General features: G+C 70.6%; 101 protein-coding genes, 1 tRNA gene and 2 pseudogenes. 57 read left to right on the forward strand and 47 right to left on the reverse strand.

Translation table 11 applies throughout. The features are described from left to right. Positions 1–211 precede the first annotated feature (211 nt). Together MYF83_RS22140 and MYF83_RS22145 are read left to right on the forward strand one after the other, a co-directional pair. A complete protein-coding gene (locus MYF83_RS22140; RefSeq protein WP_248962495.1) occupies positions 212–829 on the forward strand; it encodes a DUF47 domain-containing protein in 618 nt (205 codons plus the stop codon). After that, positions 830–1,828, forward strand: a complete 999-nt coding sequence (locus MYF83_RS22145; RefSeq protein ID WP_248962496.1) for an inorganic phosphate transporter — start codon at positions 830–832, stop codon at positions 1,826–1,828. 77 nt (positions 1,829–1,905) lie between these two features. Here the strand turns inward: MYF83_RS22145 and MYF83_RS22150 are convergent, their stop codons facing one another. Together MYF83_RS22150 and mshD are read right to left on the reverse strand one after the other, a co-directional pair. Further along, positions 1,906–5,670: a tetratricopeptide repeat protein gene (locus MYF83_RS22150; RefSeq protein WP_248962497.1), complete on the reverse strand. Its 3,765-nt coding sequence runs from the start codon at positions 5,668–5,670 to the stop codon at positions 1,906–1,908. A 168-nt stretch (positions 5,671–5,838) separates the two neighbouring features. Beyond that, positions 5,839–6,828, reverse strand: a complete 990-nt coding sequence (mshD, locus tag MYF83_RS22155; protein WP_248962498.1) for a mycothiol synthase — start codon at positions 6,826–6,828, stop codon at positions 5,839–5,841. A gap of 100 nt (positions 6,829–6,928) precedes the next feature. Here mshD and MYF83_RS22160 point away from each other — a divergent pair, with 100 nt between their 5' ends. Further along, on the forward strand, positions 6,929–8,632 hold the full coding sequence (locus MYF83_RS22160) for a bifunctional metallophosphatase/5'-nucleotidase (protein ID WP_248962499.1): 1,704 nt from the start codon (positions 6,929–6,931) through the stop codon (positions 8,630–8,632). Positions 8,633–8,716: 84 nt separating this feature from the next. Here the strand turns inward: MYF83_RS22160 and MYF83_RS22165 are convergent, their stop codons facing one another. Then, positions 8,717–9,436, reverse strand: a complete 720-nt coding sequence (locus tag MYF83_RS22165) for a response regulator transcription factor (RefSeq protein ID WP_248962500.1) — start codon at positions 9,434–9,436, stop codon at positions 8,717–8,719. 293 nt (positions 9,437–9,729) lie between these two features. Between MYF83_RS22165 and MYF83_RS22170 the strand changes: the two genes are divergently transcribed. The 10 genes from MYF83_RS22170 to MYF83_RS22210 all read left to right on the forward strand — a co-directional run bounded on the left by MYF83_RS22170 (position 9,730) and on the right by MYF83_RS22210 (position 16,130). Then, positions 9,730–9,987 carry a MoaD/ThiS family protein gene (locus MYF83_RS22170; protein ID WP_248962501.1) on the forward strand — a complete coding sequence of 86 codons (258 nt, stop codon included), beginning with the start codon at positions 9,730–9,732 and terminating at the stop codon, positions 9,985–9,987. 56 nt (positions 9,988–10,043) lie between these two features. After that, complete coding sequence (locus tag MYF83_RS22175) at positions 10,044–10,721, forward strand: LmeA family phospholipid-binding protein (RefSeq protein ID WP_248962502.1); 678 nt, start codon at positions 10,044–10,046, stop codon at positions 10,719–10,721. Then, the gene (locus MYF83_RS22180; RefSeq protein WP_248962503.1) at positions 10,714–11,265 is read left to right on the forward strand and encodes a sigma-70 family RNA polymerase sigma factor; all 552 of its coding nucleotides are present in this window, start codon (positions 10,714–10,716) and stop codon (positions 11,263–11,265) included. Before MYF83_RS22175 ends, MYF83_RS22180 begins: the two co-directional genes overlap by 8 nt. Continuing rightward, positions 11,262–12,104: an anti-sigma factor gene (locus tag MYF83_RS22185; RefSeq protein ID WP_248962504.1), complete on the forward strand. Its 843-nt coding sequence runs from the start codon at positions 11,262–11,264 to the stop codon at positions 12,102–12,104. Before MYF83_RS22180 ends, MYF83_RS22185 begins: the two co-directional genes overlap by 4 nt. A 389-nt stretch (positions 12,105–12,493) precedes the next feature. Next, positions 12,494–12,823, forward strand: a complete 330-nt coding sequence (locus MYF83_RS22190) for a TlpA family protein disulfide reductase (protein ID WP_248962621.1) — start codon at positions 12,494–12,496, stop codon at positions 12,821–12,823. Positions 12,824–12,855: 32 nt separating this feature from the next. Then, entirely contained in the window at positions 12,856–12,939 is an 84-nt protein-coding gene (locus tag MYF83_RS44385; RefSeq protein ID WP_358546035.1) for a putative leader peptide, read from the forward strand. Between the two features lie 86 nt (positions 12,940–13,025). Next, positions 13,026–13,436 carry a DUF4395 domain-containing protein gene (locus tag MYF83_RS22195; RefSeq protein WP_248962505.1) on the forward strand — a complete coding sequence of 137 codons (411 nt, stop codon included), beginning with the start codon at positions 13,026–13,028 and terminating at the stop codon, positions 13,434–13,436. A 14-nt stretch (positions 13,437–13,450) separates the two neighbouring features. Beyond that, on the forward strand, positions 13,451–14,290 hold the full coding sequence (locus MYF83_RS22200; RefSeq protein ID WP_248962506.1) for a sulfurtransferase: 840 nt from the start codon (positions 13,451–13,453) through the stop codon (positions 14,288–14,290). After that, complete coding sequence (locus MYF83_RS22205; RefSeq protein ID WP_248962507.1) at positions 14,287–14,589, forward strand: DUF1416 domain-containing protein; 303 nt, start codon at positions 14,287–14,289, stop codon at positions 14,587–14,589. The genes MYF83_RS22200 and MYF83_RS22205 overlap by 4 nt, the downstream gene beginning before the upstream one ends. Before the next feature lie 158 nt (positions 14,590–14,747). Continuing rightward, complete coding sequence (locus MYF83_RS22210) at positions 14,748–16,130, forward strand: hypothetical protein (RefSeq protein WP_248962508.1); 1,383 nt, start codon at positions 14,748–14,750, stop codon at positions 16,128–16,130. Here the strand turns inward: MYF83_RS22210 and MYF83_RS22215 are convergent. Genes MYF83_RS22215 through MYF83_RS22225 form a run of 3 tightly spaced genes read right to left on the reverse strand, consistent with a single transcriptional unit; the run spans position 16,015 to position 18,238 of the window. After that, on the reverse strand, positions 16,015–16,899 hold the full coding sequence (locus tag MYF83_RS22215) for a hypothetical protein (protein ID WP_248962509.1): 885 nt from the start codon (positions 16,897–16,899) through the stop codon (positions 16,015–16,017). The genes MYF83_RS22210 and MYF83_RS22215 overlap by 116 nt on opposite strands. Next, on the reverse strand, positions 16,899–17,558 hold the full coding sequence (locus tag MYF83_RS22220) for a hypothetical protein (protein ID WP_248962510.1): 660 nt from the start codon (positions 17,556–17,558) through the stop codon (positions 16,899–16,901). The genes MYF83_RS22215 and MYF83_RS22220 overlap by 1 nt, the downstream gene beginning before the upstream one ends. Beyond that, entirely contained in the window at positions 17,558–18,238 is a 681-nt protein-coding gene (locus MYF83_RS22225; RefSeq protein WP_248962511.1) for a hypothetical protein, read from the reverse strand. Before MYF83_RS22225 ends, MYF83_RS22220 begins: the two co-directional genes overlap by 1 nt. Positions 18,239–18,493: 255 nt before the next feature. On the opposite strand from MYF83_RS22225, the gene MYF83_RS22230 reads away from it, so the two are divergent. Then, positions 18,494–19,810: a hypothetical protein gene (locus MYF83_RS22230; protein ID WP_248962512.1), complete on the forward strand. Its 1,317-nt coding sequence runs from the start codon at positions 18,494–18,496 to the stop codon at positions 19,808–19,810. On the opposite strand, the gene MYF83_RS22235 is transcribed toward MYF83_RS22230, so the two are convergent. From MYF83_RS22235 to MYF83_RS22245, 3 genes are read right to left on the reverse strand one after another with little or no spacing between them, the layout of a single operon-like run. Continuing rightward, the gene (locus MYF83_RS22235) at positions 19,774–20,601 is read right to left on the reverse strand and encodes a hypothetical protein (protein WP_248962513.1); all 828 of its coding nucleotides are present in this window, start codon (positions 20,599–20,601) and stop codon (positions 19,774–19,776) included. The two genes, MYF83_RS22230 and MYF83_RS22235, sit on opposite strands and share 37 nt — an antisense overlap. Then, entirely contained in the window at positions 20,598–21,338 is a 741-nt protein-coding gene (locus MYF83_RS22240) for a hypothetical protein (protein WP_248962514.1), read from the reverse strand. Before MYF83_RS22240 ends, MYF83_RS22235 begins: the two co-directional genes overlap by 4 nt. Beyond that, the gene (locus MYF83_RS22245) at positions 21,338–22,006 is read right to left on the reverse strand and encodes a hypothetical protein (protein WP_248962515.1); all 669 of its coding nucleotides are present in this window, start codon (positions 22,004–22,006) and stop codon (positions 21,338–21,340) included. The genes MYF83_RS22240 and MYF83_RS22245 overlap by 1 nt, the downstream gene beginning before the upstream one ends. A gap of 205 nt (positions 22,007–22,211) precedes the next feature. Between MYF83_RS22245 and MYF83_RS22250 the strand changes: the two genes are divergently transcribed. The 4 genes from MYF83_RS22250 to MYF83_RS22265 all read left to right on the forward strand — a co-directional run bounded on the left by MYF83_RS22250 (position 22,212) and on the right by MYF83_RS22265 (position 29,322). Then, complete coding sequence (locus MYF83_RS22250; protein ID WP_248962516.1) at positions 22,212–24,155, forward strand: hypothetical protein; 1,944 nt, start codon at positions 22,212–22,214, stop codon at positions 24,153–24,155. A 62-nt stretch (positions 24,156–24,217) separates the two neighbouring features. Next, a complete protein-coding gene (locus MYF83_RS22255) occupies positions 24,218–27,301 on the forward strand; it encodes an ATP-binding protein (RefSeq protein ID WP_248962517.1) in 3,084 nt (1,027 codons plus the stop codon). Between the two features lie 85 nt (positions 27,302–27,386). Next, positions 27,387–28,616, forward strand: coding sequence for a MurT ligase domain-containing protein (locus tag MYF83_RS22260; protein WP_248962518.1), 1,230 nt, complete (start codon positions 27,387–27,389; stop codon positions 28,614–28,616). Beyond that, on the forward strand, positions 28,606–29,322 hold the full coding sequence (locus MYF83_RS22265) for a type 1 glutamine amidotransferase (protein WP_248962519.1): 717 nt from the start codon (positions 28,606–28,608) through the stop codon (positions 29,320–29,322). Before MYF83_RS22260 ends, MYF83_RS22265 begins: the two co-directional genes overlap by 11 nt. A gap of 66 nt (positions 29,323–29,388) precedes the next feature. On the opposite strand, the gene MYF83_RS22270 is transcribed toward MYF83_RS22265, so the two are convergent. Further along, positions 29,389–29,751, reverse strand: a complete 363-nt coding sequence (locus tag MYF83_RS22270) for a DsrE family protein (protein WP_248962520.1) — start codon at positions 29,749–29,751, stop codon at positions 29,389–29,391. Between the two features lie 98 nt (positions 29,752–29,849). On the opposite strand from MYF83_RS22270, the gene MYF83_RS22275 reads away from it, so the two are divergent. The 3 genes from MYF83_RS22275 to ygfZ all read left to right on the forward strand — a co-directional run bounded on the left by MYF83_RS22275 (position 29,850) and on the right by ygfZ (position 32,481). Beyond that, positions 29,850–30,338, forward strand: a complete 489-nt coding sequence (locus MYF83_RS22275) for a heme-binding beta-barrel domain-containing protein (RefSeq protein ID WP_248962521.1) — start codon at positions 29,850–29,852, stop codon at positions 30,336–30,338. A gap of 459 nt (positions 30,339–30,797) precedes the next feature. Beyond that, positions 30,798–31,211, forward strand: a complete 414-nt coding sequence (locus tag MYF83_RS22280) for a Fur family transcriptional regulator (RefSeq protein WP_248962522.1) — start codon at positions 30,798–30,800, stop codon at positions 31,209–31,211. 154 nt (positions 31,212–31,365) lie between these two features. Next, the gene (ygfZ, locus tag MYF83_RS22285) at positions 31,366–32,481 is read left to right on the forward strand and encodes a CAF17-like 4Fe-4S cluster assembly/insertion protein YgfZ (RefSeq protein ID WP_248962523.1); all 1,116 of its coding nucleotides are present in this window, start codon (positions 31,366–31,368) and stop codon (positions 32,479–32,481) included. Positions 32,482–32,523: 42 nt separating this feature from the next. On the opposite strand, the gene dtd is transcribed toward ygfZ, so the two are convergent. The 3 genes from dtd to MYF83_RS22300 form a co-directional block, all read right to left on the reverse strand. Then, complete coding sequence (gene dtd / locus MYF83_RS22290; RefSeq protein WP_248962524.1) at positions 32,524–32,949, reverse strand: D-aminoacyl-tRNA deacylase; 426 nt, start codon at positions 32,947–32,949, stop codon at positions 32,524–32,526. A 19-nt stretch (positions 32,950–32,968) separates the two neighbouring features. Next, positions 32,969–33,472: a cupin domain-containing protein gene (locus MYF83_RS22295; protein WP_248962525.1), complete on the reverse strand. Its 504-nt coding sequence runs from the start codon at positions 33,470–33,472 to the stop codon at positions 32,969–32,971. 214 nt (positions 33,473–33,686) lie between these two features. Continuing rightward, positions 33,687–34,166 (reverse strand): RrF2 family transcriptional regulator, encoded by a 480-nt coding sequence (locus tag MYF83_RS22300; RefSeq protein ID WP_248962526.1) that lies wholly within the window; start codon positions 34,164–34,166, stop codon positions 33,687–33,689. Between the two features lie 126 nt (positions 34,167–34,292). On the opposite strand from MYF83_RS22300, the gene MYF83_RS22305 reads away from it, so the two are divergent. Beyond that, complete coding sequence (locus tag MYF83_RS22305; RefSeq protein WP_248962527.1) at positions 34,293–35,249, forward strand: asparaginase; 957 nt, start codon at positions 34,293–34,295, stop codon at positions 35,247–35,249. Positions 35,250–35,330: 81 nt separating this feature from the next. Here MYF83_RS22305 and MYF83_RS22310 read toward each other — a convergent pair whose 3' ends face one another. Further along, entirely contained in the window at positions 35,331–36,953 is a 1,623-nt protein-coding gene (locus tag MYF83_RS22310) for a DUF2207 domain-containing protein (protein WP_248962528.1), read from the reverse strand. Positions 36,954–37,005: 52 nt separating this feature from the next. After that, positions 37,006–37,452 (reverse strand): hypothetical protein, encoded by a 447-nt coding sequence (locus tag MYF83_RS22315; protein ID WP_248962529.1) that lies wholly within the window; start codon positions 37,450–37,452, stop codon positions 37,006–37,008. A gap of 238 nt (positions 37,453–37,690) precedes the next feature. Here MYF83_RS22315 and MYF83_RS22320 point away from each other — a divergent pair, with 238 nt between their 5' ends. Further along, positions 37,691–38,929 carry an alpha/beta hydrolase family protein gene (locus MYF83_RS22320; RefSeq protein WP_248962530.1) on the forward strand — a complete coding sequence of 413 codons (1,239 nt, stop codon included), beginning with the start codon at positions 37,691–37,693 and terminating at the stop codon, positions 38,927–38,929. A 7-nt stretch (positions 38,930–38,936) separates the two neighbouring features. On the opposite strand, the gene MYF83_RS22325 is transcribed toward MYF83_RS22320, so the two are convergent. From MYF83_RS22325 to MYF83_RS22355, 7 genes are all read right to left on the reverse strand, one after another. Continuing rightward, entirely contained in the window at positions 38,937–39,266 is a 330-nt protein-coding gene (locus MYF83_RS22325) for a DUF2516 family protein (protein WP_248962531.1), read from the reverse strand. 310 nt (positions 39,267–39,576) lie between these two features. Further along, on the reverse strand, positions 39,577–40,023 hold the full coding sequence (locus MYF83_RS22330) for a hypothetical protein (protein ID WP_248962532.1): 447 nt from the start codon (positions 40,021–40,023) through the stop codon (positions 39,577–39,579). 3 nt (positions 40,024–40,026) lie between these two features. Next, positions 40,027–40,509, reverse strand: a complete 483-nt coding sequence (locus MYF83_RS22335; protein ID WP_248962533.1) for a helix-turn-helix domain-containing protein — start codon at positions 40,507–40,509, stop codon at positions 40,027–40,029. 69 nt (positions 40,510–40,578) lie between these two features. Next, positions 40,579–41,505, reverse strand: coding sequence for a M56 family metallopeptidase (locus tag MYF83_RS22340; protein WP_248962534.1), 927 nt, complete (start codon positions 41,503–41,505; stop codon positions 40,579–40,581). Next, positions 41,502–41,858, reverse strand: a complete 357-nt coding sequence (locus MYF83_RS22345) for a BlaI/MecI/CopY family transcriptional regulator (protein WP_308201487.1) — start codon at positions 41,856–41,858, stop codon at positions 41,502–41,504. Before MYF83_RS22345 ends, MYF83_RS22340 begins: the two co-directional genes overlap by 4 nt. A gap of 74 nt (positions 41,859–41,932) precedes the next feature. Beyond that, positions 41,933–42,781: a class I SAM-dependent methyltransferase gene (locus MYF83_RS22350; protein ID WP_248962535.1), complete on the reverse strand. Its 849-nt coding sequence runs from the start codon at positions 42,779–42,781 to the stop codon at positions 41,933–41,935. Between the two features lie 109 nt (positions 42,782–42,890). Further along, positions 42,891–43,631 (reverse strand): SDR family NAD(P)-dependent oxidoreductase, encoded by a 741-nt coding sequence (locus MYF83_RS22355; protein WP_248962536.1) that lies wholly within the window; start codon positions 43,629–43,631, stop codon positions 42,891–42,893. A gap of 143 nt (positions 43,632–43,774) precedes the next feature. On the opposite strand from MYF83_RS22355, the gene mshA reads away from it, so the two are divergent. The 3 genes from mshA to MYF83_RS22370 all read left to right on the forward strand — a co-directional run bounded on the left by mshA (position 43,775) and on the right by MYF83_RS22370 (position 46,589). Beyond that, positions 43,775–45,106: a D-inositol-3-phosphate glycosyltransferase gene (gene mshA / locus MYF83_RS22360; RefSeq protein WP_248962537.1), complete on the forward strand. Its 1,332-nt coding sequence runs from the start codon at positions 43,775–43,777 to the stop codon at positions 45,104–45,106. A gap of 123 nt (positions 45,107–45,229) precedes the next feature. Continuing rightward, positions 45,230–45,742, forward strand: coding sequence for a type III secretion system chaperone family protein (locus MYF83_RS22365; protein ID WP_248962539.1), 513 nt, complete (start codon positions 45,230–45,232; stop codon positions 45,740–45,742). 97 nt (positions 45,743–45,839) lie between these two features. Continuing rightward, on the forward strand, positions 45,840–46,589 hold the full coding sequence (locus tag MYF83_RS22370; RefSeq protein WP_248962541.1) for a phosphoglyceromutase: 750 nt from the start codon (positions 45,840–45,842) through the stop codon (positions 46,587–46,589). 110 nt (positions 46,590–46,699) lie between these two features. Here the strand turns inward: MYF83_RS22370 and phoU are convergent, their stop codons facing one another. Further along, the gene (phoU, locus tag MYF83_RS22375; RefSeq protein ID WP_248962543.1) at positions 46,700–47,359 is read right to left on the reverse strand and encodes a phosphate signaling complex protein PhoU; all 660 of its coding nucleotides are present in this window, start codon (positions 47,357–47,359) and stop codon (positions 46,700–46,702) included. A 175-nt stretch (positions 47,360–47,534) separates the two neighbouring features. Here phoU and MYF83_RS22380 point away from each other — a divergent pair, with 175 nt between their 5' ends. Both MYF83_RS22380 and MYF83_RS22385 read left to right on the forward strand, forming a co-directional pair. Further along, entirely contained in the window at positions 47,535–48,647 is a 1,113-nt protein-coding gene (locus MYF83_RS22380) for a sensor histidine kinase (RefSeq protein WP_248962623.1), read from the forward strand. Then, complete coding sequence (locus tag MYF83_RS22385) at positions 48,644–49,333, forward strand: response regulator (protein ID WP_248962544.1); 690 nt, start codon at positions 48,644–48,646, stop codon at positions 49,331–49,333. The genes MYF83_RS22380 and MYF83_RS22385 overlap by 4 nt, the downstream gene beginning before the upstream one ends. Before the next feature lie 209 nt (positions 49,334–49,542). Here the strand turns inward: MYF83_RS22385 and MYF83_RS22390 are convergent, their stop codons facing one another. Continuing rightward, on the reverse strand, positions 49,543–50,172 hold the full coding sequence (locus tag MYF83_RS22390; RefSeq protein WP_248962546.1) for a copper chaperone PCu(A)C domain-containing protein: 630 nt from the start codon (positions 50,170–50,172) through the stop codon (positions 49,543–49,545). Positions 50,173–50,457: 285 nt separating this feature from the next. On the opposite strand from MYF83_RS22390, the gene MYF83_RS22395 reads away from it, so the two are divergent. The 3 genes from MYF83_RS22395 to MYF83_RS22405 all read left to right on the forward strand — a co-directional run bounded on the left by MYF83_RS22395 (position 50,458) and on the right by MYF83_RS22405 (position 51,830). Beyond that, positions 50,458–50,940 carry a CarD family transcriptional regulator gene (locus MYF83_RS22395; RefSeq protein WP_184978896.1) on the forward strand — a complete coding sequence of 161 codons (483 nt, stop codon included), beginning with the start codon at positions 50,458–50,460 and terminating at the stop codon, positions 50,938–50,940. A gap of 2 nt (positions 50,941–50,942) precedes the next feature. Further along, complete coding sequence (gene ispF, locus MYF83_RS22400; protein ID WP_248962551.1) at positions 50,943–51,416, forward strand: 2-C-methyl-D-erythritol 2,4-cyclodiphosphate synthase; 474 nt, start codon at positions 50,943–50,945, stop codon at positions 51,414–51,416. Between the two features lie 144 nt (positions 51,417–51,560). After that, positions 51,561–51,830 (forward strand): GlsB/YeaQ/YmgE family stress response membrane protein, encoded by a 270-nt coding sequence (locus tag MYF83_RS22405; RefSeq protein WP_248962552.1) that lies wholly within the window; start codon positions 51,561–51,563, stop codon positions 51,828–51,830. Positions 51,831–52,342: 512 nt separating this feature from the next. Here MYF83_RS22405 and MYF83_RS22410 read toward each other — a convergent pair. Continuing rightward, positions 52,343–53,878 carry a DUF2637 domain-containing protein gene (locus tag MYF83_RS22410; RefSeq protein WP_248962553.1) on the reverse strand — a complete coding sequence of 512 codons (1,536 nt, stop codon included), beginning with the start codon at positions 53,876–53,878 and terminating at the stop codon, positions 52,343–52,345. Positions 53,879–54,186: 308 nt separating this feature from the next. Here MYF83_RS22410 and cysS point away from each other — a divergent pair, with 308 nt between their 5' ends. The 3 genes from cysS (at position 54,187) to MYF83_RS22425 (ending at position 56,925) form a co-directional block, all read left to right on the forward strand. Continuing rightward, positions 54,187–55,584, forward strand: coding sequence for a cysteine--tRNA ligase (gene cysS, locus MYF83_RS22415; RefSeq protein ID WP_248962554.1), 1,398 nt, complete (start codon positions 54,187–54,189; stop codon positions 55,582–55,584). Positions 55,585–55,605: 21 nt separating this feature from the next. Beyond that, the gene (gene rlmB / locus MYF83_RS22420; protein WP_248962555.1) at positions 55,606–56,571 is read left to right on the forward strand and encodes a 23S rRNA (guanosine(2251)-2'-O)-methyltransferase RlmB; all 966 of its coding nucleotides are present in this window, start codon (positions 55,606–55,608) and stop codon (positions 56,569–56,571) included. A 281-nt stretch (positions 56,572–56,852) separates the two neighbouring features. Further along, a tRNA-Thr gene (locus MYF83_RS22425) sits at positions 56,853–56,925 on the forward strand. A gap of 65 nt (positions 56,926–56,990) precedes the next feature. On the opposite strand, the gene MYF83_RS22430 is transcribed toward MYF83_RS22425, so the two are convergent. Beyond that, positions 56,991–57,674: a tyrosine-type recombinase/integrase gene (locus MYF83_RS22430; protein WP_248962556.1), complete on the reverse strand. Its 684-nt coding sequence runs from the start codon at positions 57,672–57,674 to the stop codon at positions 56,991–56,993. 68 nt (positions 57,675–57,742) lie between these two features. Between MYF83_RS22430 and MYF83_RS22435 the strand changes: the two are divergent. Next, positions 57,743–58,282, forward strand: a pseudogene (locus tag MYF83_RS22435) (IS5 family transposase); the annotation flags it as partial. 19 nt (positions 58,283–58,301) lie between these two features. On the opposite strand, the gene MYF83_RS22440 reads toward MYF83_RS22435, so the two are convergent. The 3 genes from MYF83_RS22440 to MYF83_RS22450 all read right to left on the reverse strand — a co-directional run bounded on the left by MYF83_RS22440 (position 58,302) and on the right by MYF83_RS22450 (position 60,752). Beyond that, on the reverse strand, positions 58,302–58,508 hold the full coding sequence (locus MYF83_RS22440) for a hypothetical protein (RefSeq protein ID WP_248962558.1): 207 nt from the start codon (positions 58,506–58,508) through the stop codon (positions 58,302–58,304). A gap of 56 nt (positions 58,509–58,564) precedes the next feature. Then, positions 58,565–59,035, reverse strand: coding sequence for an Rv1352/Rv1906c domain-containing protein (locus tag MYF83_RS22445; protein WP_248962559.1), 471 nt, complete (start codon positions 59,033–59,035; stop codon positions 58,565–58,567). A gap of 484 nt (positions 59,036–59,519) precedes the next feature. Beyond that, the gene (locus tag MYF83_RS22450) at positions 59,520–60,752 is read right to left on the reverse strand and encodes a PAS domain-containing sensor histidine kinase (protein ID WP_248962561.1); all 1,233 of its coding nucleotides are present in this window, start codon (positions 60,750–60,752) and stop codon (positions 59,520–59,522) included. Between the two features lie 155 nt (positions 60,753–60,907). Between MYF83_RS22450 and MYF83_RS22455 the strand changes: the two genes are divergently transcribed. The 4 genes from MYF83_RS22455 (at position 60,908) to MYF83_RS22470 (ending at position 64,825) form a co-directional block, all read left to right on the forward strand. Then, positions 60,908–61,204 carry a cellulose binding domain-containing protein gene (locus MYF83_RS22455; protein ID WP_248962563.1) on the forward strand — a complete coding sequence of 99 codons (297 nt, stop codon included), beginning with the start codon at positions 60,908–60,910 and terminating at the stop codon, positions 61,202–61,204. Positions 61,205–61,801: 597 nt separating this feature from the next. Beyond that, the gene (locus MYF83_RS22460; protein ID WP_248962565.1) at positions 61,802–63,181 is read left to right on the forward strand and encodes an FAD-binding oxidoreductase; all 1,380 of its coding nucleotides are present in this window, start codon (positions 61,802–61,804) and stop codon (positions 63,179–63,181) included. A gap of 124 nt (positions 63,182–63,305) precedes the next feature. Next, positions 63,306–63,644: a TetR/AcrR family transcriptional regulator C-terminal ligand-binding domain-containing protein gene (locus MYF83_RS22465; RefSeq protein ID WP_279339917.1), complete on the forward strand. Its 339-nt coding sequence runs from the start codon at positions 63,306–63,308 to the stop codon at positions 63,642–63,644. A gap of 134 nt (positions 63,645–63,778) precedes the next feature. Next, positions 63,779–64,825, forward strand: a complete 1,047-nt coding sequence (locus tag MYF83_RS22470; protein WP_248962566.1) for a metallophosphoesterase family protein — start codon at positions 63,779–63,781, stop codon at positions 64,823–64,825. An 82-nt stretch (positions 64,826–64,907) separates the two neighbouring features. Here MYF83_RS22470 and MYF83_RS22475 read toward each other — a convergent pair. The 7 genes and pseudogenes from MYF83_RS22475 to MYF83_RS22505 all read right to left on the reverse strand — a co-directional run. Further along, positions 64,908–65,297, reverse strand: a pseudogene (locus tag MYF83_RS22475) (Dyp-type peroxidase); the annotation flags it as partial. Positions 65,298–65,317: 20 nt separating this feature from the next. Further along, positions 65,318–65,878 (reverse strand): GNAT family N-acetyltransferase, encoded by a 561-nt coding sequence (locus MYF83_RS22480; protein ID WP_279339888.1) that lies wholly within the window; start codon positions 65,876–65,878, stop codon positions 65,318–65,320. A gap of 96 nt (positions 65,879–65,974) precedes the next feature. Continuing rightward, positions 65,975–67,192 (reverse strand): RNA polymerase sigma factor, encoded by a 1,218-nt coding sequence (locus tag MYF83_RS22485; RefSeq protein ID WP_308201489.1) that lies wholly within the window; start codon positions 67,190–67,192, stop codon positions 65,975–65,977. Between the two features lie 42 nt (positions 67,193–67,234). Then, positions 67,235–67,588: a YciI family protein gene (locus MYF83_RS22490; RefSeq protein WP_248962569.1), complete on the reverse strand. Its 354-nt coding sequence runs from the start codon at positions 67,586–67,588 to the stop codon at positions 67,235–67,237. 207 nt (positions 67,589–67,795) lie between these two features. Next, positions 67,796–69,004, reverse strand: a complete 1,209-nt coding sequence (locus MYF83_RS22495; protein ID WP_248962573.1) for a monooxygenase — start codon at positions 69,002–69,004, stop codon at positions 67,796–67,798. Positions 69,005–69,215: 211 nt separating this feature from the next. Continuing rightward, a complete protein-coding gene (locus tag MYF83_RS22500; protein WP_248962574.1) occupies positions 69,216–71,546 on the reverse strand; it encodes a HelD family protein in 2,331 nt (776 codons plus the stop codon). A 166-nt stretch (positions 71,547–71,712) separates the two neighbouring features. Next, positions 71,713–72,084, reverse strand: coding sequence for an STAS domain-containing protein (locus tag MYF83_RS22505; protein WP_248962577.1), 372 nt, complete (start codon positions 72,082–72,084; stop codon positions 71,713–71,715). Between the two features lie 139 nt (positions 72,085–72,223). On the opposite strand from MYF83_RS22505, the gene MYF83_RS22510 reads away from it, so the two are divergent. The 9 genes from MYF83_RS22510 to MYF83_RS22550 all read left to right on the forward strand — a co-directional run bounded on the left by MYF83_RS22510 (position 72,224) and on the right by MYF83_RS22550 (position 80,288). Continuing rightward, on the forward strand, positions 72,224–74,035 hold the full coding sequence (locus tag MYF83_RS22510; protein WP_248962581.1) for a glycosyltransferase family 2 protein: 1,812 nt from the start codon (positions 72,224–72,226) through the stop codon (positions 74,033–74,035). Between the two features lie 272 nt (positions 74,036–74,307). Continuing rightward, on the forward strand, positions 74,308–75,342 hold the full coding sequence (locus tag MYF83_RS22515) for an energy-coupling factor ABC transporter permease (protein WP_248962582.1): 1,035 nt from the start codon (positions 74,308–74,310) through the stop codon (positions 75,340–75,342). Further along, positions 75,342–76,106 carry a cobalt ECF transporter T component CbiQ gene (gene cbiQ / locus MYF83_RS22520; protein ID WP_248962593.1) on the forward strand — a complete coding sequence of 255 codons (765 nt, stop codon included), beginning with the start codon at positions 75,342–75,344 and terminating at the stop codon, positions 76,104–76,106. The genes MYF83_RS22515 and cbiQ overlap by 1 nt, the downstream gene beginning before the upstream one ends. Before the next feature lie 2 nt (positions 76,107–76,108). Further along, positions 76,109–76,855 carry an energy-coupling factor ABC transporter ATP-binding protein gene (locus MYF83_RS22525; protein ID WP_248962625.1) on the forward strand — a complete coding sequence of 249 codons (747 nt, stop codon included), beginning with the start codon at positions 76,109–76,111 and terminating at the stop codon, positions 76,853–76,855. Positions 76,856–76,984: 129 nt separating this feature from the next. Beyond that, positions 76,985–77,326, forward strand: coding sequence for an STAS domain-containing protein (locus tag MYF83_RS22530; RefSeq protein ID WP_248962594.1), 342 nt, complete (start codon positions 76,985–76,987; stop codon positions 77,324–77,326). A 48-nt stretch (positions 77,327–77,374) separates the two neighbouring features. Beyond that, positions 77,375–78,148 (forward strand): SDR family NAD(P)-dependent oxidoreductase, encoded by a 774-nt coding sequence (locus MYF83_RS22535; RefSeq protein ID WP_248962595.1) that lies wholly within the window; start codon positions 77,375–77,377, stop codon positions 78,146–78,148. Positions 78,149–78,169: 21 nt separating this feature from the next. Continuing rightward, entirely contained in the window at positions 78,170–78,934 is a 765-nt protein-coding gene (locus tag MYF83_RS22540) for a crotonase/enoyl-CoA hydratase family protein (RefSeq protein WP_248962596.1), read from the forward strand. A 191-nt stretch (positions 78,935–79,125) separates the two neighbouring features. Then, positions 79,126–79,764 (forward strand): rhomboid family intramembrane serine protease, encoded by a 639-nt coding sequence (locus MYF83_RS22545; RefSeq protein WP_248962597.1) that lies wholly within the window; start codon positions 79,126–79,128, stop codon positions 79,762–79,764. A gap of 113 nt (positions 79,765–79,877) precedes the next feature. Further along, on the forward strand, positions 79,878–80,288 hold the full coding sequence (locus MYF83_RS22550; protein WP_248962598.1) for a BlaI/MecI/CopY family transcriptional regulator: 411 nt from the start codon (positions 79,878–79,880) through the stop codon (positions 80,286–80,288). Between the two features lie 55 nt (positions 80,289–80,343). On the opposite strand, the gene serC is transcribed toward MYF83_RS22550, so the two are convergent. Continuing rightward, positions 80,344–81,456: a phosphoserine transaminase gene (gene serC, locus MYF83_RS22555; RefSeq protein ID WP_248962599.1), complete on the reverse strand. Its 1,113-nt coding sequence runs from the start codon at positions 81,454–81,456 to the stop codon at positions 80,344–80,346. A gap of 169 nt (positions 81,457–81,625) precedes the next feature. Continuing rightward, positions 81,626–82,732, reverse strand: coding sequence for a citrate synthase 2 (locus MYF83_RS22560; RefSeq protein WP_248962600.1), 1,107 nt, complete (start codon positions 82,730–82,732; stop codon positions 81,626–81,628). Positions 82,733–82,902: 170 nt separating this feature from the next. On the opposite strand from MYF83_RS22560, the gene pdxH reads away from it, so the two are divergent. The 6 genes from pdxH to MYF83_RS22590 all read left to right on the forward strand — a co-directional run bounded on the left by pdxH (position 82,903) and on the right by MYF83_RS22590 (position 89,434). Continuing rightward, the gene (gene pdxH, locus MYF83_RS22565) at positions 82,903–83,556 is read left to right on the forward strand and encodes a pyridoxamine 5'-phosphate oxidase (protein ID WP_248962601.1); all 654 of its coding nucleotides are present in this window, start codon (positions 82,903–82,905) and stop codon (positions 83,554–83,556) included. 112 nt (positions 83,557–83,668) lie between these two features. Continuing rightward, a complete protein-coding gene (locus MYF83_RS22570; RefSeq protein ID WP_248962602.1) occupies positions 83,669–84,931 on the forward strand; it encodes an MFS transporter in 1,263 nt (420 codons plus the stop codon). A 351-nt stretch (positions 84,932–85,282) separates the two neighbouring features. Beyond that, complete coding sequence (locus MYF83_RS22575; RefSeq protein ID WP_279339891.1) at positions 85,283–85,987, forward strand: iron-dependent transcriptional repressor DtxR; 705 nt, start codon at positions 85,283–85,285, stop codon at positions 85,985–85,987. Positions 85,988–86,155: 168 nt separating this feature from the next. Continuing rightward, positions 86,156–88,384, forward strand: a complete 2,229-nt coding sequence (locus MYF83_RS22580; RefSeq protein ID WP_248962603.1) for an ATP-binding SpoIIE family protein phosphatase — start codon at positions 86,156–86,158, stop codon at positions 88,382–88,384. 44 nt (positions 88,385–88,428) lie between these two features. Further along, positions 88,429–88,572, forward strand: coding sequence for a GyrI-like domain-containing protein (locus MYF83_RS22585; RefSeq protein ID WP_248962604.1), 144 nt, complete (start codon positions 88,429–88,431; stop codon positions 88,570–88,572). Between the two features lie 85 nt (positions 88,573–88,657). Beyond that, positions 88,658–89,434: an alpha/beta fold hydrolase gene (locus MYF83_RS22590; RefSeq protein WP_248962605.1), complete on the forward strand. Its 777-nt coding sequence runs from the start codon at positions 88,658–88,660 to the stop codon at positions 89,432–89,434. 24 nt (positions 89,435–89,458) lie between these two features. Here the strand turns inward: MYF83_RS22590 and MYF83_RS22595 are convergent, their stop codons facing one another. The 8 genes from MYF83_RS22595 to MYF83_RS22630 all read right to left on the reverse strand — a co-directional run bounded on the left by MYF83_RS22595 (position 89,459) and on the right by MYF83_RS22630 (position 99,130). Beyond that, positions 89,459–89,629, reverse strand: coding sequence for a hypothetical protein (locus MYF83_RS22595; RefSeq protein WP_248962606.1), 171 nt, complete (start codon positions 89,627–89,629; stop codon positions 89,459–89,461). Between the two features lie 136 nt (positions 89,630–89,765). After that, positions 89,766–90,434, reverse strand: a complete 669-nt coding sequence (locus MYF83_RS22600; RefSeq protein WP_248962607.1) for a response regulator — start codon at positions 90,432–90,434, stop codon at positions 89,766–89,768. A gap of 58 nt (positions 90,435–90,492) precedes the next feature. After that, positions 90,493–93,057: a DUF4118 domain-containing protein gene (locus MYF83_RS22605; protein ID WP_248962608.1), complete on the reverse strand. Its 2,565-nt coding sequence runs from the start codon at positions 93,055–93,057 to the stop codon at positions 90,493–90,495. A 53-nt stretch (positions 93,058–93,110) separates the two neighbouring features. Further along, complete coding sequence (locus MYF83_RS22610) at positions 93,111–93,962, reverse strand: potassium-transporting ATPase subunit C (protein ID WP_248962609.1); 852 nt, start codon at positions 93,960–93,962, stop codon at positions 93,111–93,113. Continuing rightward, positions 93,963–96,104, reverse strand: coding sequence for a potassium-transporting ATPase subunit KdpB (gene kdpB, locus MYF83_RS22615; protein WP_248962610.1), 2,142 nt, complete (start codon positions 96,102–96,104; stop codon positions 93,963–93,965). A 1-nt stretch (position 96,105) separates the two neighbouring features. Further along, entirely contained in the window at positions 96,106–97,767 is a 1,662-nt protein-coding gene (gene kdpA, locus MYF83_RS22620) for a potassium-transporting ATPase subunit KdpA (protein WP_248962611.1), read from the reverse strand. Continuing rightward, entirely contained in the window at positions 97,767–97,856 is a 90-nt protein-coding gene (locus MYF83_RS22625) for a potassium-transporting ATPase subunit F (RefSeq protein ID WP_248962612.1), read from the reverse strand. Before MYF83_RS22625 ends, kdpA begins: the two co-directional genes overlap by 1 nt. A gap of 128 nt (positions 97,857–97,984) precedes the next feature. Beyond that, positions 97,985–99,130 carry an acyl-CoA dehydrogenase family protein gene (locus MYF83_RS22630; RefSeq protein WP_248962613.1) on the reverse strand — a complete coding sequence of 382 codons (1,146 nt, stop codon included), beginning with the start codon at positions 99,128–99,130 and terminating at the stop codon, positions 97,985–97,987. 410 nt (positions 99,131–99,540) lie between these two features. Between MYF83_RS22630 and MYF83_RS22635 the strand changes: the two genes are divergently transcribed. Beyond that, positions 99,541–100,722, forward strand: coding sequence for a hypothetical protein (locus tag MYF83_RS22635; RefSeq protein WP_248962614.1), 1,182 nt, complete (start codon positions 99,541–99,543; stop codon positions 100,720–100,722). Continuing rightward, the gene (locus tag MYF83_RS22640; RefSeq protein WP_248962615.1) at positions 100,719–101,582 is read left to right on the forward strand and encodes a class F sortase; all 864 of its coding nucleotides are present in this window, start codon (positions 100,719–100,721) and stop codon (positions 101,580–101,582) included. Before MYF83_RS22635 ends, MYF83_RS22640 begins: the two co-directional genes overlap by 4 nt. A gap of 131 nt (positions 101,583–101,713) precedes the next feature. Here the strand turns inward: MYF83_RS22640 and MYF83_RS22645 are convergent, their stop codons facing one another. Continuing rightward, the gene (locus tag MYF83_RS22645) at positions 101,714–102,136 is read right to left on the reverse strand and encodes a RidA family protein (protein WP_248962616.1); all 423 of its coding nucleotides are present in this window, start codon (positions 102,134–102,136) and stop codon (positions 101,714–101,716) included. Positions 102,137–102,271: 135 nt separating this feature from the next. Here MYF83_RS22645 and MYF83_RS22650 point away from each other — a divergent pair, with 135 nt between their 5' ends. Then, positions 102,272–103,174, forward strand: a complete 903-nt coding sequence (locus tag MYF83_RS22650; protein ID WP_248962617.1) for a LysR family transcriptional regulator — start codon at positions 102,272–102,274, stop codon at positions 103,172–103,174. The last annotated feature ends 330 nt before the right edge of the window (positions 103,175–103,504 follow it).

The following is a 103,504-nucleotide window of genomic DNA, read 5'->3' on the forward strand; positions in this document are numbered from 1 at the left end:
CGGGCCGGGGGTGTCCGGCTTGGGACATACCTCGCCCGGCCCGGGAACATAGAGGGGGGAAGTTGCGATCCCTCGGTGTGAATGGAAGAACGGAGGGCAACGCCAGGGAGAAGAGAGGGTTACAACAGGGAGTGCAGGTCACGAACTTCGCATTTCAGCCGGTACCCCTTACTCTTCTCTGCGGACCGTCCCCGCACATCTGGAGAACGACGTGCGCCTGCGTCTCACGCCTCGTGAGGACAGCTACTACGACTTGTTCGCCGACTCGGCGAACAACCTCGTCACCGCCTCCCGGCTACTGGTGGAGATCATCAGTGACGGTTCGGACAGGGAAGCCCTGGCCGAGAAGATGCGTGCCTGCGAGCACGCGGGCGACGAGCGTACTCACGCGATCATGAACCGCCTCAACGAGAGCTTCATCACGCCGTTCGACCGGGAGGACATCTATCGCCTCGCGTCGAATCTCGACGATGTGATGGATTACATGGAGGCCGCCGCCGATCTCATCGGCCTCTACCAGATCGACCACCTGCCCAAGGAGGTCGTACACCAGGTGGAGGTGCTGGAACGGGCCGCGGAGCTGACCGCCGAGGCCATGCCGCGCCTGCGCTCGATGAACAACCTCAACGAGTACTGGATCGAGATCAATCGCCTGGAGAACCAGGCGGACCAGGTCTATCGACGCCTGCTCGCCAAGCTTTTCGGCGGTGAGTACGACGCGCTCACCGTCATGAAGATGAAGGAGGTCATCGATCAGCTCGAGATGGCCGCCGACGCCTTCGAACACGTGGCGAACACGATCGAGTCGATCGCGGTCAAGGAAAGCTAAGTGGAGCTAGCACTTGTCATCGGTGTCATCGTCATCGCACTGGTGTTCGACTACACCAACGGTTTCCACGACGCCGCCAACGCGATCGCGACCTCGGTCTCGACCCGCGCTCTGACCCCCCGCGCCGCTCTTTTCATGGCCGCGGCCATGAACTTCGTCGGCGCGCACATCAGCACCGAGGTGGCCAGGACGGTCGGTACGGGGATCATCGAACCCCCGACCGGTACGCACGGCCTGGTCATCGTGGGCGCCGGTCTGATCGGCGCGATCACGTGGAACCTCATCACCTGGTACTTCGGCCTGCCCTCCTCGAGCAGCCATGGGCTGATCGGCGGGTTGGTGGGGTCCGCTCTGGCGGCCTCCAGCTCCATCCACTGGAGTGGCGTGGTGCAGAAGGTCGTCATCCCGATGGTCCTGTCGCCGATCGTCGGCTTCCTGCTCGGCGCCATCATCATGATCGCCATCCTGTGGATCTTCCGCCGGGCCAACCCCCACCGGGCGGGCAAGGGCTTCCGATACGCCCAGACCGTCTCGGCCGCCGCCATGGCGCTCGGCCACGGCCTGCAGGACGCCCAGAAGACGATGGGCGTCATCTTCCTGGCGCTCTACACCGGCGGTTTCCTGGCGATGGACGACCCGATCCCGCAGTGGGTCATCCTCGCCGCCGCCGCCGCGATTTCGCTCGGCACCTACTCCGGTGGCTGGCGCATCATGCGCACGCTCGGGCGCCGGATCATCCACCTGACCCCTCCGCAGGGTTTCGCGGCGGAGACGGCGGCCTCCGTCGTGCTCTACACGATGGCCATCGCGGCCAAGGCGCCGATCTCCACCACCCACACGATCACCAGCGCCATCATGGGCGTCGGCGCCACCAAGCGTCTGTCGGCCGTCCGGTGGGGCGTCGCGGGAAACATCATCACGGCCTGGGTCCTGACGATCCCCGCGGCGGGGCTCGTGGCCGCTCTGTCCTACTACGCCATCCACTGGATCGTGGAGTAGCAGCGCCGGCAAGGAGCCGGCGCCCGCCGTTGAGTAAGGCCTCAGGAGTCTCACCAGGCTCAGGAGTCTTAGGAGGCTCAGGAGCCGCCGAGCCAGCGCTGGATGTTCTGGATCCGCTGCTCGCAGTCCTGCACCTCCCGCACGTTGCCGATGGCCTGGTGCGAAAGGCACAGGGCGCGCAACGCCTCGACCTGGCCTGAGTGGTTGCCGGTCTCGCGGTGGAGCCGCAGGTTCTCCTCCAGATCGCGAAGCGCCTCCGCGTGGTCGCCCCGGTGCTGGGCGATCAAGCCGAGCGTGTGCCGGCACGCCGCCTGTTCCCGCAGGTCACCGGCTATCTTGACCATGTCGAGCGCCTGCCTTGCGTACTTCTCGGCCTGGTCGGCGCAGCCGAGGGCGAGGAAGATCCGGGACAGGTTGTTCACGGCGGCCCCCTCGTACTGGCGGTCGCCGGTCTCCCGGATCGCCCTGATCGCCTGCACGGCCTTGTCCAGCGCCTGTTCGGGCTGGCCTATGCGAAGCAGGACGCGGGCCATGGTGTCCAGTCCGAGCCCTATGCCGTGCCCGTGCCGCTGGCGGATGGACAGTGACGCCTCGGCGGCGCGCAGGGCGTCCTGCGGGCGGCCGAGCCGTACGTAGGTGCGGGCGAGGCCGCCGAGGGTGCGCGCCTCGCCGGTCCGGACGTCCAGCTCGCGCCAGAGCCGGAGCGCGTGCATCCCGTGCTGGAGCGCGTCCTCGTACCGGGCGAGGCGCCGCATGGTCCGGTTGAGGTTCTCCAGGTCCTGCGCCTCGCCGGCGCGGTCGGCGATCTCCCTGCGGATCTCCAGGGCGAGGTTGAGGTGCTCGCGCGACTCGGCGTACCGGCCGAGCTTGTAGTACACGAGCCCGATGGCGGCGCGCGCCTCGGCCTCGCCTCGCCGGTGGCCGATCTCCTGCGCGAGCCGTACGGCGTACCAGAGGCGGGAGAGCGCCTCGGCGTGGGCGCCCTCGTCGCGCAGGAGCTTGCCGAGGACGATCAGGGTCTCGCCCTCGCCGTGCCGGTCGCCGCTCACCCGGGCGATGCGCAGCGCCTGTTCGGCGTCGAGGCGGGCGAGGCCGGGCAGGCCGAGCTGGCGGTGGATCCGGGCCAGCTCGCGGTAGGCGTCGGCGGACTGCGGCTCGTCGCCGAGGTCGAGGCGCAGGGCCAGGGCCTCCAGCCCGTGGATGGCGGCCTTCTGCGGCGCGCCCCAGAAGTAGTACAGGCGGGCCAGGTTGAGCAGTGACTCGGCCTCACCGGCCCGGTCGTCGATGGTCCTCCTGATGGTGAGGGCCCGCAGCGCGTGGTCCTCGGCGCTCGCGTACTCGCCGAGCCGGCGCAGGTTCTGCGAGATCGTGTCCAGCGCCTCGGCTTCGCCCGCCCTGTTGTCGGCCAGGCGGTGCAGGCGCAGCGCCTCCTCGGAATGCTCGATGGCGAGGCGGTAGCGGCCGAGGACGCCGCGCACGTCGGCCAGGTTGTCCAGGGCGCCGGCCTCGCCGAGGCTGTCGCCGAGCCGCCTGAAGCCCCACCGGGCGTCCTCGCCGTAGCTGAGCGCCTTGACGTTCTGGCCGGTGGTGCGGTGGGCGATGGCGAGGTGGTGCAGCATCTGGGCGGTCGCGGGCCACTCGTCCATGGCCTGCGCGGAGGCCAGCCCGGCCTTGTGCACGTCTATCACGTCCCTGACGTAGCCGCGCGAGGTCATGAAGTCGAACACCGCGTCGGCGAGGTTGAACGCGTAGGAGTGCAGGCCGTGCCTGACCGCCTGGTGGACGGCGGCGACGAGGTTGGAGCGCTCGTTTTCGAACCAGCGGAGGTGCTGGTCGCGCTCGGTGCCCGACGTGGTGGGCGGTGCGACGGCACGGTCGTGGAGCACGCGCCTCGGCCGGCCGAGTGCGTCTCCGGCACGCATGGCGGTGGCGAGATAGTGGGTGAGCAGGCGCCGGAGGGCTCCGGTGCGTTCCGCCTCGCTGTCCTCCAGCAGGACGCGTTCCTTGGCGAAGACGCGCAGCAGGTCGTGCACCATGAACCGGTCGCTCCCCGCGGTACCCCGGTCGCCGGCCGCCGTGTCGGATTTTCCGGCGACGAGGTTCAGGCGGTTGAGGGCTCTGAGGCGGCGGAGGGTGTCGGGCACCGCCTCGTCGAGCAGGGCGGCGCAGGCCTCGACGCCGACGTCCGGGCCGGTCATGAGCCCGAGGTAGCGGAAGGTTCGTCGTAGTTCCGGGCGGACCGCCCGGTAGGACACCTCGAAGGCCGGTCGTACGGCGGCGCGCGGCTCGTCGTCCTGCGCCAGCTTCGACAGCCGGTCCTGGCCGTCCAGGTCGCGGACGGTGTCGGCGATCTGCTCGGCCGGGTTCTCCACCAGCTTGGCCGCGGTGATCCGCAGGGCGAGGGGCAGCATGGCGCACTGCCGCACGAGCCGGGTGGCGTCGGAGGGGTTCTCGCGCACCCGGGAGTCCCCCGGGCCGAGGACGGCGGCCACGAGCCGGATCGCCTCGTCCTCCGGCATGACGTCCAGTGCCAGCTGCTCGACCCCGTCGGCGGGGGTGAGCCCGGACCGGCCGGCCAGCTTGGCCTGGGTGGTGACGAGCATGAGGCACCGGTTGGACGGCGGCACGAGCGACCGGACCATCTCCGGGTCCTCGCCCACGTTCTCGACGATGATCAGTAGCCGCCGGTCGGCCAGGCGCCGGTGGTAGGCGGCCACGAGTTCGGTCTCGTCGAGGGGCATCTGGTGGCCGCCGACGCCGAGACCGCGCAGCAGCTGGCCGATGGCCTCGGCGGCGGTGAGCGGGCGGTTGGCGGTGCCGTGCAGGTCCAGGTAGAGCTGCCCGCCGCTGAAGTGCTCGTCCTTCACGGCGTGGCCCCAGTACGTGGCGAGGGCGGACTTGCCGACGCCGGCCATCCCTTCCACGATGACCGCCCGCGGCCGGTCCGCCTTGGTGACCAGGGCGTCAAGGGTGTCCAGTTCGGCGTCCCTGCCGGTGAAGCAGGGCACGACCGGGGGGAGCTGCGCCGGGCCGGTGCCGGTCGCGGGGATCCTGATCGCGGGGAGCCGCCGTTCGGCCGCCGTCCTGCCGGGGGGAGTTACGGCGGGCGCGGAGTCCCATTCGGCCGCCCACGGGCCGGCCACGGTGCGCAGGGCGTCCATGTCCTTCACCGTGATCGTGGAGCCGTGCTGTTCGATGATGTCGGCGTGCGGGTGGGCGCAGGTGGCGCGGGCGGCCTTGGGACGCCATACGTGGAAGGCGCGGGCGACGGCGATGCGGTCGACTCCGGCGAAGCTCGCGAGGTCGGTCTGGGTGAGCGGCGGGCCGATGACCACGCCGGATCCGGCGGGCCGTCCGAAGCGCAGGGCGAGTTCGATGAGGTGCAGGGCGATCCTGGCGGGCGCGCGTACGCCCGCGCCGGGGGCGCGCCGCCGGGCGGCGAGGACGCGGCGGTGGCCGAGGCTCTTCATGAGGGCGGCGCCGGCGGACAGCTCTTCGGCGAGGAAGCTGACGAACCTGTCCTTGGGCACGTGCAGCGCCCGCACGCTGGTCAGGGTCTCGATGCGGCCGCGGTGGGGCCAGTCCCACAGGGCCAGCTCGCCCTCCAGGTGCCCGGGGCCGAAGATCTCAATGAGGGACTCGTCGCCTTCGGCGGAGCCGTACACCTCCTTGGCGTAACCGTCGAGCAGGACGGTGACGCTGTCTGGCAGGGCGTCGCGGTCGGCGAGCGTCTCGCGGGGGGTCAGGTGCCGGACCCAGCCGATGGCGTGCAGGGACTCGCGCTCGACGCGGCCGAGGAGGGACCAGAACGTGCCGGGGCCTGCTGAATTGAAGCTGTCCACGTTGTGCCTCGCTGTGCTTGTCGGCGGCGGGGCGGGCACGCGCGGGGGTGTGCGCGCGATTACAGGGTGACTGTCGCTTCAGCGGCGAGGTGTGTCAATTGAAATAGTAAATGGCGATTTATCGGCCGACCGGATGGCTCGGGCGCCCCGGACACCTCACCTGGCGCCTCACACGTGGCGGTACATCACGTCGACGTCCCAGCGGGTGAAGCCCAGGGACTCGTAGAGGCGGATGGCCGAGGCGTTGTCCTCGTCGACGTACAGCATGACCTGGGGCAGGCCACGGGACCGCAGGTGGGTGAGACCGGCCATGGTCAGCGTCCGGCCGAGGCCGCCGCCCTGCTCGGAGGGGTCGACGCCGACGACGTACACCTCTCCGATCGCGTTGTGCCCGTGCGGCTCGTCGTGGTCGTCGTCGCCGTGCACCTTGGTCCAGTGGAAACCGACGAGCCGGCCGCCCGCGCCCGCCGGGGAGTCGCCGGGGACGGTCGTCGCGGAGCCGTCGCGGCCGGTGCCCGCCGGGGCGTCGTCGCGTACGGCGAGGAAGAAGCCGGCCGGGTCGAACCAGGGCTCCTGCTCACGGCGCCGGAGGTCGTCCATGGTCCACGACCCCTGCTCGGGGTGGTGGGCGAACGCGCGGGCGTTCACAGTGAGCCAGGCCTGCTCGTCGCGACCGGGCTCGAACGTGCGCAGTCGCACTCCCGCGGGCAGCTCCGCGCTGGGCAGCGGAGCGTACAGGGAGCGGCGCATCTGCCACAGGGAACGCACCCGGGTGAACCCCAGCGAGGTGGCCAGCCGCTCGGCTTCGGGATGGTCGCCGTGCGCCCACAGCCGCAGTTTGCCGCCGCTCTCGCCGAGGGCGGCCTCGGCCAGGCGCCGCCCGAGGCCGCGCCGCCGGTGGGCGGGATGCACGACCAGCTCCCCGCTCGGCCCCTCGACCGGGTCGGTCGGGTCGATGTGGGCGAAACCCGCGAGCGCGTCGCCGTCGTACAGGAGCACGGCACGGGCTCCCGGATCACCGCCGTAGCGCAGGTGGAGCATCACATGTTCGTTGAGGGGCCGGACGGAGTCGGACTCGGTGGCGGCGTCGACCAGAGCGACGACGGCGGCCACCTCCTGGTCGCTGAGCCGCTCCCGGATGTCCACGCGCGCGTTCATGCTCAGACTCTAATCTGGCATAAGTCGCCATCTACTGGTGGGGTGAATCGTTACCTCTGAGTCGTTTTATGCTGAGGTTCCGTCTCTACTCTCGTGGGTTATGACCCCACGATCGTTCAAGCGGATCGCGGTCGCCGGCATCGTCGCGGCGACCGGTCTCGCAATCGCCGCAGGCCCCGCCTCGGCGAACCCCAAGCCCTCCGTCACGGTCCCCGTGCGCCTCATCTCGATCAACGACTTCCACGGCAACCTGGAGCCGCCCACCGGCTCGGGTGGCGCGATCGTCAACGAGAGCGGGGTCTCGGTCCCGGCGGGCGGCGCCGCCTACATGGCGACCCACCTCAAGTCGCTGGTCAACCAGAACTCCGCCGTCGTGGCCGCCGGCGACCTGATCGGCGCCTCGCCGCTGATCTCCGCCGCCTACCACGACGAGCCGACCGTCGAACTCTTGAGCAAGCTGGGCCTTTCGGTCTCCTCCGTCGGCAACCACGAGTTCGACGAGGGGCTCACCGAGCTCAAGCGCATCCAGAACGGCGGATGCCACCCCACTGACGGCTGTTCCCCGGCCGGCGAGTGGCAGGGCGCCGGGTACCAGTACCTCGGCGCGAACGTCCTGCAGGAGAGCAACGACCGGTACGCGCTGCCGCCGATCGCCATCAAGAAGATCAACGGTGTCAACGTCGGCTTCATCGGCCTGGTGACCCAGACCACGCCGACGATCGTGACCGCCTCGGGCATCGCGGGCCTGAAGTTCTCCGAGGAGGTCGAGTCGGGCAACCGCGCGGCCGCGCTCCTCAGGCGCGCGGGCGTGAAGGCCATCGTGGCCCTCGTCCACGAGGGCGACCAGATCACCCCGAACCAGAGCCCGGACGCCTGCCCGGTCACCCCGGGCGCGGGCACCCGGATCGCCCAGGGCCTCAGCGCGGACGTCGACCTGGTCATCATGGGCCACTCGCACCAGGCCTACATCTGCAAGACGACGGACCCGGCCGGAAACGACCGCTTCTACACGCAGGGCTCCTCGTTCGGCCGCGTGCTGACGACGATCGACTTCAAGGTGGACAAGAAGACCGGTGAGGTCGTCCGGTCCTCGGTGGTCGCCGACAACCACGTCGTCACCCGCGACGTCACCGCCGACCCCGTCATCTCGCAGTTCGTGCAGACCTGGAAGGACCGGGTGTCGACGGTCGCGAACAAGGCGATCGGCAACATCACGGCCGACCTCACGCGCGCGGCGGGGCCGTCCGGCGAGACGGCGCTCGGCGACGTGATCGCCGACGCCCAGCTTGAGGCCACCAAGACCGGTGGGAACGCCGAGATCGCGCTGATGAACCCGGGCGGCGTCCGCGCCGACCTGACCTACGCGCCGAGTGGGTCCGAGGGCGCCGGCGTGGTGACCTACGGCGAGGCCTTCACCGTGCAGCCGTTCAACAACCTCATGCAGGTCGTGACGCTGACCGGGGCCAAGCTGGACGCGCTCCTCGAGCAGCAGTGGCAGAACGGCGGCGCGACCACGCGCATCCTGCAGCCGTCCGCGTCCCTGACCTACACGATGAGCCTCTCGCAGCCGATCGGGTCGCGGATCTCGGACATCAAGATCAATGGTGTGCCGGTCACGGACACTCAGTCGATCAGGGTGGCGGCGAACAACTTCCTGGTCGGCGGCGGTGACGGCTTCAGCGTCTTCAAGGACGGCACCGACCTGTGGAGCGGGCCGCTGGACATCGACGCGTTCGTGGCCTACCTGGGCGCGCACTCGCCGATCGCGCCGCCGGCCGTCAACCGGATCACGGTCGCCGGCTAGGCGAACCGTCGTCGAACACCGCTATCGTCGAAGTGGGCCCGGCGCCGTTGCCGGCCCGCTTCGGCTGGTGGGAAGCCGTTCCGGCTAGTGGCGGGCGGGCGCCGGCTCGCGGTCTTCGGCCTGCTCGCCACCCCGGTCGGGCACGAAGCGGTACCCCACGTTGCGGACGGTGCCGATCAGGGACTCGTATTCGGCGCCCAGCTTGGCGCGCAGGCGCCGCACGTGGACGTCGACCGTGCGGGTGCCCCCGAAGTAGTCGTACCCCCAGACCTCCTGCAGCAGCTGGGCGCGGGTGAAGACCCGGCCCGGGTGCTGCGCGAGGTACTTGAGCAGCTCGAACTCCTTGAACGTCAGGTCAAGGGCGCGGGTGCGCAGCCGGGCGGTGTAGGTGGCCTCGTCGATGGACAGGTCGCCGCTGCGGATCTCGTCGGGCACCTCGTCGGTGGCGGCGATCGAGAGCCTGCCGACGGCGAGCCTGAGACGGGCCTCGACCTCCGCGGGGCCCGCGGTGTCCAGCAGGACGTCGTCGGCCCCCCATTCGGCGGTCATCGCGGCGAGCCCGCCCTCGGTGACGATCACCATGAGCGGGCAGTCGATGCCCGTCGTACGCAGGAGGCGGCAGAGGCTCTTGGCGTGCACGAGCTCCCTTCGCGCGTCGACGAGCACGGCGTCGGCGGGAGGGGCGTCGATCAGCGCCGACGCCTCCGCGGGAGCGACCCGCACCGAGTGGAGCAGCAGCCCTAGTGCTGGCAGTACCTCAGCTGAGGGCTCCAGGGCATTGGTGAGCAGGAGCAGATTACTCACAGCACCTCCTAATCCAGAGGCTGACCGGGGGCGAGTCGATACGGCGTTGTTCACTCACCGCATCGGCCTCCTCCCCGCGTTGTGACGGCGCCAGCCGTACAAACACGTAAAGGACCCGGGGGCTACGTCGCCCAGGTCCCGTCAGTACGTGAGGATAGCCCACTAGATAGGCGAGTCCATAGGGCGTCCATCCGGTGAACGGTCCATCACGCGGGAAACAACCGTAACCATTCCCTCGCGGTGCGTGATTGACGCCTGTGCGGTGTGCGTCGCCGTGAAGGAAGAGGTGGCTGATGGCAAGGGGTACGGTACGTTTCTGGGCGGCGGCGAAGGAGGCCGCCGGGGTGGCCGAGGAGCCGTTCGAGGCGCTCACGCTTGGCGACCTGGTGGCACAAATCACACTAAAGTATGAGAAATCAGACCTGCCGCGGGTGGTGGCCCGCTCGTCGTTCCTGGTGAACGGCGATCCCGCCGGCACTCGCGACCTCCGGACGATCACGCTCCCGGAGGGCGCGACGGTGGAGATCCTGCCGCCCTTCGCCGGAGGCTGACCCCGAGGGTTGCGCACGGATACTCTGATCGGCATGCGGACCCCCAAAGGAGTCGGATGCGCAAATTGATCGTGTTCCTCATCCTGCTCGGTGTCCTGCTGGCCGTGCTCGACCGCGTCGCCGTCGCCGGGGTGCAAAGCGAGGTGGCCCGTCAGGTCGCGGCGAAGTACGACCTCGACACGCCGCCCACCGTCACGGTGCACGGCATCCCGTTCCTCACCCAGGCCGTCGCCGGACGGTACGAAGAGGTCGGCGTCGCCATCGGGAAGATGACGACCCCCGACGGCGCGAAGATCGTGCGGATCGACGCCGTCCTGCGGGGCGTGCACGCCCCGCTCATGGACCTGATCCAGAACTCCGCCACGGCGAGCGTGACCGCCGATAAGGTCACCGGCACCGTGGTGGTCTCGAAGGAGACCCTGAACGCCCGGGCGCCGCGCGGGCTCCGCGTCGAGGGCAACGGCGACGACAGCCTCCAGGTCACCGGCAAGGTCACCGTGGCCGGCATCGCGATCCCGGTCACGGCGAAGATGAAGATCGAGGTGGTCGCGGGCGGCGTGCGGCTGACGCCCGAGAACGTCAACGGCATCCAGGTGCCGAACGCCAGCCGGCTGCTCAGCTTCAACGTGCCCATCAAGGACCTGCCGCTCAATCTGAAGATCGACCGCGTGCGCTCCACGAGCGAGGGGCTGGCCGTCGAGGCCACGGCGACGGACGTGCCGCTGCGTGGCTGAACCAGAGCCGGTCGCCGTACGTCCTGAGGATGTGAGCCCCGCCGGAACCGCCGACGAGCAGCTGATACGCACTCTCTTCGATGAGCACGCGGGGTCACTCTACGGTTACGTGTTGCGGCTGACGGGCGATCCGGGCAAGGCGGAGGACGTGGTACAGGAGACGCTGTTGCGGGCGTGGAAGCACCCCGATGTGCTGGCGGACCGGCCGGTACGGGCGTGGTTGTTCACGGTCGCCCGCAACCTGGTCGTCGACCAGCATCGCGCCCGCAGGTCGAGGCCGCCGGAGACCGGCGACGAGGCCCTCGCGGTCCTGCCCGCCGACGACGAGCTGGAGCGGGCGGTCGAGTCGTGGGGGGTCGCCGACGCCATCGCGACCCTGCGGCCGGAGCATCGCGAGGTGCTGCTGGAGACCTACTACCGGGGCCGGTCGGTGAGAGAGGCCGCCGAGGCGCTGGGCATCCCGCCCGGCACGGTGAAGTCGCGCACGTACTACGCGTTGCGCGCGCTGAAGCTCGCACTCGAGGAGCGGGGGCTCGCGCCATGAGCGCCTGTGAGGACGTACGGATGTCGCTCGGCGTGCACATGCTCGGCGCGCTCGACCCGGAAGAGGCAGTCCTGGTCGAGGCCCATCTCGCGACATGTCCGGAATGTCGTGCCGAGTTCGACGAGCTGAGCGGGCTCACCGCCCTGCTCGGCCGCGTCTCGGAGGAGGACATCGAGCAGGCGGCCAAGCCACCGCAGGCCGTGCTCGACCGCCTGGTCGCCGCGTCCGCCAAGCGGCACCGGGCGACGAGGATCATGCTCGGCCTGGCGGCGTCCCTCGTCGCGGTCGCCCTGGGCGGCACGGCATGGCTCGCCGTGGGGCGGTCCCAGAACGCCACCACGTCCGCCGCGGCCCCCGCGGCGAGCAGCGACGGGCCCATGGACGCCGCCGGGCGCGGGGTGCTGGACTCCCAGCAGAGCGAGGCCCTCGCCGCCACCCCCGCCCAGTCGTCCCTGGCCAAGGACGTCCCGCAGGCGGCTCCTTCGGCGAGCGCCCTCCGGTCTCCGGCCGCCACGGGCTCGCCGGCCCCCATCCCGCTGACGGGTCGCTCCGGCCAGGTGCGCGCGGAGCTGGTGATGATCCCGGGCGGAGAGGGCACGACCGTCGAGATCTCGCTCACCGGCGTGCCCGACGGCACCTCCTGCCGGCTCAGCGCCATCGGGACCGACGGCACGGTGTCGCCCGCCGGGAGCTGGACGGTCGGCCGGGGGCAGTACCACGGCGGGCCGGCCAGGTTCCTGGGGCATACGGAGCTCGCGATGGACCGCATCCGTGCCTTCGAGGTCCGCACCGCCGCCGGCAAGCGCCTGCTCTCCATCGACTACGTCCACGGCGGGTAACACCCGCCGTCCCTTACGTCCGGGTTTGTGCGACTCGCGCCCTCTCCCACAGCCGGGCTGGAACGACTCATGCCGGCCCCTACGCCCGGAGCGGGGTGAGTCGTGCCGTCCCCCTATGCCCGGACCGGGCGACTCGTGGCCGGGCGGCCCGGGCCCCTACGCCGACCCGTGGCGCCACCCCTGAACGCGGGCCTCCCGCCGCGGGTGCGCGCGCCGGGCCCGTTCCAGGAAGAGCGGATCCTCCGGTGCGGGGAATGAGGGCCAGGGGGCAGGTGTTGTCGCAGGCGATGACAGGCCTGCTGGTGCTCTGCGCGACGCTCGCCGCCGGTCTCATCGTCGGGTTGACGATGCGGCGGCGCGGCGGTGCCGTGCGCGCCGTGAGGAGTGACATGGACGTGGTGGCGGCCGGTGACCTCGGCGCCGAGCTGGGCGAACGGGCCACGCTCGTGCAGTTCTCCACCGCCTTCTGCCAGCCCTGCCGGGCGACCAGGCGCGTGCTTTCCGAGGTCTCCGGCATGGTGCCCGGCGTGCGGCACGTGGAGATCGACGCCGAGTCCCGGCTCGACCTCGTCCGGCGTTTCGACGTCATGCGCACGCCGACCGTCCTGGTGCTCGACCACCAGGGCAGGGTGGTCAAGAGAGCGTCCGGCCAGCCGCGAAGGGCGGACGTCATCGCGGCCCTCGGTCTGGCAGCGTCTCAGGAACCGGACGCGACGTGACAGATGGCAAGACGGCGGGTACTGTCGTGCACATGACACCCTCGACAGAGCTGCTGACGAAGCGGCGCGCGGTTGATTTCTGCCGCGTCGCCACCGCGCTCTGTCGTATGGCCTGAGGGCGATCTCGCGGCCTTTCGCCGCATCGATCTGAAAGTGCCCGATCTCCGCGTTTCCGGCACGATCCCTTCAGGAGCCACCCGCCATGCAGGTCGATCCCAGAAGCACGCGTTTTTCCGCGGTCATCACAACGGTCGTTCTCGCGCTGGTCCTGCTCACGGGCAACGCCTGGCTTCTTCTCGCCCAGGGTGTGGTCTTCGCCCTGGGGGTCGCCGGTGCCTCGCCATACGGGCTGATCTTCAGACGGTTGGTGCGGCCGAGGCTCGGTCCGCCGGCAGAGCTGGAGGATTCGACCCCGCCCCGCTTCGCGCAGGGTGTCGGTCTGGTCTTCGCGCTCGCCGGGCTGATCGGATTCGCCGCGCAGATCACGGTGCTCGCGCTCGTCGCGACCGCCGCGGCCCTGCTCGCCGCCTTTCTCAACGCCGCCTTCGGCTTCTGCCTGGGCTGCGAAATGTACTTGATCATCCGCCGTCTAATGCCCGCCGCAACCCGATAACGGGAGGTTCCCCAATGAGCCGCTCCGCCGTACTGGTGGACGCCGACTGGGTCGAGGCCAACCTCGACACCTCTGGCGTCGTCCTCGTCGAAGTCGACGAGGACGCCAGCGCCTACGACAAGGGCCACATCCGTGGCGCCGTGAAGATCGACTGGAAGCAGGATCTGCAGGACCCGGTCCGCCGCGACTTCGTGGACCGTGAGGGCTTCCAGGCCCTGCTGTCGGCTCGGGGCATCGACAACGACGACACCGTGGTCCTCTACGGAGGCAACAACAACTGGTTCGCCGCCTACGCCTACTGGTACTTCAAGCTCTACGGCCACGAGAAGGTCCGCCTCCTCGACGGCGGCCGCAAGAAGTGGGAGCTCGACTCCCGCGAGCTGGTCAAGGACGTGCCCGCGCGTCCCGCGACGCAGTACGTCGCCAAGGACCAGGACCTCTCTCTGCGCGCCTTCCGTGACGACGTCGTCGCCGCGATCGGCAAGCTCAACCTCGTGGACGTCCGCTCGCCCGACGAGTTCACCGGCAAGCTCCTCGCCCCGGCCCACCTGCCGCAGGAGGCCGCGCAGCGTGGCGGGCACATCCCGACCGCGCGCAACATCCCGTGGTCCAAGGCGGCCAACGACGATGGCACCTTCCGCTCCGACGACGAGCTGCGCACGCTCTACGCCGACGCGGGCGTCGACTTCGACAAGGACACCATCGCCTACTGCCGCATCGGCGAGCGTTCCGCCCACTCCTGGTTCGTGCTGCACGAGATCCTCGGCCAGGCGAACGTGAAGAACTACGACGGTTCGTGGACCGAGTACGGCTCGCTCGTGGGCGTGCCGATCGAGCTGGGAGAGGCCCGATGACGACCATCCAGGGGTGCGCCGCACCCGAGCAGACCGTCGCGCTTCCCGCCGGCATCGACCTGTCGACGCAGGCCGTGATCCAGGGTGTGGTGACCGGCGCGGGCACCGCGTACGCCCGCCTCCTGGACCACTCCGGCGAGTTCACCGGCGAGGTCGTCGTGTCCGACGAGGGCATCTTCCGCTTCTTCGCCGCGCCCGGCTCCTGGACCGTCCGCATCATCGCGGGCGGCGGCGTCAGCAAGGACATCGCGGTGGAGGCCCGCCTCGGCGAGGTCTCCCAGCTCCAGGTCACCGTCTGACGGTCACCGACCGTCTCCCGGCTCGGTGACCGGAGCGGGTCGTTCACCCGCTCCGATGACAGTGCCGCCCGGCAGAGGCCGGCGTTCCCGCGAGGGAACGCCGGCCTCTCGCGTGATGCGGCTGCGACGGCTGGGGCTGCGTCGATAGGATGCACCAGATGTCCGAATCCATCCGCACCCCGTCGGTCTGGTCACTGCCCTGGCACACCCTGCGCCTGGCCGGACGATGCCTGCTGCCGCTGGTCATGTGGTACTCCGCCGGACAGCTCGTCCGCTTCGGGTTGATGGTCGGCGGCACGGAGCTGTCACACGGTTCCATGCGGGACCTGCGGCTCGCGCTGACCATGCTCGTCTTCATCATCATGGTGATGGCCTCCCTGATCGTCACCGTCGGCATGTTCCACTCCGTGCGCGGAGCGCTGTGGGAGATGCGGGCGCGGCGGGCCGACGGCGAGGAGGACGAAGGCTTCGTCGGCGCCATCAGCCGGGTCATCCTCCCCTTCGCCGTGCTCTACCTGAGCTGGGGCTGGCACGTCGACGACGTGCGCGAGTTCCTCAACACCGACATCAAGCGGCAGAGCGGCGAGCAGGGCTACCTGGGGGCGTGGGGCGGTCTCGACGGGAGTTCTGGGGCGGGCACGGCCGAGGGGCTGACCTCGCTCAACTTCAACCTCACGCTGGCCATCATGATCGCGGCGTTCGTGGGGCGCTATATCTTCACCGTCTGGTACGAGCGCAGGGGAGCCCGCCAGGCGGCCTTCGCCGTGGCCTTCTGCGAGCTCTCCTTCTTCTACTACGGCGCTCAGGTGATCGTCTCCCGGGGCAGCTGGGTGAGCAGCCGGGAGGCTTACACCTGGTGGGACACCCTGGTCGAGGGCCTGCGGTCGAGCATCCCCGGCTGGGACGCGTTCTGGGGGCTCGTCGGCGCGATCAAGCCGTACGCCGCGGACGCGTTGCTGCTGCCCGCCATCTGGCTGACCGTCGCGATCCTCGTGTACGGCGCGTACGCCGAGGACACCACCACCGTGATCAAGGGCACGCGGCTGGAGACGACGGCCGCGCAGGCGGGGCAGGCGTTGAACGAGCGGACCCACTCGCTCACCCGGCAGACGCTGACGCGGTTCTTCGGCCGGTGGGGGCACTGGGTGCCGCTGGTCCACACGGTGCGCCTGACCGTCAGAGCCGGAGCGCCGCTGTTCGGGCTGTTCGTGCTCTGCTTCGCCGCCATCCAGGTCGGAGAGGGCTACGCGCGCCGGGGCCTTGAGTACCTGGCCGGCACCGATCACCCCATCTTGTACTGGGACGTGATCTTCGTGCCTATCAACTTCGTGGTCGACTTCGGACTGACGGTGCTGACGACGTGTCTCCTCGCGGCGACGTTCGACGTCGCGGCGGGCGCCGAGCGCAGGCGGCGCGCGCAGGCGGTCAGCGATCGAACCGAAGTGACGGCCCGGATTGGTTCTTTCCCTGGTAGTCACCCGGCCACAGCACCAGCTCGACCTGGTCTGCCAGTCCCTTCGGGACCGCGCTCAGCAGGGTGAAGCGGGCGGGCACCCCCGGCTTGAGGTCCTGCGGGCTCTCCGACACCAGCGCCAGCCAGGTGCGCCCGCTCTTGTCGGCCAGGTAGGCCCCGGGAGGGCTGAAGGCGTAGTTCTTGGCCTTGTCGTTGAGCGCGGTGGCCTCCAGGTCGATCTGCAGCATCACCCGGTCGGGGGTGTCGGGAGACTGCTGCGTCGCGAGGGCGATGCCTTCCAGGCGCCATTTGGCGTCGCCGAGGGGCGCCTGCCGGCCCTTCGCGACCTGCCGCACCTGCGCGGGCGGGGAGTCGGCCTCGAACCGGTGGATCGCGTCGTATCCGCGGACGCCGAGAAACGCGGCGGCGAGCGCTACCGCCCCGAAGAACTGCAGCCCGATCTTCGCCGCCTTCGGCATCGCACGCCGGCGTCGCCGCGCGGGCTGCGCCGCGCCGGCGTGTTCGGCCTCGAAGCCCGCCGGGACGCCGAACGGCGCGCCGCCGAACGGCGCGCCGCCGAACGGCGCGCCGCCGGCCGGCGGGGCGGGGGCGGGGGCCGCGTACGGCGGCCCGTCATAGGGCGCTCCCGGGGGCGGAGTGGGCCATGCCTGGCGGCGGGGGAGCGGCCGGTCCGCGATGACGGGGATGGGCACGGTGGAGGTGGCCCGGGGCTCGGCCTCCGCGGGAGGCCAGACCCGGGCGTCGGGGCGGGGCGGGCGCTTGGACGGGGTGAACCAGGAGGGTTCGGCGGCGGGGGGCGGGAAGACGCCGGTCTCGTCGGGGTTCTGGTCGCTCATCAGCCGCTCACCTCGTAGACGTCCTTCGCGGCGTCGATCATCTGCCGGGCCTTCGCCTCGTCCAGGCCGAGGTCGGAGGAGGTCTCGGGGATGAAGGCGTCACCGAACAGCGTCTTGGGCTCCGACAGCACCACGCGCGATCCGGCGGCCTTGTCCGGGGGGATCTCGAAGAAGTACAGGCCCGACCGCCACCATCCGGGCTGTACCCACTTGTCGGCCATGGTCGCGCGGGCGTCCACCCGATCGGTCGGGTCGAAGCTCAGCCCGCCGGCGGTGATCAGGTGCGCGGTGAGCTGGACGGGCTTGCGACGCGAGGTGGCGCCCATCTTGACGATCAGGAACACGTGCTCGGTCGTCGCCTCGTCGGTGCTGAACTGCTTCTTCACCCGGACCGACCGCGCGAACTCGACGCGTTCCAGGCGGGCGGAGAACAGGTCGGTCTCCAGCTCGTCGTGCATGCCGCCGGACACGGTGAGCGGATCGTCGAGCTGGTCGGCGGTCAGCACGCGGGTCTGGACGTAGACCGCGCCGGCGGCGAGGACGAGCCCGAGGAGCGCGCCCGCGGCCCTGCGCCAGGCGGGAACGTGGCGGCGCGGCGCTTCTGGAGGCCCGGGCGGCAGCGGCGGCGCGTCGGGGACCAGGCCCGGTGGGGTGGCCATCACTGCGCCTCCTCCCGCACGGGCAGGCTCACCTGCGTGTCGATCACGGGTTCGTACCTCACCGTGCGGCCTTTCTTGCGGTCCTCGGCGGTCAGCGGCGCCTCTTCGGTGACCGGAACCCAGTAGTGCGTCTCGCTGAAGAAGCTCTCGTACCACTCGTAGGTGGCCGCGCCGATCACCACGCGTTCGGGGGCGGGCTGGCCGGAGGCCAGCTCGAAGGCCATCACGACGGTGGCGGTCATCCCGGGGTGGAGCTGGTCGTAGGCGTGGCCGCCTGAGACGACGACGACGCGCGGGCCGAGGGTGACGTCGGGGTCGGCCGCGGGTTTGAGCGTCTTGCCGTCGGCGCGCACGGTGGGAAGGGCGTCGTCCATGATCTGGGCGAGCATGGTGGCGTCCGACTGGTTGGTGACCTTCATGATGATCTGCAGGTAGCGCTTGTCGGAGGTGCCGATGCCGTCCTTGCCCCCAGGGCGGACGACGGCGTCCTCGAACTTCGTGCGCATCCGGACCTGGTCGACCTCCGCGCCCTTGCCGAGCTGCTCGAGCTGCTTCGCGGGGGCGTCCTTCAGCCCGCCGAAGGCGGCGGTCACGCCCACGGTCGCGGCCGCCAGAACGGCCAGAGCCGGTATGAGGACCGGTCGCCGGCGCCGGCCGGCGCGAGGAGGGGTGGACGTCATGCCACAGGATGGTAGTCGCTGCTCCTTCCCCCTCCGTCTCGTTCACCCCATAGATACACACCAGACACCTGCAGATGCCCGTAAAGGCGGCAAATCGCAAGAGCTTGGGCGCCTGGATCCGCGGAAGGCAGGTCTACCGGGTGCGTCACGGCATTCTGACGGCTCATTGTCGAGATGCCCTGCGGGGGCGGTGATGCCGTGGATAGCATGCCCAGGATGTCCGATTCGTTGACCTTGGGGGCTGGGTCGCGGCCCGTGTCCGATACCGCACGCTGGTGGAGGCGCTCGCCGTACGGGCTCCCGCTGCACGCGCTCGCGCTCTGGAGCCGCTGCCTGGTGCCGCTCGTGCTGTGGTTCAGCGCCGGCGAGCTCGGGCGGTTCGGGCTCCTGGTGGCCGGATCGGAGTTCTCGCACGGCTCCTTCCGCGAGTGGCGGCTGGCCGGCGTGATGCTGATCTTCATCGTCATGGTCATGCTCGGCATGGTCGTCACGGTCGGCATGCTGCACTCGGTACGCGGGGCCCTGACCGAGACCGGCGCCAGGCGAGCCGAGGGCCGCGACCCCGAGCCGCTGCTCTCCGGGCTCGGCCGCGCCATCATCGCCTTCGTCGCCATCTATCTCGCCTGGGGCTGGCAGGTCACCGACTGGCGCCGGTTCGCCAACGCCGACATGGAGCGCTACGCCGTCCAGTACGACCGCTACTTCGGTGCCCTCCTGGAGGGCGCCCTGGCCTCGGACGCCACAAAGGCCCCCAAACCGGTCCCGCCCGACGCGGGGACCAACCTCGTCCTCGACGTGAAGGTCGCCCTCGTCTTCACCGCTGTGGCCCTGGCGCTGCGCTTCGTCCTGTCGGCGATCCACGAACGCAGGGGCGGCACGCGGCTCGCCTTCGGCGTCGCCTTCTGCGAGCTCGCCTACACCTTCTACGGCCTCGCCCTCGTGGTGACCTTCGTCGACCAGCGGTCGGCGTGGCTGGGGCAGCGGGCGGTCGTCACCTGGTGGAACGACCGCTGGGCCGCGCTGGAACAGGCGGTGCCGGGCTGGCAGGCCGCGATGGACCGGCTCGCGGAGGTGCGCCCGCACATCACCGGCGCCGTGCTGGAGCCGCTCACCTGGCTCACGCTCGCCGTCCTCGTGTACGGGGCGTACTCGGAGAGCGGGCGGGCGCTGATCAAGGGCACCGCCCTGGAGGAGGCCGCGACGAGGGTCGAGCGGCGGACCCACCGGCTCACCCGCCGGGGAGCCGGCCTGTTCGCCGTACGGACCGGCCTGGACAGATGGCCGCCCGTGCTCCACGCGCTGCGCCTCACACTCCGGGGCGGCGCTCCGCTGTTCACCGTGATGTGCCTGTGCTACATGCTGCTCAGCGTGGGCATGGACTACGCGGAGCGCGGCGTGTACTACCTGATCGGGACGGCGCACCGCCAGCTCGAATGGGAGCTGTACCAGATCCCCGTCCACTTCGGCCGCGATCTGCTCTTCACGACGCTGGCGCTGTGCCTGTTCGCCGCGACCTTCGACATCGCGGCCACGCGTCAGCGGGCGAAGCGCAGCATCTCGCGCTCGGAGTAGCTCAGCACGAACTCCGCCGTGTCGCGCAGCCGATCCGGCACGATCGCGACCACCTTCATCCGCACCGGCTGCCCGACCTTGAGATCTGAACGGATCGGCGTCTCCTCGGCATTGGCCAGCCACACGTGCCCGGCCCGGTCGCGCATGGTGAACCGGGGCGGGAAGGACCTCTCGATCTCCGCGGTGGAGGTCGGCGTCACCTGCACGTCCGCGACCAGGGACGCGGTGCCGGGGTCCTGCCCGGGCGAGTGCGGGCCGGCGGTCACGCCGACCTTCCAGTTCACACCGTGCAGGATGGCCTCCTGGTCATGTCCGACGTCCTTGATCCCCTGGGGTGGGTACCGCTCGGCCACCCATGCCGACCTGTCCCACCACTGCACGCTCACCGTGGCCGCGACCAGCCCGGCCGCCGCGACGACCAGGCCGGCGGCGCGCAGTGCCCGGACGAGCCTGCCCCGCTCGCGTGGGCCCGGGGATGTCCGCCGTGGACCCTTGGGCGTGCCGGGTTCCGGCGGGCCGGAGGCCGCCGGCACGAAGCCGGGTACGGAGGCCGGTACGGCTCCTGGCGAGCCCAATGGCGCAAACGCCGGCCCCGGTTCGAGCGCCGTGGGCGGCGGGCCGCCTTGGGAGATCGCGGGGAACGGGAAGGTCGTCGGGAACGCCTCCCACGACCCCGTCGACGTGACCGATTCTCCACCCGAGGGCGGGCTGTTGCGCGGATTCGGGGCGAAGGCGTCGAAGGCCTCCTCCTCCGGATCGGGCGCCGCGTCGTTTCCGCGTGTCCTGCTCACAGCCGCACCACCAAACGCACGGAGTCCGGCATGTCGTCCAGCAGGCGCCGAGCGGACGCGTCATCGGCGGTGAGGGACAGTGAGGCCTCCGGAAGGAGCTGGTCGTACCGGCCGGGATAGATCTCGTCGTAGATGCCGTTGGTCGAGGGAGCGGAGATCACGACGGAGGCCCCTGGGAGCGCCTGCGGCGGTACCTCGAAGACGTAGTCCGCCTCCGACCACCAGCCGTGCTGGATGGGATGGTCCGCCCGCGTGTAGATGCCGTAGACGCGGTCGGTGTTGGTGTACTCGAGACCGTCGCGGGTGCGCAGCGAGGCCCTCTTCAGCCAGAGGGGCTCACCGGCGGAGGTGGCGCGGACGGTGGCGACCACGAAGATGTCCGGGGTGCCCACGTGCCCGGTCTCCTTGATCGTCTCGCCTCCGGTGACCGGGTCGTTCGACGGGGTCGCCAGCCGGATCGTCCTGGTGGCCACGACACGTTCGAGCCGGATGCCGAACCGCCCGGTCTCGGCCACCGCCCCGGCCGTCGCGCGGGTGGTCAGCGGGGCGTCGAGCACGTCCTGGTCCATGACGAACGTGTGCGCGTACACGGCGGTGGCGGCGATGACGAGCGCGATCGTCCCGTTGCCCAGCCGCCGCGCCACTCGGCGGGCGCGCCCGGCCTGCCGGGTCTCCTCGCCCCGTCCCTCGCCTTCCGCCCTGTCGTCCGGTGGTGGAGCCGTGAGCCGCTGGACCATCACACCGCCTTCCGCACCGGGACGGTCACGTGCGCGACGACCTCCGGCATGCCGTCGTCGCCGTTCACCAACTGGGTCCAGTGGCGTCCGGTCAGGGCGTCCTCGTGGTTCTCGTAGTGGCCGAGGTCGATGTCGAGGACGTCAGGGAAGGGCGGCGGCTGCGCGCCGGGTCCGGCGTTGCCGCGGAACCTGAGCAGCACCGTGGAGGTGCGCCTGGGCGGCAGCAGCCTGCCAGGTACGCCCTCCCCCGGAATCGAGCCGCCGTGCCGCCACTTCGCCGCTCCCTGGCCGGCGGGCGGGTCCGTCAGCGGCTCCCCCTGCGGCGGGGCGACCCGCAGGAGGGCATCCTCGAGAGTCTGGAGCGGCACGCTGTTCATCGCCTCGTTGTAGACCTTCAGGCTCAACTCCAGGACGGACTCCTTCGGTGAGTCGGGATCGTCGGGGTCGGTCGGCATGGACCGCACGACCGCGCCCTCGACCTTGGTGCGGAAAAGGTCCTGATCGACCTCCTCGCCCGCTCGGCGCTGCGGAGGTCCCTCCGGAGGCGCCTGCCGGAGGCCGCCGAGGGCGGCGGTGGCCCCGACGCCCGCGAGGGCGAGCAGGAGCACGGCCGGGACAAGGACCGGGCGCCGACGACGGCTGCCGCGACGAACGGTGGACGACGTCATGTCACACGATCGTAATCGCTGGCTCTTTCCCGTCTGCCTCGTTCGTCCCAATGGAGGGGGTCTGACGCCAGAATCTGGTCCGAATGGCGAGAACCCTGCCCGAATACGAGGCCTACCTCATACGCTGTCACAGGCGGAGAGCGGACCACGCGAACAAGCCGGCAAGCTCCCCAGCAAGCGCGACCATTGATCAGGTGGAGGTCCGGTGGCGGACGTGCACCCAGAGCATGCGCAGCTGCAGGCTGACCGGATCTACCTGGGCTGGCAGTACGCGATGCTGTTCCCGGACCCCGGCCCGCCGCCCAAGCGTCCCTCGCCGGCGGAGATCCCCGAAGATCCCATCGTGGTCGACCCGGCCTGGGTGCGCCGGGAGCGTCTCCAGGAGGACCTGCTCAACCGTCCCGTGAAGATCGTCGGGATCTTCATGGCCATCCTCGCCATGCTCATTCTCGCCCTCGGCGTCACCGAGATGATGGGCTGGCCGTTCGTCGTCATCGGGCTGGTCGCCACCGGAGGCATCGCCGCCATCTGCGGGTACGCCGTCCACCAGGGCGAGCGCGCGCTGCGTTCGCGCATCCGCGAGCAGGAGTCGCGGGCCGACAAGCGGCGCGCGCTGCGCGAGCGCGAGCTGTTCGACGCCCAGGAAGAGCACGCCGCCCGCTACCGCGAGTGGGCCGCGAAGAAGGAGCAGCACGACAAGCAGCTCACCTGGTACGCCGTGGCCGTGCCCGACGAGATCGACCGCATCGACGTGGCCGGTGGCACGCTCCCGGGCTGGTCCGCGCTGATCACGCTGCTCGGCGCCACTCGGCTCTACAGCGGCGGCCACCTCACCGTCCTCGACCTGTCCGAGGGCGCCATCGCCAGGGACCTGATCGAGCTGGCCAGGCGCGGCGGCGACGACCCCCTGGTGTGGGTGCTGCCGGTCGATCTGCCGCGGCTCGACCTCGGCGCGACGCTGCCGCCGGAGGCGTTCGCCGACGTCCTGGCGCACGTGGTGAGCGTCAGCGAGGAGCACCGCACGACCCGCGACCTCAGCTTCGACAACGCGATCCTCGAACGGGTGCTTGAGGTGCTCGGCGAGAACGCCACGATCAACCAGGTCACCGCCGCGCTGCGCGCGCTCGCTCAGGTCGGCGACCCCCGCGACGACCTGCGGTTCGGCCTGCTCACCGCCACCCAGCTCGAACGCATCGGCACCCTGTTCGGCCGGGGCGTGACCGACCGCGTGGTCATCGAGCGGGCCTGGGCCCTTGAGTCCCAGCTCCGCAAGCTGGAGACCCTCGGCTCCGAGGCGGTACGGCTGCCGCCGGCGCGGCTGCGCGTGGTCTCCATGGACCGCCAGGCGGGGGTGTTCGGCAACCGCGTGCTCGGCACCTACGTCGCGACCGCGCTCACGCACATCCTGCGGCAGTCGCCGGCCTCCGAGCGGCCCTGGTACCACACGATCATCGTCGCGGGCGCGGACAAGCTGCGCGGCGACGTGCTCGACCGGCTGATGGACGCCTGCGAGACCTCCCAGACCGGCCTCGTGCTGACCTACCGCTCCCTCACGCCCACGGTCAGGGAGCGTCTCGGCAGGGGGCACGCCGCCGTCGCGTTCATGCGGCTCGGCAACGCCGAGGACGCCCGGGTGGCCAGCGAGCACATGGGCACCGAGCACCGCCTGGAGCTGGCGCAGCTCACCGAGACCATCGGCCCCACCGTGGACGGCCTCAACGGCTCCTACACCTCCACCGTCGGCGACGGGGCCGGCCGCGCGGGCCAGGCGGAAGAGGAGAAGGGCGAGGGGGGCCTCAGGGAGGGCATCACCGAGTCGACCGAGTGGGGACGCAGGGCCAGCAAGGCGATGGGGGAGGAGCGCGTGCTCCACCGCAGTCGGGAGTTCCTGGTCGAGCCGCACCAGCTCCAGCAGCTCCCGACGACCTCGGTGATCGTGACGCATGCGACCGCCGAGGGACGGCAGGTCAGGCTCGCCGACGCCAACCCGGCGATCCTCACCTTCCCCAAGACCACCCTGGGGGAGTTCGAGGAGGTACGCCGGGTCATGCTCACCCCGCCCGAGCCCGAGCAGGAGCTGGAAACCGACCCATTCCCGCCCAATCTCGGCCCCCCGCCGGAGCGGCTGGACTGGAGAAGAACGCATTGAACAGGTAATCCCCTGGCAAACGTCAGTGGCATAAGGGATGCGAGCTTGATATGCAGGCAAGCGTGTCCTCCGCAGCGCCTAGCGCGCCGTTCCCGCTGAGTGGTCCTTGGTACCGCATCCAGGCGATCACGGCCCCCTCGCGTAGCTCGTCGGCCGAGTGGGATTTCGTCACCGTCCTGCCCGCCGTGCTCTCCGCCGCCCAGCGCAACCGGCCGTTCGTCATCGGCTGGCTGTCCCGGGGGTCGGGCGCGCCGCTCGAACTCATCACCAACGCCGGTCCGCTCACCCCGCCGCGCCCGCCGCGCCGCGCTTCCAGCGCCACCGTCGAGGAGCCGCCGCAGGGCCCGCAGCCGCTGCTGTTCCCCGGTGGCGCGCGGGGCATCGAGATCGGGGACGACTGGCTCGCCGACCTCGCCGACCTGGCCTGGACGCCCTGCCCCGGCCGGCAGGCGCCGCCGCTGAACGGCCGCAGGGAGCCGGGTCCGGACGACCTGCTGCGCCCGACGCTGTTCGAGTCCACGCTGGTCACGCTGATGTCGCGCCCGTTCGCCTGGCTGGTGGTGGCCGAGCCCACCGACCTGCTGGACGCCGAGGTCGCCCACCTGCGCACCCAGCTCAACGTGCTGCGGCAGTACGGCGACGCCTCCGAGCGCAGCCGGTTCGACGCCGAACGGGCCGAGCGGCGCATGCAGGAGCTCGACGCCTTCCGCGAGGCCGGGCTGTGGAACGTTCGAGTGCTGGCCGGCGCGGCGGGCCCCGACGAGCTGCGCCAGATCGCGCCGGTGCTCGTCGGATCCGTCGAGATGAGCCACCACCCCTACCGGCTGCGCAGCGCGCTGTCGCTGCCCATCCTGGCCGGGTTCGGCCGGTCCGGCGCCGTCGAGCCCCTGTACGGCTTCGCCGAGGCGCTCGGTGTCACCCTGCAGGACCCGGCGGACGGCGCGGCGGCGCCGTTCGCGGCCACCGCGGGCGCCCTGGCCGCCCTGGCGGGGCTGCCGCGCCGGGAGGTGCCGGGTGTGCGGGTGCTGGACGCCGGGTTCTTCGACGTCACCAGCGAGGCCGACGTGCGCAACACCGGAGAGCCGGTGCTCGACCTGGGCGCGATCATCGACGGGCAGGACCGCGCCGTCGGATCGTTCCGGGTGCCGCTGGCGACGCTCAACCGGCACGCGTTCGTCACCGGCGCCACCGGGTCCGGCAAGTCGCAGACCGTCCGCCACCTGCTGGAACAGCTCACCGAGGCGGGAATCCCTTGGCTCGCGATCGAGCCTGCCAAGTCCGAGTACGCCGCGATGGCCGGGCGCGTCGAGCACCTTTCGCCGCTCACGGTGATCAACCCGTCCGCGCCCGACAACGTGCCGTTCAGCGTCAACCCCCTGGCCCCCGAGCCGGGCTACCCGGTCCAGGCGCACATCGACATGGTGCGGGCGCTGTTCATGGCCGCCTTCGACGCCGAGGAGCCGTTCCCGCAGATCATGTCGCTGGCGTTGCAGCGCGTCTACGAGGCCAACGGCTGGGACGTCGTCACCGGCGGCGGAATCCCGGGGGCGGCGGTGCAGCCCGCCGTGCCGACGCTCGAGCAGTTACAGACGCACGCCCTGGAGGTCATCCAGGAGATCGGGTACGGCAACGAGGTCCAGGCCGACGTCGAGGGCTTCATCAGCCTCCGGCTGCGCAGCCTGCGCGTCGGCTCGGCCGGCCGGTTCTTCGAGGGCGGCCACCCCGCCGACATCGGCGGGCTCCTGCAGCGCAACGTCGTGTTCGCGATCGAGGACGTCGCCAACGACGAGGACAAGGCGTTCCTGATGGGCACGCTGATCATCCGCATCGTCGAGCACCTGCGGATGCGCGCCCGCCAGGAGAAGGCCAAGGGGCTCCAGCACGTCATCGTCATCGAGGAGGCCCACCGGCTGCTGCGCGACCGGGGCTCCCAGCGGGCGAGCACGCACGCCGTCGAGCTGCTCGCGGGGATGCTCGCCGAGATCCGCGCGTACGGCGAGGGCATCGTCGTGGCCGAGCAGATCCCGACCAAGCTCATCGCCGACGTCGTCAAGAACACCGCGCTGAAGGTCGTGCACCGGCTGCCCGCCGAGGACGACCGCAGGCTCGTCGGCGCCGCCATGAACCTCAGCGAGGAGCAGTCCCGCCAGGTCGTCTCCCTCCAGCCGGGCATCGCCGCCGTCTTCGCCGACGGCATGGACCGCCCGCTGCGCATCCAGGTGCCTCTCGGCGAGGAGCGCGAGCACACCCTGCTCGGCCCGATCCCGCCGATCCGCGGCCGCAGGTCGGCCGCCTGCGGGCACGAGTGCATCACGGGGAAGGCCTGCACGCTGTTCGAGCTGCGCGAGGCCGACCTGCTCGCCGACGCACCCGAGTGGGCGTGGCTGCGCATCTGGACCGACACCGTGGTGCTCGCCTTCTGCGCCAACCGGTCCCTGCCGGGCGTGCCGCGCGTCCTCGCCGACATCTGGGCCGAGCTTCCGCCGAGGCGCCGCGAGTGCCTGCTGGCGACGCTCGTGGAGCGTTCGGTCGCCCGGCGGGCATGGTCGCTGCGCACGTTCTACGACCCGGCGCTGCTCACCGTGAAGGCCGCCGAGGTGGCGGCGGGCCTGCTCGACCCGGGCGAGGACGCCAAGCCCCCGGCCGGGGAGCGCCCGGGCGCCGCGTGGGTGATCCCGCAGGTCCGCTGGGTCCACGAGGTCGACCGGCTCTTCCCCTACGGCCATCCGGCGCCGAACCTGCGCAGTCCCGCGCCCGCGATGGAGTACGCCCTGTTCGGCACCGACCCCTCCGGCCGGCCGTACCCGCACCTCGGCGTCAACGGGTCGGGGGCCGTGGACGCCATGGCCCGCACCGAGCTGCTCGGGCACCGGGCGAAGGCGCTGCGCCATCACCCGCTGTCCATGGAGATGGACCGCAACCGCGCCCTGGCGTGGCGGGTGCTGCTCGGCGACGACGAGCACGAGGGCATCGAGCGGGACTTCGCGACCGTCGCCATCGGCGTCGAGCCGCGTGACCGGGTGCGGCACATCGCCCAGACGATGGGCGCGGCCTGGCTGGAGACCGTCCTGTCGTGGCCCCGCCGCTTCGTCCTGCCTTTCGAGGGCGGCGCCGAGAACCAGGCCGAGCTGTCCTTCCTCGACTGATGATCGAGGTGACGGCGTGGGCGCGAAGGACGGCTTTGGGCGCTCATGAGGGACTCTTCGCGCGGGCCCCACTAGGATCTCGGGCATGACCCAGCTACCGCTGCGGGCTCAGCTCGCGAGTGCACTCGGGCGTACGGCTGCCACCCTTTCCCGGGTCACCGGGCGCGGCGACGGATCGGTGATCGGGGGGCGCGTCGGGCTGATCCTGGAACCGGACCTGCTGCGCAAGCTGGCCGCCGACCGCAAACTCGTGCTGGTCAGCGCCACGAACGGCAAGACCACCACGACCCGTCTGATCACCTCCGAGCTGCAGGAGCTCGGCGAGGTCGCCACCAACGCGTTCGGCGCGAACATGCCGGCCGGGCACGTGTCGGCGCTGTCCCAGGCCAAGCAGGCGCCGTTCGCGGTGCTGGAGGTCGACGAGAAGTACCTCCCCGAAGTGCTCGACACGACCGGCGCGAGCGTCATCTGCCTGATGAACCTCAGCCGCGACCAGATGGACCGCGCGGCCGAGATCTGGCTGCTGGCCCAGAAGTGGCGGCGCGCCCTCGCGGGCAAGGACGTCCATGTGATCGCCAACTGCGACGATCCGCTGGTGACCTGGGGGGCGTCGACCGCGAGCCAGGTGACCTGGGTGTCGTGCGGGCAGCCGTGGAAGGAGGACTCCTGGTGCTGCCCCGAGTGCGGCGGGCCGCTCGACCGCAAGGGCGACGACTGGGCGTGCCGCGAGTGCACGTTCCGCCGCCCCGAGCCGACGTGGGTGCTCGACGATGACGCGGTGATCGACCCGCGCGGGCAGCGCTGGGTGCTCGACCTGCGGCTTCCCGGCCGGGCGAACCGCGCCAACGCCGCCATCGCCCTGGCGACCGCCGAGCTGTTCGGGCTGCCCGCCGAGCGCGCCCTGCCGAGGCTCCGGGAGGTCACCTCGGTCGCCGGCCGGTACACCATGGTCGAGCGTGACGGGCGGGCGCTGCGGCTCCTCCTCGCCAAGAACCCCGCCGGCTGGCTGGAGGCCTTCGAGGTGTCCGACCCCGGCCTGCCGATCATCCTGTCGGTGAACGCCCAGGGGCCCGACGGCCGCGACACCTCGTGGCTGTGGGACGTGGACTTCCGCATCCTCAACGGCCGGCCGGTCTACGTGACCGGTGAGCGGCGGCTCGACCTGGCGCTGCGCCTGGACGTCGCGGGGGTGCCCTTCCAGCTCTGCGAGTCCTTCGACGAGGCCGTCGCCGCGCAGGCGCCCGGCCGGGTCGACGTGATCGCCAACTACACAGCCTTCCAGCAGATTCGAGCGGAGTTCGGCCGTGCCGTCTGACAGCGCCCTGCGCATCGTGTGGATCTACCCGGACCTGCTGAGCACGTACGGCGACCAGGGCAACGCCCTGATCCTGGAGCAGCGGGCCCGCAAGCGGGGCATCCCCGTCGAGACCGTCTACGTCCGCTCGGCCGACCTGGTGCCCGACTCGGGCGACATCTACCTGATCGGCGGGGGGGAGGACCGGCCGCAGATCCTGGCGGCCGAGCGGCTGCGCCGCGACGGCGGCCTCGAGCGGGCGATCGACCGCGGGGCGTCGCTCCTCGCGGTCTGCGCGGGCTACCAGATCATGGGGTCGGTGTTCGGCGGCGAGGAGGGCCAGCCGGTGGCGGGTCTCGGGCTGCTGGACATCGAGAGCTCGCGCGGGCCGGCCCGTGCGGTCGGCGAGCTGGCGGCCGAGGTGGACACCGGGCTCGGCGGTCACATGCTGACCGGCTTCGAGAACCACATGGGCGTCACGCGGCTGGGTCGCGGCGTGCGGCCGCTGTCGCGCACGGTCGTCGGCACGGGCAACGGCGACGGCACCGAGGGGTGCCACGCGGGCAAGATCGTCGGCACGTACCTTCACGGCCCGGCGCTGGCACGCAACCCCTGGCTCGCCGACGTGTTCCTCAGCTGGGCGGCCGGTTATCCCTTGGCGCCCATCGACGACACCTGGTACGACCGCCTGCGGGACGAGCGCCTCAAAGCCGTCCTGCCGCGCTAGCGGGCCGCCGTTCGCCGGGCGGCCGCTCGTTCCCGTCAGGAGTGGTGCTCGTATGCCGTGGGCGGGTCAGTAGACCAGGGCCTGTACGCCCTCGCCGAGGGCCTCCTCCACGAAGGTCGGCGCGCCCGCGATCCGGACACCGCCGATCAGGTCGCCCGGGCCGATGTTCCGGCGTGCCGCGCACTGCGTGCACACGGTGACCGTGCCGCCGGAGAGCACGATGTCGAGCAGGTCCTGCAGGGGAGTCGCCTCGGGCAGGCTGAACTCCTTGGCCCGGCCGGGCACGCCGAACCAGGCGGACTCCCCGGTCAGCCACAGGGAGACGGGCACGCCGCTCGCCACGGCCGCGGCCGCGACGGTGAACGCCTGATTGCAGCGCTCTGGGGCATCCGAACCTGCTGTCACCTTTATCACCATTGATCGTGCCATGGCTTGAGCCTATGCGTGGACGGCGGCGCTCCACCAGGCGATTCCCCCCTTGATGCCGCCGTGCGCGACCACCAGGCGGGCATTTAGGCTCATGTCTCATGGACTCTCAGTCAATTCATCCTGACCTCGAGCCGATCGCCTTCCTGCTGGGCAGGTGGGAGGGGGCCGGAGTGGGCGGCTACCCGACGATCGAGAGCTTCCGGTACGGCCAGGAGATCGTCTTCGAGCACAACGGCAAGCCGTTCCTGAGCTACCAGAGCAAGACCTGGCTGCTGGACGACGAGGGGAACATGGTCAAGCCTCTCGCCACCGAGTCGGGGTACTGGCGGGCGCTTCCGGAGCGGCAGCTGGAGATCCTGCTCGCCCACCCCACCGGCATCGCCGAGATCTACCTCGGCGAGGTGGCGTTCCACAAGATCGAGATGCGGACCGACGTCGTGGCGCGCACGGCCACAGCCAAGGAGTACACGGCGGGCCACCGGCTCTACGGCCTGGTCAACGGGAACCTGATGTACGCCTACGACATGGCGGCCGAAGGGCAGCCGCTGACGTCCCACCTGTCGGCGGAGCTGAAGAAGGTCGGCTGAGCGGCCGCCACCCGCGGGCGGTGCCGTCACGCCGGGTGGTGGGGGAAAAGAAAAGAACCCCGGGCGTACTCCGTCTCATCGGGAGACGGGCCGACTGGACCATGGGGGGAGGGAACTCCCCCCGTCGGCTGCCCGGGGTTCCGGTGTCTGTCTTGGATTCGCCGGACGCCGCCGATGCCCCGAGAGGCACGACGCCTGGACGAGAGGTCCTGACTGGCGATGTCCTAGCGGACAGCCACCTCGCTAGCCCAATAATGATTAACCATTGTTTGGACCACCTCCCTTCTGCGTGCTTCGTAAGCTATGCGAGGTCCTCCGGCGGAGGCAAGCGAATATTTACGGCGGGCCGCAACGAGCCGCACGGCGCTCCGCAGGCAGGGGAGGGGCAGTCCCTGGGTCCCGCGTCCATGGCTCGCACGCCGACCTCTCCTCCCCCGCGCTGCTCGTAGACTCAGGTGCATGACCGGGACATGGCACGAGGAGCTGCGTGCGCGCGGTTACCGGGTGACTCCGCAACGACAGTTGGTGCTGGAGGCGGTGACCCGGCTCGGCCATGCCACGCCTGAGGACATCTGCGGCCAGGTGCAGGAGACGGCGAGGGGGGTCAACATCTCCACCGTGTACCGCACGCTCGAGCTTCTCGAAGAGCTCGGCATGGTGACCCACACCCATCTCGGGCACGGCGCCCCCACCTACCACCTGGCGAGCAAGGCCGACCACGTCCATCTGGTCTGCCGGGGCTGCGGCGAGATCACCGAGGTCCGGCCCGAGCTGGTCGGAGGGCTGGTCACCACGCTGGACGACCAGCTCGGCTTCGAGACCGACGTCCATCACCTGACGGTGTTCGGCCGGTGCCGCGACTGCCGGCCCTGAAGGGTCACGACGCGCTCGCAGACGGGCCTGATCGGGACGGATCTGCGGGCCGTCCTGGAGTTGGGATCGGACACCTGACGCTGTTCCCGGGCTGTCAATGGCACGCCCTGCACCCTCGGGGATGGGAACGCCCGGGGCGCAATAACCTTGGGGCATGCGAAGCCCTCTGCTGGACACGCCAGGAGCAGTAGCCGCCGAGTCCCCCGACGACGCCGTCGCCGCCCACTACGGCGAGCCGTACGCCGAGCAACGGGCGCTGGCGAGCGGGCTGGCCCTGGTCGACCGGAGCAACCGCGAGGTCGTCCGCATCTCCGGGCCCGACCGGCTCGACTGGCTCAACAACCTCAGCTCGCAGAAGCTCGACACGCTGGCGCCCGGCACGCCGTCGCAGACGCTGCTCCTCGACGCGCAGGGCAGGCTGGAGCACCACCTCACCCTCGTGGACGACGGCGAGTCCGTCTGGGCCCACGTCGAGCCCGGCACGTCGGGCGCGCTGATCGCGTTCCTTTCGAAGATGCGGTTCATGCTCCGCGTCGAGGTCGCCGACCTGACCTCCGACTACGCCGTGGTGACCGTCCTGCCCCCGGGCGCGGACGCCGCCGAGGGGCCTGGCACGGACGGTCCCGCGGCCTCCCAGCCCGCCCCGGGTGCGGGCGTCACCTCCCTCGCGCCGGAGGGGGCCATCGCGCTCGGCGGCGACCTGCTCGTACCGCGCGACCGGCTCGCCGGGCTCCCGCTGGAGCTCGGGCTGCGCCTCGCGGGCCTTTGGGCGTACGAGGCGCTGCGCATCGAGGCGCACCTTCCCCGGGCGGGGTTCGAGACCGACCACAAGACGATCCCGCACGAGGTCGGCTGGATCGGCGCGGCCGTCCACCTGTCCAAGGGCTGCTACCGGGGCCAGGAGACCGTCGCCCGGGTGCACAACCTCGGCCACCCGCCGCGGCGCCTGGTCTTCCTGCACCTCGACGGCAGCGCCGACAGGCTCCCGCCGCACGGGGCGCCGGTGACGCTGGGCGTCGGCTCTCCCAGCGAGGCCGACCCGGAGGCCGCGGCCGAGGGAAGCGCGGTGCCGGGCCAGATCGGGTTCGTCGGCTCCGCCGCCCGCCACTACGAGCTCGGCCCGATCGCGCTGGCCGTGGTGAAGCGCACGGTCCCGGTCGACATCACGCTGCTGGCCGGCGGCGTCGCGGCGACCCAGGAGGTCATCGTGCCGCCCGACGCCGGGCGCAACGTGTCGATCGACCCCGCCCTCCGCCGCCGCATCCGCTGACGAGCCGCCTCGCCCGTCGTCCGGGCGAGGCGGGGGAGACGGTCAGATCTCGATGATGAGCGTGATGGGGCCGTCGTTGACGAGCTCGACCTTCATGTCGGCCCCGAACACGCCGGTCTCGACGCGGGCGCCCAGGGACCGCAGCTCGGCCACCACGGCGTCCACGAGCGGCTCGGCCACCGGGCCGGGCGCCGCCGCCTGCCAGGTCGGGCGGCGGCCCTTCCTGGCGTCGCCGTAGAGGGTGAACTGGCTGACCACCAGCAGGGGCGCGCCGATGTCGGAGCAGGACTTCTCGCCGGACAGGATGCGCAGGCCCCAAAGCTTGGCGGCGAGCCGCGCGGCCTCCGCGGGCCCGTCGCCGTGGGTCACGCCGACCAGCACGAGCAGGCCCGGCTCGTCGATGGCCCCCACGGTGTGCCCGTCGACGACCACCGACGCGGAGCTCACCCGCTGAACAACGGCACGCATGGTCCCTGATTCTCCCAGATCAGCCGGCGGCCCTGGCCTGTCGCCAAGCCTCGCTGTCGACGTAGTGGTTGTCGAACCGCTCGGAGGTGGCGCGGATCTCCCGGGGGTCAGCCTCCCCCTTGTACACGCGTTCCAGCAGCCGGTAGTAGTCGAAACGCTCGATGCCGGGCGTGAAGGCGACCAGGATCTCGGCCGAGCTTCCCGGCGCGGGGGCGAAGGCGTGCGGCAGGTACGGGGGGACCACGAGGAAGTCGCCCTTGCCCAGCGTGTGGACCAGCTCGCCCGCGAGCAGCCGCAGCGAGCCGTCCAGGACGAAGAAGATCTCGGTGGCGCGCGTGTGGAAGTGCGGCGGCGCGCCGGGGGAGCCCTCGCGGAGCGTGGCGCCGTTGGCGGTCAGCGCGCCGCCCGTCGCGCTCGCGTCGGCCAGCAGCGTGATGAGGCTGGTGGGGCCGTCGTCGATGGTCTCGGCGTCCGCCGCGCGCACCAGGACGGGGTTGTGGTCGGTCCGGCCGGTCGATGACATGGTCACTCCTGTGGGGTCGAAGGTGAAGAGGGTTGATCGGGTTCGTTGGCCCGCCGCCGGGTCAGGCGGCGCGCTGCCAGGTGCCCATGTAGAGGAAGGTGACGACGACCCCGGTGCCGAGGTCGCTGCGGCGGTGCCGCGACGTTGTATCTTGGATACTGAACATCCAGAATTACCTCCGTGAAAAGCCCCTCCGGGGAGGGGCGGTCTTCGATCAGGGACGTAGGTTGGCGAACCGGTCGCGCGTGCTCGAGGGGGTGTGGGGATACGCGCGCTCGACGGCGGCCTTGAGGTCGGCGATGGTCTGAGCGGCGATTTCGCGCCGCCAGGCCAGGTCGCCTTTGCGCATGGCCTGGGAGATCAGGCAGGTCGTGCGGTAGTCGACGTCCGCCGAGCCGTTCGGCCCCTCCTTGAGGATGCCTTCGCAGCGGAACGCCTCCTCGGCCCCCTCGATCGCGGTCACCACGTCGAGGAGGGTGATGTCCTCCGGCCTGCGCGCCAGCCTGAAGCCGCCACGGGGGCCGGAGATGGACGAGAGGATCCCCGCGCGGGTCAGGGCCTGCAGCTGCTTGTTCATGTAGGCCGTCGGCAGGCCGTAGAAGGCCGCCAGCCTGGCCGCCGTCACCGCCTCGCCGGGTTCGGCCCAGGTCAGGTTAAGGCAGCTGTGCAGGGCCCATTCCACGCCCTCGTTCATCCGCATATTCTGGACATTACATGTCCAAGATTATCGGCGCAAGCCCGGCCCCCGACCTGACACGGCGGGCCCGTTGTGAACGTGCGTGATCCGCCGTCCGTAAACTCAGGTACGAAGGGAGCTCATGTGTCCGTCGCGCCGTTGATCGTGGAAGTCGTCCGTTCCGGGTTCGTGGAGTCGGTCCATCGCGCCTGGGTGTTCGCCATGGACGCCCAAGGCAGCCCTGCGGTCGTGCACGGTGACGTCGCCGCGGCCGCCTCCCCCCGCTCGTCGATGAAGCCCATCCAGGCGCTCGGCATGCTGCGCGCCGGCCTCGAACTGGAAGGCGAGCTGCTCGCCCTCGCCTGCGGCAGCCACGCCGGGGAGGACTTCCACGTCGGCGGGGTCGCCAAGATCCTCGCGGGCGCCGGGCTGGACGAGAAGGCGCTGCAGTGCCCCGAGGATCTCCCCGGAGACCTCGCGACGGCGCACCGGGTGCTGCGCGCCGGCGGCGGGCCCGCCCGCATCACCATGAACTGCTCCGGCAAGCACGCCGCGATGCTGGCCACCTGCGTGGCCAACGGCTGGCCGACCGGCGACTACCTCCACCCGGCCCACCCGCTGCAACGATCCATCCGCGCCACGGCCGAGGAGCTGACCGGCGAGCGCGTCGCGGCCACCGGCGTGGACGGCTGCGGCGCCCCCCTGTTCTTCTCCTCCATGGCCGGGGTCGCGCGGGCGTTCCGCACGTTCATGCTGGCCGAGCCCGGCAGCCACGAGCGGCGCATCGCGGACGCGATGCGCGCCCACCCGGAGTGGACCTCCGGGACCTCCCGGCCCGAGGTCACGCTGATGCGGGCCGTTCCCGGGCTCATGGTCAAGGCGGGCGCCGAGGCGTTCGACGCCTTCGCCTTCGAGGACGGCCACGCGGGCACCATCAAGATCGAGGACGGGGGCGCGCGGGCACGGGTGCCGGTGACGATCGCGACCCTGCGCGCGCTCGGGCTCGGCCTGGACGCCGCCGAGCTCGACGCGCTCGCCAACCCGCCGCAGTTCGGTGGCGGCCGTCCCGTTGGCGAGGTACGCGTACGCGGCCCGGTCTGACCGCCCGGCCCGCTTCGACCCGCCCGAGCCGGTGCGACCGCCCGAGCCGGTGCGACCGCTCAGGCCGGGCCGGCGGAGGGTTCAGATCGACCGGCGGAACTGCCGGGAGGCCGAGATCGCGCCCGAGGTGGTCAGCGTGAAGGTGCGCATCGAGTCGGCGAACTTCGACAGATCCCACTCGGCGGGGCCGTGGTACCAGTAGAGGTGGTCAGCCTGCCGGCCGTCGCCGTTGAGCGAGGCCACCACCCGCGCCCAGCGGTCGACGTTGTCGAACACCACGGCATAGGGCAGGTAGCGGGAGAACAGCTCGATGCGCTGGGACGCGGGCACCTCGCCGACCTCGCCTGAGGCGAGATAGTCGCGGAAGCCCAGCGTGTGCGCGAGGGCGGAGGCGCCGCGCGCGGTCTTGGCCGGCATGTACTGCCCGCCCACGGCCAGCGCGGCCCCCGCGATGATCAGCGCCAGCCCGAGCAGGCCGTACGTCGTGAACCAGGCCAGCAGCACGGTGGCGAGCACGCCGAGCCCCGTGACGATCACACCGATGGTGGTCCAGCGCGTGCGGACCGAGTCCGGACGCCGGGCGAACCACCCCTGGCCGACGACGTCGCGGTACAGCGCGTCACGCACCTTGCCGAGGCCGGTCGCGAACGAGCCGTGGAGCTCCGACAGCAGCACCGAGTCGCGCCCGTCGAAGATCGCCATGTGCAGCGCGCGCTCGTAGTCGAGCAGGTCGCCCATGGGCGCGTCCGGCACCCGCACCAGCCGCCAGTCGGGGGCGTCGTAGACGCCGCGCGGCTGCTCCTCGATGTGCACGTAGCCGCGCACGGCGAGGTCCACGATGGTGGCCGTCACGTCGATCACGTCGGCCTGCTCGTCGATCAGCGTGCCGATCTGGCCGGGACGCACCCCGTCCGGCGGCGAGAAGTGCCCGTCGCGCAGCGTGGTGACCGGGCTGCCGGCCTCGTGGTCGATGATCCGCTCGTCCCGGCCGCGGGTCCAGTACAGCAGCGCGACGCCGCCGAGGAGCAGCACCAGCAGCGCGGCGAGCGCGCCGCCGGTGACCGGGCTGAGGGTGAAGGCGTTGGAGAGCTCGAACCGCCGCTCGAGGATCGGCTTGCCGCCGCTCGCCCCGGCGGGGAAGCCCGCGACGATGGTCAGCGCCTGGGAGGGGCCGAGACCCTGCTGCTCGAACTCCGCCCGCGTGCCGCTCTCGTCCATCGAGGCCGCGGTGCAGCCGGTGGCCGCGGTCAGGTCGCCGGCGAAGCACGACAGGTTCTGCAGGGGGGCGGGACCGGTCAGCGTCACCACGGCGTTCTCCACCGGGGCCGACCAGCCGTTGACGGCGTACCAGCGCAGCTCCTCGCCGCCGCCGACCGGTGTGACGGCGCCGGTCACGTCGTACTCGATGGTCGCGGTGCCCTTGCCGCCGAGCGTGATGACGTCATCGGCCAGCGTGCCGTCGCCCTTGAAGCCCGAGACGCGGTAGACGCGGTCGTTCGCGTCGTCGTACCTGGTGCGGGTGAGCAGCGTGCGCGTGACCTGGCCGCTGTAGGAGATCTGCTCCTTGACGTGCAGGACGCCACCGGGGCGCAGCTCCACGGTGACGTCCGTCTTCTTGACGCCGTCCGCCGCGGCCTGGGCCGGGGTGGCGACGAGGACGGTCAGCACGATCGCGAGCGCGCAGCGACGAACGAGATCCACCATGGGGCGTCAGCCTAGCGGGCGGCGCGAGACGGCGTAGCGAGACGCCCATGCCTTAACAACGGCCAACAAAAAGGACGACCTGTGCGCCACCGGCGACCGGCGCCACTGGCAGCGCCGTCAGCACCACCAGGAGCAGCGGCGGCTCGTAGATCTGCGGGCCGGCGCGCCGGGACAGGGAGGGCACCGGCCGTGGGGAGGACGCCGGGGGTGGGGAGGGCGCCGGGGGTGGGGAGGACAAGATCTCAAGGGGCGGCGGCACGTCGATGCTGGGAGTCGCGGGGGGCTGGAGCCGCAGAGGCTCGATCAGGCGCGGCCGGACTTCCAGGATATGGCCGCTGCCTGGGAACTTCGCCGCCGCCACCAGCGCGATGACGGTCAGGACGATCGCGAGCGCCGCGTCGGCGACGAGCGCTCTGCGCGACGGCCCGGTGGGGCGCTTCTCCGGGCGCACCACATCCAGCACGTACTGCCGCCAGAGCCGTCGTTCATCTGTCTCCACCGGCACATTGTCACGTCTGACTGCTTATGTCGGCATCTGCCGTAATGACCACTACGGGATCCTTGAGGAGTACATCGCGGGGATGACGTCGCGGCCGGGTCCTCCGCGCGCGGTATCCGATGTCGGTATGACGGCCGACGCGCGTGCGCACCGGCCGCGCCTAGCTTCGTCCTGCCATCAGGCCGTCCACGGATCTTCCCGTCGAGGCGGCCGTCCCGACCGGAAGGACGAACATTCCATGGGTCATGTGATCGAGCCGATCCTCCGTCGCGGCCTGGCCGCGGTTCTCGCCCTCGTGGCCTCGGCCTCCTGCGCGTCCGCGCCTGCGTCGGCGTCCGCCGAGCCCGGCCCCTCCCGGCATCCGTCCGCCGAGCCCGCCTCCGCCGGTTCTACGGCCGCGCCGAGCAGCACGCCGTATCTGCCCAAGCCGACCGGTTCACACCCGGTCGGCACCACGTCCCTGTACCTGAAGGACGTCTCCCGCCCGGACCCGTGGGTCCCTGAGGCGAAGGCGCGGGAGCTCATGGTCTCCCTGTGGTATCCGGCGAAGTCACCGGGCCATCGGCGGGCGCAGTACATGACGCCCAAGGAGTCCGAGCTCCTTCTGGGAGAGGGGGGAATACCCGGCCTGCGGTTGGACGTGCTGAGCGAGACGCGGACCAACGCCTTCACCGACGTGAAACCGGCAGGGCACAAGCGCGGCCTGCCCTTGGTGGTGCTCTCGCCCGGCTTCACCAAGCCCCGCGGCACGCTGACCGCCCTCGCCGAGGATCTGGCGAGCAGGGGCTATGTAGTGGCCGCAATCGATCACACCTACGAGAACGTCGCCACGACGTTCCCCGACGGCCGGGTCACCACGTGCGTCGCGTGCGACAACGACAGCAAGGGCCCGGAGTTCTGGGACAAGCTGGCTGGCGGCCGGGCGGCCGACGTCTCCTTCGTCCTCGACGAACTGACCGGGTCACACCCGAAATGGAAGGGCGCTTCCCTGATCGACCCGTCGCGGATCGCGATGGCGGGCCACTCCGCGGGTGGCGCGAGCGCTCTGGCGGCCATGGCGAAGGACGACCGGTTGCGCGCCGGGATCAACATGGACGGCACCACGTACGGCTCGATCCCGGGGAGCGGGCTGTCGCGGCCGTTCCTGTTCCTGGGAACGCAGGCAAAGCACAGCCCCGGAGGCAGGGACGCGTCGTGGGAGGACGACTGGAAGCTCCTGACCGGGTGGAAGCGCTGGCTGGTGGTGGCGGGCACGGAGCACGCGTCCTTCACCGACGTCGGGCTGCTGGCCGATCAGCTCGGCATCGACTACGGCGCCGACCTGCCCGGGGTCCGTGCCCTGGAGATCACCCGCGGGTACGTCGGAGCCTTCTTCGACCTGCACCTGCGCAAGAAGCCGCAGCCCCTGCTGGAAACCCCCTCGGCGCGCTACTCCGAGGTCAAGTTCTGCGCGCCGGACACGAAGACCTGCGAGTAGGAGCCGCCTACCAGGGTCCGTACGGGCCGCTGTTGCCGCCGCCCTTGCCGATCTCGCCGACAGCCGGCTTGACATCGGCCAGGTACACGCCCGAGCCGATGACCGAGGCGATGGTGAAGATGCTCAGCACCGACAGGTACTGCACGGCGGCGGCGAAGGCGAACAGGGTGGCCAGGCCGAGGATCAGCAGCCACATCTTCTTGCTCAGCTTGCCGGCGACGGCGAAGGCGCGGGCCGGGGTCCTGATCGCGTGGACGAGGGCCCATGCGCACATGCCGAAGGCCGCTACGGCGAGCACCCAGAAAATGAGATCCAGAAAAGTGTGAATCCCGAACATCGCGCCTCTCCCAGGGTCATGTGAACGGCCGGGCTCAGCCTAGCCCGGTCGGGGGACCTTCCGGGCGCCCGTGACGAGCGTCGCGGACCGGTCCGAACGTGCCGGCCGCCGGGGGTCTGCGGCCGGGGTAAGGCCGGGACGGTCGGTCGGGCGGTCGCGCGAGACGGCCGCCCTACACCCATAACGCGCGCGGCCCGTCCCAGGTTCCCGGGACGGGCCGCGCGATCGGTGCGTAAGGCGATCAAGGTGCGAGGGACCGCGGGCGGCGGCCCCCCGCTCCGTGCCCGGACGAGCCGGGCGGGAGCGGAGCTCAGGCCTTGGTGCCGGCGCCGGTGGTGCGGGTGCTCTTGCGGGGCGTGGCCGGTCGGGCGGCGATCGCCGGCTCGGCGCTCGCGGAGACGTCCTCCAGCTCCAGCGCGGCCTCGCCGGTCACCCTGCTGACGACCTTGCGGCCCCGGTTGGCGAACTCGTCGTAGAGCAGCGTCGCCTTGGCCGTGATGGTGTCGGCGTATCCCTTGGCCTTCTCCGGGAGGTCCTTGGCGACGGCCTCGGCCTTGGTCTGGACGGTCGTGGCGTACTTCCTGGCCATGGTGGGCAGGTCGCGCGCGACGGCGCCGGCCTCGGTCCGGCGGGACTGCAGGCGGTGGAACTGCTCGGGGAGCTCGCGGAGCTTCTCGACCGCGTAGTCGCCGACGCCGGCGACGGCATAGAACGGCTTGGACTCGGCGATCTTCTTGACCTCGTCGTTGAGAGGCATGGGTTAACCTTTCTTGGGTTCCGGTTGAATGCGGCCGTTCGGCGAGGAGGTCTCTGTCTCCTCCACGGGAACCGCGTCGACCCCCTGGGGCGCCGGCTCGGTACGGGCGTTCTCGGCAGTCCGCTCCGTGCCGGCCTGCGCCTCGGCTCGGTTCTCCTTGCGAAACGACTCGTAGATATCGATCAGCACCTGGCGTTGCCGCTCGGTGAGAGTGCGGTCGGCCACGATCGCGGCCAGCACATCGCTGTCGGGCTCGCGGTCCTCGATGAGGCCCGCCTGCACGTAGAGCGCCTGGCTGGAGATCCGCAATCCCTTGGCGATCTGGTTCAGGATCTCCGCGCTCGGCTTGCGCAGCCCGCGCTCGATCTGGCTCAGGTAGGGGTTGGAGACCCCCGCCTGCGTGGCGAGCTGGCGCAGGGAGATCTTCGCCTGCTTCCGCTGATCGCGGATGTACTCGCCGATCGAGCCGACCTTCGGTAGTTCCATGCCTCTAGTATGCGTCCCTGTGCTTGCAAATGCAAACACACTGGCAAACAGTAGCAAGCACCTGGCGGGTCAGCCGGGATAGATCCACAGGAGAGGCGCGGAGGCGGACAGCAGGACCGAGAAGGTGACCAGGCCGTACCGGAACCGCCGCGGAAGCGTGGCTCCGGGCTTGACCAGCCGGTTGACCCGGGCCATGACATGCTCGCTCGTGGCTCCGAGCGCTCCGTTCGGCACCGCCCCCGCCCCCGCCGTGCCGAAGCGCAGCAGCGCGGTCGCCAGGCGTCGCGGCGAGCAGTAGCGGCGGGCATGGTCGTCCGCGGCCATCTCGACCAGCAGGGCGACCGAGGAATGGGCGTCGCGCACCACGCTCAGCCAGGGCATCGCCCAGTTCAGCGCGGTGAACGGCAGCAGGACCAGGTCGTGCCGCTCGCGGACGTGGGCGGCCTCGTGGGCCAGGACGGCGGCGAGCTCGTCCCTGCTGAGCAGCGACAGCGTGCCCGCGCTGACCACGACCTCCGACCGCAGGCCGGGCAGGCAGTACGCGGCGGCGCCCGGGTGGTCGAGGATGCGCACGCCTGGCACGCCGGGGTCGTCGTGGGCGATGAGGGACAACAGCGCGCGGTGGCGCCGCCGGGCGCGCAGGGTCTGGAACCCGGCCGCGAGCAGCACCACGATGAGCACCGCGAGGAGCGACAGGCCCGCTACCAGCGCGGTGACGCGGGGCAGGTCGTACGGCTGGAGCAGGCCGTGACCCATGCCGAAGGAGACCGCCGACTGCGCGAAGGCGTGCAGCCCGTACAGCACGCCCCTGCGGTAGGGCTCCAGCGCGTAGGCGAGCAGCGCCCCGACGCTGGCCAGACCCCAGGTGACGCCGAGCGACTGCCACAGCAGGATGGCCGCCCGTGGGGTCCGCCATGGCCATCGTGCGAACGTGAGCCGCCATGCGCCCAGCGCGCACGCCATGGCGAGCGCGGTCAGGACGGCGGCAGCGATCACTCTTCTTCCAGCTCCGTGAGTGCTTTGCGCAGGATGTCGGCCTCGGAGCCGGAGACCGTCTGGGCGAAGCGCGTGAGCGCCGCCGAACGGTCACCGGTCATGTCGAGGGCTTCCAGCATAAGCTCAGCGACGTATGCGTCGCGGCTCGCTCCCGGTTCGTACCGCCAGGCGCGGCCGTCGCGGGTGCGCGTGAGGAAGCCTTTGCGGGTCAGCCGGTCGAGAACCGTCATGACCGTCGTGGGGGCGAGATCGCGGTCGGCGATCAGACGGCCGACCTCCCTTGCGGTCAAGGGGGCGTCCTGGGCCCACAGGATGTCCATGATGCTGCGTTCAAGCTCGCCGAGACCCTTCACGCCGGTAAGCCTACCTCGGGTAGTACTACGTCGTGTAGAGGCCCATCCGCCGGGCCGCCCGAGTGAAGCGAGGCTCAGGCGAGAGGACGCGAGTCCGGGGCCAGGGCCGACCACGGGAGGGTGAGCTCGCCGAGCCGCCAGCGGCGCCTGCCACCGAGCGGGGGAGTGGTCGCGACCGGCCAGGTGGCGGCCAGCCGCTCCACCGCCGCGATCCACCGCGGGCGCACCCCGTAGGCCCCGTACGGCGCGGAAAGCGCCCAGGCGTGGTCGAAGTCGCGCAGGAAGCCGTGGACCCGCTCACCCGGAACGTTGCGGTGGATCAACGTCTTCGGCAGCCGCTCGGCCAGGTCCGAGGGGCGCTCGAAGCCGGCGAGGCGGGCCGAGAACGTCACCGTGCGCGGCCCGCGGGCGTCCAGCGCCACCCAGGCCGCCCGGTGGCCCACCTCCGAACAGGTGCCCTCGACGATCACGCCGTCGCCGGCCAGGCGTGACCGCAGCAGGTCCCACGCCTCCCACGCCTGCGCCTCGCCGTACTGCCTGAGCACGTTGAACGCCCGGATGATGAGCGGCCGCCCGCCCACCGGCAGCTCGAACCCGCCGCGCACGAAGCTCAGCCCCGGCCTCTCGTACGGCTTGGCCGCGGCGACGCGCACCGGATCGATCTCGACCCCCACCACCTCCACGTCGGGACGTACGCGGCGCAGCCGCAGGAAGAGCTCCGAGGTGGTGACGTGCGTCGCCCCGTACCCGAGGTCGACCACGAGCGGCCGGTCCGCCGAGACCAGCAGCGGGCCGTACACCGCGGCCGTCCACCGGTCCGACCGGCGCAGGCGGTTGTGTCCCGTCGTCCCCCGGGTGATCTCGCCGACCGGCCTGCCCGCGGCCGGCGGCCGGCCGCCCCGCGCCCGCCCGCCGTTCACCACGCGCCCGCCCCCTACCGGCCGGGTCGGCGGCGAGAAGCCGGCCGATACCGAGGCGATGGGCGGACCAGGGACGATGGACGACGTGGCGGAGATGGGGATGTCCTCACCCTCAGGAGACCCGGTGGACCTTGTGCTGCGCGGCCTGCGCGCGCGGGCGGATGACGAGCCGGTCGATGTTGACGTGCGCGGGCCGGGTGACGCACCAGGCGATCGCGTCGGCCACGTCGTCGGCCGTCAGGGGGTTCGGCACCCCCTGGTACACCTTCTCGGCGCGCTCGGCGTCGCCGCGGAAGCGGGTCAGCGAGAACTCCTCGGTCTGCACCATGCCGGGGGCCACCTCGATGATGCGCACCGGCTCCCCGCACAGCTCCAGGCGGAGCGTCTCGGTCATGGAGGTCTGGGCGTGCTTGGCCGCGCAGTAGCCGCCACCGCCCTCGTAGGAGACCAGCCCCGCCACCGACGTCAGCATCAGCAGGACGCCGTCACCGGACTCGATCAGCTTCGGCAGCAGCGCCCGGGTCATTCTCAGCGACCCCAGCACGTTGACCTCGTACATCTGCCGCCAGTCGTCGACCAGCCCGTCGGCCACCGGCTCAAGGCCGACGGCCCCGCCCGCGTTGTTGATCAGCACGTCACACCGGTCGAGCGAGCCGGCCAGCGCGGCCACGGACTCGTCGGAGGTCACGTCGAGCGTGGCGGGCCGGATGGCCGGAACCTCGGCCGCCAGCTTGTCCAGCCGGTCGCGGCGCCGGGCGGCGGCCACGACCTCGTAGCCCTCCGCGGCCAGCCGGCGCGCCGTGGCCTCCCCGATGCCGCTGCTCGCCCCCGTCACCACAGCTGTCCTGGTCATGTCGTGTCCTGTCCTCAAGGTCGGATCGGGAACCTCGGCGTCCGGCGCCCCCGGCGGTGCTCGTGCGCCGCCCGTCGGTCATCTTGCCAGCGCGCCGGGAGAGGGGTGCGCGCGGGACCACGCGATTCCCTTCTGGGAATCTCATGAAGTTTCCGACAGTTATAACCCTTCTGGAGGTGGTGTCGGTGCCGCGAGTGCCGGTCGCACGCCGGGTCAACCGGGTCGCGACGATCAGCATGCACACGTCCCCGCTCGACCAGCCGGGCACCGGTGACGCCGGGGGCATGAACGTCTACATCGTCGAGGTGGCCAAGCGCCTCGCCGACCTGGGGGTCGAGGTCGAGATCTTCACGCGGCAGACCGCCCGCGACCTGCCTCCCGCTGTCGAGCTGGTGCCGGGCGTGATCGTCCGCCACGTCACCGCCGGGCCGTACGAGGAGCTCGACAAGGGCGACCTGCCGGGCCAGCTCTGCGGGTTCCTGTCCGGCGTGCTGCGCACCGAGGCGATGTTCGACCCCGGGCACTACGACGTCATCCACTCGCACTACTGGCTGTCCGGCCAGGTCGGCTGGCTCGCCAAGGAGCGCTGGGGCGTGCCCCTGGTGCACACCATGCACACCATGGCCAAGGTCAAGAACCTTCTGCTCGCCGACGGTGACAAGCCCGAGCCCGTCGCTCGCGTGCTCGGCGAGGAGCAGGTCGTCGAGATCGCCGACCGCCTGGTCGCCAACACCGCCGCCGAGGCGCGCGAGCTGATCGATCTCTACGGCGCCCCCAGCGAGCGTGTGGCCGTGGTGAACCCCGGCGTCAACCTCCAGGTGTTCCAGCCCGCCTCCAAAGGCGCCGCCCGGCACCGGCTGCACCTGCCGCAGGACGCCCACGTCCTGCTCTTCGTCGGCCGCATCCAGCCGCTCAAGGCCCCCGACGTCCTGCTCAGAGCCGCCGCGCGGATGCTCGCGGACGACCCTTCGCTACGGTCGCGCCTGATCGTGGCCTGCGTCGGCGGCCCGAGCGGCAACGGGCTCGCCCGGCCCTCCTACCTCACCGACCTGGCCGCCGAGCTCGGCATCTCCGACGTCGTACGGCTCGCGCCGCCCGCTCCGCAGAGCGAGCTCGCCGACTGGTACCGCGCCGCCGACGTCACCGTCGTCCCGTCCTACAACGAGTCGTTCGGCCTTGTCGCACTGGAGTCCCAGGCCTGCGGCACCCCCGTCGCGGCCGCCGCCGTGGGCGGGCTCCGCACGGCCGTGCGGGACGGCGTGTCCGGCCTGCTCGTCGACGGGCACGAGCCCAACGCGTGGGCCAGGACATTACGCGCGTTCGTCGACCGCCCGCTCTGGCGCGACACGCTCGCCACCGGGGCCAGGGACCACGCGGCGGCCTTCGGCTGGTCGGCCACCGCCTCGCGCCTCGTCGAGGTGTACGCCGGCGCCATGGCCCGGCTGCGCCGCACGCCGGTGGCCGTGAACCTCTGACGCTTAGACGGTCCGGCACGGGGAATCCTGGACCTCCGTCCGGTGGGGCGGAGGCAGTACTGTCGTCGCCGACCGTACGGACCGGCGCGGGCCGCCACGAGGAACGTGGGAGTGTGCACTGTTATGGATCACGAGGCGGCCGTCGAGTCCGCGCTGAAGGCGGCGGAGATCTCCTACGAGCGCCCGCGCCCGGGCGCCTTCCTGGTGAGACTTCCAGGGCAGCACAAGCTGGCGACCATGACCTGGCTCAGCATCTCCGGCCAGGCGCTGCACGTCGAGGCGTTCTTCTGCCGGCAGCCCGACGAGAACCACCTGGAGTTCTACCGCTGGCTGCTGACCAAGAACGGCTCCATGTACGGCGTGCACTTCGCCCTCGACGCGGTCGGGGACGTCCACCTCGTCGGGCACCTGCCGCTCGCGTCGGTGTCCCAGGAGGAGATCGACCGGCTGCTCGGCTGCGTGCTGACCTACGCCGACGACTGGTTCGACCGCGCCCTGGAGCTGGGATTCGCCTCCTCCATCCGCCGCGAGTGGGACTGGCGGGTCAAGCGCGGAGAGTCCCTTGCCAACCTGCGGGCCTTCGAAGGCATCGTCGAGCGCGGCAGACGGGAAGAGAACCCCGGAACGGCCGTCTGACCGGCTCACGGCTCGAAGTACCAGAGGCGGCGCGGGCCGGCCAGGGCCCCGGGCCGTCGCTACCCGCGTAAAGCGGGCACGCCCTAAGCTTGGGCGCATGGCTACTTTGGTGCTATTGCGGCATGGCGAGAGTGAGTGGAACGCGAAAGGCCTGTTCACCGGATGGGTCGACGTCAATCTCTCGGCCACGGGTGAGGAAGAGGCGCGTCGCGGCGGCAGGCTGCTCCTCGACGCGGACGTGCGCCCCGACGTGGTGCACACCTCGGTCCTGACCCGCGCCATCCAGACCGCCAACCTCGCCCTTGGCGCGGCGGACCTGCTGTGGCTGCCGGTCGCGCGCTCCTGGAGGCTCAACGAGCGCCACTACGGCGCGCTCCAGGGCAAGGACAAGGCGCAGACCCGCGACGAGTTCGGTGACGAGCAGTTCATGCTCTGGCGTCGCTCGTACGACGTCCCGCCGCCGCCGCTGGCCGACGACGACGAGTTCTCCCAGGCCGGCGACGCGCGGTACGCCACGCTGCCGCCGGAGCTGCTGCCGAGGACCGAGTGCCTCAAGGACGTCGTCCAGCGCATGCTGCCCTACTGGTACGACCGCATCGTGCCCGACCTGGCGGACGGACGCACCACCCTGGTCGTGGCCCACGGCAACTCGCTGCGCGCCCTGGTCAAGCACCTCGACGGCATCGGCGACGACGAGATCGCCGGGCTCAACATCCCGACCGGCATCCCGCTCCGCTACGAGCTGGACGCCGACTTCCGGCCGCTCAAGCCCGGCGGCGAGTACCTCGACCCGGAGGCCGCCAAGGCCGCCATCGAGGCCGTCGCCAACCAGGGCAAGGCCAAGTAGCCCTCGACCGTCACAAGAAAGCCCCGGACCGCGAAGGTCCGGGGCTTTCTCGCGCGCCGGGGCGCCTGGTCCCCCGTGGAACGGTGCGACGCGGGCGGGTGGCGCCGTTGTCAGGAGGCGGAGCTGCCGTCGTGCCGGCTGCCGGTCACGAGGTACACCACGTCACGGGCGACCCGCACGGCGTGGTCGGCGTACCGCTCGTAGTAGCGGCCGGTGAGGGTGATGTCGATCGCCGGCTCGATGCCGTGCGCCCAGTCCTTGGACAGCAGCACGCGGAACAGCCTGCGGTGCAGCCGGTCCATCGCGTCATCGTCGTCGTCGAGCTGCTTGGCGAGCTCGACGTCGTGGGTGGCGATGCAGCTCCCGGTCTTGGTGATCAGGCGCTCGGCGATCTGCCCCATCTCCAGGATGGTGTCGCGCACCTCCGGCGGGATCGCCGAGTCGGGGTGACGCATCCGCGCGATCTTCGCCACGTGCTCGGCCAGGTCGCCCATGCGCTCCAGGTCCCCGCCCATCCGCAGCGCGGTGATCGCGATGCGCAGGTCCACGGCCACGGGCTGCTGGGTGGCCATCAGCTCGAAGATGGAGGTCTCGATCTCCTGGAAGAGCCGGTTGACCTCGGCGTCCTGGGAGATCACACTCTCCGCGAGCTGGAGGTCGGCGTCCAGCAAGGCGGTGGTGGCCCTCGATATCGCCGAGCGGACCAGGCTGGTCATCTCCACTAGGCGGTCGTTGAGAGCGTTGAGTTCTTCGTGGAAGGCGTCGCGCATGCGACTTACGCTACGCGCGCGTTCGTGAACGAACTTCGTCCAGAAGATGAACTCTGCAGGAAAGGGGCGTCGAGGAGGTCCTGGCCAGCGAATAAGGCCGCCTACCATCGAAAGCGTGAGTGAGATCGTGACAAGCCTGGCCGCCCTGGCGGGTTTTGTCGTCGGGGCGATCGCGATGGTGGCGGTGCGTCCTCGGGACAAACGCCACCCCGAGCCCGTTGAGAACTCCGACCTCGTCCTGCCTCAGGGGGTGGCGTCGGTGCTGGCCGTGCTGCCCTCCTCCGCCGTCGTGCTGGACCGTGACGACCGGGTGCTGCGTGCCAGCTCCGCCGCGCGGGCCTTCGGCCTGGTCAAGGGGGATCACCTCATGGCCGCCGAGCTGCTCGCCCTCGCCCGGCAGGTGCGCAGGGACGGCGAGATCCGCGAGAGCGAGTTCGAGGTCGCCGGCCACAAGTTCGGCATGGAGGTCACCACCTTCGCCGTGCGGGTCGCCCCCCTGGGCACTCACGGCCAGGTGCTGGTGCTCGCGGAGGACCAGACCGAGCACCGCCGCGTCGAGGCCGTGCGCCGCGACTTCGTCGCCAACGTCAGCCACGAGCTGAAGACCCCCGTGGGCGCGCTGAGCCTGCTGGCCGAGACGATCCAGGACGCCGCGGACGACCCCGTGGCGGTCAACCGCTTCGCCGGGCGCATGCAGCACGAGGCGGCCCGGCTCACCTACCTCGTCCAGGACCTGATCACCCTTTCCCGCATCCAGGGCGGCGAGCCGATCCCCACGCCCGGCTGCGTGCCGGTCGACGAGGTGCTCAACGAGGCCATCGACCGGTGCAACACCAAGGCCGCGGCCAAGGACATCGCGCTGGTCGCCGGCGGCACGGAGGGCCTTCGCGTGTGGGGCGACGACGAGCTGCTGGTCACCGCCCTGCGCAACCTGATCGACAACGCGGTCGCCTACAGTCCCGAGAGCACCCGCGTCGTCGTGAGCGCCCGCCCCGCCGGCGAGTCCGTCGAGGTGAGCGTCAGCGACCAGGGCATCGGCATCCCCGAGAGCTCGCAGGAGCGCATCTTCGAGAGGTTCTTCCGCGTCGACCCCGCCCGATCCCGGGCCACCGGCGGCACGGGGCTCGGCCTCGCCATCGTCAAGCACGTCGCCGTGGCCCACGGCGGTGAGGTGACGGTCTGGAGCAAGGAAGGCTCCGGCTCCACCTTCACGCTTCGTCTGCCGGCCTTCGGCGGCACGGCGATAGCCGTACCAAGCACATCAATCCCTCTGGAGGCCGCGAAGTGACCCGCGTGCTCGTCGTCGAGGACGAGGAGTCGTTCTCCGACGCCCTGTCCTACATGCTGCGCAAGGAGGGGTTCGAAGTCGCGGTGGCGGCCACCGGCCCCGAGGCGCTGGACACCTTCGACCGCAACGGCGCCGATCTGGTGCTGCTCGATCTGATGCTTCCCGGCCTGCCCGGTACGGAGGTGTGCCGCTCGCTGCGGCAGCGTTCCAAGGTCCCGGTGATCATGCTGACCGCCAAGGACAGCGAGATCGACAAGGTGGTCGGCCTGGAGCTCGGTGCCGACGACTACGTCACCAAGCCGTTCTCCTCCCGCGAGCTGGTGGCGCGCATCCGCGCGGTGCTGCGCAGGCAGGGCGACGCCGAGGAGGTCGAGCAGGCCGTCCTCGCCGCCGGTCCGGTCCGCATGGACGTCGACCGCCACATCGTCGCGGTCCGCGGCAAGCAGGTGCAGCTCCCGCTGAAGGAGTTCGAGCTGCTGGAGGTGCTGCTGCGCAACGCGGGCCGGGTGCTGACCCGTGGCCAGCTGATCGACCGCGTGTGGGGCGCCGACTACGTCGGCGACACCAAGACCCTCGACGTGCACGTCAAGCGCCTGAGGGCCAAGGTCGAGGCCGACCCCTCCGACCCGCGGTGCATCCTCACCGTCCGCGGCCTGGGGTACAAGTTCGACCCCGCGGAGGCCTGAGCCTCTGCCTGAACGTCGAAGGCCCGGTGGTGGGGGGGGGGGGGGGGGCCCCCCCCCGCCCCTGCCCAGGCCCCCCCCGGCGCCGGCCCGCCGCCCGCCCCGGGCAGGCAGGGCCCGCTCCCTGACCGGCGCCGGCCGGGTGGTGCGGCTCGAGCGAGCCGCACCACCGGGCCTTTCGCCTGCCCGCCACGGGCTCGGCGCGTCAGCCGTCAGCTGTTGGCGGTCGGGTCCGCCGAGGGAGTGGTGCTGGGGGACGTCGTGGGCGCCGGGGTGGCCGAGGCCGACGGGGCGGCGCTCGGCGCGGCCGGGAGGCCGGCGAACTCGCGGCTGCGCGTGACCACAGGGACGGCCATCTGGATGTCACCGGCGGTGGCGAAGCGGAGGGTCAGGGTGAGGCTCTCACCGCCGTACAGCGGCTTCTGGGTGCCTTCCAGGATGACCTGGGACGCCGGCCTGCCGGTGTTGACGAGCTGGCCGGGGGGCAGGCTGATAACGCCCGGCGCCTTGACCGACGCCGCGGCCTGGCCGGCCACGGAGACGCCTTCGAGCCGGTCGGCGGCGGTGCCGTAGTTCACCATCGACAGGTAGAGCGGGACCGAGCCGCCCGCCGCGATCTGGGCACCCGACTCAGGGCCGAGGAGGAACGCCTGGGCGATCTTGATGCCGTTCCTGCCGTAGGCCTTGCTGGAGCCGTTGCTGTCAATGAGCACGTTGGCCTCGGTCGGTGCGTACGCATTGTTGGTGTTCGCGTCGGTGCCCGCGCCACACGCGGCCAGCGCAGGGGCGGCTGCGAGCAGAGCGGTGACGATGATCACCCTGCGACGGCTGGTGCTGGTCACAGTTCGAGGTCTCCTTGATACACATGGGTATGGCCAATGGCAACCTTATCCGTGCTCTCGGCCCCTTTCTCAGGCGGGCCGGGGACGGCGTACGGACGGCGCACAAGGGGCGCGAGGGCGGCCAGCATCGCAGGTCACCGGGCATGTCAGGAGCGCGGATTCACAGGGTCGACCGGTTGTCAAGTCCTAAATCGAGGCTTTGACCTGCAGTTATGTTGATTTCACTGTTCCGGGAGGGGACTGGCGCGTGGTATCCTGGAGTACAGCGGAAGGGGTACTTGTCACATGACTTTCCAGGTCGGCGACACTGTCGTCTACCCCCACCACGGGGCTGCTCGGATCGAAGCCATCACGACCCGCACGATAAAGGGCGAGGACAGAACCTATCTGGTGCTGAAGGTCGACAAGGGCGACCTTACCGTTCAGGTGCCGGCGGACAACGCCGAGCTCGTCGGTGTGCGTGATGTTGTGGGCCAGGAAGGCCTGGAGCGCGTCTTCGACGTTCTGCGCATGCCGCACACAGAAGAGCCCACCAACTGGTCGCGTCGTTACAAGGCCAACCTTGAGAAGCTGGCGTCCGGTGACGTCAACAAGGTTGCCGAAGTGGTGCGTGACCTTTGGCGGCGAGACAAGGAGCGTGGTCTGTCCGCAGGCGAAAAGCGCATGCTCGCGAAGGCCAGGCAGATACTGGTCAGTGAGCTGGCGCTCGCGGAGAAGACCAACGAGGACAAGGCCGAGGCGCTTCTCGACGAGGTTCTCAACTCCTGAACATGACACGGCCAAGGGTGGGCGTCGGAGTCGACGTCCACCCTTTCGCATCCGGCCGCGAGCTCAATCTGGCCGGCCTCCACTGGCCGGGTGAGACCGGGCTCGCGGGCCATTCCGACGGCGACGCCGCCGCGCACGCCTGCTGTGACGCGCTGCTGTCCGCCGCCGGTCTCGGCGATCTCGGAGGGCTTTTCGGCACCTCCGACCCACGCTGGGCGGGCGCGTCCGGCGTCACCCTGCTCGAGGAGGCCGCACGTCACGTGCGCGCGGCCGGGTTCGAGATCGGCAACATCGCCGTGCAGATCATCGGCAACCGCCCCAAGCTCGCGCCGCGACGCGCCGAGGCCGAGAAGGTCCTGAGCGAGGTGGTGTCGGCCCCGGTCAGCGTCAGCGCCACCACGACCGACGGGCTCGGTCTCACCGGGCGAGGAGAGGGCATCGCCGCCATCGCCACCGCCCTCGTTTTCGGCCGCTGATCCTCTCTGAAAGCATGCCTGCGGAGCCTCATGACCCTCATATGGCGCTCTGATCAGGCTTTTCTTACTTTCTAGGATTAGTACCCCATATGAGGGTAGCCACCTTGTCAGCGTGAAGGTGCGACCCTCAAGGGGAGGCTCAATATGTCCATTCAAACCATCCTCGGCGCGATTGTCATCGGTGCCATCATCGGAGCTCTCGGACGGCTCGTACTTCCCGGCCGGCAGCCCATCGGGTGGATCCTCACGATCGTCGTCGGCATCGTCGCCGCTCTGATCGGTACTGCCCTCGCCCAGGTGCTCAACGTCGCGACGACCGACGGCATCGACTGGATCGAACTGGTCCTCCAGGTCGTCCTCGCCGTGGTCGGCGTCGGCCTCGTCGCCGCCATCCGCGGCCGAGAAAGGGTCTGACCCAAGGCGGAGTGCGCCGCACCGGTGACCTTCGCCAACGCTCGAACGCAGGGCGGTCACCCACCCGGTGCCGCGACTCCGCCGGCACCTTCAAGATCCGCCTGGTCCCCCAGACCAGGCGGATCTTCGTCATCCCCACCCCGCCGCCCGTCCACCCCTTCCTCCTGATGCGGTACCCACCCGCCTTCACCGGGCGGCAGCGTTCTCCTGCTCGGTGGATTTCGTTCAGTGGGCACCGCGGCGGCAAGGGCGGGATACGGCGATGCCGGCGCCCTCGTACGGCGAGTGGCGCGGCGGACGTTCGTAGGCCCGCGGGCCGGGTGTACCGGACCGGCCGGGCAGGCGGGCGGCGGTCAGGTGCGGCGGGCGGCGGTCAGGTACGGCGGCGCCTACTCCTCGGGCAGCAGCGTTCTTCTGCTCGGTGGGTTTCGTTCAGTGGGCGCCGCGCGGCGAGGGGGGATACGGCGATGCCGGCGCCCTTTTACGGCGAGTGACGGGTCAGGTGCCGGCGTCTACTCCTCGGGCGGTAGGGGAGTGCTGCGCATCCGGCCGGACGGCGGTGCCGTCGTCTCGGTGATGTACGGCTGCCGCCGGGCATGAGGCGCCTCATGCTCCTCGGCGTTGCCGGCGTCATGCGCGGGGTCGGGCGCCTCGTCGTGGATCTCCTCCGCCGAATCGGAGGGCAGCGGGGCGGCCTCCCCACGCAGGTGCGGGTAAGGCTGGGTGTCCGCGGCCCCCGTCTCCGGAGAGGCGTCGGCGGAGGGCTGCTCGGCCACAGGGTCGGTGATCTGCGGGTACGGCTGGGTATCGCCGGGCTCGCGGTCGCGGGTGGGCTTGGGCAGCGGATGGACCAGCACGTCGCCGCTGGCGGGACGGACGAGGTCTCCCCAGCGAAGCGGCCGATCGGGATCACGCTCACGCTCGGCTCGTGGGCCCGGCGTCATCTGGCCTCGCGGCTGGGGCACCAGCCGCTGCTCAGGCTCGGGCGCGGGCACGTTGTGCTCCGGCTCGGGGAGGGCATGCTCGGGCTCCGACAGAACATGGCGCGGCTCAGGGAGGGCATGCTCCGGCTCGGGGAAGGCATGCTCCGGCTCGGGAACAGCGTGCTCCTGCTCAGATGCGGCGTACTCCGGCACGGAATGCTCGGTGGGAAGGGGCGCGGCCTGCTCCTCGGCGAGATGAGGCCGGGGCGCCTCGTCACTGCGCAGCGGCGGCAGTTCGTCCACCGAAGGGGTCTCCGGAGCGGGGGTCGGTGGCACGACCGGCGTGATCTCGGGCTCCGGCTCGTGCGGGGCGTCCAGGTGGGCGACGAGATCCCGTTCATGAGCGAATACGTGGGCGGCCGTCTCGAGTGGCGGAGCGAGTTCGGGATCGCGTTCCTCGTGCCCGAACGGCACGATGTCGTGGCCCCTGCCCGAGGCACGTTCGAAATGGTCCGCATGCGAGCCCCGTTCGGAGGACCCCGTGCCGGAGGCACGTCGGGCGAAGTCCGTGCCCGCATCGCGTTCAGGGAAGTCCACACTCGCCGCGGGCTCGGAGACGTCCGACCGCGAGGGACGGCGGGACTGGGGGCGCCTGGACGGGAGCAGGAACAGCCACAGCCCGATGACGAGCATCACCCAGGGGGCCACCGCGACACCCACCGCCGCCTGCCGCGCGTCGACGGTGAAGTTCGTAGCGGTCGCGACGTTGGTGGCACCGGCGGCCAGGATCAGCACGGCCAGGACCGTCCACGCCTGCAGCCGTACCAGCAGACGGGCGGGCCGCAGCAGCAGCACGCTGATCAAGGCGATGACCAGCAGCGTGTCGAAGCCCGCGGGGTAGAGGAAGGCGAGGTCGCCCCGTGCTCCTCCGGTGACGGCGAGGGCGCGGATCGCGTCGAACGACAGCACGCAGGCCGCTCCGGTGAGCACTGCCACCGCCAGGCCCGCGACGGCGATACCCAGGCGGCGCAGGAACAGCGCCGCTCCGGTCGGATGGGCGGGAGCGGGCGGCGGCTCGGGCCGGCGGGAGGACTGACCTGCCGCCAAAGGGGGAGTGACGTCCATGGCGCTTTGAGCCTACAGAATCGGCGATGCCGTGACGGGGAGGGAGCCCGACGCCACGCGGGTCCACCGGTACCGAAACGCGAGTCCTCGTGTACCGAGACGCGGGGCGCCGGCGAAGCGGGATGGGACGTTCGTAACGCGACAGTTGGCATCGGGGGTAATCATCAAGGACAACAAGTCGTATAAGTGAGAAGCCGGTCAGTAGTGTGACTGTTGGGGAAAGGCCGTCGGATTCACATTCGATTTGCGGGCGTGTGAGGTCGGGCAACCCGTCCTGTCACGGCGTGCGAGGCATTAGCCTTGCGTTCGTGAGTCTGCGCCTATACGACACCAGCACCCGTGCGGTCCGCGACTTCGTCCCCATCCAGCCGGGCCGGGTCTCGATTTACCTCTGCGGGGCCACTGTGCAGGCTCCGCCGCATATCGGTCACATCCGGTCCGGCGTCAACTTCGACGTCATGCGCCGATGGCTGACGCGGTCGGGGTACGAGGTGTCGTTCTGCCGCAACGTCACCGACCTCGACGACAAGATCATCCGCGTCGCCGCCGAAGAAGGCGTGCCGTGGTTCGTGATCGCCGAGCGCAACCAGCGCGCGTTCACCTGGGCCTACGACACCCTCGGCTGCCTGCCGCCCACGGTCGAGCCGAGGGCGATGGGCCACATCCCCGAGATGATCGAGCTGATCCAGCGGCTGATCGACAAGGGCCACGCCTACGCCGCGGGCGGCGACGTCTACTTCGACGTCATGTCCTATGCCGAGCGCTACGGCAGGCTGTCCAACCAGCGCCCCGAGAACATGCGGGCGGCCGGTGACACCGACACCGACTCCGCCAAGCACGATGGCCGGGACTTCGCCCTGTGGAAGGGCGCCAAGCCCGGCGAGCCGACCTGGTCGACCCCGTGGGGTCCGGGCCGGCCCGGCTGGCACCTCGAGTGCTCCGCCATGGCAACCAAGTACCTCGGAGAGACGTTCGACATCCACGGCGGCGGCGTCGACCTGATCTTCCCGCACCACGAGAACGAGGTCGCCCAGTCCCAGGCGGCGGGCGACGGCTTCGCCCGCTACTGGCTGCACAACGGCATGCTCAAGATCGGCGCCGAGAAGATGAGCAAGTCGCTCGGCAACTCCCTGCTGGTCCCGGCCATGCTCAACAAGGTGCGCGCGGTGGAGCTGCGCTACTACCTGGTCGCGGCGCACTACCGCTCCGCCATCGACTACTCCGACGAGGCGCTGGCCGAGGCCGCCGCCGGCTACCAGCGCATCGAGGGCTTCGTCACCCGCGCGGCCGAGGTCATCCACGACGTCGACGCGGCGGCCCCGCTGCCGCAGGCCTTCGTCGACGCGATGGACGACGACCTCGGCGTGCCGCAGGCGCTCGCGGTGGTCCACGAGGTCGTCCGCGAGGGCAACGTCGCCCTGGCCCACGGCAACAAGGAACAGGTGGCCCGCCTTCTCGCCGAGACGCAGAACATGCTCGACGTCCTCGGCCTGGACCCCCGCTCCCCGCAGTGGCGGCGATCCGGCGCGGACACCGAGCTGCGCGAGACGGTTGATGCCCTGGTCAGAGTGGCTCTGGAGCAGCGTCAGGCCGCCCGGGCCCGCAAGGACTACGCCGCCGCCGACGCCATCCGCGACCAGCTGGCCGCCGCGGGCGTGATGGTCGAGGACACCCCTCAGGGTGCCCGATGGGAACTGGCCCGCTGATCGCGCCGGTAGGCTGGCACCATGGCAGGTGCGGGTAAGGGGTCAGGTAGACCCGCGAAGAAGAAGGGCCCCACACGGGGCACCGGTGGGCAGGGCCGGCGAGCCCTCCAGGGCAGGGGAGCGACTCCGCCTGCCCACGAGAGGCATTGGTTCAAGGACAAGCAGCGTCCCACGGGCGCGCCCGGCGCGGAGCCTAGATCCGCCGAGCAGCCGGCGCGGAAGCCCCGCGGCGGCAAGCGCGACGAGGCTCCCGAGGTCATCGGCGGGCGAAACCCCGTCGTCGAGGTGCTTCGTGCCGAGGTGCCCGCCAACGTGCTCTACGTGGCGCAGCGGGTCGAGAGCGATGACCGCATCCGCGAGGCGATCAAGATGGCCGCGAACCGCGGCATCGCCCTGCTGGAAGTCAGCCGCGACAAGCTCGACAGGCTGACCGAAGGCGCCGTCCACCAGGGCCTGGCGCTTCAGCTCCCGCCCTACGAGTACGCCCATCCCGAGGATCTCGTCGAGCGGGCCAAGGACGCCGCCGAGGTCCCGCTGATCATCGCGCTCGACAGCGTCACCGATCCGCGCAACCTCGGAGCCATCGCCCGCTCCGCCACGGCCTTCGGCGCCCACGGCATCCTCGTGCCCTCGCGTCGCTCCGCGGGCGTCACCGCCGGAGCCTGGAAGACCTCCGCGGGTACGCTCGCCCACCTGCCCGTGGCCCGGGCGGCCAACCTGACGAGCACCCTGCGCGAATACCGCGAGCAGGGCCTGTTCGTGGTCGGTCTGGACGGCGGAGCCTCGGCTGACATCGGCGATGTCGAGCTGGTCACCGAGCCGCTGGTCGTCGTGGTCGGCTCCGAAGGCAAGGGCCTGTCCCGGCTGGTCCGCGAGTCGTGCGACGTGGTGGCGCGCATTCCCATGAACGCCGCCGCCGAGTCCCTCAACGCCGGCGTGGCAGCGGCCATCGCCCTCTACGAGATAGCCCGCCACCGCCGCCGCTAACCTCCCACCCGCGGCCCCTCCATCCCTCCAGCCTCCGGCTGCCCCCGCCGCCCTGTCCAACCCGTCCCCGGCCTCCGGCCGACCCGCCGCGCCGACACCCTCCAACTCCTCGTCGCCCTCTCCGGCGGCCCAGCTCTCCGGCTCTCCCGGCCGTCCCGCACCCCAGGCTCCAGCGGTGTCACCTCAGCACCCTGCGAAGACTGGCGGTTCCTCGGCCCAGACGATCAATGATCGGTGACGGTGCCCGCGCCATACGACTAAACTCGTAGGGCACCGCACCCGCCGACGTAGCTCAATCGGCAGAGCAACGGTCTTGTAAACCGTAGGTCAGGGGTTCGATTCCCCTCGTCGGCTCCCAGCTCAAAGGCCCCTTGCGATCATCGCAGGGGGCCTTTTGCTAACACGTTTGCTAACACGAGCTACGCGGGGGCATCCTCGATCGCTGTCGCGAAGATGTCAGCCGCCATCGCCATCTGCTCGTTGATCACGTGCGCGTACACCCGAAGCGTGATCGCCGGGTCAGCGTGGCCCAGCCGGGCCGCCACCACGTGCACCGGCACGCCGGCCAGCAGGAGCGTAGTCGCGTGGATGTGCCGGAAGTCGTGCAGACGAGCGTGCGGCAACGGGTTCTCAGGCTTGGGGCCGCTCTTCGGAGCGTTGTAAGCCTGGATGAGCTTGCTCACCAACGATGTGACGGTGTCCGGATAGATCGGCTCACCCCATCCCGTGGTGAACACGTAGTCATCGGCGCCCTTCCATTCCTCGCCGGCCGTCGATCTCTCGATGGCTTGACGCGCCTGATGCTCGCGGAGTACTGCCGCAGATGCCTTATCCAGGCTGACGACGCGGGATCGACCGCTCTTGGTCGTACCCTCTACCCGCTTCCCGTCCACTACGGCCGAGCTTCCCTTGATCCGGATCTCTGGTGTGTCGAGGTCGACGTCAGCCCACCGGAGGTTGAGCGCGGTGATGCCGTCCATCCGGAGGGTGACGCGCTGCCCGGCCAGGGTGGTGCCGATGCACAGGGCATGGTTGGCCAGGCTGACCGTGCCGGTCGTACTGACCAGGCGGTCGATCTCGACAGCCGGATAACCCTCGTCCAATGCCGGAATGGGAGCGGGACGAGCCGGTCGGGCGAGACGCCGGAGAGGACCCGGAGCGGGAAGAATGGCGACGCGTCCGTCGCCGCCGCAAGCTCCGACTGAAAGCCGCTCTGCTCGGACGCTCGAGAGGCGGGCAGATCAGCAAGGTTCACTTCGCCGCCGACCGGAAGTGCCGCCCGCTGGCGTTCGTCCTGACTGCGGGACAGGCTGCCGACAGCCCGCAGTTCATCCCCGTGCTCGAGAAAGTACGGGTCCGCGGGCCGGTCGGCCCTTCCCGCACCCGACCCGAAGCGGTCGCCGGGGACAAGGCCTACTCGTCCCGCGGCAACCGCACCTACCTACGGAAATGCCACATCAAGGCAGTCATCCCGGAGAAGAGGGACCAGGCTGCCAACGGGAAGAACAAGGGCAGCAAGGGAGGTCGGCCCGTCAGCCACGACGCCGACCTCTACAAGGAACGGAACACCGTCGAGCGCCTGATCAACAAGCTCAAGGCCTGGCGAGGCATCGCCACCCGCTACGACAAGACCCCCGCGAGCTACCTCGCCGGCCTCCACCTTCGCACCGCGATGATCTGGATCAAAGACCTCACCCGGACCACCCCTTGATCACAACCCGATACGCGCCCTAGTGCGTGGGTTGCGCGGCTGGGCTGAAGACCTTCTCCAGGAAGCTCTCGCGTGTCTCGTCGTCAAGTTTGCCGTCCAGCGCCAGGGCGGTCGCGATCGAGTCCTGGCTGACCGCGCGGGGCGCCATCAGGCGGTGCTCGGCTCCGCCGACGATCTCACCGATCGTGTGCATGGCGGTGTGGGGGCGGATCAGCCAGTCGAGCATGCGCTGCTGCCTCCCTCCAGTGTTTCAGCACCCGCGCGGAGCGCCTTTGGAGTCGCCTACTTCTTCCTACTCCACTCGCAGCCCCCGGAGAATGTCATGAACTTGATCGGAGACTTCACAACTACCGTGGTCGGCCCCTTGGTGATGTCCACGTAGATGAGCCCGTCATCGTCGAGGGTTTTGAGGTGCTTGCGGTAGCAGCCCGAACTCCCCTCGGGTGGACCCCCGGTCGTATAAGTACCGGGTTTGACGTCGACGCCTACCTCATAGGTGCCATCCGTGATCACTTCATCGGAGTGCAGTTTCTGTATTGGAGTGGGGGCGGACTCGGGCTGGGTCGGCTCCGAACCCGCCGTCTCGGTGACAGTGACGGTCGGCACAGGTAGGGATGCCAGACGACCGTCAACATCACGTGCGAGGTTCAGGGTCGAGCAGCCATAGAGCGCTAGCGCGAGCCCTGCAACCCCAACTCCGAGCGACAGCTTGGAGTGCTTGACCTTGGGTTGCGGGCCCACCGGTTGAGTCATGTCGCCTTGATCCCACCAAACGGTTAGCTAAGGAACTTTACCGGCGATACAGTACATCAGCGCACATGTGTCCTTTTCTTCGCCGTCCAGGAGCGGCGGGTGGGCTTCCCCCCGTCACGTGGAGATATCGCCTTAAGGAGGACGGCGACGACGGAGCCGAGGAACTGGCCGCCCTCTTAGTGACCGATGGTGCCGGTGTGGTAATCGGATTCATGCTCAACGGGATGATCTCGGGGACGCCATGCGCGGGAGAGTAGCCGCAGGGTATGACAACGCTCCCTGCGATGCGCGTGATCTTGCTAATGGAAGTGCTAACACCGTCCCTGGACGCGGGTGGACATCCGTGGAAGGCGATTTGCTGACACGAGCTACACGGAGGCATCCTCGATCGCCGTTCGCGAGGATGTCAGCCGCCATCTCGAAGCAGGTATACGCGATGCCGGGCCTGCCGTCCGTGGGCAAGATCTACCTTCGCGCAACAGGCCTAGGCGGCGAGGGGGAGGCGGAGGACGAAGCGGGCGCCGGTGGGGTGGTCGGCGGCGTACAGGTGGCCGCCGTAGGACTGGGCGATCTCGCGGGCGATGGGCAGACCGAGCCCGGAGCCGCCGGGATCCAGGCGGCGGGCATCGTCCAGACGGCTGAGGCGCTCGAACACTCTTTCGCGGTCGGCCGGGGCGATGCCGGGTCCGTCGTCGATGACTTCCAGGACTGCGTCCGGTGGGTCGGTGGTGACGATGATCGCGATCGTGGTGGTGGTGTGCCGTTCGGCGTTGGCCACCAGGTTGCCCAGGAGCCGGGCCAGCCGGATCCGGGAGGCGTGCACTACCACCTGCTGATCGAGCTTGGTGAGCAAGGTGGGGGTCAGAGTGCGGCGTTCCAGTTCGTCCATCACGAGGTGGGCCAGGTCGACCGGTTCAGTGGCGGGTGGCGTCGCGGTGTCCAGGCGGGCGAGTTCGAGCAGATCGCCCACGATGTCGTTGAGCCGTTCGGCGTCTAGCAGCAATCTGCGCAGCATCTGGCGCAGGTCGCTGTCGGGTTCTGAGATTGCGACCTCAATGTCGGTCAGTATCCCGGTGATCGGGTTGCGCAGGTCGTGGGAGGCATCGAAGACGAACCGCCGCTGCCGTTCGATGGCCTCTCGTAGCACCGACACGGTCTGACGTTGTTGCCTGTGTGCCTGCTTGAGTTGTTCGTTGAGGTCCTGAAGTTCGCGGGCGCGAACGTATACATCGGTTCCCATCGCCTCCAGCTTCGCCCGCGCCTCTGTGACGTCGCATTCGTCGAGCCGCCTCAGCTGCATGAGGAAGTCAGTGATCTCCTCGGTCCGGTGAATGATCAGTTGCACTTCACCGTCCGGGCCCAGAACCGGCGTGTTGATCGTGCTCCAGTACCGCTCTTCGAACACCCCCGGCCTGCCGCTCGCCTCGATGTCGTACCGTTGCAGCGCCATGGTGTCCGGTTCGCCCGTGGCCAGCACCCGTCCCAGCGAATCGCGCAGGCCCTCCGCCCCCTGCACGTCAGGATCGTTGGGAGCGTTTGGATTGCCGGGGAAGACCGCGAAGTAGTGTCGGCCGAGCAGGTCCGCCTCGCTCCGCCCGACCACCTTCAAATAGGCGTCATTGGCCGCCACCATGGCGAAGTCCGGCGTCAGTACCAGCAACGGAGCCACGAGGGCCTTGAACACCGCCCGGTAGTCGACCTCTGTATCCACCACCATGCCTCACCTCAACCTCCTTACGTCCAAAGCTAGGCGAGGAGAACGGGATCCCAGACCACCGGCCCCTATCCACCTCACATGACCGGTTGAGGTGCAAGGGGAGGCGACCGCGTCCGGTCAGGGGTTGCCGTCTTGATCGTGTTGTTAGGCGAGGTGTGTACAGCCAGGTCGGCAGCTGGTCCGGCGCATTCCAGGGTCAGGTGACCGTGACCAACACCGGCACCACCGCGACCACCGGGTGGACGGTGACACTCACCTTCCCCAACAGCCAGCGGATCACGCAGATCTGGGGTGCCCGCACCGACAGCACCGGCAGCCCGTACACGATCACGAACGAGAGCTACAACGGAACGCCGGCCCCCAACGCGTCCACCGCGTTCGGCTTCCTGGCGACCTCGAGCAGCATCAACAACGCGCCCACGGCCACCTGCACCCGAACACCGTCAAGCTAGCCCTGTTCTCCGCATGATTGCTTTCGCGGTCAGAATCATGAGCGGCGAGTCGGCCCGTCTGGCTGAGTATGAGCGGTCTTTCGGGTCAACCTCGTTATCGGGCGCGCTGAGGGCGGGCCGAGCTCCTCGCGACGCCAGATCCGGGGCCGGAACCCTCACCTCGCGCCGATCCCGGGCCGCTGCGGGTGCCCGGACGGGCAGTCATGGGTCGGGCCATGCCGCCGCGAAGGGCAAGCACGCCGGTCGCCCCCGCAAGCTCTCACCCGCCCATATCGCCGCGGCCGTCGCCACCGGCGAGGAAGCGGCCTCGCGTGATCGCTCGCCGAACCCGGTGGACTCTTACCCCGGCTCGGAGCGCTTCTTCACCCGTCACCTCGTCGAAGGCGGCGCTTCCGCGGCGGCCAGGTAGCCGCCGATGACGGTGATCCGGCGGCCACCCCACCCCCACCCCTATTCGGGTTGAAAGCCGACTGCCCAGAAGGAATGATCCATAGAGGTCAATCCCTGATTGATGACTCCGTCATCGCCGAACATGAGCACGGCAATCTCTGTCAGCGACGAGCGGCAGGAAAGCAGACGCCGCGGAGGAGCTCCCTTATGCATGTGAACGTTTCCCCCGACACGATTGCGCACCTCCGCACCTCCCTCAGCGGCAGGGTGATCGAGCCGCATGACGAGGAGTACGACCAGGCGCGCTGGATCTATGCCGGCGGGTTCGACTACCGGCCGGTCGCCATCGTCCGGGCGGCCGACGCCGCCGACGTCGCGCGTGTCATCACGTTCGCCCGCGAAACCGGAACGGAACTGGCCGTACGCAGCGGTGGCCACAGCAACGCCGGTCACAGCGTCTCCGACGGCGGCATCGTGCTCGACCTCAGAGATATGTGCGGGCTGGACATCGATGTCGAAGGACGAACCGCGTGGGCCGAAGGCGGGTTGACCGCGGGCGCGTACACCACCGCCGCGGAGGCCCACGGCCTGGCGACCGGGTTCGGTGACACCGGCTCTGTCGGAATCGGCGGTATCACGCTCGGGGGTGGCATCGGCTTCCTCGTCCGCAAGCATGGCCTCACCATCGACAACCTGCTGGCCGCCGAGATCGTGACCGCGGATGGCGAGCTGCGGTATGTGGACGCGGAAAACCATCCTGACCTGTTCTGGGCGATCCGCGGCGGCGGCGGCAACTTCGGTGTCGCCACCCGGCTGCGCTTCAAGTTGTACCCGGTGGAGTCGATCGTCGGCGGGATGTTGATCCTGCCCGCGACGTCCGAGGTCATCGCCGGGTTCATCGCCGAGGCGGAGGCCGCGCCGGAGGAGCTCTCGACGATCGCCAACATCATGCCCGCGCCCCCGATGCCGTTCCTGCCGGCTGAGCAGCATGGTCAGCTGATCCTCCTGGCCTTCATGGCCTACGCCGGCGACACCGAGGCCGGCAACCAGGCCATCGCGCCGTTCCGCGCGCTGGCCACGCCCCTTTTCGACATGGTCCAGCCGATGCCCTACTCGGGAATGTTCCCGCCGGAAGAGGGCGCCGAGCAGACGTTCGCGGTGGCGACGACGATGTTCATCGACACCGTCGACCGGAGCGTGGCCGACACGATCGTCGAGTATCTCGAGTCCTCTGACGCGTCGATGCGCGCCGTGCAGCTCCGGGTGCTCGGCGGGGCGATGGCCCGCGTGCCGGTCGACGCCACCGCGTTCGCGCACCGCCACAGCCGGATCATGGTGAACCTCGCGGCGTTCTACGAGGGCCTCGAGGACCGGCCCATCAGGGAGGCCTGGATCGCCGACTTCGCGGAGACCCTCCGGCAGAGTGATTCGGGGGCATACGTCAACTTCCTGGGGGACGAGAGCATAGATCGGGTTCGCGCCGCCTACCCGGGCTCGACCTGGAACCGGCTTACGGAGATCAAGGCCGAATACGACCCGACCAACTTCTTCCGGCTCAACCAGAACATCCCGCCGGCGATCGGGTGACCTCGAGCGGCCGCGCTATGTGAGGTGTCCGTGCAGCTCATGCCCGCGAGCCCGGGATGTACGCCGCGGAGCCGTTCGGCGAGGAGGTGGCCGCTCAGCAGCAGGTTGGTCAGCGTGAAGCGGTCTGCATTCTCAGCTTCGGAAGCTCGCCGGCGAGCTGGCCACGCCCCAGGTCGCCGGTGTCACGCTCACCCTGATGCAGGGTGCGCTATGGGATCCACACGTCGCAATGCAGCGCGGCTACTGCCTCGAAGCACTTAACGAAAGGCTTGAGGTGGCGCTGGCGTTGGCCGTCGCAAGCCGAGAGATCGACATGTTCGCTGACCCGCTCGACCTCTCGGCAATACTGGTCGGACCAATTATCTATCGCACCGCCATGCAGGCCGGAACCGTCTCCCACCATCTTATCGATCAACCCATCGACAGTTTGGGGAGGTGGCAGGGGCCTGCCACGCGACGCTGAGCGAGGGACCGTGGTCACCGCGTCCGCCGGTGGATCGGTGAGAGCATGGGATCTGGTGCGGGCCCGCCGGATCGGGCCGCGATCGCGACGCCGACCCGGCGCCGGGCCGCGACAGACCAACGGGAGGGCCTGGAATGCCGAGTCGCAAGGTCGGGATCACGGCTGTGCTCATCGCCGGCTGCGTGACGGTGGGCACCGTGGTCGCGGTGGTCGGCAACGCCATGGTCGGGTCCAGGGGGACCACGGCCACGACGGCCAGCGTCACCGCGTCCGCGACGAGCACGGCCGCGGCGCCGGCGGAGCCCGACGCCGGCGACTCGGCGGGGACCGGCGTCGAGGATTCGGCGACCGGCACCGGCAAGCCGTCTGCACCGTCGTCGTCCGGCGATCCGGTGCTGGTCGGCGCGGGGGACATCGCGAACTCCGGCTCGGGTGACACCGCGACCGCCAAGCTGCTGGACGGCATACCGGGGACCGTGTTCACCTTGGGCGACAACGCCTACGACAACGGCTCCATCGCGGACTTCCGCGACTACTACGCGCCTACCTGGGGCCGGGAGAAGTCGCGCACGCGTCCGGTGCCGGGCAACCATGACTACAACACTCCAGGCGCCTCGGGGTACTTCGCCTACTTCGGCTCCGCCGCGGGTGACCCGCACAAGGGCTACTACTCCTATGACCTGGGCGACTGGCACGTCGTGGCGCTCAACTCCAACTGCTCCGCGGTCGGCGGGTGCGACGCCGGCTCGGCCCAGGAGCGGTGGCTGCGCGCGGACCTCGCGGCCAGCGGCAAGCCGTGCACTTTGGCGTACTGGCACCACCCCCGCTTCACCTCGGGCGCGAACCACCCGCCCGACACCTCGGTGCAGCCGCTGGTGCGGGCGCTGTACGACCACGACGCCGAGGTGATCGTCACCGGGCACAACCACCAGTACGAGCGGTTCGCCCCCATGGACCCAGGCGGGCGGCTCGACCAGGCCAGAGGCATCCGGCACTTCGTCGTGGGGACGGGTGGCGCCGGTCTCTACGGGTTCGGCAGGATCTTGCCCAACAGCCAGGTGCGTAATAACGACACCTTCGGCGTGATCAAGTTCACCTTGCACTCCAGCGGCTACACCTGGCGGTTCGTGCCCGAGGCGGGCAAGACCTTCACCGACGGCGGCACCACCGCCTGTCACTGACCGGCATACGTTCTGGGTGCGGCGCCGCGCCCGGAGTGGCCGTGCACGCCGGGGCGCGGCATCCGCACCGTGCGAAGTCCGATCAGGACAGGAGGGTCTCGCCGATCCAGCCGCCGGGGGAGCAGCCCGGTGGGAGGGCGAACACGGCCGAGCCGATCGGGGTGGTCCACTCGTTCAGCAGGTCGGCTTCCGCCAGGTTCTTCTGGATGGGGACGAACTGGCGGCCGATGTCGGACTGGTACGAGGCGAAGATCAGCCCGGAGTCGGAACGGCCGTCAGCGGTGAGGCCCTGGTCGTAGTTGTAGGGGCGGCGAAGGATCCGCATGGCCGGGTCCTTCACGCGGGCCCTTCTGATGTGGGCGTACTCGGAGATGACCGGGAACCCGGCCGCGGTGAGCCGGGTGAAGTCCGGTTCGTCGTGTTCCGCCTTCCTGGTGAGCGGCGCTCCGCTGTCGAGGCGGCGTCCCACGCTGAAACTGTGGGTCTGTGGGGTCACGTGCTGTGGAGGGGGCGCTCCTCCGGGTCTTGCCCCGCGTGGCGGACGTGCAGGTGTCCGTCCTTGGGGAACGGCGGCCGGGCCGGCAGGACGCCCTCCAGGGGGTATCCGCACTTCTGTGCCACCCGGCAGGACGCGAGATTGTCCACCTGATGGAGCAATTCGAGGCGCTCCAGCTCCCAGGTCTCGAACGCCCAGCGTGAGACGGCGTCCAGGGCCCGCACCGCGATGCCCCGCCCGCGGGCGTCCGCTGCCGTCCAGTAGCCGACCTCGGCGGACGGCTTGCCGGGGACGAGTTCCTTCAACAGGATGTGGGCCACCGGCCGCTCCGCCTCCAGTACGGCGAAGCTGCACTGCCTTCCCTCCGTCCAGCCGCGCTGGTGTGTCTGGAGCCACTGCCGGGCGTCGTCCTCGTCGTGCACCGGCATCCTTGTCCAGCGGCGCAGCACCGGATCACGATAAATCTCGATCAAGGTGGGGATATCGCCTTCGTCCCACGGTCGGAGAACGAGCGCGGGGAAGGCCGCGGTGCCATCGGCCTGGAGAACAATGGTCATCCCGCCTTCTTATCGTGAGTCGAAGGAGGGCGCGCAACCGAGGCGGCGTTCCCGCAGCAGGTCCAGGAAGTCGAGCGGGGCGCGACGTCGGCGGGATCAGGCTGGGCCGAGGGCCGAGAGGTTACGGCGGAGGAAGTCACGTTCGGCCGTGTTGCCGGTGCGGGCGATCGCCGCTTCATACGCCTGGGCGGCCTCGGCGTCGCGGCCCAGGCGCCGCAGCAGGTCGGCGCGGATGGCGTGGAACAGGTGGTAGCCGCCGAGGTCGAGGGCGTCGACCAGGGAGAGCGCCGCCTGCGGCCCGTCGACCTCGGCCACCGCGACGGCGCGGTTGAGCGCCGCCACCGGGTTCGGGGCCGGCGCCAGGAGCTGGTCGTACAGGGCCACGATCTGCCGCCAGTCGGTGTCGGCGGCGGTCGGCGCGTCGCTGTGCACGGCGTTGATGGCGGCCTGGATCTGGTAGGGCCCTGGCCGGTCGCGCCGCAGGCACTGCCGGACGATGGCCTGGCCCTCGGCGATGAGCTCGCGGTCCCACCGGCCGCGGTCCTGGTCGGCCAGCAGCACCAGGTCGCCGCCGGGGGTGGTGCGGGCGGCCCGGCGCGACTCCAGGAGCAGCATGAGCGCGAGCAGCCCCATGACCTCCGGTTCGTCGGGCATGAGCTCGGCCAGCAGCCGTCCCAGGCGGACGGCTTCGGCGCACAGGTCCTCGCGGACCAGCCGGTCTCCGCTGCTCGCCGCGTAGCCCTCGTTGAAGACGAGGTAGACCACGGCCAGTACGGCCCGGAAGCGGTCGGGCAGTTCGGCCTCGGCCGGGACCCGGTAGGGGATGCCCGCGTCGCGGATCTTGTTCTTGGCCCGGACCAGCCGCTGGGCCATGGTGGCCTCCGGCACCAGGAAGGCGCGTGCGATCTCGGCGGTGGTGAGCCCGCCCAGCAGCCGCAGCGTCAGCGCGACGCGGGTGCCGGGGGCCAGCGAGGGGTGGCAGCAGGTGAAGATCAGACGTAGCCGGTCGTCGCGCACTGGGCCGTCCTGTGATGGTTCATCGCCGAGATCGCCTGGGTGACCGAGATGGCCGGGGTCGAGCAGGGCGGCCTGGGCATGGCGTTCCTGGCGGGTGCTCTCCCGGCGGAAGCGGTCGATGCCCCGGTTGCGGGCGGTGGTGATGATCCAGCCCGCCGGGCTCGGGGGCAGGCCGGTGGACGGCCACCGCCGCACCGCCTCGGTGAACGCGTCCTGGACCGCCTCCTCGGCGCTGTCGATGTCGCCGAGAACACGGACCAGGACGGCCACCGCGCGGCCGTACTCCTGACGGAACACCCGTTCAACGTCAGAGGCGGAAATAGCCGACATGTCGTGCAATCAGGCTTCGTACTCTCCCAGGAACGGGCGCACCTCGATCGGGAGCGTGCCGGCCCGGGCGAGCCTGCGCCCCCACTCCAGGGCGGCGTCGAGGTCGGCCGCCCGGATGACGACGAACCCGCCGATGTGCTCCTTGCCCTCGATGTACGGCCCGTCGGTGATGAGCGCCTCGCCGTCCTCGACCCGCACCACGGTGGCCGAACTCGTGGGATGCAGCCTGCTGGTGAAGACCCACGCGCCGGCGGCCTCCATCTCCTGGTGCACGGCCTCGAGATCTCGCATGATCGGCCCCAGCACCTCGGGCGGGGGAGGGTCCCCATGGGGCTGGTACATGCTCAGCAGATACTGCTTCAACCTTCGACTCCTCCTCGTCGCGACCGCTCGGCCGGCCGGCGGGTCGCGATGATCTCGCGGCCGGCGCCGGGCCGGCTTCTCACTCCTATACGAACGGCTCGCGGCCGGATCGACACCGGAAGAGGAGCGAATCCGGAAAATTCTTCAGCCGTCAGCCGTCAGCCGTCAGCCGTCAGCCGTCAGCCGTCAGCCGTCAGCCGTCAGCCGTCAGCCGGCGGGGTGGCCGCCCGGAGCCCAGACGAGCAGGCCCAGGCACATCTCGTCGCTGGTGCCCTCGCCCCAGACGACGTACCGCGCGGGCACGCCCTGCAACGCGGGCAGCATCTTGCGCAGCCCCGCGTCGTGGGTGCAGGTCACCCGGAAGGTGTCGCCGGGCTTGACGGTGACGGGCTTGTCGAGCGGGCGGATGGCCTGGTCGTCGAAGTTGTAGTTGGGGATGTCCAGGAGCGTGCGCGCCCCTGGTGTCCCGGGGTTGAGCTCGACCTTGATCGAGCGCCCGAGCAGGTGCATGTGGCCGGCGACCGCGTATATCGTGCCGCCCGCCGGGGTCTGCTGGTCGCAGTGCTGCGTGGGCCCGGGCACGGGCGGCTTGGCGTTGTTGCAGTACTGGTTGAGCCGGGTGACCGTGTCCCCGGCCTGCTGCCCGAAGCGCTGGGCGACGTCGCGCACCGCCGCCTGGCGGTCGCACAGCGGGCCCGACTCGGCGGCCGTGCACGGCAGTTCGATGGGCGCGATCAGCTGCTCGGTCGCGAGCGGGGTCAGCCGCGCCTTGCCATCGGTGAGCCGCAGCCTGATCGCCGACTGGTCGCTGCTGCCCGGCTTGCCGTGGGTGGCGAGCAGGTTGTAGTGCACCTGCATGATCAGCCGGCTGCCCGCGGGCATCGGGTAGCCGACCTTCTGTGTGAGCAGCGTCTCGTTGGCGCCCGGCGCCCAGTGGCCGATCCAGTCGCCGCCTTCCACACCGGCGTCGCCGAAGCAGGTCCAGCCCTCGCCCGGCGTCTGCTCGTCGTACGCCTTCGCGGCCTTCACCTGGTCGGGCCCGATCCTGAAGATGATGGCGTGGTGGACGATCGCGGTGTTCTGCGGCAGGAACTGGCTGCCGGTGAGGAACGCCTCGTGCGTGAGCCCGGGGTCGACCAGGAAGCACCGGTATTCATCGGTGCCTCCCGAGGGGGCGGCCGGCGTGTACGGCGAGGGCAGCTTGAGATCGACGAACCGCTCCGACGCCCGCAGCGGCGCGGCCGGCGGAGGCGTGAAAGGTTTCCCGTGGGCGTGCGCCGTGGTGGCCGGTCCCGCGCTCGTGGTGCCCGAAGCGGACGGATGCTCCTGCGAACCGCATGACACGATGAGCAACGTGGCGGCGAGCGCGATGGCCACCCCCGTCACCCACCGCACCGGCCGTAACGCGTCTTTCATGATCGCCCCCTGCCTGGCCGGGATCCGCGTGGATCACCGGCACGTCGAATGGAAGATCCTCTCGGTCCGGTCCGGGGTCCCGGGTGGAGCCCGGAGCGTGTCGAGCGTGTCGAACTGAGGATGTGGCCCGATCTGCTTCCACCCTGCGCGGTCCCGGAGTGGTTCCGCATCCCTCCGGAGGCGGAAGGCGCTCGTTCTTTCGGTTGAGGCCCTACGGACGACAGGGCGCGGGCGAGGTGTCCGTCCTCTGGCGCAGCCGGGCCAGCACGGGGGGCAGGTCGTGCTCGTGGACGATCGTCAGGCGCCGGGTCGCGCGGGTGATCGCCACGTACAGGTCCTGGCCGCCCTTCGGGGACTGGGCCAGGATCTCGTCGGGCGCGACGATCACCACGGAGTCGAACTCCAGGCCCTTGGACCGGGTGACGGTCAGGACGACAGAGGGGGAGTCCAGGGCGTCCGCCGTGAGCGCCGACGCCGCCTCGGGAAGCATCGCGGCGATCTCGTCGTGCCGGGCGTCGGGGGTCAGGACGGCCAGCCTTCCCTCGCCGATCTCCGCGTGCTCGGACCGCACCAGCTCGGCGAGGGCTTGGCGAAGCCCGGCGCGGGGCACCCGCAGGGCGCGCGGCGGCGCCTCCCCTCCGCGGACGGAGATCGGCGGCTCCTGGTCCGGGGCCACGGCCTTCAGCACGTCGGCGGCGACCTCCATGATCTCCGCCGGGGTCCGGTAGTTGACCAGCAGGCGGGCTTCGCGCCAGCGTCCCCGGACGTAAGGGTCGAGCATCTCGCCCCATGACCGCGCGCCCGCCGCCGAGCCGGTCTGGGCGACGTCGCCGACGACCGTCAGGGAGCGGGTCGGGATGCGGCGCATGACCGTGCGCCAGGCCATCGGCGACAGCTCCTGCGCCTCGTCCACGATGACGTGGCCATAGGCCCAGCGCCGGTCGCGCTCGGCCTTCTGCGCGGTCGTCAGGCCCGATCCGTCGCCGTCGTGCCAATCGGCGAGGTCGCGTGCGTCCAGCATCGTCGTCTCGGCGACCCCGCTGATCACCAGCACGTCCCGCGCGTACCGTTCCATGACGCGGCGCTCTTGCCGTGCGGCCCGTTCGGCGGCGGCGGCCTGCGCGGCGTCCTCGCCGAGCAGCTCGGCGGCCTCGTCCAGCAGGGGGACGTCGTCGACGGTCCAGGGCGCTCCGGCCGGGCGCGCGAGCAGGTCCGCCTCCTCGGGCCGCAGCACCCCGGCGGCGGCCGAGCGCAGCGCGGCGGGGTCGGCGAGCAGCTCGGCGACCAGCCGTTCGGGCGTGAGGAGCGGCCACAGCTCGTCCAGGGCCTCGCGCACCGAGCGGGTCTGCCACAGCGCGGCGCGGGCGTACCGCAGGTCTTCCTCGTCGAGCGGGCGGTCCAGTTGCCGCGCCTCGTCCAGGGCGAGCGCGGTGAGGGCCGAGTCGACGAACAGCTTGCGCGCCACGTTGTGCGGGCTCCGCACGGTTCGTGCCCTGTCGCGGGCTCGGACGCAGGTGTCGTGTCCGATCCGCAGCGCCATCCGCTCCACCACGACCTCGACGCCGCCTCGCACCGAGGTCTTGGTGGGGACCAGGATCGTGAGGTCGCCGCCGGGTACGCGCTGGCGGTCGCGTACCGCGGCCCTGAGGAGGTCGACCATCCGCGGGTCGCTCTTGACGACGGCCGTTCGCGGCTCGTCGGCGGCGGTGGCGCGCACGCCGGGGTACAGCTCGCCCACGGTGGTGAGCACGACCTCGGTCTCGCCGAGGGACGGCAGCACGTTGCCGATGTAGCGCAGGAACATGGTGTTCGGGCCGACGACCAGGACGCCGCGGCGTTCCAGGGTGTCGCGGTGCGCGTACAGCAGGTAGGCCGCGCGGTGCAGGGCGGCCACGGTCTTGCCCGTTCCGGGGCCTCCCTGGACGACCAGCGCCCCCGGCAGGCCGGACCTGATCACCTGGTCCTGCTCGGCCTGGATGGTCGCGACGACGTCGCCCATGCGCCCGGTGCGCCCGCGCCGCAGCGCCGCCATGAGGGCGGCCTCGCCGACGAGGGTGCGGCGGTCGGGCTCGCTCATCCGCCCGAGGTCGAACACCTCGTCGTCGAGGTCGACGACGGTACGGCCGCGGGTGTGCAGGTGGCGGCGGCGTACCAGCGGGCCGGGGTCGCTCGGGGTGGCGGTGTAGAACGGGCGGGCGGCGGGCGCGCGCCAGTCGATCAGGACCAGCTCGTCGCCCGCGTCGCGCAGCCCGACGCGGCCTATGTAGTACGTCTCGTCGCCGGCCTCGTCGATCCGGCCGAAGCACAGCCCGCGCTCCACGCCGGACAGCTGTGAGGCGCGCCGGGCGTGCTCGTGGGACGACACGTCGCGTTCGACGCGGGCCTGGTGGGTGCCGCCGGGCGTGCCGCGCCCGTGCTCCTCGCGGAGCGCCGTCTCGGCGCGCCGGCGTACGGCGTCGAGGCGGTCGTACAGCATGGAGACGTAGGACTGTTCGGCTCGCAGGGCTTCGGCGCGGGCGGTTGAGGGTGCGCGATGCTCCATCAGTGTGGTATACTCCTAACGGGCAGTGCTGTGAGACTGGCGTTAAGACATGCCAAGCGATAGAGCGTAACAGCTCATCCTCCGCGTCGCCATCCACCCGTCACCGAGCCCGCGTGCGAGTCCCCGCCGGCCTGTGCGCCCCTCTGCCCGTGCGCCCCTGGGCCGGTCAGGCCCTCTGCAGGAGCGCCACCGCGTCTTCCGTGTTCGGGAAGATCTCGAAGTGCTGGTCGAGGTTGGTGATCACGAGCAGCCTCGAGATCGCCCCGGGCGCCACCGCCAGCGCCAGCCTCCCGTCCAGCTCCCGCACCCGGTTGTAGGTGCCGACCAGCAGGCCCAGCCCCATGGAGTCGCAGAACCTGGTGCGGGTGAGGTCGAGTACCAGGCGTGGCGGCCGGGACACTCCTATCGCGTGGTCGAGTTCCGCGCGCAGCCGCGGAACGGCGCTCATGTCGAGCTCGCCGCTGATCTCCACGACCACGCAGGGCCCATCGTGCCTTTCGCGAATGTCCAGTCCCGTGTCGCGTGCGGGGTAGGCCATGCCCTCACCTCCGTTTCCGGCTCGCTACCCCGACAAAACGGCAATAAGCCCACACGGCCAAATAAGCTGCTGGGCCGGGTGATGACAACGCGGTGATTGCGCCGCGTGGCGCGGGTCAGCGGTTACATAATGAATCGCAATGAAGACGGAAAGTAGTCGGCATGTCGACGTGAGCATCGTGGTGCCCGTCCACAATTGCCGCCCCTACCTCGACCGGTGTCTCACGTCGCTGCTCATGCAGCCCGTCAGCAAAGAGATCGTCGTCGTCGACGACGGGTCCACCGACGGCAGCCGTGACCTCCTCGCCGACTATGCCCAGAAATTTCCGGAAATACGGGTCTGCTACCAGCAGGCCTCCGGCGGCGCCGCCCGGCCGAGGAACCGGGCCATCGCCCAGGCCGGCGGCCGGTACGTCTTCTTCTGCGACGCCGACGACCACCTCGGCCCCGAGGCGCTGCCGCGCATGCTGGCCATGGCCGAGCGCAACGGCTCCGACATCGTGCTCGGCAAGATGGTCGGGCACGGCCGCAAGGTCCCCACCTCCATGTTCCGCGAGAACCGCGACCGCGCGCCGCTCGGCGAGAGCACGGTCTACAACCTCCTCACCTGCTTCAAGCTCTTCCGCCGCGAGCTGCTCACCCGCCACCGCATCCGCTTCGACGAGTCGCTGCGGGTCGGGGAGGACATCATCTTCTCGGTCCACGCCTACTGCCACGCCCAGACGATCTCCGTGGTCGCCGACCACGACTGCTACCACCTGATGGCCCGGCCGGACGGCAGCAGCATCATGCAGGAGCCCGGCAGCCGCGACCCGCTCGCCTGGCTGCGCATGATCCGCGCGCCCATCGAGCTCATGATCCGCCACGTCCCCGCGGGGCCGCTCCGCGACCACCTCCTGCGCCGGCACTTCCGCTTCGACATCCTCGGCCAGCTCGGCGCGCCGTTCCTGACGGCCGACGCGGCGGTGCGGCGGGTCATCGCCCAAGAGGTGTCCGGCATGTGCGCGACCTGGCTGACCGACGGGGTGCTCGAGAGGCTGCGCCCGATCGACCGGCTCCGGGCCGCCTCGCTCGGCGACGTCGACCGCCTGGTGCGGCTCGCCCGCGTCGAGACCGCGGCGCTGCGCCGCCGCCTGACCGGGCTCGCATGGGTGGGCGACCGCCTGGAGGTCTCCGGCCGCGCGTCCCTCGCCGACTCCTGGAACGGCGTCACGGTCGGCCTGCTCCTGCGGGAGCGTTCCACCTCGGCTGAGCGCCGGGTCCCGGTGACCTCCGTGGCCGACGTCTTCGTCGGCAGCGTCGAGGTGTCACGCCTGCCGCCCGGCGTGTGGGACATGTACGTCGTGATCGCGCGCGAGGGGGTGCGCCGGGTGGCGAGGTTCGGCGCCGACCGCGATCCCGAGGTGGGGAGTCCCGCCCCCCGTCTGATGTCCGCGGTCGCGGTGCCGTACTTCACCCGCCCGCGCGGCAACCTCAGCATCGACGTCGGCGGCCACGTGGCCGCGGTCCCCGGGTCCGTACGGCTGACCCGCGCCGCCTGGGGCGGCAAGGGGACGCTCACCATCGAAGGCTCGGTGACCGTGGGCGGCGGGTGTCCCGCGGCGTGGTCCGCACGACAGGTGGTCTGGCGGGAGCGGTCCTCGGGGAACGAGCGGCGGGTCTCCGCCTCGGCCGCTGGCGACGCGCGGTTCACCGCCACGGCGACGCTGGACGTTCCGGGCGTCTGGGAGGCCGATCTGGAGCTCAACCTGGGCGGGCCGCCTCTCCGCTACCCCGTCCAGGTCGGCGAGGCCGAGCTCGCGGAGCTCGGGCCGGGCATGGCGTGGTGGCGCGGCCGAAGGCGCTGGACGGCGACGGTCCGCGCTTCCAAGATCCGGCGCAGGCTCGTGGTGACCGTCCGGGCCAGAGACCCGAGGGCGGTCGTGCGCCGTTCGATCCGCATCGGCCGCTGACGGGCGCCTCGTGTGAGGCGAGGGGGTGATGGGTATGTGCCGGGGGGCTGACCTGCGAAATCGCCACGGCGCCTCCTGAAGGGGATACCAGGGGAGAGGTGCCCTGGCGGGACTGGGGCCCCTGTTCCGCCCCCCTACCGCCGGGATCGGGCGGCTGCCGTCCCTTATCGGCGGAGGCCGGATCCCCACCCTTCCGGCCGTTAATGCCAATCTCTTGCACCTACAACCCGATGGCTTAGAGTTGGGGCGACTCGATTACTCGGAGGCTCCTGGTGCACGTACCAGACGGTTTCTTCAATGCGTCCGTGTCCATCGCCGCGGGCGCCTTCGCGGCGGCGGGGCTCGCCGTGTGCCTGCGCGGCGCGCGGCGCGAGTTGGACGACCGCACGGCACCGATGGCGGGCCTGGTGGCGGCGTTCATCTTCGCCGTCCAGATGCTCAACTTCCCGGTCGCGGCAGGCACGAGCGGCCACCTGCTGGGCGGCACGCTCGCCGCGGTGCTCGTCGGGCCGTACACGGCCGTCCTATGCGTGGCCGTGGTGCTGCTGGTCCAGGGGTTCTTCTTCGCGGACGGCGGCCTCACCGCGCTGGGCGTCAACATCACGCTGATGGCGATCGTGACCGCCGCCGTGGGCTGGACGGTGTTCCGCCTGATCGTCCGCAGCGCCCCCCGCAGCCGGGCCGCCGTCTCGGTCGCGGCCTTCATCGGGGCCGCCGTCTCCGTGCCGGTCGCGGCGATGGGCTTCACCGTGCTGTTCTGGCTCGGCGGCACCGCCCCGATCGACGTGTCGTCGGTGGCCATCGCCATGGGCGGGGTGCACGTCCTGATCGGCCTCGGCGAGGGCCTGATCACCGCGCTCACCGTCAGCAGTGTCCTCGCCGTGCGGCCCGACCTGGTGTACGGGGCGCGCGGGCTGAAGACCCGGCTCTTGCTGCGCACGGCCGACGGCCGCAGCACCGAGGTGATCGACGAACCGGCCCCCGCGCCGGCCCGGAGCCTACGGCCGATTCTCATCGGCGGCGCGCTGGTCGCCGTGCTCCTGGCGGGCGTCGTGTCCTTCTACGCCTCCAGCAGCCCCGACGGCCTGGAGAAGGTCGCCGGTGACAAGGGGCTCAACGCGAACGAGCAGAGCCACGTGCTCGGCGACTCGCCCCTCGCCGACTACGGCGTCAAGGGCGTCGGCAACGAGCGGCTCGCCGTGGGGCTCGCCGGGGTCGCCGGCGTCGGCATCACCGTGCTCGCCGGGGGCGCGATCTTCTACACCGTGCGCCGCCGCACCCGAGACAGGGAGAAGGTCAGCGCGTAATGGGCGCCGGGCACACCCACCAGCTCTACCGGCCGGGGGACACGGTCGTCCACCGGCTGCCGCCGCAGTGCAAGCTGCCGGCGGTGGCGGCCTTCGCCGTGGTCGTGGTCGCGACGCCGAGGGACGCCTTCTGGGCCTTCGGGGTCTACGTCCTGCTGCTGGCGGCGGTGGCCGCGGTGGCCAAGGTCCCGGCGAGGTTCGTGCTGCGGCGCATGGTGATCGAGGTGCCCTTCGTGGTGTTCGCCGTCGCGCTGCCGATCATCGGGCTGGGCGAGCGCGTCGAGGTGCTCGGCCTGTCGCTCAGTGCGGAGGGGTTGTGGGCCGCCTGGAACATCCTGGCGAAGGCCACCCTCGGCGTCGTGGCGAGCATCCTGCTCGCCGCCACCACCGAGCCCCGCAAGATGCTGCTCGGCGCGCAGCGGCTGCGGCTGCCGGCGCTGCTGGTGCAGATCGCCATGTTCATGCTGCGCTACATGGACGTGATCCTCGACGAGATGCGCAGGATGCGCGTCGCCCGCGAGTCGCGCGGCTTCGTGGCGCGTGACGTGCGGCATCTGCCGGTCATCGCCAAGTCGGCCGGGGCGCTGTTCATCCGTTCCTACGAACGTGGAGAGCGGGTGCATCTGGCGATGCTGAGCAGGGGATATACCGGTTCCATGCCGGTCATCGACGACCTGGGCGCCTCGGCGCGGAGCTGGGCCACCGCCGCGCTCCTTCCCGCGGCCGCGCTGGCGACGGCCGTACTTTCCTGGAGTGTGTCGTGAGCATGCCACCACCTTCCCTGCGCGTCAGCGAGCTGGCCTACGCCTACCCCGACGGCACCCAGGCGCTGTACGGCGTCGACCTGACCATCGAGCGGGGTGAGCGGGTGGCGTTGCTCGGGCCGAACGGGGCGGGCAAGACCACGCTGGTCATGCACCTCAACGGCATCCTGACCGCGGGGCACGGCGTGGTCGAGGTGGCGGGCCTTCCCGTGCGCAAGAACACGCTGGGCGAGATCCGCCGCCGGGTCGGGCTCGTGTTCCAGGATCCCGACGACCAGCTGTTCATGCCCACGGTGCGCGAGGACGTCGCGTTCGGCCCGGCGAACCTCGGGGTGCGCGGCGCCGAGCTGGAGCTGCGGGTGAAGGAGGCCCTCGAACAGGTCGGGCTGCCGGACGTCATCGACCGGCCGCCGCACCACCTGTCGTTCGGTCAGCGCCGCAGGGTCGCGGTCGCGACGGTGCTCGCCATGCGGCCCGAGATCCTGGTGCTGGACGAGCCGTCGTCCAACCTCGACCCGGCCTCCCGGCGGGAGCTCGCCGAGGTCCTGCGGTCGCTGGACGTCACCGTGCTGATGGTCACCCACGACCTGCCCTACGCCCTTGAGCTGTGCGAACGCTCGCTCATCCTGTCCGGAGGCGTCATCGCGGCCGACGGGGCGACCCGTGACCTCCTCGCCGACCCCGGCCTGCTCGCCGCCCACCGCCTGGAGCTCCCGTACGGCTTCGCGGTCGCCCCGCAGCCGTACTGACCGCCCTCGCGCCCGCCACTGACCGTGGTGGGGATCTGACGGTCGGTTGGAGAAATCTGACGATCATATGGCCGTGCGACCTTTCGCGCGGTGATTGCGAAGTAAAGTGGGCCCGCGAGGAGGTACCACATGAAGCTGCGGCTGGCGCGGCGTGCGTTCGGAGACGCCGTTGTCGTGGCTGTCGAGGGCGAGCTGGATCTGTTCACGGCGCCATTCCTGCGTGACGAGGTGCGCGATGCGATCAAGCAGGACGGCAACCGCCTGGTGCTCGACCTCGGCGCCTTGTCCTTCATGGATTCCAGTGGCCTGTCGGTGCTCATCGAGGCCTGGCGCCTGGCGACCGGCGAGGGGGGCGGGGTCAGCCTGGCCGCTCCGCAGGCGCCGGTGGCCCGCATCCTGCGCACGACCGGCCTCGACCGGCGCATCAAGGTCTACCCCGACGTGGATGCCGCCATCTCGGCCGAGATTTGAGTCACCCCCAGTAGAACTTCATTCGGTTGCCACGTTAAGGTCCGGGATATGGACCTGAACGGAGCAGCAGCAATCATCTCAGGCGGTGCCAGCGGCCTCGGTGAGGCCTCGGCGCGCGAGCTCGCGGCGGCGGGCGCCACCGTCGTCATCGCCGACCTGAACGCCGAGCGTGGCAAGGCGATCGCCGACGAGCTCGGCGGCGTCTTCGTGCAGACCGACGTCTCCGACGAGGCCTCGGTCCAGGCGGCCGTCGACGCCGCCGTGGCGACCGGCAAGCCCCTCCGCGCCGTCATCAACAGCGCGGGCATCGGCTGGGCGTCCCGGACGGTGGGCAGGGACGGCAGCCCGCACGACCTGGCCAGCTACCGCAAGGTGATCGACATCAACCTGATCGGCACCTTCAACCTCATGCGCATCGGCGCGGCGGCCATGGGCAAGACCGAGCCGGCCGACGCCGACGGAGCGCGTGGCGTGGTCATCAACACCGCGTCGGTCGCCGGCATTGAGGGCCAGACCGGCCAGGTGGCGTACTCCGCCTCCAAGGGCGGCATCATCGGCATGACCCTGCCGGCCGCCCGCGACCTCGCGGCGATCGGCGTGCGGGTGCTGACGATCTGCCCGGGCATCATCGACACCCCCATCTACGGCTCGGGGCCGGAGTCGGAGGCCTTCAAGGCCAAGCTGGCCGCGCCGGTGCCGTTCCCCAAGCGCATGGGCCGGGCGTCGGAGTTCGGCCACCTGGTGCGGGCGCTCGTCGAGAACGACTACATGAACGGCGAGGTCATCCGCTTCGACGGCGGGATCCGCTTCCAGCCCAAGTGAGACCGCGAACCGGAGGTAAGGGTGTCTGACGAGGTTCTCGTCGAGGTCGACGGTGGCATCGCCGTCATCACGATCAACAGGCCGAAGGCCAGGAACGCCATCAACGGAGCCGTCGCGCGTGGCGTCGTCGCGGCCCTGGACGAGCTGGAGGAGCGCAAGGACGTCTCCGTGTACGTCCTGACCGGCGAGGGCGGCAACTTCTCCGCCGGCATGGACCTCAAGGGGTTCCTGACCGGTGACTTCCCGGCGGTCAAGGGGCGCGGCTTCGGCGGCATCACCGAGGCTCCGCCGAAGAAGCCCATCATCGCCGCCGTGGAGGGCTACGCGCTCGCCGGTGGCTTCGAGCTGGCGCTGTCCTGCGACATCATCATCGCCTCCGAGGAGGCGAAGTTCGGCCTGCCCGAGCCCAAGCGCGGTCTGGTGGCCGGTGCGGGCGGCGTCATGCGCCTGCCGCGCCGCATCCCCTACCACATCGCGATGGAGATCGCCCTCACGGGCGATCACTACTCGGCGTCCCGGCTGCGCGAGCTGGGCCTGGTGAACCAGGTGACCCCGGCGGGCGGCGCGCTGGCGGCGGCCAAGGAGTTCGCCGTGAAGATCGCGGCCAACGCGCCGCTGTCGCTGCTGGCCACCAAGCGCATCCTGGTCGAGTCGGCCGACTGGCCCCTGGACCAGATGTTCGCGCGGCAGGCGGAGATCATGAACCCGGTGTTCGGGTCCAAGGACGCGATGGAGGGCGCCGCGGCCTTCGCGGAGAAGCGCGCGCCGAAATGGACCGGGGAGTGAGCACCTCCGCGAAATGATCGCCATCGGCGGCGGGTGATCTTTCGCCGCCGACCGGGCAGAAGGCGCATGTTGTCGCATTGCGGGCAACATGCGCCTTTTTCGCGTCTCGCGGGAAATCGCGGGTTAAACACGGTCCGCGTACGGTAAAGGGAGGACGAAAAGCGTTCCAAGGCCGTCATATGAGGAGAGCGATGAGCGACTACGCGACCGGAGTGAAGGCGGCCGGCCGATCCTCCGGTGAGATGGTCAAGCGGCGCGTGGTCGACCTGGTCACCGGGGCCCTCGGGGCCGCCATCGTCGTCGCGCTCCTGATCGGCGTCGAGTGGGCCGTCGAGATCACCGACTACGTGCTGCCCGAGAACCTCGACCTGTACGGCATCCGGTCCCAGGACGTGCACGGCCTGGGCGGCATCCTGCTCGCCCCGTTCCTGCACGCCGGGTTCGCCCACCTCATGGCGAACACCGTGCCGCTGGCCATCTTGGGCTTCCTCGCCGCCCTGCGCGGCCTGGGGCGCTTCTTCGTGGCCAGCCTGATCATCATCGTGCTGAGCGGGCTCGGGGTGTGGTTCCTCAGCCCTCCCGGGGTGACCGTCGGCGCGAGCGGGCTGGTGTTCGGCTACTTCGGGTACGTCGTCACGCGGGGCCTCTTCGACCGGCACCTGCTCGACATCGTGCTGGGCATCGGGGTCGCCGTGCTGTACTACTCGCTCATCTGGGGCGTGCTGCCCGGCCAGCCGGGCATCTCCTGGCAGGCCCACCTGTTCGGGCTCGTCGGCGGGGTGATCGCCGCCTGGACGCTGCGCCGGAAGCGGCGGGCGGTGCTCGCGTGAATGCGGCCGTCCACCGGCGGGAGCGTGGAATGGCCGACGCCGTTCTATCCCGAAAAAACGCCAAAAAATGATCTCAACTGGCATGGCGGTGGCCCGTGGGAGAGAATGGCGGCGTGAATAGCCTGGGGTCCTTGGAGCGCGCCATCATGGAGGTGCTCTGGGACTCCACTCATCCCTTGCTCGTCCGTGAGGTGCAAGGAGCGCTGAACGCGAACGCCGGCAAGCCGCTCGCCTACACCACGGTGCAGACCGTCGCCGAGCGCCTCGTCAGGAAGGGCCTGCTGAGCCGTACGGCCGAGCGCAAGGCCTTCCGCTACTCGGCCAGACGCTCACGCGACGAGCACGTCACGGCGGTCATGCTGGCGGCCCTGGAGGAGAGCCACGACCGGGCCCCCGTGCTCTCGTGCTTCGCGCAGAGCGTCGACCTCGATGACGCCCTGCGCCTGCTTGAGGAGCTGGCCCGCCGCACCGGCGAGCAGCCGCACGTCCCAGGGCCCGGGTGGATCCCGCCGCCTTCGTCCTGAAGCCGGAGCCGGGAGCCGGGAGCCGGGATCCGGGATCCGGGATCCGGCCCTGAGGTCAGAGCCGCTCGACCACGTAGTCGACGCAGGCCGTCAGCGCCTCGATGTCGGCCGGGTCGATGGCCGGGAACATCGCGACGCGGAGCTGGTTGCGGCCGAGCTTGCGGTAGGGCTCGGTGTCGACGATGCCGTTGGCCCGCAGCACCTTGGCGACCTCGGCGGCGTCGACCTCGGCCACGAAGTCGATGGTGCCGACGACGTTGGAACGCTGGGCCGGATCGGCGACGAACGGCGTGGTGTAGGACGTCTTCTCGGCCCAGTTGTAGAGCCTCGACGCCGAGTCGGCGGTGCGCGCGGTGGTCCAGGCCAGGCCGCCGTTGCCGTTCATCCAGTCGAGCTGGTCGGCCAGCAGGAACAGCGTGGCCACGGCCGGGGTGTTGTAGGTCTGGTCCTTGGCCGAGTTGTCGATCGCCGTCGGCAGGCTGAAGAACTCGGGGACGAACCGGCCGCTGGCGGCGATCTCCGCCACCCGGGCCAGCGCCCGCGGCGAGAACAGCCCGAGCCACAGGCCGCCGTCGGAGGCGAAGCTCTTCTGCGGCGCGAAGTAGTAGACGTCGAACTCGCTCGCCTCGACGGGCAGGCCGCCGGCCCCTGAGGTCGCGTCGACCAGCACCAGCGAGTCGTCGTCGCCCACCCGCTTGATCGGCATGGCGACGCCGGTGGAGGTCTCGTTGTGGGTGAGCGCGTAGACGTCCACCCCGGCCTCGAAGGTGGCCTGCGGGTGGGTGCCGACCTCGGACTTGATCACGGTCGGCTCGCCGAGCCACGGCGCCTTGGCGGCGACGCTCGCGAACTTCGACGAGAACTCGCCGAAGTGCAGGTGCTGGGACTTCTCCTTGATGAGCCCGAAGGCCGCGATGTCCCAGAACGCCGTCGTGCCGCCGTTGCCGAGCACGACCTCGTACCCCTCGGGGAGCGAGAACAGGTCGGACAGGCCCTCACGGACCCGGCGGACGAGGTTCTTGACCGGCTTCTGGCGATGGGAGGTGCCCATCACGCTCGCGCCGGCGGCGGCCAGGGCGGCGAGCTGCTCGGGGCGAACCTTGGAAGGCCCGCAGCCGAAACGGCCATCCGCGGGCTTCAATTCAGCGGGAATCTCGATGTCAGCCACCTAACCAAGGGTAGTGAGCCGCCCCGGTGCTCACGCCTCGGGTCCGGATAATGAGATCTGGCGCGCGTCCGGCTGAGACGCCGGGCGCGGGACCGGCCTGGCCGCAGGCGCGCGAAAGGCCCGCAACGCGGGGGCTGCGGGCCCTGAACGGGCGTCGTGTCCAGGCGGGTCAGTTCTCGCCGATGACCTCGTCGGCTCCGGGGACGTCGTTGATCGAGCGCTGCGGGGGACCTACGTACTTCGCGCTGGGCCGGACGAGCCTGCCCGTGCGCTTCTGCTCCAGGATGTGCGCGGCCCACCCGGCCGTGCGGGCGCAGGTGAACATCGAGGTGAACATGTGCGGGGGCACCTCGGCGAAGTCGAGGATGATCGCTGCCCAGAACTCCACGTTGGTCGCCAGGACCCGGTCGGGCTTGCGGGCGTGCAGTTCGGCCAGCGCGGCCTTCTCCAGCGCGCACGCGACCTCGTAGCGGGGCGCGTTCAGCTCCTGGGCGGTGCGGCGCAGCACGCGGGCGCGGGGGTCCTCGGCACGGTAGACGCGGTGGCCGAAGCCCATCAGGCGGTCGCCGCTGTCGAGGGCCTGCTTGACGTAGGCCTCCGCGCTGCCGATGCGCTCGACCTCTTCGATCATGTGCAGCACGCGGGCGGGGGCTCCGCCGTGCAGCGGGCCGGACATGGCGCCCACCGCGCCCGACAGGGCAGCGGCGACGTCGGCGCCGGTGGAGGCGATGACGCGGGCGGTGAACGTGGAGGCGTTCATGCCGTGCTCGGCGGCGGAGGTCCAGTAGGCGTCGATGGCCTTGACGTGGCTGGGGTCCGGCTCGCCGCGCCAGCGGATCATGAACCGCTCGACGATCGACTCGGCCTCGTCGACGCGCGACTGAGGCACCATGGGGAGGCCGAGCCCGCGAGCGGACTGGGCGACGAAGGAGAGCGCGGTGACCGATGCGCGGGCGAGATCCTCGCGGGCCTGGTCTTCGCTGATGTCGAGCAGCTGGCGGAAGCCGTACGCCGGGGCCAGCATGGCCAGGGCGCTCTGGACGTCGACGCGGATGTCACCGGAGTGGACAGGAATGGGGTAAGGCTCGGCCGGGGGGAGGCCCGGCTTGAACTTGTTGTCGACCAGCAGGCCCCAGACGTGTCCGTAGGAGACGCGACCGACCAGCTCTTCGATGTCGACACCCCGGTAACGCAGGGCGCCCCCTTCTTTGTCCGGTTCCGCGATCTCGGTCTCGAACGCTACTACGCCTTCCAGCCCGGGTTTGAAGTCGGACATTCTCGGCCGCCTCCCTTTCTTGAAGTCAAAGCCTTGATGTCGAGATACCGGCGGGTCATATTCAACCCCCTCGGCCTGAGTGCTCTGCCGCAGGGCCCACCGAAACGCGATCCGCCCTGGTAGGGGGTGCCGCTTCGACCATGGGGCCGGACGCGGAAGAATACCGGTCTGTGGATGCCGCATCGAGCCCGCCTCCGTTCGCGGGGCTTCGCCGTACGTACGAGGGACTGCCGTTGAACGAGGCGGACCTCGCCGCCGATCCGGTGACGCAGTTCGCGTCATGGTTCGCCGACGCGGTGGACGCCGGGCTGCCTGAGCCGAACGCCATGGTGCTCGCCACCTCCTCCGCCGGGGGCCGGCCGACCGCCAGAACCGTCCTGCTCAAGGGCTACGACCAGGAGGGTTTCGTCTTCTACACCAACTACGAGTCGCGCAAGGGCCGTGATCTGGCGGAGAACCCCCGCGCCTGCCTGGTCTTCCCATGGCACCCGCTGCGCCGCCAGGTGCGAGTGGAGGGCCCGGTCGTGCGGCTGCCGCGGGAGGATTCCGCCGCCTACTTCCATTCTCGCCCGTACGGCTCGCGTATCGGGGCGTGGGCCTCCCGGCAGTCCGCGGTCGCGCGGTCGCGCGAGGAGCTGGACGAGCGCTACCGCGAGCTGGCCGAGCGCTGGCCGGAAGATCCGCCGATGCCGGACTTCTGGGGCGGCTTCCGGGTGGTGCCGGCGGAGGTGGAGTTCTGGCAGGGCCAGGTCGACCGGATGCACGACCGGCTGCGCTACCGGCGCGCGGGAGACGCGTGGGTCGTGGAACGCCTCGCCCCGTGAGCCGTCGCCCGAGGTCTTCCGGGCCGTGGCGGCCGCCCCGTGCGTCGTCGCCCTCCGTCACCTGGGTAAAGTGTCCGGATATCTTTCGTTTGTCCGGGTTGGTGAGGTGGGAATGCCGGGTGTCCTCCAGTCGGCCCTGAAACGTGTCGCCGTCGACACCCGCCCGCTGCGCGTCCCCGCCTACCGTCGTCTGCTGCTGGGACAGGGCGTCTCGTTCATCGGCTTCCAGCTCACATCCGTGGCGGTCAGCGCCCAGGTGTACGACATCACCGGGTCCTCGCTCTGGGTGGGGCTGCTCGGTCCGGCGAACCTCATCCCGCTCGTGGTCTTCGGCCTGTGGGGCGGCGCCGTCGCCGACGCCGTCGACCGCCGCAGGCTGCTGCTCGCCGGCTCGGTGGTCGCCTGGCTGGCCACGGCGGCCCTTCTCCTGCACGCCTGGTCGGGGCTCGCGAACATCTACTTCGTCCTCGCCGCGGTCGCCGTCCAGTCGACCGGGTTCGCGGTCACCTCGCCGACGCGCGGGGCGATCATCCCAAGGCTCGTGCCCGCCGAGCGGGTCGCCGCGGCCAACACGCTGAACTTCCTGGTGAGCAGCGTCGGCTCGGTGCTCGGCCCGCTGCTGGCCGGCGTCGTGCTCGCCAAGTCGGGGTACGCGACGGCGTACCTCATCGACGCCGTCCTGTTCGGGACCGGGTTCTACGCCGCCGTCCGGCTGCCACGGCTCGGCCCGATCGGCGAGGTGGCCCGGCCGGGCCTGCGGTCGGTCGTCGACGGCCTCCGGTACATCGCGAGCCGGCCGATCGTGATGATGTCCTTCGTGGTCGACATCATCGCGATGGCCTTCGCGATGCCGAGGGCCCTGTACCCCGAGCTCACGGCCGAGCGCTTCGGCGGGTCGGCCGTCGCCTTCGGCTGGCTGTCGGCCAGCCTGGCCATCGGCGCCGTGGCGGCGGGGCTGTTCTCCGGCTGGGTGGGCCGGGTGCGGCGCCAGGGCGTGGCGCTGACCATCGTGATCGCGCTGTGGGGCCTGACGGTCACGGCGGCGGCGTTCGCGCAGCCACTGTGGCTGATCGTCGCGCTGCTCGCCGTCGGAGGCGCCATCGACCTGGTCTCGGCCGTCTGGCGGCAGACGATATTGCAGACGTACGCCCCCGACGAGATGCGCGGGCGCCTGCAAGGGGTTTTCATGGTCGTCGTCGCGGGCGGGCCCCGGCTGGGGGACCTGCGGGCGGGCGCGACGGCGGGCGCCTTCGGGCTCGTCCCCGCCTGGGCGGGCGGCGGGCTGCTCTGCGCCGCGCTCGTGCTGGTCGTGGGGTTCGCCGTACCCGCCTTCAGGAAGTACGACGCGACGGCCGACGTGCTCACGCGGAGCTGAGCCCGAGGGACTCACGGCGCTCGGGATGGGTTCGCCGGTCGCGATGACGGAGATCGGGATGGGTTCGCCGGTCGCGGGGGTTGTGGATGGCAACGCTTCGCCGGCCTTGAGAGATCACGTTCCGTGAGTTCGCGCGACGCCGCTCACGAAGGATGCGATCCTAGAGGAGGAGTCACGTGCTTCCGCTGCCGCGGTCGTCGTTCCCCGTCTCGAACCGTTGTGTCGGTAGGTCTGCGTAAGCTCTGATCGGACGCCAATCCGTTTCCCCGTGGAGAGCACCCTCAGCCTGTCTGGACAGGACTGTCACCTGCGGGAGCCGGACGTAGCATCGATACTTGGAGGGGAGGAGCCTTGACCGCACACGGCCTGATCGACACCACCGAGATGTACCTCCGCACCATCTTCGAGTTGGAGGAGGAGGGGATCACACCTCTCCGCGCCCGCATCGCCGAGCGGCTGCAGCAGAGCGGCCCGACGGTCAGCCAGACGGTGGCTCGCATGGAGCGTGACGGCCTTGTCCGTGTCGAAGGTGACCGCCACCTGACCATGACCGACCTCGGGCGCACGCTCGCCACCCGCGTGATGCGCAAGCACCGCCTGGCCGAGTGCCTTCTCACCCAGGTCATCGGTCTCCCCTGGGAAGACGTGCACGTCGAGGCCTGCCGCTGGGAGCACGTCATGTCCGAGTCGGTGGAGGCGCGCCTTGTCAGCCTGCTCGACAACCCGGTCAGCTGCCCCCATGGCAACCCCATCCCGGGTCTGGACGAGCTGGGGGTCAAAAAGCCCGATCCGTCCGCCGATGAGGTGATCTCGGCGATGGCGGATCTTGCCGGACCCAGAGACATACCCGTAGTCGTGCGGCGAATTAGCGAACAAGTGCAAAGTGATCCCGCTGTGATGCTTAAACTCAAGCAAGTTGGGATACAACCCGGACGCGAGGTGACGCTCGCGGCGAGCGACGACGGTGTACGGGTGACAGGTGACGATGAAGCGCACAACATTCCCGCGGAGTTCCCGCGTGATGTCGCCGCGCATGTCTTCGTCTCCAAACGCTGACCGGTCAGGGCGTGTTCGGTTGCATCCCAGTGGGGGGTTCCACTTTCCCTTGTCCCACAACCCCGCCTTCCCGGGGCCTCCGGGTAGACACCGCCTAGCCGCCGAGGCTGCTGCAGGAGCGCACGTGGTCGTCTTTGCGTATGACCCCCTTCGAGGGGTGGCCGCCAGATGAAGCGATGGGGGGATCTCTCCCAGGACGCGGCCGATCACCTTACGCCGGAGTCGGTCCTCGACCATGCCGAGATGGGCGTCGTGGTCACCGACCGCTTCAGCAATGTCCTCTACTGGAACCCGTTCGCCGAGCGGCTGTTCGGCCGCCCCGACCGGCCCGCGGGCGCCGACCAGACCGTCCTTTCCTTAGGCATCATGGAGAAGGACCACCCCTTGGCCGTCGAGCTGGCCAAGCACGTCCTCAAGGGCGGGGTCTGGGAGGGCACCTTCGACGTGGTGCGCGCCGACGGCACCATCATCTACGTCCGGGCACAGGCCGTCCCCCTGCGGCATCCCTCCGGTTCGGTCACCGGCATCGTCATCACCGCCCGCGAGGCGATGCGCAGCAACGAGCGCGAGAAGGACCGCTTCGGCCTCCTGGAGCGCATCGGAGAACGGCTCGCCAGCTCCCTGTACGTCGAAGAGACGCTCAACCGCGTCGCCGAGATGCTGGTGCCCCAGTTCGCCGACCACTGCTTCATCGAGCTGACCGAGGGCGACCGGCTCATCCGCAAGGTCTCCACCCACGTGCAGGGCTGGACACCTCCACCGGACACCTGGCGCCCCGTCGGCTCGGAGATCCACTACCCGGCCGGTCACTACGCCGAGATCGCTCTCCGCCGCCAGGAGACCATCATCGTCGAGGACTTCGCGCAGAACAGCTACCCCTCGCCCGGCGAGGGCAGCAGCAGGCTCTGCGGCGAGATCGGCATGACCTCGGCCATCGTCGCGCCGCTGTGCGCGCGCGGCGAGACCCTCGGCCTGATGTACCTCGGCATGTCCAACCTCACCGACCGGCGCTCGCCGCACTACGACGCCTTCGACCGTGACTTCGTCGGCGCCATCGCCACCAGGGTCGCGATAGCCGTCGACAACGCGCTGCTGTTCGAGGAGGAGCGGCACACCGCCGAGTCCTTCCAGAAGTACCTCCTGCCGCGCGAGCTTCCGCAGCTCGACGGCCTGGACATCGCGGTCCGCTACTACCCCGCCGCCCCGCTCGCCTCGCACGGCCAGGGCATCCAGACCCAGGTGGGCGGCGACTGGTACGACGTGATCCCGCTGTCGGCCGGCCGGGTCGGCATCGTGATCGGCGACGTCGAGGGCCGCGGAGCCAAGGCCGCCGCCGTCATGGGCCAGCTCAGGGCCGCGCTGCGCGCCTTCGCCCAGGACGACAAGTCCCCGGCCGACATCCTGGCCCGGCTCAACGAGTGGACGCGCATCATCGCCGCGCCCGAGCACGACGACTACGGCGCCGACGTCAGCACCCCGCCGATCGTCACCTGCCAGTACCTCGTGTACGACGCGTGGTCGCGCCAGCTGTCGTTCGCCAACGCCGGCCACTCCCCGCCCCTGCTGATCGTCGACGGCGTGGTCACCGAGCTGGACATCTCCGAGGTCGGCCAGCCGCTCGGCGTCAACGCCAAGGGCATGCACGCCGACCTCGTGTACAAGGAGGAGAGCCGCGTCCTGCCACCCGGGGCCGCGCTCCTGCTCTACACCGACGGCCTGGTCGACCGCCGTCCCGTCCGCGAGTCCGGCGAGTCGCCGCTCAACGACGACGAGACCCTGCGCATCCTGTGCGAGGAGGTCGCCAAGGCCTCGGCCGACACCGTCGAGCGCATCGCCGACGCCGCCACGGTCGCCGTCCCCGGCGAGATCGACGACGACATGGCGATCCTGGTGATCCGCTCCGCGGGCAAGGAGCTGAAGTTCGAGGAGCGCACCTTCCCCGCTCAGCCGATCATGGTGGGCGAGGCCCGGCGCATGGCGTCGGAGGCCTTCGCCACCTGGGGGGTCCCCGACGAGCGCGTCGAGCTGGCCTGCCTGCTGGTCTCCGAGGTCGTCACCAACGTCGTGCTGCACGCCGCCAGCGCCTCCGTCCCCCGCAGGGAGCTGGTCCTGGACGGGCCGCCGCTGCCGTTCGACGAGTCCTGGGACGTGCCCGGCTTCGACAACGAGATCGTCAACGAGAAGGAGTTCACGCTCCGGCTGCGCAGGGGCGAGGAGTCCATCTGGGTCGAGGTCTTCGACCAGGACCTGCGCCTGCCCCGCATCCGCAGCGCCGGAGAGAACGACGAGGGCGGCCGGGGCCTCTACCTCGTCGACCAGCTCGCCAGGCGCTGGGGCTCCCGCCCCACCAAAGAGGGCAAGGCCGTCTGGTTCGAAATCCCGACCCGAGGGCGCTGACCTCCTCTTTCACCGGTCGCCCTCTCGGCTCGATGGACGACGTCATGCCGTCGGTCCAGACCCTGGCCCGCTGGATCGACGCCCACGGGTACCGCTCGGCCGGGTACAACCGTGAGCTCTACCTCGAGGTCGGCGAGAACACGGACGAGTGGGTCACCGAACTCCAGGAGCCCGTGACCACCGGCTGACGGACGAGAGCCACGCTTGTCGATATCCGGACATGCAAAGAAATGACCGGTGACAGGTAAGGCAATGGGTGTTTGACTCGGGCGCATGGAACTGGCCTTCGAGCGGCGCGGCGACGGCCCGCCTCTGGTGCTGCTGCACGGCATAGGTCATCACTGGCAGGCATGGGAGCCGGTCATCGACCTGCTGGCCCGATCGCGTGACGTGATCGCCGTCGACTTCCCCGGGTTCGGCGTCTCCCCGCCGCTTCCGGCGGGGACGCCGTACACCCCCGAGACCCTCGCCGACGCCGTCGAGTCGTTCTGCGCGCACCTCGGGGTACGCGACCCGCACGTGGCGGGCAACTCCCTGGGCGGCTACGTCGCGCTGACGCTGGCCGCCCGCGGCGTCGTGCGTACGGCCACGGCGCTGTCACCGGCCGGGTTCTGGGTGCCGTCCGAGGCCAGGCTGGCGCAGGCCATGCTGCTGGCCCTGCGCGGGCTCACCCGGACGATGCCGCCCGAGCGCACGGAGGCACTGGCCAGGTCGGCGGTGGGCCGGACGATGTCGATGGGGTTCATCGTCGCCCGCCCCGCGCGGATGACCCCCGAAGCGGTGATCGCGGGTGGCCGGGCGCTTCGCGACGCGGTCGGTTTCGACGAGACGCTTCGCTCGTTCCGCGCGGTCGTCCCTCCGGGCCGGCCGAAGGTGCCGATCACGATCGCCTGGGGCGAGCACGACCGGCTCCTGCTCCGGCGGCAGGCCGTACGGGCCGCGAAGTGGTCGGAGCAACGGGTGAAGCTGCTTCGAGGCTGCGGCCACGTCCCGATGAGCGACGACCCCGAACTGGTCGCCCGGGTGCTGCTAGAGGGCAGTTCCCACTAGCGGAGGCTCAGGGCGGCGCGGCTCTCAGCGCTGGGTCTGGGTGTAGAGGGCGAGCACCACGATGGCGAAGGTGATCATCACTCCGGCGTAGGCCACCGGCCCGAACCGCAGCGCCTTGCGTACGCGGTTGAGCAGCCACGCGAACAGGAACGCCAGGAAGATCAGCAGGATCAGCCCGCCGTTGTCCATCGCCATCGCCTCCGCGATCGATCCCGCTGCCCGGAGCCCGCGCCGGCCGTTCTGTGGCGCCGTCGCGGGAGGGCTTCCGCTGACCAGTATGCGGCGGATTCCCGGCGGGCGCGGGCTCATATGCCGTGTCCCGCCGCGCCGTTCAGGGGGTGAAGCGGTAGCCCATGCCCGGTTCGGTGATCAGGTGCACCGGGCGGGCGGGGTCGCGTTCCAGCTTCCTGCGCAGCTGGGCCATGTACTGGCGCAGGTAGTGCGTCTCCTTGGCGTAGGCGGCGCCCCACACCTCGGCGAGGATCTGGCGCTGGCTGACGAGCTTGCCCGGGTTGCGCAGCAGCAGCTCCAGCATGTGCCACTCGGTGGGGGTCAGGCGCACGTTCCCCGAGACCGTCTTGGTGGTCAGGTCGACCATGTGGTCGCCGATGCGGATCCGCGCCGGCTCCTCCCCATGCGCCGCCGAACGCCGGGTGACGGCCCGGATGCGGGCGAACAGCTCCTCGATGTCGAACGGCTTGGTGACGTAGTCGTCGGCGCCGGCGTCCAGCGCCTCGATCTTGTCCTGGTTGCCGGCCCGGCCCGACAGCACGACGATCGGCACGCGGGTCCAGCCGCGCAGGCCGTGGATCACCTCCACCCCGTCGAGGTCGGGCAGGCCCAGGTCCAGCAGGACCACGTCGGGATGGAACTGCGCGGCCTCGCGCAGAGCGGTGCCACCGTCGCCGGCCACCGCGACCTCGTAGTGGCGGGCGAGCAGGTTGATGCGCAGGGCCCGCAGGAGCTGCGGCTCGTCGTCGACGACCAGGACCCGCGTCATCGGTCCTCCCCGGTGCGCGTCGCCGCTGGGGCCGGTGAGATGGGCAGGGGGAGGCGCGTCATCGGTCCTCCTCGGCGTACATCGCTCCCGAGGCCGGCGAGACGGGCATGGAGAGGATCATGGTGAGGCCGCCTCCTGGGGTCTCGTCGGGAACGAGCGTGCCGCCCATGGCCTCGGCCAGCCCGCGCGCGAGCGCGAGGCCCAGGCCGACGCCGGAATGGTTGTCGCGGTCGCCCAGGCGCTGGAACGGCAGGAAGACCCGGTCGTGGGCCCCGCGCGGGATGCCGGGACCGCGGTCGATCACGCGGATCTCCACATGATCACCGTACCGGCTGGCGGTGACCAGCACCTTGTGCTCCGGCGGGCTGTAGCGCACGGCGTTCGACAGCAGGTTGACCAGGATGCGCTCGAGCAGGGCGGCGTCGGCGACGATCTCGGGGAGGTCCACCGGGAGGTCCTCCTCGATGCGGTCGCCGAACGGCCCCACATCGCGGACGGCCCGCGGCATGATCTCCTCCACGGCCATGGGCTGGAGGGTCAGGCCGAGCACTCCGGCCTGCAGGCGGCTCATGTCGAGCAGGTTGGCCACCAGCCGGTCGAGCGTGTCCAGGGATTCGCCGGCGGTGGCCAGCAGCTCGGCGCGGTCCTGCGGGGACCAGTCGATCTCCGTTCCGCGCAGGCTGTCCACCGCCGCCTTGGCCGAGGCGAGCGGGGTGCGCAGGTCATGGCTGACGGCGGCCAGCAGGGCGGTGCGCATCTTGTCGGCCTCGGCCAGCGGCTTGGCCGCTTCGGCCTCCTGGCGCAGGCGTTCCTGGCGGAGGGCGACGGCGGCCTCGGCGGCGAACGCCTCCAGGACCCGGCGGTCGGAGGCGTCCAGCAGCTGCCCCCGAGCCGCGAGCACCAGGTGCTCGTCGATGACCACGTCGGTGTCGGCGGCGTCCGGGCTGGCACAGGGCGGCCCGCCGGACGTGGCGACGATCCTCCATGCCCGCGTGTCGGAGCGGTCGTCGGGCCCCGGCGGCCCGGTCCGTTCCAGGAGGGTGACCGAGGTCAGGGCGAAGGTCTCGCGCAGCCGGGCCAGCAGGGACGGCAGCGCGGCCTCTCCGCGCAGCACGTGCCCGGCGAGCGTGGACAGCACCTCCGCCTCGGCGCCGGCCCGGGCGGCCTCCCGGGTACGGCGGGCCGCCAGGTCCACGATGGCGCTGACCGTGGCCGCGACCACCACGAAGGTGAGGAGTGCGAACAGGTTCTCCGGCTCGGACACGGTCAGCGTGTGCAGAGGCGGGGTGAAGTACCAGTTGAGCAGCGCGAATCCGCCCACCGCCGCGGTGATCGCCGGCCAGGTGCCGCCGATGACGGCGACGCCGACGACCATCAGCAGGAACAGCAGGATCTCGCTGGGCAGTGTCAGCACATCGCGCATGGGGACCAGCGCCGCGGCCAGGGCGGGCATACCGGCGAGGGCCAGCGCCCACCCGGCCAGCCGCCGCCTGCGGGTGAGCGCGGCACGGGAGCGCGGCGCCCGCAGCCGGCCCTTGCTGATCTCCTCGTGGGTGATCATGTGGACGTCGACGGTGCCGGACCGCGCGGTCGTGGTCACCCCGACGCCCGGCGACAGCAACTGGGCGAAGCGGCCCCGGCGGGAGGCGCCCAGCACCAGCTGGGTGGCGTTGACGCCGCCGGCGAAGTCCAGCAGGGCGCGCGAGACGTCCTCGCCCACCACCTGGTGGTAGCTGCCGCCCATGCTCTCCACCAGGGCGCGCTGCCGGGCCAGGTGGGCTGGATCGGCGCCGGTGAGACCGTCGGAGCGGGTGACGTGGACCGCCAGCAGGTCGGCGCCCTTGGTGCGGGCGGCGATGCGCGCGGCCCGCCGTACGAGCGTGTCGCCTTCCGGGCCGCCGGTCAGCGCGACCACGACCCGCTCGCGGGTCTCCCAGGTGCCGGCGATGCCGTGGTCGGCGCGGTAGCGCTCCAGCTGCTCGTCCACCTTGCCCGCGACCCAGAGCAGCGCGAGTTCGCGCAGCGCGGTCAGGTTGCCCTCGCGGAAGTAGTTGGACAGGGCGGCGTCGATCCTCTCGGGCGGGTAGACGTTGCCGTGGGCCAGCCGGCGGCGCAGCGCCTCGGGGGACATGTCGACCAGCTCGACCTGGTCGGCCTGCCGGACCACCTCGTCGGGGACGGTCTCGCGCTGCGGCACCCCGGCGATCTGCTCGACGACGTCGTTGAGCGACTCCAGGTGCTGGATGTTCACAGTGGAGATCACGTCGATGCCGGCGTCCAGGATCTCCTCGAGGTCCTGCCAGCGCTTGGCGTTGCGCGAGCCCGGCACGTTGGTGTGCGCCAGCTCGTCGATCAGGACGATCTTCGGCTTGCGGGCGATCACCGCGTCCACGTCCAGCTCGGTGAAGGTGCTTCCCCGGTAGGACAGCGTCCTGCGGGGGAGCACCTCCATGCCCTCCAGCAGTTCGGCGGTCCGGGCGCGGCCGTGCGTCTCCACCAGGCCGACCACCACGTCCCGGCCGCGTGCCAGGGCTCGGCGGCCCTGGCAGAGCATGTCGTAGGTCTTGCCGACGCCGGGGGCGGCCCCCAGGTAGACCCGCAGGCGCCCGCGTACCGTGTCCATCGTTCACGCTCCCGGCAGCGGTAGGGCCTGTCCGAATGCGGCCCTCATCGCCATCATCTCCCGTCGAGTGCCAGGTTGAGTTCGAGCACGTTGACGCCTGGCTCGCCTATGAAGCCCAAGCTACGACCGGTCGTGTGCCGCCTGACGAGCGCCTGGACCTCGGCCAGGGGGAGGCCGCGCGTCCGGGCGACGCGCGGGGCCTGCAGCGCGGCGTAGGCGGGGGAGATGTGCGGGTCCAGCCCCGAGCCGCTCGCGGTGACCGCGTCGGCGGGCACCACGGCCTTCGCGTCGCCGCGCACCGGGACGGTACGGCCGGCGGCGTAGTCCTCACCCGGCCTGCCGCACTCCACCGTCACCCCCTGGTAGCGGGTGACGAACGGCGTGGCCGGGCAGGCCTGGTTGACGCTGACCGCGCGGGCCGGCGCGCCGACGGCCGGGAAGACCTTCAGCACCGCGCCGACGCCGTCAGGGGTGCAGTACGGGCGGGCGCCGGAGACGCCCTCCAGCCGGCCGGCCGCCTGGGAGCGGGCGCAGACCCGGGTGAGCAGCGACTGCCTGCCCTTGGTGGCGCCCGGGACCGGCAGGACGTCCAGGACGTCCTCGGGCCCCAGGTTGCTCGCGCTGCTCGCGGCCGGGTCGTAGCCCTTCCCGGCTGCGGACGGGCGGCTCTGGAAGTACTTCCCGATCGGGGCGCCGTCCCCGCCGGTGAAGGACTGGCCGATGAGCGCGCTGCCGGCGACCCGGCCGCCGCTCTCGACCGGCGACCCGCCGGCCCTGGCGTGGAACAGGGCCTGGGCGACGCCGGTGACGGCGAGGGGGTACACCGCGCCGAGCAGCAGCGTCAGGACGATCACGGCACGCGCGGCGGCCATGTGCTGGCGGACCCAGCTCGGCATGTGTTCCATCTACGACATCCCCGGGAGCGTTCGGACGAGCAGGTCGATGAGCTTGATGCCGATGAACGGCGCGATGACGCCACCGAGCCCGTAAACGTAGAGATTGCGGCTGAGCAGCGCGGAGGCGCTGGAGGGTTTGTATCGGACACCGCGCATGGCCAGCGGGATCAGCGCGACGATGATGATCGCGTTGAAGATGACCGCGGACAGGATCGCCGACTGCGGGCTCGCCAGGCGCATGACGTTCAGCACGTCCAGGCCGGGATAGACCACCGCGAAGATCGCGGGGATGATCGCGAAGTACTTGGCGATGTCGTTGGCGATGGAGAACGTCGTCAGCGCCCCGCGCGTGATGAGCAGCTGCTTGCCGATCTGGACGATCTCGATGAGCTTCGTGGGGTTGGAGTCCAGGTCGACCATGTTCCCGGCCTCCTTGGCGGCCGAGGTGCCGGTGTTCATCGCGACGCCGACGTCGGCCTGGGCCAGGGCGGGGGCGTCGTTGGTGCCGTCGCCGGTCATCGCGACCAGCCGGCCGCCCTGCTGCTCCTGCCTGATCAGGGCGAGCTTGTCCTCGGGGGTCGCCTCGGCGAGGTAGTCGTCCACGCCGGCCTCATCGGCGATGGCCCTCGCGGTCAGCGGGTTGTCCCCCGTGATCATGACAGTGCGGATGCCCATCCGGCGCATGTGGTCGAACCGTTCGCGCATGCCCTGCTTGACGACGTCCTTGAGGTGGATCACGCCGAGCACCCGGGCCGTGCCGTCGGCGACCTCGCCGACGACCAGAGGGGTGCCGCCGGAGCCGGAGATGCCGTCGACCAGGTGGCCGACGTCCTCGGTGGGGTGGCCGCCGTGGTCGCGCACCCACTTCATCACCGCGGTCGCGGCGCCCTTGCGCACCTCGCGGCCGTCGATGTCGACCCCGGACATGCGGGTCTGGGCGGTGAAGGGCACCCAGGAGGCGTGGGCCAGCTCGCCCGGCGCGCGCTCGCGCAGCCCGTGGGCCTGCTTGGCGAACACCACGATCGAACGCCCTTCGGGGGTCTCGTCCGCGAGGCTGGACAGCTGCGCCGCGAGCGCCAGCTCCATCTCCTCGACCCCCGCGACCGGCACGAACTCGGCGGCCTGGCGGTTGCCCAAGGTGATGGTGCCGGTCTTGTCCAGCAGCAGGGTGCTCACGTCTCCGGCCGCCTCGACCGCGCGGCCGCTCATGGCGAGCACGTTGCGCTGGACGAGCCGGTCCATGCCGGCGATGCCGATCGCCGACAGCAACGCCCCGATCGTGGTGGGGATCAGGCAGATCAGCAGCGACACCAGCACGATCCCGCTGACACCGTCGGCGGTCAGGGCGAGCGAGTCCGGGATGCCGGGGTTGGTGTTCCTGGCGTAGATGGCCATCGGCTGCATGGTGACGGTCGCGATCAGGAAGACGATCGTCAGCGCGGCCAGCAGGATGTTCAGCGCGACCTCGTTGGGGGTCTTCTGCCTGCTGGCGCCCTCGACCAGGGCGATCATGCGGTCGACGAAACTCTCGCCCGGCTTCTGGGTGATCCGCACGATGATCCGGTCCGACAGCACCTTGGTGCCGCCGGTCACCGCCGAGCGGTCACCGCCGGACTCGCGGATCACCGGGGCGGACTCGCCGGTGATGGCGGACTCGTCCACGCTGGCGATGCCCTCCACCACGTCGCCGTCGCCCGGGATGATCTGTCCGGCCTCGACGATGACGAGGTCGCCCCGAGCCAGGTCGGCCGCGCTGACGGTCTCGAAGGAGACCTTCTCGTGCCCCGGCTCCCATTCGGTGAGCCGCCGGGCGGTGGTGCCGCGCTTGGCCGCGCGCAGCGTGGCGGCCTGCGCCTTGCCCCGGCCCTCGGCCACGGCCTCGGCCAGGTTGGCGAACAGGACCGTCAGCCATAGCCAGAGGACGATCGCCCAGGCGAAGACCGACGGGTCCTCGATCGCGAGGACGGTGCTGAAGGCCGCGCCGATCTCGACGACCAGCATGACGGGGTTGCGCCACAGCGTGAACGGGTTCAGCTTGCGGAACGCGCCGGGCAGCGACGTGTAGAGCTGGCGGGGATCGAGCACGCCGGCGCCGACCTTGCCGCCGTTGCCGAGCGTACGGCTCGAGGTGCCGAGCACAGAGGGCGGCATGTCAGGAAAGTCCTTCTGCGAGCGGTCCGAGCGCCAGCGCGGGGAGGAACGTCAGGGCGACCAGGATGATCGTGACGCCGACGACCATGCCGACGAACTGCGCCCGGTGGGTCGGCAGCGTGCCCGCCGACGCGGGGACGGGGGCCTGCCGCGCCAGGGAGCCGGCCAGGGCGAGCACGAAGACGATCGGCAGGAACCGGCCCAGCACCATGCACAGCCCGAGCGCCACGTCGTACCAGGGGGTCCCGGCGGTCAGGCCGCCGAAGGCCGAGCCGTTGTTGTTCGAGACGCTGGTGAAGGCGTACAGGACCTCGGAGAAGCCGTGCGGGCCGCTGTTCAGCATGGCGGCCCGCTGCTCGGGCGAGCCCATGGCCAGGGCCGTACCGCTCAGCACCAGAGCGGGAGTGACCAGGAAGTACAGCGACGCCAGCTTGATCTCCCGCGCGCCGATCTTCTTGCCGAGGTACTCGGGCGTGCGGCCGACCATGAGCCCGGCCACGAACACCGTGATCACCGCGAGGATCAGCATCCCGTACAGGCCCGAGCCGGTGCCGCCGGGCGCGACCTCGCCCAGCATCATGTTGAACAGCGTCATCATCCCGCCGAGCGGCGTGAAGGAATCGTGGGCGGAGTTGACCGCGCCCGTGCTGGTCAGCGTGGTCGGGGCGGCGAACGTGGCGGAGCCGGGGACGCCGAACCGGACCTCCTTGCCCTCCATGGCCGCGCCCACGGCCTGTGGCACGGTCGCCTCACCGGCCAGCTCGAACACGTTGGTCAGCACGACGCTCGCCAGGGCGATCACGGCCATCACGGCCAGGATCGCCCGGCCCTGGCGGAGCTGGCCGACCATCCTGCCGAAGGTCCGCGGCAGCGCGAACGGGATCACCAGGAGCAGGAAGACCTCCAGCCAGTTGGTCCAGCCCGTGGCGTTCTCGAACGGGTGCGCCGAGTTGACGTTGTAGAAGCCGCCGCCGTTGGTGCCCAGCTCCTTGATGGCCTCCTGGCCGGCCACGGGCCCGCCGGGGATGAGCTGGGTGCCGCCGGTCAGCGTGGTGACCTCGTGCGGCGCGGCGAAGTTCTGCACGATGCCGCCCGCCACCAGGACCAGCGCGGCGACGAAGGCGATCGGCAGCAGGATGCGCAGCGTGCCGCGCACCAGATCGACCCAGAAGTTGCCGAGCAGCTCGGTCCGGTTCCTGGCGAAGCCGCGTACGAGCGCCATGGCCACCGCCATGCCCACCGCGGCCGAGACGAAGTTCTGCACGGCCAGCCCGGCCATCTGCACCAGGTAGCCCATCGTGGACTCCCCCGCGTAGGCCTGCCAGTTGGTGTTGGTCACAAAGCTGACCGCCGTGTTCCAGGCGACGTGGTCGGGCACCGGGGGGAGGCCCAGGCCGAGGAACAGCCTGTCCTGGAGGCGCTGCAGGCCGTACAGCGCGAGGACGGAGACCACGGAGAACGCCAGCAGGCTGCGGGCGTAGACGGCCCATCGTTGCTCGGCGCCGGGATGCACGCCGATCAGGCGGTAGACGCCGCGCTCGACGAGGCTGTGCCGGGTGCCGGTGTAGACCCGGTACATGTAGTCGCCCAGCGGGCGATGGGAGAGCGCCAGGGCGATGATCAGCGAGGCGATGAAGAGGACCCCGGCGGTGGTCGCGCTCATCAGAAGCGCTCGGCGAACAGCAGGGCCACGACCATGAAGACCACCAGGGCGGCGGCCACCACCAGGCCGGCGGCGTTGACGGCGCTCACAGGCGCTCCACCGCGCTCACGACCAGCCTGACGATCGCGAAGACGGCGATCGTCAGGGCCACGAAGATGACGTCGGCCATCCGCACTCCTCAGATACGGGTCGACCGGCCGCCGGTCGTACGGGTCGCTCAGAAGCCGAAGGAGCGGCCGATGATCTCCTTCATGATCTCGGTCGTGCCGCCGTAGATGGTCTGCACGCGGCTGTCCATCCACGCCTTCGCGACCGGATACTCCGTCATGTACCCGTACCCGCCGTGCAGTTGGAGGCAACGGTCGATGACCTTGTGCTGGAGCTCCGTCGTCCACCACTTTGCCTTCGCGGCGTCCACGACCGTGAGCTCCTTGGCGTTGAGCGCGCGGATGCACTTGTCCACGTAGTGGCGGGCGATCTCCACCTCGGTCGACAGCTCGGCGATGACGAAGCGGGTGTTCTGGAAGGCGCCGATGTTCCGGCCGAACGCCTTGCGGGTCTTGCAGTACTCGATGGTCGTCTCCAGCACCGACTCCGCCGCCGCCACCGCCGCCACCGCGATCGACAGCCGCTCCTGCGGAAGGTTCGCCATGAGCTGGAAGAAGCCCTGCCCCTCCTCCTCGCCGAGACGGTTGGCCACCGGGACGTGGACGTTCTCGAAGAACAGCTCGGCGGTGTCCTGCGCGTGCATGCCGATCTTGTCCAGGTTGCGGCCCCGGGAGAAGCCGTCCATTCCGCGCTCGACGACCATGAGCGTGGTGCCACGCGCCCCCGCCGACGGGTCGGTCTTGGCCACGACCACGACCAGGTCGGAGTTGATGCCGTTCGTGATGAACGTCTTCTGCCCGTTGACGACGTAGTGGTCGCCCTCGAGGACCGCCGACGTCTTGATGCCCTGCAGGTCGCTGCCGGCGCCGGGCTCCGTCATGCCGATCGCCGTGATCAGCTCGCCCGAGGCGAAGCCGGGGAGCCAGCGCTGCTTCTGCTCGTCGTTGGTGAGATCGACCATGTACGGAGCCATGATGTCGTTGTGCAGCCCGAAGCCGAGACCGGTCGCACCGAACCTCATGATCTCTTCGACGATGACCGCGTTGTAGCGGAAGTCGGTGATCCCGGAGCCGCCGTACTCCTCGGGAACCGAGAAGCCGAATATCCCCAGCTCACCGGCCTTCTTCCACACCTCGCGCGGGATGATCCCGTCCTTCTCCCACTGCGCGTGGTGCGGTGCGACCTCGCGGGTCATGAACTCGCGCACGGTCTCGCGGAAGAGCAGATGCTCCTCCTCGAAGAGGTCTCGCTGCATTCTCTTCCTCCTTGGGGGTACGGCACCAGAATACGATTCTGGTGCTCGGCGGGGCATGGCACCCCTTGCCTCCAGGTACACCCCGCTACGTCACAAATCAGCCACGTTCCGCATCATCGGCTCATCCGTAAGCCCGCCATAAGTGTTGAAAGTCATACGATCTACCTCGGCCCGCCACGGGCCGCGGGGTGATCGGAGGCGACGTGAACGGGTGGAGTTCCAGAACTCGCAGATCACTGGCGGCGGTGGGCTTAGCCGCCTCTGCGAGCTTTGTAGCCCTCCCGGCAGCTCCGAGTGCAGCCGATACGACCTCCTACAGATTCCAGTACACGTGCAGTAACGGTGCTTTTCTGCCGGCGCCGCAGCCCCGAAAGATCGAAGTAGAAGTCTCGGTCCCCAAGACGGTGCATGTGGGCGAACGCATACCGCTGGAGTGGACGGTTCTGGGTCAGTCCCCGCTGGTGTCATCCGCGAAGCTCGCGGCAGGGGGCCGGCTCTCGGTCACCGGCACCGTCGACGTGACCGGTCTTTGGCAGGGCCAACTCGATTCCACAGGCAGCAAGGACGAGGGCGAACTCGGTCCCGGTGCCATTCTGGAATTGCCTGCTGCCATCTCAGGTTCGGTCGCCACTTCTAAAGAAGGCAAGCTTTCCATCACACCCCGAGACCTGGTGTTCGATTTCACTCCTCCTGCGGAGACAGTCCCTATCAATGACACGGCCAACCTGAAAGAACCGACGAATCTGGAGCAGGGGCCGATCACTTACGCTGGTGATTGGGTGTACGCGGGCAACCGCGCGGGGCTGGGCGACCATGACGAGGACGTGCACGCCGCCACCGATGTCGATGCCAAGGCGACGGTCACTTTTGTGGGGACCGGTATCGAGTTCCTCGCCGAGCAAGCCGACAACATGGGAAAAGTGCGGATCTCGGTCGACCCGTCAAACGGAACCGACGTGACCGTGGTGAACGCCTATGCGAAAGGCGTTCCCCATGAGCATCCGTTGACTCAGCAGCTCCTGTGGTCAAAGACCGATCTGCCGTATGACCGGCATACGGTCACGTTCGAGAAGGTGCCAGATGTCCAGGGTGAGGGTCCGTATATGGTCATGGACCGCTTCAATTTGATCACCGGCGTCCTCAAGAGCCCTCCGAAGTACTTCAAAACCACATGCAAATACATGGGAGAAGCCAGCCTTGCGACCGTGGACGTCCTGCCAGCCTCCAACAATGGCGGTAACGACAACAACGGGACCGGGGGGAACGGGCAGGTCACTGATGGGGATGACTCGGTTCGGGGGGTAGTCATTGTTCCAGGGGACGGATCTGGGCATGGGGCTCCTACGGCTACCGCTAGCCCGACGCCCAAGGCGACGAAGACCACCAAGAAGCCGAAGCCCAGTACGACTCCTCAGGTGCGGGTGACGCCGAAGGGCGGAGCGCATACGGGTGAGGCTCCGGAGCACGACACCTCGGCCCCGGCCCTGATCGGGTACGGCACCGCGCTGACGCTGGGCGGGCTGGTGGGCGGTCTCGCGCTCAGACGCCGCCGCGCGGCGCACAGGACCCTGGGCCGAGGGAACGCGGGTTGAGCGCGCCGGAACCACCCGGCCCCAAGGCCACGGGTGACGACGCTTCGGGCGCTCGTAGATCATGGAAGAGGGCCCTGCTCCCGGTGGCGCTGACGGTCGGGTCCCTCGCGGGGATCGGAGCCGTGATGGCCGGCACGCTGGCCTACCTCTCGCCCGCGCAGGACGCCGCATCGGCGGCCGGCGCGGAACCGACGCCGTTCACGGCCCAGGTGGCCCCGGTCGACGTCACCGGCGACCCGCCCCAGGACGGCTCGCCCGCCATCGACCCCGGTACCGACCCGGCGGCGGCAGGCGGCGTGGCGACGGTCGGCCCGGGGGGAGTGAACGCCCCCCTCGTCGAGGCCGCACCGGCCGCGTCGCCGCCGTCCCCCGCAGCCGTGCCGGTGACTCCGCTCCCCAAGTCCGCGCCGACGAGGATCCGCATCCCCGGGATCGGCGTGAACGCGCCGCTGACGTCGGTCGGGGTGGAGAAGAACGGCGAGATCGAGGTGCCGCCGCTGAGCCGGCCGAAGCTGGCGGGCTGGTACCGGCTCGGACCCGCCCCCGGTGAGATGGGTCCGGCGGTGATCCTCGGTCATGTGAACACCCGCGGTGGCCCGGCGGTGTTCAGCCGGCTGCGTGAACTGAAGCGCGGTGACAAGGTGACGGTGGTCCGGCAGGACGGTTCCACGGCGGAGTTCACGGTCGACGGCGCGGAGCAGGCGAGCAAGAACCGGTTCCCGACGAAGCGCGTGTACGGGCACGTCGACCGGCCGAGCCTGCGGCTGATCACCTGTGGCGGGGTCTTCAACCCCAAGGCGCACAGCTACACCGACAACATCATCGTGTACGCGACCCTCTCGGCGTCCGCCCGCCGCTGACGTGTGCGGCACGCGGGTCCGGATCGCTCGGTCGCCGAGGCTCCGGCCCGCCCTCGTGCCGCGTCGCGGATCGTCCCGCAGGCAGGCTCCGGGCACGGTGTCAGGCACGGAATCCCCGGGGCCGCCCGCCGTCATGTGCCGGGGGCGTCCGTCCGGACGAAGGCGGTGATCTCCACCTCCAGGACCGCGCCGGGGAGGAAGAGCCGGCTCACTTCCACGGTGGTGCTCGCGGGCGGCGGCGTGTCGCGGAACGCGCGCTGGCGCACCGCGCCGTAGCCCGGCAGGTCGCCGAGGTCGGTCATGAAGGTGCGGATGTGCATCACGTCCGAGAAGGTCGCCCCGTGGGCGGCGAGGATGGATCCGATCAGCTCGAAGACGCGTTCCGACTGGGCGGTGACGTCGCCCGGGGCGACGACCTCCCCGGCGTCGTCGACGGCGACCTGCCCGGAGAGTACGAGCATCGTCCCGCCGCCGAGGTCGAGGCGTGCGACGTGGGAGAAGCGGTCGCCGTATGGCGCGGCGACGGTCGCGGGGTTGTCCAGCGTCATGCGCATGAGGTGCTCCTTGGCCATGAACGGGGAGAAGAGGGGACGGCGCGTCGCCATCACCCGCCGAAGACACTACGGAGCGACAAGCCCCGCGACCAGCGAATGTCTGGCATATCCGACATGCCTAACTAGCATGGCCGCATGCAAGTCGAATCCCTTGAGGTCTTCCGGACCGTCGCCCGATACGGCTCGATCACCACGGCGGCGCTGGCGCTGCGCTACACCCAGTCGGCGGTGTCCCGGCAGATCGCCACGCTCGAGGTCCAGGCGGGCGCGCGGCTGTTCGACCGGCTGCCGCGCGGGGTCGCGCTGACCGACGAGGGGCGGTGCCTGCTCCCGCACGCGGAGGCGGTGCTCGACCGGCTGGCCACCGCGCGCCTGGAGCTCGACGCGCTGCGCGGCCTGGGCGCCGGGCGGCTGCGGGTCGGAGCATTTCCCACCGCCGTCGCCGGGCTCGTGCCACAGGCGCTGGCCGCGTTCCGGGAGGCGCATCCCGGCGTCGTCCTGTCCCTGGTCGAGGGCCGCACGCCGGAACTGCTCGACCGGCTCCGCGCCGGGGAGGCCGACGTGGCCGTCGTCAGTGCGTCACCGGACCGGCCGGTCGACGCCACCAGGTTCGAGCTGCGCCACCTGCTCGACGAACACCTGATGGTCGCGGTGCCGCACGACCACCGGCTGGCCGGCAAGGGCACCGTACGCCTCGCGGACCTGGCCGAGGACGCCTTCATCGTCGGCTCGGCCACCGCGGAGGACACGCTGATGCGTGCCGACTTCCCGGCGGGCTTCAATCCCCGGGTCGACATCGTGGTCGCCGACTGGACCGGCAAGCTCGGCTGCGTGGCCGCCGGTCTCGGTGTCGCCCTCATGCCGGCGCTCGCGGTGCGCGCGACACCGGCCGACGTCGCCCTGCTGCGGCTGCACACGCAGGACGCGCCGGTACGCCAGGTCTTCGCGGCCACCGTCGCGGGGCGCGACCCGCGCCCCGCGGTCACCCGGCTGCTCCACCACCTGGACGAGGCCACCGACCGGCTTCCCGTCTCCTGACGGGGCCGCAGGCGGTTCATCGAATCTCCTTAAGCGTGGAGAGCCCTGCCTTCAGGCGGGGGAGGATACGCGGCCCGGTGTGGGAGTCCCCGGCCATAGGTGGTCGGGACGCAGTATGGCGAGCCCCCGCTCCACCGCGCGGGGCGGATCTCGCTGGGTAGCTTCCCCCCGGTCGCGGTCCCCTGGTTCCTCCGGTACGACGGCCCTGTTTCGCCCGGTAGGACGGTCATCAACACGGCGCCGCGTCGGCGGGACGCGGTACGGCGATGTCGGCGCCGCTGTACGTCGAGCAACGTGGCGAACGTTCGCCGGGTCATCCGCCGTACGACG

Origin of the sequence: Sphaerisporangium perillae (assembly GCF_023276435.1) — a bacterium.
GTDB classification, from domain to species: domain Bacteria; phylum Actinomycetota; class Actinomycetes; order Streptosporangiales; family Streptosporangiaceae; genus Sphaerisporangium; species Sphaerisporangium perillae.

What these genes read in the sequence shown, in the direction of transcription:
- mshD (WP_248962498.1), bottom strand. Translation starts at nt 6,828, where the DNA reads ATGAACGCGCGCGTGGACATCCGGGAGCGGCTCAGCGACCAGGAGGTG.
- MYF83_RS22160 (WP_248962499.1), top strand. Translation starts at nt 6,929, where the DNA reads ATGACCCCACGATCGTTCAAGCGGATCGCGGTCGCCGGCATCGTCGCG.
- MYF83_RS22170 (WP_248962501.1), top strand. Translation starts at nt 9,730, where the DNA reads ATGGCAAGGGGTACGGTACGTTTCTGGGCGGCGGCGAAGGAGGCCGCC.
- MYF83_RS22175 (WP_248962502.1), top strand. Translation starts at nt 10,044, where the DNA reads ATGCGCAAATTGATCGTGTTCCTCATCCTGCTCGGTGTCCTGCTGGCC.
- MYF83_RS22185 (WP_248962504.1), top strand. Translation starts at nt 11,262, where the DNA reads ATGAGCGCCTGTGAGGACGTACGGATGTCGCTCGGCGTGCACATGCTC.
- MYF83_RS22190 (WP_248962621.1), top strand. Translation starts at nt 12,494, where the DNA reads ATGGACGTGGTGGCGGCCGGTGACCTCGGCGCCGAGCTGGGCGAACGG.
- MYF83_RS44385 (WP_358546035.1), top strand. Translation starts at nt 12,856, where the DNA reads ATGACACCCTCGACAGAGCTGCTGACGAAGCGGCGCGCGGTTGATTTC.
- MYF83_RS22195 (WP_248962505.1), top strand. Translation starts at nt 13,026, where the DNA reads ATGCAGGTCGATCCCAGAAGCACGCGTTTTTCCGCGGTCATCACAACG.
- MYF83_RS22200 (WP_248962506.1), top strand. Translation starts at nt 13,451, where the DNA reads ATGAGCCGCTCCGCCGTACTGGTGGACGCCGACTGGGTCGAGGCCAAC.
- MYF83_RS22205 (WP_248962507.1), top strand. Translation starts at nt 14,287, where the DNA reads ATGACGACCATCCAGGGGTGCGCCGCACCCGAGCAGACCGTCGCGCTT.
- MYF83_RS22210 (WP_248962508.1), top strand. Translation starts at nt 14,748, where the DNA reads ATGTCCGAATCCATCCGCACCCCGTCGGTCTGGTCACTGCCCTGGCAC.
- MYF83_RS22215 (WP_248962509.1), bottom strand. Translation starts at nt 16,899, where the DNA reads ATGAGCGACCAGAACCCCGACGAGACCGGCGTCTTCCCGCCCCCCGCC.
- MYF83_RS22220 (WP_248962510.1), bottom strand. Translation starts at nt 17,558, where the DNA reads ATGGCCACCCCACCGGGCCTGGTCCCCGACGCGCCGCCGCTGCCGCCC.
- MYF83_RS22225 (WP_248962511.1), bottom strand. Translation starts at nt 18,238, where the DNA reads ATGACGTCCACCCCTCCTCGCGCCGGCCGGCGCCGGCGACCGGTCCTC.
- MYF83_RS22240 (WP_248962514.1), bottom strand. Translation starts at nt 21,338, where the DNA reads ATGGTCCAGCGGCTCACGGCTCCACCACCGGACGACAGGGCGGAAGGC.
- MYF83_RS22245 (WP_248962515.1), bottom strand. Translation starts at nt 22,006, where the DNA reads ATGACGTCGTCCACCGTTCGTCGCGGCAGCCGTCGTCGGCGCCCGGTC.
- MYF83_RS22260 (WP_248962518.1), top strand. Translation starts at nt 27,387, where the DNA reads ATGACCCAGCTACCGCTGCGGGCTCAGCTCGCGAGTGCACTCGGGCGT.
- MYF83_RS22270 (WP_248962520.1), bottom strand. Translation starts at nt 29,751, where the DNA reads ATGGCACGATCAATGGTGATAAAGGTGACAGCAGGTTCGGATGCCCCA.
- MYF83_RS22275 (WP_248962521.1), top strand. Translation starts at nt 29,850, where the DNA reads ATGGACTCTCAGTCAATTCATCCTGACCTCGAGCCGATCGCCTTCCTG.
- MYF83_RS22280 (WP_248962522.1), top strand. Translation starts at nt 30,798, where the DNA reads ATGACCGGGACATGGCACGAGGAGCTGCGTGCGCGCGGTTACCGGGTG.
- ygfZ (WP_248962523.1), top strand. Translation starts at nt 31,366, where the DNA reads ATGCGAAGCCCTCTGCTGGACACGCCAGGAGCAGTAGCCGCCGAGTCC.
- dtd (WP_248962524.1), bottom strand. Translation starts at nt 32,949, where the DNA reads ATGCGTGCCGTTGTTCAGCGGGTGAGCTCCGCGTCGGTGGTCGTCGAC.
- MYF83_RS22295 (WP_248962525.1), bottom strand. Translation starts at nt 33,472, where the DNA reads ATGTCATCGACCGGCCGGACCGACCACAACCCCGTCCTGGTGCGCGCG.
- MYF83_RS22300 (WP_248962526.1), bottom strand. Translation starts at nt 34,166, where the DNA reads ATGAACGAGGGCGTGGAATGGGCCCTGCACAGCTGCCTTAACCTGACC.
- MYF83_RS22310 (WP_248962528.1), bottom strand. Translation starts at nt 36,953, where the DNA reads ATGGTGGATCTCGTTCGTCGCTGCGCGCTCGCGATCGTGCTGACCGTC.
- MYF83_RS22320 (WP_248962530.1), top strand. Translation starts at nt 37,691, where the DNA reads ATGGGTCATGTGATCGAGCCGATCCTCCGTCGCGGCCTGGCCGCGGTT.
- MYF83_RS22325 (WP_248962531.1), bottom strand. Translation starts at nt 39,266, where the DNA reads ATGTTCGGGATTCACACTTTTCTGGATCTCATTTTCTGGGTGCTCGCC.
- MYF83_RS22330 (WP_248962532.1), bottom strand. Translation starts at nt 40,023, where the DNA reads ATGCCTCTCAACGACGAGGTCAAGAAGATCGCCGAGTCCAAGCCGTTC.
- MYF83_RS22335 (WP_248962533.1), bottom strand. Translation starts at nt 40,509, where the DNA reads ATGGAACTACCGAAGGTCGGCTCGATCGGCGAGTACATCCGCGATCAG.
- MYF83_RS22355 (WP_248962536.1), bottom strand. Translation starts at nt 43,631, where the DNA reads ATGACCAGGACAGCTGTGGTGACGGGGGCGAGCAGCGGCATCGGGGAG.
- mshA (WP_248962537.1), top strand. Translation starts at nt 43,775, where the DNA reads ATGAAGTTTCCGACAGTTATAACCCTTCTGGAGGTGGTGTCGGTGCCG.
- MYF83_RS22365 (WP_248962539.1), top strand. Translation starts at nt 45,230, where the DNA reads ATGGATCACGAGGCGGCCGTCGAGTCCGCGCTGAAGGCGGCGGAGATC.
- MYF83_RS22370 (WP_248962541.1), top strand. Translation starts at nt 45,840, where the DNA reads ATGGCTACTTTGGTGCTATTGCGGCATGGCGAGAGTGAGTGGAACGCG.
- phoU (WP_248962543.1), bottom strand. Translation starts at nt 47,359, where the DNA reads ATGCGCGACGCCTTCCACGAAGAACTCAACGCTCTCAACGACCGCCTA.
- MYF83_RS22380 (WP_248962623.1), top strand. Translation starts at nt 47,535, where the DNA reads ATGGTGGCGGTGCGTCCTCGGGACAAACGCCACCCCGAGCCCGTTGAG.
- MYF83_RS22395 (WP_184978896.1), top strand. Translation starts at nt 50,458, where the DNA reads ATGACTTTCCAGGTCGGCGACACTGTCGTCTACCCCCACCACGGGGCT.
- ispF (WP_248962551.1), top strand. Translation starts at nt 50,943, where the DNA reads ATGACACGGCCAAGGGTGGGCGTCGGAGTCGACGTCCACCCTTTCGCA.
- MYF83_RS22405 (WP_248962552.1), top strand. Translation starts at nt 51,561, where the DNA reads ATGTCCATTCAAACCATCCTCGGCGCGATTGTCATCGGTGCCATCATC.
- MYF83_RS22410 (WP_248962553.1), bottom strand. Translation starts at nt 53,878, where the DNA reads ATGGACGTCACTCCCCCTTTGGCGGCAGGTCAGTCCTCCCGCCGGCCC.
- rlmB (WP_248962555.1), top strand. Translation starts at nt 55,606, where the DNA reads ATGGCAGGTGCGGGTAAGGGGTCAGGTAGACCCGCGAAGAAGAAGGGC.
- MYF83_RS22440 (WP_248962558.1), bottom strand. Translation starts at nt 58,508, where the DNA reads ATGCTCGACTGGCTGATCCGCCCCCACACCGCCATGCACACGATCGGT.
- MYF83_RS22445 (WP_248962559.1), bottom strand. Translation starts at nt 59,035, where the DNA reads ATGACTCAACCGGTGGGCCCGCAACCCAAGGTCAAGCACTCCAAGCTG.
- MYF83_RS22450 (WP_248962561.1), bottom strand. Translation starts at nt 60,752, where the DNA reads ATGGTGGTGGATACAGAGGTCGACTACCGGGCGGTGTTCAAGGCCCTC.
- MYF83_RS22460 (WP_248962565.1), top strand. Translation starts at nt 61,802, where the DNA reads ATGCATGTGAACGTTTCCCCCGACACGATTGCGCACCTCCGCACCTCC.
- MYF83_RS22470 (WP_248962566.1), top strand. Translation starts at nt 63,779, where the DNA reads ATGCCGAGTCGCAAGGTCGGGATCACGGCTGTGCTCATCGCCGGCTGC.
- MYF83_RS22480 (WP_279339888.1), bottom strand. Translation starts at nt 65,878, where the DNA reads ATGACCATTGTTCTCCAGGCCGATGGCACCGCGGCCTTCCCCGCGCTC.
- MYF83_RS22495 (WP_248962573.1), bottom strand. Translation starts at nt 69,004, where the DNA reads ATGAAAGACGCGTTACGGCCGGTGCGGTGGGTGACGGGGGTGGCCATC.
- MYF83_RS22500 (WP_248962574.1), bottom strand. Translation starts at nt 71,546, where the DNA reads ATGGAGCATCGCGCACCCTCAACCGCCCGCGCCGAAGCCCTGCGAGCC.
- MYF83_RS22505 (WP_248962577.1), bottom strand. Translation starts at nt 72,084, where the DNA reads ATGGCCTACCCCGCACGCGACACGGGACTGGACATTCGCGAAAGGCAC.
- MYF83_RS22510 (WP_248962581.1), top strand. Translation starts at nt 72,224, where the DNA reads ATGAAGACGGAAAGTAGTCGGCATGTCGACGTGAGCATCGTGGTGCCC.
- cbiQ (WP_248962593.1), top strand. Translation starts at nt 75,342, where the DNA reads ATGGGCGCCGGGCACACCCACCAGCTCTACCGGCCGGGGGACACGGTC.
- MYF83_RS22525 (WP_248962625.1), top strand. Translation starts at nt 76,109, where the DNA reads ATGCCACCACCTTCCCTGCGCGTCAGCGAGCTGGCCTACGCCTACCCC.
- MYF83_RS22530 (WP_248962594.1), top strand. Translation starts at nt 76,985, where the DNA reads ATGAAGCTGCGGCTGGCGCGGCGTGCGTTCGGAGACGCCGTTGTCGTG.
- MYF83_RS22535 (WP_248962595.1), top strand. Translation starts at nt 77,375, where the DNA reads ATGGACCTGAACGGAGCAGCAGCAATCATCTCAGGCGGTGCCAGCGGC.
- MYF83_RS22545 (WP_248962597.1), top strand. Translation starts at nt 79,126, where the DNA reads ATGAGCGACTACGCGACCGGAGTGAAGGCGGCCGGCCGATCCTCCGGT.
- MYF83_RS22560 (WP_248962600.1), bottom strand. Translation starts at nt 82,732, where the DNA reads ATGTCCGACTTCAAACCCGGGCTGGAAGGCGTAGTAGCGTTCGAGACC.
- MYF83_RS22570 (WP_248962602.1), top strand. Translation starts at nt 83,669, where the DNA reads ATGCCGGGTGTCCTCCAGTCGGCCCTGAAACGTGTCGCCGTCGACACC.
- MYF83_RS22580 (WP_248962603.1), top strand. Translation starts at nt 86,156, where the DNA reads ATGAAGCGATGGGGGGATCTCTCCCAGGACGCGGCCGATCACCTTACG.
- MYF83_RS22585 (WP_248962604.1), top strand. Translation starts at nt 88,429, where the DNA reads ATGCCGTCGGTCCAGACCCTGGCCCGCTGGATCGACGCCCACGGGTAC.
- MYF83_RS22590 (WP_248962605.1), top strand. Translation starts at nt 88,658, where the DNA reads ATGGAACTGGCCTTCGAGCGGCGCGGCGACGGCCCGCCTCTGGTGCTG.
- MYF83_RS22595 (WP_248962606.1), bottom strand. Translation starts at nt 89,629, where the DNA reads ATGGCGATGGACAACGGCGGGCTGATCCTGCTGATCTTCCTGGCGTTC.
- MYF83_RS22600 (WP_248962607.1), bottom strand. Translation starts at nt 90,434, where the DNA reads ATGACGCGGGTCCTGGTCGTCGACGACGAGCCGCAGCTCCTGCGGGCC.
- MYF83_RS22605 (WP_248962608.1), bottom strand. Translation starts at nt 93,057, where the DNA reads ATGGACACGGTACGCGGGCGCCTGCGGGTCTACCTGGGGGCCGCCCCC.
- MYF83_RS22610 (WP_248962609.1), bottom strand. Translation starts at nt 93,962, where the DNA reads ATGGAACACATGCCGAGCTGGGTCCGCCAGCACATGGCCGCCGCGCGT.
- kdpB (WP_248962610.1), bottom strand. Translation starts at nt 96,104, where the DNA reads ATGCCGCCCTCTGTGCTCGGCACCTCGAGCCGTACGCTCGGCAACGGC.
- kdpA (WP_248962611.1), bottom strand. Translation starts at nt 97,767, where the DNA reads ATGAGCGCGACCACCGCCGGGGTCCTCTTCATCGCCTCGCTGATCATC.
- MYF83_RS22630 (WP_248962613.1), bottom strand. Translation starts at nt 99,130, where the DNA reads ATGCAGCGAGACCTCTTCGAGGAGGAGCATCTGCTCTTCCGCGAGACC.
- MYF83_RS22645 (WP_248962616.1), bottom strand. Translation starts at nt 102,136, where the DNA reads ATGCGCATGACGCTGGACAACCCCGCGACCGTCGCCGCGCCATACGGC.
- MYF83_RS22650 (WP_248962617.1), top strand. Translation starts at nt 102,272, where the DNA reads ATGCAAGTCGAATCCCTTGAGGTCTTCCGGACCGTCGCCCGATACGGC.